The organism is Streptomyces sp. NPDC046727 (assembly GCF_040645635.1).
Lineage (GTDB): Bacteria > Actinomycetota > Actinomycetes > Streptomycetales > Streptomycetaceae > Streptomyces.
In genome coordinates this window covers 1-84,764 of the sequence record NZ_JBEYYR010000043.1, presented here as the reverse complement: position 1 = coordinate 84,764, position 84,764 = coordinate 1, and the positions used below count along the sequence as shown (strand labels likewise).

75 protein-coding genes and 4 pseudogenes are annotated in these 84,764 nt (G+C 71.7%); 35 read left to right on the top strand and 44 right to left on the bottom strand.

Annotated elements, in window-relative coordinates:
- The 3 genes and pseudogenes from ABZ937_RS36395 to ABZ937_RS36385 all read right to left on the bottom strand — a co-directional run.
- Positions 1–968 (bottom strand): annotated as a pseudogene (locus tag ABZ937_RS36395) (phospho-sugar mutase); the annotation flags it as partial.
- A 119-nt stretch (positions 969–1,087) separates the two neighbouring features.
- Positions 1,088–1,912 (bottom strand): purine-nucleoside phosphorylase, encoded by an 825-nt coding sequence (locus tag ABZ937_RS36390; protein ID WP_361698475.1) that lies wholly within the window; start codon positions 1,910–1,912, stop codon positions 1,088–1,090.
- A 147-nt stretch (positions 1,913–2,059) separates the two neighbouring features.
- Positions 2,060–2,497 (bottom strand): gamma-glutamylcyclotransferase, encoded by a 438-nt coding sequence (locus ABZ937_RS36385; protein WP_361698473.1) that lies wholly within the window; start codon positions 2,495–2,497, stop codon positions 2,060–2,062.
- A gap of 97 nt (positions 2,498–2,594) precedes the next feature.
- On the opposite strand from ABZ937_RS36385, the gene ABZ937_RS36380 reads away from it, so the two are divergent.
- Both ABZ937_RS36380 and ABZ937_RS36375 read left to right on the top strand, forming a co-directional pair.
- Positions 2,595–4,043 carry an NAD(P)H-quinone dehydrogenase gene (locus ABZ937_RS36380; RefSeq protein ID WP_361698471.1) on the top strand — a complete coding sequence of 483 codons (1,449 nt, stop codon included), beginning with the start codon at positions 2,595–2,597 and terminating at the stop codon, positions 4,041–4,043.
- 190 nt (positions 4,044–4,233) lie between these two features.
- Positions 4,234–5,139, top strand: coding sequence for a DeoR/GlpR family DNA-binding transcription regulator (locus ABZ937_RS36375; protein WP_361698489.1), 906 nt, complete (start codon positions 4,234–4,236; stop codon positions 5,137–5,139).
- Positions 5,140–5,296: 157 nt separating this feature from the next.
- On the opposite strand, the gene ABZ937_RS36370 is transcribed toward ABZ937_RS36375, so the two are convergent.
- Entirely contained in the window at positions 5,297–7,069 is a 1,773-nt protein-coding gene (locus tag ABZ937_RS36370) for a biotin carboxylase N-terminal domain-containing protein (protein ID WP_361698469.1), read from the bottom strand.
- A 364-nt stretch (positions 7,070–7,433) separates the two neighbouring features.
- Here ABZ937_RS36370 and ABZ937_RS36365 point away from each other — a divergent pair, with 364 nt between their 5' ends.
- Positions 7,434–8,018 (top strand): hypothetical protein, encoded by a 585-nt coding sequence (locus ABZ937_RS36365; RefSeq protein ID WP_361698467.1) that lies wholly within the window; start codon positions 7,434–7,436, stop codon positions 8,016–8,018.
- Here the strand turns inward: ABZ937_RS36365 and ABZ937_RS36360 are convergent.
- The 4 genes from ABZ937_RS36360 to ABZ937_RS36345 all read right to left on the bottom strand — a co-directional run bounded on the left by ABZ937_RS36360 (position 7,990) and on the right by ABZ937_RS36345 (position 10,739).
- Entirely contained in the window at positions 7,990–8,607 is a 618-nt protein-coding gene (locus ABZ937_RS36360; RefSeq protein ID WP_361698465.1) for a nucleoside triphosphate pyrophosphatase, read from the bottom strand. The genes ABZ937_RS36365 and ABZ937_RS36360 overlap by 29 nt on opposite strands.
- 32 nt (positions 8,608–8,639) lie before the next feature.
- Positions 8,640–8,768 (bottom strand): hypothetical protein, encoded by a 129-nt coding sequence (locus tag ABZ937_RS36355; RefSeq protein ID WP_361698463.1) that lies wholly within the window; start codon positions 8,766–8,768, stop codon positions 8,640–8,642.
- A gap of 135 nt (positions 8,769–8,903) precedes the next feature.
- The gene (locus tag ABZ937_RS36350) at positions 8,904–9,113 is read right to left on the bottom strand and encodes an acyl-CoA carboxylase epsilon subunit (protein WP_361698461.1); all 210 of its coding nucleotides are present in this window, start codon (positions 9,111–9,113) and stop codon (positions 8,904–8,906) included.
- Between the two features lie 24 nt (positions 9,114–9,137).
- The gene (locus tag ABZ937_RS36345; RefSeq protein ID WP_361698459.1) at positions 9,138–10,739 is read right to left on the bottom strand and encodes an acyl-CoA carboxylase subunit beta; all 1,602 of its coding nucleotides are present in this window, start codon (positions 10,737–10,739) and stop codon (positions 9,138–9,140) included.
- A gap of 110 nt (positions 10,740–10,849) precedes the next feature.
- On the opposite strand from ABZ937_RS36345, the gene ABZ937_RS36340 reads away from it, so the two are divergent.
- On the top strand, positions 10,850–11,710 hold the full coding sequence (locus ABZ937_RS36340; RefSeq protein WP_361698457.1) for a biotin--[acetyl-CoA-carboxylase] ligase: 861 nt from the start codon (positions 10,850–10,852) through the stop codon (positions 11,708–11,710).
- A gap of 328 nt (positions 11,711–12,038) precedes the next feature.
- A complete protein-coding gene (locus tag ABZ937_RS36335; RefSeq protein WP_361698455.1) occupies positions 12,039–13,163 on the top strand; it encodes an adenylate/guanylate cyclase domain-containing protein in 1,125 nt (374 codons plus the stop codon).
- On the opposite strand, the gene ABZ937_RS36330 is transcribed toward ABZ937_RS36335, so the two are convergent.
- Positions 13,160–13,729: a hypothetical protein gene (locus ABZ937_RS36330; RefSeq protein WP_361698453.1), complete on the bottom strand. Its 570-nt coding sequence runs from the start codon at positions 13,727–13,729 to the stop codon at positions 13,160–13,162. The genes ABZ937_RS36335 and ABZ937_RS36330 overlap by 4 nt on opposite strands.
- Before the next feature lie 178 nt (positions 13,730–13,907).
- Between ABZ937_RS36330 and ABZ937_RS36325 the strand changes: the two genes are divergently transcribed.
- The 3 genes from ABZ937_RS36325 to hutH all read left to right on the top strand — a co-directional run bounded on the left by ABZ937_RS36325 (position 13,908) and on the right by hutH (position 17,539).
- Positions 13,908–14,702, top strand: coding sequence for an enoyl-CoA hydratase-related protein (locus ABZ937_RS36325; protein WP_361698451.1), 795 nt, complete (start codon positions 13,908–13,910; stop codon positions 14,700–14,702).
- Positions 14,703–14,769: 67 nt separating this feature from the next.
- A complete protein-coding gene (locus ABZ937_RS36320; protein ID WP_361698449.1) occupies positions 14,770–15,912 on the top strand; it encodes a GGDEF domain-containing protein in 1,143 nt (380 codons plus the stop codon).
- A gap of 88 nt (positions 15,913–16,000) precedes the next feature.
- Positions 16,001–17,539, top strand: coding sequence for a histidine ammonia-lyase (hutH, locus tag ABZ937_RS36315; protein ID WP_361698487.1), 1,539 nt, complete (start codon positions 16,001–16,003; stop codon positions 17,537–17,539).
- A 51-nt stretch (positions 17,540–17,590) separates the two neighbouring features.
- On the opposite strand, the gene ABZ937_RS36310 is transcribed toward hutH, so the two are convergent.
- Both ABZ937_RS36310 and ABZ937_RS36305 read right to left on the bottom strand, forming a co-directional pair.
- Positions 17,591–18,385, bottom strand: a complete 795-nt coding sequence (locus tag ABZ937_RS36310; RefSeq protein ID WP_361698447.1) for a hypothetical protein — start codon at positions 18,383–18,385, stop codon at positions 17,591–17,593.
- Positions 18,386–18,427: 42 nt separating this feature from the next.
- Complete coding sequence (locus ABZ937_RS36305; protein ID WP_361698445.1) at positions 18,428–18,760, bottom strand: LAETG motif-containing sortase-dependent surface protein; 333 nt, start codon at positions 18,758–18,760, stop codon at positions 18,428–18,430.
- A gap of 109 nt (positions 18,761–18,869) precedes the next feature.
- Here ABZ937_RS36305 and ABZ937_RS36300 point away from each other — a divergent pair, with 109 nt between their 5' ends.
- The 4 genes and pseudogenes from ABZ937_RS36300 (at position 18,870) to ABZ937_RS36285 (ending at position 24,577) form a co-directional block, all read left to right on the top strand.
- Complete coding sequence (locus ABZ937_RS36300) at positions 18,870–19,214, top strand: hypothetical protein (protein ID WP_361698443.1); 345 nt, start codon at positions 18,870–18,872, stop codon at positions 19,212–19,214.
- A 239-nt stretch (positions 19,215–19,453) separates the two neighbouring features.
- Positions 19,454–20,704, top strand: coding sequence for an Ig-like domain-containing protein (locus ABZ937_RS36295; protein ID WP_361698441.1), 1,251 nt, complete (start codon positions 19,454–19,456; stop codon positions 20,702–20,704).
- Positions 20,705–20,804: 100 nt separating this feature from the next.
- Positions 20,805–21,023: pseudogene (locus ABZ937_RS36290) on the top strand (ABC transporter ATP-binding protein); the annotation flags it as partial.
- Positions 21,024–21,331: 308 nt separating this feature from the next.
- A complete protein-coding gene (locus tag ABZ937_RS36285) occupies positions 21,332–24,577 on the top strand; it encodes a S8 family serine peptidase (protein ID WP_361698485.1) in 3,246 nt (1,081 codons plus the stop codon).
- Between the two features lie 54 nt (positions 24,578–24,631).
- Here the strand turns inward: ABZ937_RS36285 and ABZ937_RS36280 are convergent, their stop codons facing one another.
- Positions 24,632–25,543, bottom strand: coding sequence for a helix-turn-helix domain-containing protein (locus ABZ937_RS36280; protein WP_361698439.1), 912 nt, complete (start codon positions 25,541–25,543; stop codon positions 24,632–24,634).
- Positions 25,544–25,716: 173 nt separating this feature from the next.
- Here ABZ937_RS36280 and ABZ937_RS36275 point away from each other — a divergent pair, with 173 nt between their 5' ends.
- Positions 25,717–26,757, top strand: coding sequence for an NAD(P)-dependent alcohol dehydrogenase (locus ABZ937_RS36275; protein WP_361698437.1), 1,041 nt, complete (start codon positions 25,717–25,719; stop codon positions 26,755–26,757).
- A 185-nt stretch (positions 26,758–26,942) separates the two neighbouring features.
- Here ABZ937_RS36275 and ABZ937_RS36270 read toward each other — a convergent pair whose 3' ends face one another.
- Positions 26,943–27,668, bottom strand: coding sequence for a hypothetical protein (locus ABZ937_RS36270; protein WP_361698435.1), 726 nt, complete (start codon positions 27,666–27,668; stop codon positions 26,943–26,945).
- An 88-nt stretch (positions 27,669–27,756) separates the two neighbouring features.
- Positions 27,757–28,548, bottom strand: a complete 792-nt coding sequence (locus ABZ937_RS36265; protein ID WP_361698433.1) for an amidohydrolase family protein — start codon at positions 28,546–28,548, stop codon at positions 27,757–27,759.
- A 115-nt stretch (positions 28,549–28,663) separates the two neighbouring features.
- On the opposite strand from ABZ937_RS36265, the gene ABZ937_RS36260 reads away from it, so the two are divergent.
- Positions 28,664–29,017, top strand: a complete 354-nt coding sequence (locus ABZ937_RS36260; RefSeq protein WP_361698431.1) for a MerR family transcriptional regulator — start codon at positions 28,664–28,666, stop codon at positions 29,015–29,017.
- A 14-nt stretch (positions 29,018–29,031) separates the two neighbouring features.
- Here ABZ937_RS36260 and ABZ937_RS36255 read toward each other — a convergent pair whose 3' ends face one another.
- The 5 genes from ABZ937_RS36255 to ABZ937_RS36235 form a co-directional block, all read right to left on the bottom strand.
- Positions 29,032–29,790: a DUF2182 domain-containing protein gene (locus ABZ937_RS36255; protein ID WP_361698429.1), complete on the bottom strand. Its 759-nt coding sequence runs from the start codon at positions 29,788–29,790 to the stop codon at positions 29,032–29,034.
- A complete protein-coding gene (locus tag ABZ937_RS36250; protein ID WP_361698427.1) occupies positions 29,787–30,401 on the bottom strand; it encodes a DUF1326 domain-containing protein in 615 nt (204 codons plus the stop codon). The genes ABZ937_RS36255 and ABZ937_RS36250 overlap by 4 nt, the downstream gene beginning before the upstream one ends.
- 566 nt (positions 30,402–30,967) lie before the next feature.
- Positions 30,968–32,068 (bottom strand): hypothetical protein, encoded by a 1,101-nt coding sequence (locus ABZ937_RS36245; protein ID WP_361698425.1) that lies wholly within the window; start codon positions 32,066–32,068, stop codon positions 30,968–30,970.
- A gap of 57 nt (positions 32,069–32,125) precedes the next feature.
- Positions 32,126–33,757 carry a M48 family metalloprotease gene (locus ABZ937_RS36240; RefSeq protein ID WP_361698423.1) on the bottom strand — a complete coding sequence of 544 codons (1,632 nt, stop codon included), beginning with the start codon at positions 33,755–33,757 and terminating at the stop codon, positions 32,126–32,128.
- A 189-nt stretch (positions 33,758–33,946) separates the two neighbouring features.
- The gene (locus ABZ937_RS36235; protein WP_361698421.1) at positions 33,947–35,065 is read right to left on the bottom strand and encodes a hypothetical protein; all 1,119 of its coding nucleotides are present in this window, start codon (positions 35,063–35,065) and stop codon (positions 33,947–33,949) included.
- 153 nt (positions 35,066–35,218) lie between these two features.
- On the opposite strand from ABZ937_RS36235, the gene ABZ937_RS36230 reads away from it, so the two are divergent.
- Positions 35,219–36,373, top strand: coding sequence for a cystathionine gamma-synthase (locus ABZ937_RS36230; protein WP_361698419.1), 1,155 nt, complete (start codon positions 35,219–35,221; stop codon positions 36,371–36,373).
- An 8-nt stretch (positions 36,374–36,381) separates the two neighbouring features.
- Here ABZ937_RS36230 and ABZ937_RS36225 read toward each other — a convergent pair whose 3' ends face one another.
- The 3 genes from ABZ937_RS36225 to ABZ937_RS36215 form a co-directional block, all read right to left on the bottom strand.
- Positions 36,382–36,630: a hypothetical protein gene (locus ABZ937_RS36225; protein ID WP_361698483.1), complete on the bottom strand. Its 249-nt coding sequence runs from the start codon at positions 36,628–36,630 to the stop codon at positions 36,382–36,384.
- Positions 36,631–36,721: 91 nt separating this feature from the next.
- On the bottom strand, positions 36,722–37,225 hold the full coding sequence (locus tag ABZ937_RS36220; RefSeq protein ID WP_361698417.1) for a sigma factor-like helix-turn-helix DNA-binding protein: 504 nt from the start codon (positions 37,223–37,225) through the stop codon (positions 36,722–36,724).
- Positions 37,226–37,325: 100 nt separating this feature from the next.
- Complete coding sequence (locus ABZ937_RS36215) at positions 37,326–37,832, bottom strand: MarR family transcriptional regulator (protein ID WP_361698481.1); 507 nt, start codon at positions 37,830–37,832, stop codon at positions 37,326–37,328.
- A 161-nt stretch (positions 37,833–37,993) separates the two neighbouring features.
- Here ABZ937_RS36215 and ilvA point away from each other — a divergent pair, with 161 nt between their 5' ends.
- The 3 genes from ilvA to ABZ937_RS36200 all read left to right on the top strand — a co-directional run bounded on the left by ilvA (position 37,994) and on the right by ABZ937_RS36200 (position 41,292).
- Positions 37,994–39,223 carry a threonine ammonia-lyase gene (gene ilvA / locus ABZ937_RS36210; RefSeq protein WP_361698415.1) on the top strand — a complete coding sequence of 410 codons (1,230 nt, stop codon included), beginning with the start codon at positions 37,994–37,996 and terminating at the stop codon, positions 39,221–39,223.
- Between the two features lie 231 nt (positions 39,224–39,454).
- Complete coding sequence (locus tag ABZ937_RS36205) at positions 39,455–40,438, top strand: ATP-binding cassette domain-containing protein (protein ID WP_361698413.1); 984 nt, start codon at positions 39,455–39,457, stop codon at positions 40,436–40,438.
- On the top strand, positions 40,435–41,292 hold the full coding sequence (locus tag ABZ937_RS36200) for an ABC transporter permease (RefSeq protein ID WP_361698411.1): 858 nt from the start codon (positions 40,435–40,437) through the stop codon (positions 41,290–41,292). Before ABZ937_RS36205 ends, ABZ937_RS36200 begins: the two co-directional genes overlap by 4 nt.
- A gap of 88 nt (positions 41,293–41,380) precedes the next feature.
- Here the strand turns inward: ABZ937_RS36200 and greA are convergent, their stop codons facing one another.
- Positions 41,381–41,881: a transcription elongation factor GreA gene (greA, locus tag ABZ937_RS36195; RefSeq protein ID WP_361698409.1), complete on the bottom strand. Its 501-nt coding sequence runs from the start codon at positions 41,879–41,881 to the stop codon at positions 41,381–41,383.
- Between the two features lie 190 nt (positions 41,882–42,071).
- A complete protein-coding gene (locus ABZ937_RS36190) occupies positions 42,072–42,470 on the bottom strand; it encodes a DUF4307 domain-containing protein (RefSeq protein ID WP_361698407.1) in 399 nt (132 codons plus the stop codon).
- A gap of 123 nt (positions 42,471–42,593) precedes the next feature.
- Between ABZ937_RS36190 and mca the strand changes: the two genes are divergently transcribed.
- Positions 42,594–43,454 (top strand): mycothiol conjugate amidase Mca, encoded by an 861-nt coding sequence (gene mca / locus ABZ937_RS36185; protein ID WP_361698479.1) that lies wholly within the window; start codon positions 42,594–42,596, stop codon positions 43,452–43,454.
- Entirely contained in the window at positions 43,447–43,695 is a 249-nt protein-coding gene (locus ABZ937_RS36180; protein ID WP_361698405.1) for a hypothetical protein, read from the top strand. The genes mca and ABZ937_RS36180 overlap by 8 nt, the downstream gene beginning before the upstream one ends.
- Before the next feature lie 11 nt (positions 43,696–43,706).
- Here ABZ937_RS36180 and ABZ937_RS36175 read toward each other — a convergent pair whose 3' ends face one another.
- Together ABZ937_RS36175 and ABZ937_RS36170 are read right to left on the bottom strand one after the other, a co-directional pair.
- Positions 43,707–46,961, bottom strand: a complete 3,255-nt coding sequence (locus ABZ937_RS36175) for a tetratricopeptide repeat protein (RefSeq protein WP_361698403.1) — start codon at positions 46,959–46,961, stop codon at positions 43,707–43,709.
- Between the two features lie 113 nt (positions 46,962–47,074).
- Entirely contained in the window at positions 47,075–47,461 is a 387-nt protein-coding gene (locus ABZ937_RS36170) for a hypothetical protein (RefSeq protein WP_361698401.1), read from the bottom strand.
- A 149-nt stretch (positions 47,462–47,610) separates the two neighbouring features.
- Here ABZ937_RS36170 and ABZ937_RS36165 point away from each other — a divergent pair, with 149 nt between their 5' ends.
- Positions 47,611–48,198 carry a helix-turn-helix domain-containing protein gene (locus tag ABZ937_RS36165; RefSeq protein ID WP_361698399.1) on the top strand — a complete coding sequence of 196 codons (588 nt, stop codon included), beginning with the start codon at positions 47,611–47,613 and terminating at the stop codon, positions 48,196–48,198.
- A gap of 60 nt (positions 48,199–48,258) precedes the next feature.
- On the opposite strand, the gene ABZ937_RS36160 is transcribed toward ABZ937_RS36165, so the two are convergent.
- A complete protein-coding gene (locus ABZ937_RS36160) occupies positions 48,259–48,615 on the bottom strand; it encodes a hypothetical protein (protein ID WP_361698397.1) in 357 nt (118 codons plus the stop codon).
- A gap of 147 nt (positions 48,616–48,762) precedes the next feature.
- On the opposite strand from ABZ937_RS36160, the pseudogene ABZ937_RS36155 reads away from it, so the two are divergent.
- Positions 48,763–50,813 (top strand): annotated as a pseudogene (locus ABZ937_RS36155) (thioredoxin domain-containing protein).
- Between the two features lie 22 nt (positions 50,814–50,835).
- On the opposite strand, the gene ABZ937_RS36150 reads toward ABZ937_RS36155, so the two are convergent.
- Positions 50,836–52,032: a glycosyltransferase family 2 protein gene (locus ABZ937_RS36150; protein ID WP_361698395.1), complete on the bottom strand. Its 1,197-nt coding sequence runs from the start codon at positions 52,030–52,032 to the stop codon at positions 50,836–50,838.
- Positions 52,029–53,255 (bottom strand): glycosyltransferase family 2 protein, encoded by a 1,227-nt coding sequence (locus ABZ937_RS36145; protein ID WP_361698477.1) that lies wholly within the window; start codon positions 53,253–53,255, stop codon positions 52,029–52,031. The genes ABZ937_RS36150 and ABZ937_RS36145 overlap by 4 nt, the downstream gene beginning before the upstream one ends.
- A gap of 525 nt (positions 53,256–53,780) precedes the next feature.
- Between ABZ937_RS36145 and ABZ937_RS36140 the strand changes: the two genes are divergently transcribed.
- Positions 53,781–55,211, top strand: a complete 1,431-nt coding sequence (locus tag ABZ937_RS36140) for a glycosyltransferase family 39 protein (RefSeq protein ID WP_361698393.1) — start codon at positions 53,781–53,783, stop codon at positions 55,209–55,211.
- Between the two features lie 71 nt (positions 55,212–55,282).
- Entirely contained in the window at positions 55,283–57,742 is a 2,460-nt protein-coding gene (locus ABZ937_RS36135) for a galactose oxidase early set domain-containing protein (protein ID WP_361698391.1), read from the top strand.
- Here ABZ937_RS36135 and ABZ937_RS36130 read toward each other — a convergent pair.
- The 4 genes and pseudogenes from ABZ937_RS36130 to ABZ937_RS36115 form a co-directional block, all read right to left on the bottom strand.
- Positions 57,739–58,458 carry a Mut7-C RNAse domain-containing protein gene (locus tag ABZ937_RS36130; protein WP_361698389.1) on the bottom strand — a complete coding sequence of 240 codons (720 nt, stop codon included), beginning with the start codon at positions 58,456–58,458 and terminating at the stop codon, positions 57,739–57,741. The two genes, ABZ937_RS36135 and ABZ937_RS36130, sit on opposite strands and share 4 nt — an antisense overlap.
- 33 nt (positions 58,459–58,491) lie before the next feature.
- Entirely contained in the window at positions 58,492–59,136 is a 645-nt protein-coding gene (locus tag ABZ937_RS36125; RefSeq protein ID WP_361698387.1) for a TetR family transcriptional regulator, read from the bottom strand.
- Positions 59,133–60,613: pseudogene (locus tag ABZ937_RS36120) on the bottom strand (MFS transporter). The gene ABZ937_RS36125 and the pseudogene ABZ937_RS36120 overlap by 4 nt, the downstream one beginning before the upstream one ends.
- Positions 60,614–60,723: 110 nt before the next feature.
- Positions 60,724–61,437, bottom strand: a complete 714-nt coding sequence (locus tag ABZ937_RS36115) for a hemolysin III family protein (RefSeq protein WP_361698385.1) — start codon at positions 61,435–61,437, stop codon at positions 60,724–60,726.
- Between the two features lie 280 nt (positions 61,438–61,717).
- Here ABZ937_RS36115 and ABZ937_RS36110 point away from each other — a divergent pair, with 280 nt between their 5' ends.
- A complete protein-coding gene (locus tag ABZ937_RS36110) occupies positions 61,718–63,541 on the top strand; it encodes a phosphoenolpyruvate carboxykinase (GTP) (protein WP_361698383.1) in 1,824 nt (607 codons plus the stop codon).
- Positions 63,542–63,656: 115 nt separating this feature from the next.
- Here the strand turns inward: ABZ937_RS36110 and ABZ937_RS36105 are convergent, their stop codons facing one another.
- The 6 genes from ABZ937_RS36105 to ABZ937_RS36080 form a co-directional block, all read right to left on the bottom strand.
- Positions 63,657–64,259: a hypothetical protein gene (locus tag ABZ937_RS36105; protein ID WP_361698381.1), complete on the bottom strand. Its 603-nt coding sequence runs from the start codon at positions 64,257–64,259 to the stop codon at positions 63,657–63,659.
- Complete coding sequence (locus ABZ937_RS36100; RefSeq protein WP_361698379.1) at positions 64,246–65,784, bottom strand: substrate-binding domain-containing protein; 1,539 nt, start codon at positions 65,782–65,784, stop codon at positions 64,246–64,248. Before ABZ937_RS36100 ends, ABZ937_RS36105 begins: the two co-directional genes overlap by 14 nt.
- Complete coding sequence (locus ABZ937_RS36095; RefSeq protein WP_361698377.1) at positions 65,781–66,944, bottom strand: toxic anion resistance protein; 1,164 nt, start codon at positions 66,942–66,944, stop codon at positions 65,781–65,783. The genes ABZ937_RS36100 and ABZ937_RS36095 overlap by 4 nt, the downstream gene beginning before the upstream one ends.
- A 16-nt stretch (positions 66,945–66,960) precedes the next feature.
- Positions 66,961–68,037 carry a hypothetical protein gene (locus tag ABZ937_RS36090; protein WP_361698375.1) on the bottom strand — a complete coding sequence of 359 codons (1,077 nt, stop codon included), beginning with the start codon at positions 68,035–68,037 and terminating at the stop codon, positions 66,961–66,963.
- Between the two features lie 292 nt (positions 68,038–68,329).
- Positions 68,330–68,749: a hypothetical protein gene (locus ABZ937_RS36085; RefSeq protein WP_361698373.1), complete on the bottom strand. Its 420-nt coding sequence runs from the start codon at positions 68,747–68,749 to the stop codon at positions 68,330–68,332.
- A gap of 89 nt (positions 68,750–68,838) precedes the next feature.
- Positions 68,839–70,050 carry a pyridoxal phosphate-dependent aminotransferase gene (locus tag ABZ937_RS36080; RefSeq protein ID WP_361698371.1) on the bottom strand — a complete coding sequence of 404 codons (1,212 nt, stop codon included), beginning with the start codon at positions 70,048–70,050 and terminating at the stop codon, positions 68,839–68,841.
- Between the two features lie 126 nt (positions 70,051–70,176).
- Here ABZ937_RS36080 and ABZ937_RS36075 point away from each other — a divergent pair, with 126 nt between their 5' ends.
- The 3 genes from ABZ937_RS36075 to ABZ937_RS36065 all read left to right on the top strand — a co-directional run bounded on the left by ABZ937_RS36075 (position 70,177) and on the right by ABZ937_RS36065 (position 73,048).
- Positions 70,177–70,890, top strand: a complete 714-nt coding sequence (locus ABZ937_RS36075) for a hypothetical protein (RefSeq protein WP_361698369.1) — start codon at positions 70,177–70,179, stop codon at positions 70,888–70,890.
- A gap of 564 nt (positions 70,891–71,454) precedes the next feature.
- Entirely contained in the window at positions 71,455–72,063 is a 609-nt protein-coding gene (locus ABZ937_RS36070; RefSeq protein WP_361698368.1) for a DUF1707 domain-containing protein, read from the top strand.
- A gap of 151 nt (positions 72,064–72,214) precedes the next feature.
- Entirely contained in the window at positions 72,215–73,048 is an 834-nt protein-coding gene (locus ABZ937_RS36065) for a serine protease (RefSeq protein ID WP_361698366.1), read from the top strand.
- A 17-nt stretch (positions 73,049–73,065) separates the two neighbouring features.
- Here ABZ937_RS36065 and ABZ937_RS36060 read toward each other — a convergent pair whose 3' ends face one another.
- Together ABZ937_RS36060 and ABZ937_RS36055 are read right to left on the bottom strand one after the other, a co-directional pair.
- Positions 73,066–74,676, bottom strand: a complete 1,611-nt coding sequence (locus ABZ937_RS36060) for a D-aminoacylase (RefSeq protein WP_361698364.1) — start codon at positions 74,674–74,676, stop codon at positions 73,066–73,068.
- Positions 74,677–74,685: 9 nt separating this feature from the next.
- Entirely contained in the window at positions 74,686–75,957 is a 1,272-nt protein-coding gene (locus ABZ937_RS36055; protein WP_361698362.1) for an amino acid deaminase, read from the bottom strand.
- Positions 75,958–76,152: 195 nt separating this feature from the next.
- Here ABZ937_RS36055 and ABZ937_RS36050 point away from each other — a divergent pair, with 195 nt between their 5' ends.
- From ABZ937_RS36050 to ABZ937_RS36030, 5 genes are all read left to right on the top strand, one after another.
- Positions 76,153–77,250 (top strand): sugar kinase, encoded by a 1,098-nt coding sequence (locus ABZ937_RS36050; protein ID WP_361698360.1) that lies wholly within the window; start codon positions 76,153–76,155, stop codon positions 77,248–77,250.
- On the top strand, positions 77,247–78,002 hold the full coding sequence (locus tag ABZ937_RS36045; RefSeq protein ID WP_361698358.1) for an IclR family transcriptional regulator: 756 nt from the start codon (positions 77,247–77,249) through the stop codon (positions 78,000–78,002). The genes ABZ937_RS36050 and ABZ937_RS36045 overlap by 4 nt, the downstream gene beginning before the upstream one ends.
- Before the next feature lie 10 nt (positions 78,003–78,012).
- Positions 78,013–78,423, top strand: a complete 411-nt coding sequence (locus ABZ937_RS36040; protein ID WP_361698356.1) for a RidA family protein — start codon at positions 78,013–78,015, stop codon at positions 78,421–78,423.
- A gap of 129 nt (positions 78,424–78,552) precedes the next feature.
- Positions 78,553–80,019, top strand: coding sequence for a gluconate:H+ symporter (locus tag ABZ937_RS36035; RefSeq protein WP_361698354.1), 1,467 nt, complete (start codon positions 78,553–78,555; stop codon positions 80,017–80,019).
- Between the two features lie 37 nt (positions 80,020–80,056).
- The gene (locus tag ABZ937_RS36030) at positions 80,057–80,638 is read left to right on the top strand and encodes a hypothetical protein (protein WP_361698352.1); all 582 of its coding nucleotides are present in this window, start codon (positions 80,057–80,059) and stop codon (positions 80,636–80,638) included.
- Between the two features lie 3 nt (positions 80,639–80,641).
- Here the strand turns inward: ABZ937_RS36030 and ABZ937_RS36025 are convergent, their stop codons facing one another.
- Positions 80,642–81,985, bottom strand: a complete 1,344-nt coding sequence (locus ABZ937_RS36025; protein WP_361698350.1) for a M14 family metallopeptidase — start codon at positions 81,983–81,985, stop codon at positions 80,642–80,644.
- 370 nt (positions 81,986–82,355) lie between these two features.
- Here ABZ937_RS36025 and ABZ937_RS36020 point away from each other — a divergent pair, with 370 nt between their 5' ends.
- A complete protein-coding gene (locus ABZ937_RS36020; protein ID WP_361698348.1) occupies positions 82,356–83,006 on the top strand; it encodes a hypothetical protein in 651 nt (216 codons plus the stop codon).
- Here the strand turns inward: ABZ937_RS36020 and ABZ937_RS36015 are convergent.
- Entirely contained in the window at positions 82,994–83,194 is a 201-nt protein-coding gene (locus ABZ937_RS36015) for a DUF397 domain-containing protein (protein WP_361698346.1), read from the bottom strand. The two genes, ABZ937_RS36020 and ABZ937_RS36015, sit on opposite strands and share 13 nt — an antisense overlap.
- A gap of 2 nt (positions 83,195–83,196) precedes the next feature.
- A complete protein-coding gene (locus ABZ937_RS36010; RefSeq protein WP_361698344.1) occupies positions 83,197–84,048 on the bottom strand; it encodes a helix-turn-helix transcriptional regulator in 852 nt (283 codons plus the stop codon).
- Positions 84,049–84,234: 186 nt separating this feature from the next.
- Between ABZ937_RS36010 and ABZ937_RS36005 the strand changes: the two genes are divergently transcribed.
- Positions 84,235–84,657: an ATP-binding protein gene (locus ABZ937_RS36005; protein ID WP_361698342.1), complete on the top strand. Its 423-nt coding sequence runs from the start codon at positions 84,235–84,237 to the stop codon at positions 84,655–84,657.
- Positions 84,658–84,764: the final 107 nt, after the last annotated feature.

Below are 84,764 nucleotides of genomic sequence, written 5' to 3'. Positions count from 1 at the left end.
CCGCCGCCCCCGCGCCCCCCCCGCGCGCCCCCGCCGCCCCACCCCCCCACCGCGCCCCGGCCCGCGTCGGGCGCGTTGGCGCGCCCGGGGGGGGGGGCGGCCGCGCGCCCCCCCCCCCACGACAGGTCCATCGCGCCGGGCTCCTCCGGGTTCGGGAAGGCGACCGTCGGGAAGTCCGGGTCCGGCTCGGCCTGCTCGGCGACCAGCACCGGCTCGGGGAAGCCGGCGCGGGCGAACGCGGCCAGCAGGACGTCCTTGCCGACGCCGTGCATGGCCGTGTAGACCGTGCGGGCGGTGCGGGGGGAGTCGGGGGCCAGGACCGCGTCCGTGCGGGCCAGGTAGGCGTTCAGGACCGCGTCGTCCAGGGTCTCCCAGCCGGTCTCCGGGCGGGGTACGTCGTGCAGCGAGACGATCGCGTCGATCTCGGCGGCGATCTCCGCGTCCGCGGGAGGCACGATCTGGGAGCCGTCGCCGAGGTACACCTTGTAGCCGTTGTCCCGGGGCGGGTTGTGGCTGGCGGTGACCTCCACGCCCGCGACCGCGCCGAGGTGCCGTATCGCGAAGGCCAGGACCGGGGTGGGCAGGGGGCGGGGGAGGACGGCCGCGCGCAGGCCGGCGCCGGTCATGACGGCGGCGGTGTCCCTCGCGAAGTCGGCGGACTTGTGGCGGGCGTCGTAGCCGATGACGACGAGGCCGGCGTTGTCGTCCCCGTGGGGGGTCCCGTTCTTCTTCAGGTACGCGGCGAGGCCCGCGGCGGCTCGGATCACGACGCTGCGGTTCATGCGCATCGGGCCGGCGCCGAGTTCGCCGCGGAGACCCGCGGTGCCGAACTGCAGGGTGCCGCTGAAGCGGGCGGAGAGTTCGGTGACGTCACCGGCCTCGATCAGCTTGGCCAGTTCGTCCCGGGTCTCCGCGTCGGGGTCCTCGGCGAGCCATGCGCTGGCCTTGGCGATGAGATCGTCGTGCACCTTGGGATCAACCTCTCCGTGTCTGCGTGGTCCACTGGGGGCTCCGCCCCCGACCCCCGTCTCCCACCCGCCCGCCTCGGACTGCCGGCTGGAAAGCCGGCGGATGGGCTCGGCGGTGATTACAGCTTGCCCAGTACCTGCGTCAGCAGCTCGCCCATGCGCGCCGCAGAGTCGCGGCCCGCCTGGAGGACCTCCTCGTGGTTGAGGGGCTCGCCGGTCATGCCCGCGGCCAGGTTGGTGACCAGGGAGATGCCCAGCACCTCGGCGCCCGCCTCACGGGCGGCGATGGCCTCCAGGACCGTGGACATGCCCACCAGGTCCGCGCCGATGACGCGCGCCATGCGGATCTCGGCCGGGGTCTCGTAGTGCGGGCCGGGGAACTGGGCGTAGACGCCCTCCTCCAGCGAGGGGTCGATCTCCTTGCACAGGGCGCGCAGGCGCGGCGAGTACAGGTCCGTCAGGTCGACGAAGTTGGCGCCGACGATCGGGGAGGTCGCCGTGAGGTTGATGTGGTCGCTGATCAGCACCGGCTGGCCGGGGCGCATGCCCTCGCGCAGGCCGCCGCAGCCGTTGGTGAGGACCACGGTCTTGCAGCCGGCCGCGACGGCCGTGCGGACGCCGTGCGCGACGGCGGCCACCCCACGGCCCTCGTAGTAGTGGGTGCGGCCCAGGAAGACCAGGGCCCGCTTGTCACCGAAGGAGTACGAGCGGATCTTGCCGCCGTGCCCCTCGACGGCCGGCGGCGGGAAGCCGGGCAGCTCGGTGACCTGGAACTCGGCGTCGGGTGCGCCCAGGGCGTCGACGGCCGGAGCCCAGCCGGAGCCCATCACGAGGGCGACGTCGTGGGTCTCGGCGCCGGTGAGGGCGCGCAGGCGCGCGGCGGCGGCGTCGGCGGCGGCGTAGGGGTCGCCCTGGATGTCGTCCGGAAGAAGAGATGCGTTCACGCCGACGAGGGTAACCGGTCTTCGCCTACGCGCGTAGATGACAGAGCCCACGGGATTGGTTTCGTTGTCTTGTCGTTTTCCACAAACGGTGGGCAAACGGGGCGGAAACCCGCAGGAAGTGACGCGGGGAGGCGGGGAGGGGCCGGCTCAGCAGGGGCGCTTGCGGAGTTCCATCACATAGTCGTGCGGGGCCCCCGCCGACTCCGCCGCGTCCGCGATCTCGCCCAGGTAGCGGGCCGACGGCAGGCCGCCCTCGTGGGCGTCGAGGACGTACGTCCAGGCCGGTTCCTCGCCGTCCAGGGTGTGCACGCGCACGCGTACGCGCCGGTAGAGGTCGAGGCCCACGCCCTCCCACCGGTCGAGCGACTCCTCGTCCGAGGGCGCGATGTCGTACAGGCCGACGAAGACCTGGGCCAGCGGGTCCTCGACGATCGTCGCCAGCGCGCCCTCCCAGCCCAGCTGCTCGCCGCCGAACGTCAGCCGCCAGCCGTTCAGCCAGCCGGTGGCGCGCAGCGGGGAGTGCGGGGCGCGGTGGGACATCAGACGCGCGTCGAGGTTGCCGGCGTACGCGGCATAGAGCGACATGGACAGAGGGTACGGCAGCCGCCCCGCACGCCTCAGGCGTCCCGCGAGTGACTCCGGTGGCGCCCCCGGGCAGTAGCACGTTGAAGCGTGCGGGACAATGGAGTACGTGACTCGGATCGTGATCATCGGTGGCGGACCCGGCGGATACGAGGCGGCGCTGGTCGCCGCCCAGCTCGGCGCGGAGGTGACCGTCGTCGACTGCGACGGTCTGGGCGGAGCGTCGGTACTGACCGACTGCGTGCCGTCGAAGACCCTTATCGCTACGGCCGAGGTGATGACCACCTTCGACTCCTCCTACGAGGAGCTGGGGATCATCGTCGCCGACGACACCCCGCCGCTGGAGCAGGCGGCCCGGGTGGTCGGGGTGGACCTGGGGAAGGTGAACCGCCGTGTGAAGCGGCTCGCGCTCGCCCAGTCCCACGACATCACCGCCTCCGTCACCCGCGCCGGCGCCCGGGTCATGCGCGGCCGCGGCCGGCTGGACGGCATGCAGGCCCTCGACGGGTCCCGCAAGGTCGTCGTCACCGCCGCCGACGGCACCGAGGAGACTCTCACCGCCGATGCCGTCCTCATCGCGACCGGCGGCCACCCGCGCGAGCTGCCCGACGCCCAGCCCGACGGCGAGCGCATCCTGAACTGGACCCAGGTCTACGACCTCACCGAGCTGCCGGAAGAGCTGATCGTGGTCGGGTCGGGTGTGACCGGTGCCGAGTTCGCCGGTGCCTATCAGGCCCTGGGGTCGAAGGTCACGCTCGTGTCGTCCCGCGACCGCGTGCTGCCCGGTGAGGACCCGGACGCCGCCGCCGTCCTGGAGGACGTCTTCCGGCGCCGTGGCATGAACGTCATGGCCCGCTCCCGCGCGCAGTCCGCCAAGCGCGTCGGCGACCGGGTCGAGGTGACGCTGGCCGACGGCCGGGTCATCGGCGGCTCCCACTGCCTGATGGCCGTCGGCGCCATCCCGAACAGCGCGGGCCTCGGCCTGGAGGAGGCCGGCGTCAAGCTGCGCGAGTCGGGCCACATCTGGACCGACAAGGTCTCGCGGACGACCGCCCCTGGCGTGTACGCGGCCGGTGACGTGACCGGTGTCTTCGCCCTCGCGTCCGTCGCCGCCATGCAGGGACGTATCGCCATGTACCACTTCCTCGGCGACGCGGTGGCCCCGCTGAACCTGAAGACGGTGTCCTCCAACGTCTTCACCGACCCTGAGATCGCGACGGTCGGCTACACGCAGGCGGACGTCGACGCGGGCAAGATCGACGCCCGGGTCGTGAAGCTCCCCCTCCTGCGCAACCCGCGCGCCAAGATGCAGGGCATCCGGGACGGCTTCGTGAAGATCTTCTGCCGGCCGGGCACCGGGATCGTCGTCGGCGGTGTGGTCGTCGCGCCGCGCGCCTCGGAACTGATCCATCCCATCTCGATCGCCGTCGACAACAATCTGACGGTCGAACAGATCGCGAACGCGTTCACGGTGTACCCCTCCCTTTCGGGGTCGATCGCAGAGGTCGCCCGGCAGCTGCACACCCGCAAGGCGAGCGCGGAGGCCTGACCGGCCGGGCCGACTTCCCGCTGGTCACGGGGAGTTGCGGCCTGTGCGGGCGGCATAGTCGGGGCGGGCGGGCTCTATACCACTTCCCGCCCCACCATGCGAACAACTTCTGTTATTCGGCGCAAACTGCTGAAAGCAGACGGTCGCTGGGGTTACTGTCAGTTTCGTGTTCGCTGCTGAACGTCGCCAATTGATCCTCGAAATGGTGCGAGCGAACGGTGCCGTGTCGCTCCGTGAACTCGCCCGCGTCGTCCAGACCTCCGAAGTGACCGTACGGCGGGACGTGCGCGCACTGGAGGCAGAAGGACTCCTCGACCGCCGCCACGGCGGTGCGGTACTGCCGGGTGGGTTCACGCGGGAGTCCGGCTTCCCGCAGAAGTCGCATCTCGCGACCGCCGAGAAGACGGCCATCGCCGACCTCGCCGCGGGTCTCGTCGAAGAAGGCGAGGCCATCGTGGTCGGCGCCGGTACGACCACGCAGGAGCTGGCCCGCCGGCTCGCGCGCGTGCCGGGCCTGACGGTGGTCACCAACTCCCTCCTGGTGGCCCAGGCGCTGGCCCACGCCAACCGGGTGGAGGTCGTGATGACCGGAGGCACCCTGCGCGGCTCCAACTACGCGCTGGTCGGCTCCGGTGCCGAGCAGTCCCTGCAGGGGCTGCGGGTCTCCCGGGCCTTCCTCTCCGGAAGCGGCCTGACGGCAGAACGTGGCCTCTCCACCTCCAACATGCTCTCGGCATCCGTCGACCGGGCCCTCGTCCAGGCCGCCGCGGAGGTCGTGGTCCTCGCCGACCACACCAAGCTCGGCACGGACACGATGTTCCAGACCGTGCCGACCGACCTCATCACCCGGCTGGTCACCGACGAGCCGCCCGGCCACGACGACCGTGCCGCCACGGAGTTGCAGGCACTCGCCGACCAGGGGGTGCAGATCGCCGTCGCGGGGGCGACCGGGTCCCCGGGGGGTGACCAGGTCCCGGCGGGCCGCCGCGCTCCCCTGCCGGGGCCACGGAGGGGTCATGTGGGCCTTCGCTCGGGGGCGGGGCTGGAGCCTACGGGCGCTGAGCGGGGGCGCGTCGCCGATTTGCGGCGGCGCTAGCCTCCAGGCGCGGTCGCCCTGGCCCCCTGGAGCCTCGGGAGCCCTCCGAGCCCCGGAAAGCCGTCCGAGCCTCGGAAAGCCCTCCGAGCCCCGGAAAAGGGTGACGCCCGATAGACCGAGGCTGTCGGTCCACCGGGCGTCCCTGTGAAGCGTGGGATCAGTCCTTGATCTCGCAGATGGCCGCGCCCGACGTGAGGGACGCGCCGACCTCGGCGGTCAGGCCCTTGATGGTGCCCGCCTTGTGGGCGTTCAGGGGCTGCTCCATCTTCATGGCCTCCAGGACGACGACCAGGTCGCCCTCCTTGACCTCCTGGCCCTCCTCGACCGCGACCTTCACGATCGTGCCCTGCATCGGCGAGGCGAGGGTGTCGCCGGAGGCCACCGGGCCGGACTTCTTGGCCGCGCGGCGCTTCGGCTTGGCGCCGGCGGCGAGGCCGGTGCGGGCCAGGGACATGCCGAGCGAGGACGGGAGGGAGACCTCCAGGCGCTTGCCGCCGACCTCGACGACGACCGTCTCGCGGCCCAGCTCCTCCTCCGCCTCGGCGTCGGCGGGAGCGGCGAACGGCTTGATGTCGTTGACGAACTCGGTCTCGATCCAGCGGGTGTGGACCGTGAAGGCCTCGTCGGAGCCGGTCAGCTCGGGGGCGAAGGCGGGGTCCCTGACGACCGCGCGGTGGAACGGGATCGCCGTCGCCATGCCCTCGACCTGGAACTCGTCCAGGGCGCGGGCGGCCCGCTGAAGAGCCTCCTCGCGGGTCCGGCCGGTCACGATCAGCTTGGCGAGCAGGGAGTCCCAGGCCGGGCCGATGACCGAGCCCGACTCCACGCCGGCGTCCAGGCGGATGCCGGGGCCGGACGGCGCGTCGAACCGGGTGACCGTGCCGGGCGCCGGGAGGAAGTTGCGGCCCGGGTCCTCGCCGTTGATGCGGAACTCGAACGAGTGGCCGCGCAGCGCCGGGTCGTCGTAGCCCAGCTCCTCGCCGTCGGCGATGCGGAACATCTCGCGGACCAGGTCGATGCCGGCGACCTCCTCGGTCACCGGGTGCTCGACCTGGAGACGGGTGTTGACCTCCAGGAAGGAGATCGTGCCGTCCTGGCCGACCAGGAACTCACAGGTGCCCGCGCCCTCGTAGCCGGCCTCCTTCAGGATGGCCTTCGACGCGCGGTACAGCTCGGCGACCTGCTCGTCGGACAGGAACGGCGCCGGCGCCTCCTCCACGAGCTTCTGGTGGCGGCGCTGCAGCGAGCAGTCACGGGTGGAGACCACGACCACGTTGCCGTGCTTGTCGGCCAGGCACTGGGTCTCGACGTGGCGGGGGCGGTCGAGGTAGCGCTCGACGAAGCACTCGCCGCGGCCGAAGGCGGCGACCGCCTCACGGACGGCCGACTCGTACAGCTCGGGGACCTCTTCCAGGGTCCGGGCGACCTTCAGGCCCCGGCCACCGCCACCGAACGCGGCCTTGATCGCGATCGGCAGACCGTGCTGCTCGGCGAAGGCCACGACCTCCTCCGCGCCGGAGACCGGGTCGGGCGTGCCGGCCACCAGGGGCGCGCCGGCGCGCTGGGCGATGTGCCGGGCGGCGACCTTGTCACCCAGATCGCGGATGGCCTGCGGCGGCGGACCGATCCAGACCAGGCCGGCATCCAGGACGGCCTGCGCGAACTCGGCGTTCTCCGAGAGGAAGCCGTATCCGGGGTGGACGGCGTCCGCGCCGGACTCCCGGGCCGCGTTCAGGACCTTCTCGATGTCCAGGTAGCTGGTGGCCGGGGTGTCACCGCCCAGGGCGAACGCCTCATCCGCGGCGCGGACGTGCAGAGCGTCCCGGTCGGGGTCTGCGTAGACGGCCACGCTCGCGATCCCGGCGTCCCGGCAGGCCCGGGCCACGCGGACAGCGATTTCGCCACGGTTGGCGATGAGCACCTTGCGCACGATTGAGGCTCCCTCCTTGAAACAAGCCGAGTTTAGGGACTGCCGACACGGCACTTCGACCCGTCCCCAATGGTGAGCTTGCCCACACGGAGCGTGATTCGAGGCTCGCTCGACCCGAGAAAGCCCTTGTCGCACCTCGGTACGCAGGACTCCTTCGGAAAACCCTAGCCCTGTCATGTGGTCAAGGTCTCTGTGAGGGCGTGCTGCGCCCCACTCTGATTCTTTGTCGAGTCCCTACGAATGGCCCAATGATTCTTTGCTGTCGCCCGAACCCTTGTCCCTGGGTTTACCCGTTAGTAGCGTTCGCGCTGTCTCGAACGTACCTGAGGTAACAGGCTGCTGGCGTGAGAGTGGGTGGGGACCGGTGGTGCGCAGACCGGTGGCATGGGTCGTGGCGATCGTCCTCCTGGTGGAGGCCGTCGTCATAGCCGCGCTGAACTGGTTCCTGGGGGTGGTCGTCGACCGGCAGGACATGTCGCTGGCCGGCCTCGACCCGTCCACGATGTCGGCGTCCTCGAAGATCGGCGGTGTCGTCTTCGGCGGCTACTTCGCGCTGTGCGCGCTGGTGGCCGTGCTCGTCGCGGTGCGCGACCGCGCCCCGGCCGGCTTCGGGCGGATCCTGCTGATCAGCGCGGCCGTGGTGCACGGCCTGCTCGGCGCGTTCGCCTGGGGCCTGGTCGGCTGGACGGCGTTCCTGTTCATGGTGGTCGTCCTCGGGCTGATCGTCCTGCTCCTGATGACGTACGACCGTGCGGACGGCCCCGAGAGCGCGGCCGGCCCCGGCGCGCCCGGGGCGGACGCCGGCCCGGCGGCACGGGCGGAGCCGGGCGCGGCGCCCGCCGGCGCGGGCGCGCCGGCGAGCCGTACGGACGAGCCGCAAGACGGGGACGACGGCCCGCAGGACTCCGTCCCCGCCCAGGTCAGCGCTCCGGTGACCACAACTCCGTGATGCCGACGCCCAGTTCGGCGAGGAGCTTGCGGATCAGGGGCAGGCTGATGCCGATCACGTTGCCGTGGTCGCCGTCGATGCCCTCGATGAACGGCGCCGAACGGCCGTCCAGGGTGAAGGCGCCGGCGACGTGGAGGGGCTCTCCGGAGGCGACGTAGGCGGCGATCTCGGCGTCGGTCGGTTCGCCGAACCGGACAACGGTGGAGGCGGTCGCCGACACGTACCGCTTCGCCTCCGTGTCCCACACACAGTGACCCGTCTGGAGTACACCGGCCCGTCCGCGCATGCTCTTCCAGCGGGCGGTGGCCTCCTCGGCGTCGGCCGGCTTGCCGAGCGCCTGCCCGTCCAGCTCCAGCACCGAGTCGCAGCCGATCACCAGGGCGCCCTGCACCTCCGGCTTCGCCGCCACGACCGAGGCCTTCGCCTCGGCCAGGGCGAGCGCCAGCTCCGCCGGGGTGGGGGCGGTGACGGCGTCCTCGTCGACGCCGCTCACGATCACCTCGGGGGCGAGACCGGCCTGCCGGAGCAGGCCCAGCCGGGCGGGGGACTGAGAGGCGAGCACGAGTCGCCTGCGGCGCTTAGCGGTCATGCGGTCAGGTTAGTCAGGGTGTGCCGTCCGGCTCACCTCAGACCGATGCCGATCATGATCAGAATCATGGCCAGAGCGATGAGAACGCCGAGCCGCCGAAGCATGTTCTGCGCCTCGCGCAGCTCCTTCGGCGGCTCGTTCTCGGGGTCTGACCACAGCATTCCCCCAGCGTGGGGCTTCGGCCGGGGAGGGCGCCTGAGTAGGCGTACTCAAGTTGGTGCCGGTGTTGTCCCACTGTGCGCCCACGCGGCGGAGCCGCATATCGGCACAGCCCCGCGCCCCTAGGGGGTTGTCCCTCAGCTCGGCCAGTAGGTGCGGGTCCAGGACACCGGACCCGGCTTGGGCAGGCGGGCCGCCGCGATGCGGGACGGGTCGGACCACGCGTCCTTGGGGCCCTCCGCGCCGGACGGAGCTGTCGCTGCCGCCGCGGCGCGGGCGCGGACCACCGCCAGGGCGGCGGCGAGCTCCTCGGGGGTCGGGTTGCCTCGTACGACCTTGATGTTCATGACCGCTCCCAGGGTCCGCGGGGCCTAGAGGGGGATGTTGCCGTGCTTCTTGGGCGGCAGGGACTCCCGCTTGGTGCGCAGCTGGCGCAGCCCGCGGACGATGTGCGCGCGGGTGTCGGACGGCATGATCACCGCGTCGATGTAGCCGCGCTCGGCCGCGATATAGGGGTTGAGGAGGGTGTCCTCGTACTCCCGCATGAGCCGGGCCCGGGTCGCTTCGACGTCCTCGGCCTCGGCGATCGTGCGGCGGTGCAGGATGTTGACCGCGCCCTGGGCGCCCATGACGGCGATCTGGGCGGTGGGCCAGGCGAGGTTGAGGTCGGCGCCCAGGTGCTTGGAGCCCATGACGTCGTAGGCGCCGCCGAAGGCCTTGCGGGTGATGACCGTGATCAGCGGGACCGTCGCCTCGGCGTAGGCGTAGATCAGCTTGGCGCCGCGGCGGATGATGCCCGTGTGCTCCTGGTCGACGCCGGGGAGGAACCCGGGCACGTCGACGAAGGTGAGCACGGGGATGTTGAACGCGTCGCAGGTGCGGACGAAGCGGGCCGCCTTCTCGCTCGCGTCGATGTCGAGGCAGCCGGCGAACTGCATCGGCTGGTTCGCGACGACGCCGACGGGGTGGCCCTCGACCCGGCCGAAGCCGGTCACGATGTTCGGCGCGAACAGCGCCTGCGTCTCGAAGAACTCGGCGTCGTCGACGACGTGTTCGATCACCGTGCGGATGTCGTAGGGCTGGTTCGCGCTGTCCGGGACCAGGGTGTCCAGCTCCAGGTCCTCGGCACTGACCGTGAGGTCCGCCTCCTCCGGGAAGACCGGGGGCTCGGAGAGGTTGTTGGACGGCAGGTACGACAGCAGCTGCTTGACGTACTCGATGGCGTCCTTCTCGTCGCCCGCCATGTGGTGCGCCACGCCGGAGGCGGCGTTGTGGGTGCGGGCGCCGCCCAGCTCCTCGAAGCCGACGTCCTCGCCGGTGACGGTCTTGATGACGTCCGGGCCGGTGATGAACATGTGCGACGTCTGGTCGACCATGACCGTGAAGTCGGTGATCGCGGGGGAGTAGACCGCGCCGCCCGCGCACGGGCCGACGACCAGGCTGATCTGCGGGATCACACCGGAGGCGTGGGTGTTGCGGCGGAAGATCTCGCCGTACGCACCGAGGGAGGCGACGCCTTCCTGGATGCGGGCGCCGCCGGAGTCGTTGATGCCGATGACCGGGCAGCCGGTCTTCAGCGCGAAGTCCATGACCTTGACGATCTTCTGGCCGTAGACCTCGCCGAGGGCGCCGCCGAAGACGGTGAAGTCCTGGGAGAAGACCGCTACGGGGCGGCCGTCGACCGTGCCGTAGCCGGTCACCACGCCGTCGCCGTACGGGCGGTTCTTGTCCAGTCCGAAGTTGGTGGAGCGGTGGCGGGCGAACTCGTCCAGCTCCACGAACGATCCCTCGTCGAGGAGGAGTTCGGTGCGCTCACGGGCCGTCAGCTTGCCCTTGGCGTGCTGCTTCTCGACGGCGCGCTCCGAGCCGGCGTGCGTCGCTTCATGGATGCGACGCTGGAGATCCGCGAGCTTCCCCGCGGTCGTGTGGATGTCGATCTCGTGGATCTCGTGACGCTCTTCCGGCTCGGACATCGGGATGCGGCTCCCTGCCTGCTCAAAAGGGGGGACGGTTACTCATCCGTAGAGTAGTGGCGGGCCTACCGATCAGCACTGCGTCGTTTACCACACCTAGGGTGGCTTGCATGACGCCGCAGAATCCATCAGACGACAGCCGCTGGTCCGACCTGGACCGTCCCCCTCTGAACGCCGCGGCACTGCGGCGCGCCCTGGTTCGGGAGGGGGGCCTGTACCGGGAGATCGAGGTGGTGCAGCGGACCGGTTCCACGAATTCCGACCTGGCCGCGCGGGGCGCCGCCGGGGGCGCCGACGAGGGTGCGGTGCTGGTGGCGGAGGAGCAGACGGCGGGGCGGGGGCGGCTGGACCGCCGCTGGACGGCGCCGCCGCGGTCCGGTCTCTTCTTCTCCGTCCTGCTGAAGCCGGCCGAGGTGCCGGTGGCGCGGTGGGGGTGGCTGCCGCTGCTGACGGGCGTGGCGGTGGCGACGGGGCTGGCGCGGGCGGCGGGCGTCGACACGGCACTCAAATGGCCGAACGACCTGCTGGTGACTGTGGGTGGGGAGGAGCGCAAGGCCGGGGGCATCCTCGCCGAGCGGGCCGGTGAGGACGGGGTCGTCATCGGCGTGGGCATCAACGTCTCCCTGCGCGCGGACGAGCTTCCCGTCCCGCAGGCGGGCTCCCTGGCGCTGGCCGGGGCGTCGGGCACGGACCGGGATCCGCTGCTGCGGGCGGTGCTGCGGTCGCTGGAGGACTGGTACGGGCGGTGGCGGGCCGCGGGCGGGGATCCCGCGGTGAGCGGTCTGCAGGAGACGTACACGGCGGGCTGCGCGACCCTCGGGCGGGCGGTGCGGGCGGAGCTGCCGGGCGACCGGGTGGTGGTGGGGGAGGCCGTGGCGCTGGACGGGGACGGGCGGCTGATCATCGCCACGGAGGAAGGGGTGCAGGAGCCGGTGGGCGCGGGCGACATCGTCCATCTGCGGCCCGCGTGAGCGGACGCCTGCGGCGCAGCTGCGGGTGAGTGGGGGTGCCTGTAGCGCCCACGGTGGTGCGGAGTCGCCGTGCGCGGCTGCGGGCACGTGCCATCGCTTCCCGCCATGGGCCGCTGCAGCTCCCTGGGGGCGCGGGGAACTGCACGACCAGCCGCGATGTACCCGCGGGTGCTCACGGCGATCGAGCGTTCGCCCGGCCAAGGGCACCACTTACCGGTGCTGATCAAGTGCACCCTCGGCCGAACCCGACGGAGTGAGCTGGCGCACACCTGCCGTAGAGTTGAGGCCGGTCGATACCTGACCGCGGCAGATCGGAAGGGCAGCAGGCGTGACCGTCGACGACACGGGCTCCGGCGCGGGCGGGGACGGCCGGATGGACCCCCACGCCGCCGAGAACGGCGAGGACCCGCTGGCCCTGCGGCTCGAACAGCTCATCCTGGGCGCCGAGCGCCGCTACACCCCGTTCCAGGCGGCCCGCAGCGCCGGCGTCTCCATGGAGCTGGCGTCCCGCTTCTGGCGGGCCATGGGCTTCGCGGACATCGGTCAGGCGAAGGCCCTCACCGAGGCCGACGTGCTCGCGCTGCGGCGGCTCGCCGGTCTGGTGGAGGCGGGGCTGCTGAGCGAGGCCATGGCGGTGCAGGTGGCCCGGTCCACGGGGCAGACCACCGCCCGGTTGGCGGAGTGGCAGATCGATTCCTTCCTGGAGGGGCTGACCGAGCCGCCCGAGCCGGGCATGACCCGTACCGAGGTGACGTACCCGCTGATCGAGCTGCTGCTCCCGGAGCTGGAGGAGTTCCTGGTCTACGTCTGGCGCCGGCAGCTGGCCGCCGCGACGGGCCGGGTCGTCCAGGCGGGCGACGACGAGGAGATGGTCGACCGGCGGCTCGCGGTCGGTTTCGCCGACCTCGTCGGGTTCACGCGGCTGACGCGCCGGATGGAGGAGGAGGAACTCGGCGAGCTGGTCGAGGCCTTCGAGACCACCGCCGCCGACCTGGTCGCGGCGCGCGGCGGCCGGCTCATCAAGACCCTCGGCGACGAGGTGCTGTACGCGGCGGACGACGCGGGTGTCGCCGCGGACATCGCGCTGCGTCTGGTGGAGACGCTGGCGAACGACGAGACGATGCCCGAGCTGCGGGTCGGCATGGCGTTCGGCACGGTCACCACCCGGATGGGCGATGTGTTCGGTACGACGGTCAACCTGGCCTCCCGGCTGACGTCGATAGCCCCCCGGGACGCCGTCCTGGTGGACAGCGCCTTCGCCGAGGAGCTGATCCGCTCCGGCGAGGCGCCCGTCTCGGAGGCGGAGGCGGCGGAGGCCGCGGCGGCGGCCGAGAAGGAGGGCGAGGAGCCGCCGGCGTACCGCTTCGCGCTGCAGCCGATGTGGCAGCGCCCGGTGCGTGGGCTCGGCGTGGTCGAGCCGTGGCTGCTCGCGCGCCGCGACGGCCAGTCCTAGTCATCCGGTACGTCCACGCACAGTCCTATCACCGGTATGCACACCCCGCCGGGGTCGGACGGCTCCGGCGTGCCGTGGTCCGGCGCGGGGGTACCGGTCGGGGCGGGGGTCGTGGGTGCCGGGGCCGGGCGTGGGGCGGATCTCGTCGGCGTGGGGTGCGGTGTGCGGCCGGGGGAGTCGTTCGGGGCGCCGGTCGGGGTCGTGGTCGGTACGGCGGTGGTGCCGGCCGGTGCCGGGGAGCCGGTCGGTGTCGGTGCGGGGGTCCGGCCGCCCATGACGGAGGTCGCCGAGGGCAGTGCGGTGGGCGCGGCGGCGATGGTGGCCGCGGTGTTCGCCGAGCGGCTCGTGGGCCCGCCGCCCGCGTCGAGCCGGGGCTCGGCCTCCGCCGTGCCCGGCGCGCCGGCCCCCGGGTCGGGGGCGACCCGGACCAGGCTGAGCACCCCCGCGGCCAGGGCGAGACCGCCGGCGGCCAGCAGCACCTTGCGGGGGCGGGGCTTGCGGTGCCGGCCGCGCCCGTTTCCCGGCTCGCGTTCCTGCGTAGCGGACTGTGCAGGTATCGGTGTCATGGGTTCCCTCCCCGCCGCGCCATGGCGGAGCGCACGCTATGCGCTCCTGTGGGCGGTCTGCGGGGAGACGGCCGGGATGTCACTCGAACGGGCGTAGCCCCCCGGGCTTTCCCGGGGTCGGGTACGGCTGCGATGATCGGGCCGACAGGGCGTTAACCCGCGTTAACCGGAGGGTGTCATGAGCGAGGAGCGGTTCGGGGAGTTCGTGCTGGTGCGGCGGCACGGGCATGTCGCTGAGCTGGTGCTGGACCGGCCCAAGGCCATGAACGCCGTCTCGACGGAGATGGCCCGCTCCCTCGCGGGCGCGTGCGCCGCGCTCGCCGGCGACCGGGAGGCCCGGGTGGTCGTCCTGACCTCCTCGCACGAACGGGCGTTCTGCGTGGGGGCGGACCTGAAGGAGCGGAACTCGTTCAGCGACGCGGACCTGGTACGGCAGCGGCCGGTGGCCCGGGGTGCGTACACCGGGGTGCTGGAGTTGCCGATGCCGACGGTCGCGGCGGTGCACGGCTTCGCGCTGGGCGGCGGTTTCGAGCTGGCGCTGTCCTGCGACCTGATCGTGGCGGACCGTACGGCGGTGGTGGGACTGCCGGAGGTGTCCGTGGGCGTGCTCCCGGGCGGCGGCGGTACGCAGCTGCTGCCGAGGCGGGTCGGCGCGGCGCGCGCGGCCGAGCTGATCTTCTCCGCCCGGCGGGTGGAGGCGGCGGAGGCGGCCGAGCTGGGGCTGGTGGACCGGTTGGTGGAGGAGGGGCGGGACCGCGAGGAGGCGCTGGCCCTGGCCGCCACCATTGCCGGCAACTCACCGGTCGGACTCCGGGCCGCCAAGCGGGCCCTGCGGCTGGGGCACGGGCTCGATCTCCGGGCAGGACTGGAGGTCGAGGACGCCGCGTGGCGTTCGGTGGCCTTCTCCGGGGATCGGGCGGAAGGCGTGGCGGCCTTCAACGAGAAGCGCAAGCCGGAGTGGCCGGGGGAGTAGGCCGCACACGGCACCTGATCGCCGCATCAATGCCCCGAATACCCACATTCCTCCCTAACCTGGAGTAATGGGCGAGGACAGGCGGCTGGCCGCAGTCGTGGCGCTGGCGCAGGGCATGGCGGCGGCGCACACCCCGCAGGACTCCTGGCGGGCCGCCGCCCTCGGTGCCTGCCACGCGCTGGACGGCAGCTTCGCCGCGCTGTCGGTGTGGGAACGCGGGCTGGGCCGGCTCCGGGTCCTCGTGAACGTGGGGGAGCGCCGCCCGGACGAGGAGGAGTTCCCGGAGGCCGAGGCCTACCCGGTGCACCAGTTCCCGGAGATCACCGAGTTCCTGCACGAGCGGTGGGCCGGCGGCGGGGGTCCCAACGCGTGGGTGGAGACCGCCGAGGGGACGGCCGCCGGCACCCGCGGGTACTTCCATCAGCGGGTCGCCGCCCTGCGCCGTCGCGGCCGCGGCTGCTGTGTCGTCGCCCCCGTGGTGCTGCACGGCCTGGCCTGGGGCGAGCTGTATGTGGCGCGCGCGGTCGGCGAGCCCCTGTTCGCGCGGGCCGACGCCGAGTTCGCCACCGTACTCGCCGCCGTCGTGGCCGCGGGCATCGCGCAGACCGAGCGGCTGGAGGAGGCCCGCCGGCTCGCGTACACCGACGCCCTCACCGGGCTCGCCAACCGCCGTGCCGTGGACGTACATCTGGAGGAGGCCGTCGAGCGGCACCGTGCGGACGGTGTCGTCGTCAGTCTGGTCGTCTGCGACCTCAACGGGCTCAAGCGGGTCAACGACACCCTCGGGCACGCCGTCGGCGACCGGCTCCTTGAGCGCTTCGGCTCGGTGCTCTCGCTGTGCGGCGCGATGGTGCCGGGCGCGCTGGCCGCGCGGCTCGGCGGGGACGAGTTCTGTCTGCTGGCGGTGGGCCCGCCGGGTGATGACGTCGTCAAGGCCGCCGACGAACTGTGCCGTCGGGCGGGGGAGTTGGAGCTGGGCGAAGGGGTCGCCTGCGGGGTCGCCTCGACCGAGGAGCCGATCGGGGAGGTGCGTGACGCCCGGCGGCTGTTCCGGCTCGCGGACGCCGCCCAGTACCGGGCCAAGGCCCTGCGCCTGGACCGGCCGGTGGTGGCCGGCCGGGAGGGCCCGGACGACCCGGTCGTACGGTTGGCCGACGAGCCGCCGCCCGCGCGGGCCGAGCGGCGCCGGTTCCGCGGGCGCCGGCCGTGAGGCGAAGCCCACACCGCGGGGTAAGGGGTGCCCCCGGTTCCCACTAGTGACATCGCCGCATTCAATGCGTACGCTCCTGAATATGGATATGCACACTGTGGTGGTGGGGACGTCCGGAGTCACGGCGTCCGACGTTCTCGCCGTGGCGCGCGGCGGTGCCCGCATCGAGCTGTCGGCAGAGGCGGTGGCGGCCCTCGCGGCGGCCCGGGAGATCGTGGACGCGCTGGCGGCCAAGCCGGACCCGGTCTACGGCGTCTCCACCGGCTTCGGCGCCCTGGCTACCCGGCACATCAGCCAGGAACTGCGCGCCCAGCTGCAGCGCAACATCGTCCGCTCGCACGCCGCCGGCATGGGGCCGCGGGTCGAGCGGGAGGTCGTACGGGCTCTCATGTTCCTGCGGCTCAAGACCGTCTGCTCCGGGCACACCGGCGTCCGGCCCGAGGTCGCGCAGACCATGGCCGACGTGCTGAACGCCGGGATCACCCCGGTCGTGCACGAGTACGGCTCCCTCGGCTGCTCCGGCGACCTGGCCCCGCTGTCCCACTGCGCCCTCACCCTCATGGGAGAGGGGGAGGCCGAGGGTCCCGACGGCAGCGTCCGGCCCGCCGGCGAGCTGCTCGCGGAGCACGGGATCGCCCCCGTCGAGCTGCGTGAGAAGGAGGGGCTCGCCCTCCTCAACGGCACCGACGGCATGCTCGGCATGCTGATCATGGCCCTCGCCGACCTGGACACCCTGTACAAGTCCGCCGACGTCACCGCCGCCCTCAGCCTGGAGGCGCTGCTCGGCACCGACAAGGTGCTCGCGCCCGAGCTGCACGCCATCCGCCCGCATCCGGGGCAGGGCGCCAGTGCCGCCAACATGCTGGCCGTGCTGAAGGATTCCCAGCTCACCGGGCACCACCAGGACGACGCCCCGCGCGTCCAGGACGCCTACTCGGTGCGCTGCGCCCCGCAGGTCGCCGGCGCCGGACGCGACACGATCGCGCACGCCCGCCTGGTCGCCGAGCGGGAGCTGGCCTCCGCCGTGGACAACCCCGTGGTGCTGCCCGACGGACGCGTGGAGTCCAACGGCAACTTCCACGGCGCTCCCGTGGCCTACGTCCTGGACTTCCTCGCCATCGCCGCCGCCGACCTCGGCTCCATCGCCGAGCGGCGCACCGACCGGCTGCTGGACAAGAACCGCAGCCATGGCCTGCCGCCGTTCCTCGCCGACGACGCCGGTGTCGACTCCGGCCTGATGATCGCCCAGTACACGCAGGCCGCGCTGGTCAGCGAGCTGAAGCGGCTCGCCGTACCGGCCTCCGCGGACTCCATCCCGTCCTCCGCCATGCAGGAGGACCACGTGTCCATGGGCTGGTCGGCCGCGCGCAAGCTGCGCACCGCCGTGGACAACCTCACCCGGGTCATCGCCATCGAGCTGTACGCGGCCACCCGCGCCATCGAGCTGCGCGCGGGCCTGACCCCGGCGCCCGCCTCGCAGGCCGTGATCGAGGCCGTGCGCGGCGCGGGCGTGCAGGGCCCGGGCCCGGACCGGTTCCTGGCTCCCGACCTGGCCGCCGCCGACGCGTTCGTGCGCGGCGGTGACCTCGTGACGGCCGTGGAGAAGGTCACCGGCCCGCTCCGCTGAACGCGGCGGGGCCCCGGCTGCGGCCGGGGCCCCGAGCGTTGCGTCAGCAGGTCACTTGAGCTTGGCGGCCTGCGCCTTCACGACCGGAACGGACACCGTGTAGGCCTTCTTGGCCATCCCCGCGCCGATGTTGATCGTGGTGTACGTCGCGAGGGTGTTCCCGTGCCGCACGACCTCGGCGTGCAGCGGCATGACGCCGTCCTTGCCCGCGTCGTTGGACGTGGTGAAGGCCACCGACTCGTCACCCGTGCCCGAGGACTTCTCCTCGGAGACCTTGGTGAACTTGCCCTTCTCGCCGTCCTGCTCGCCGGAGAAGCCGGCGGCGCAGGCCTTGACCGCTTCGGACACCGACTTCAGGGCCTGCGCGGCACCGTCGCCGTCGTACGAGGCCAGGGTGACCACGGTGACGTCCAGGTCCATGGACTCCTTGATGGCGTCCTCGAACTTGCCGTCGGCCATGTCGTCCAGGGACGTGGCGTCGTCCGTGGGGTCCTTCTTGTCCTCGGTGGCCATGCGGCTGGTGTTCGCGGCCGGGTCGCCCGGGGCGATGCCGGTCAGCGTGCGCACCAGCGGGTCGCACTTGGCGTCGTCCGCCTTGACCTTGCTCTCGTCGGGGATGCCGCCCTCGACGGGCCCGACCTTGTACCCGGTCACATCGCCCTCGGCGATGATCAGCTTCTTCAACTCGGCGGCGCTCAGCGCCTTCGCGGCCGGCTTCGCGCCGTCCTTGCCCGAGGACTTCCCGGAGTCGTCCGACCCCTTGTCACCACAGCCCGTGACGAGGGCGAGCGAGAGCGCGCTCACAGCAGCGGTGGCGCACAACCGCACGCCCGATGATCTCTTCATGAGCGAACTATGTGCGGGATTTCAAAGTTTCGTCAAGAAGAATTAAAAGCCCAGACGTTCCCGACGTACTGAATACACGACGAATCCGGCGCCCACGGCGAGGAAGAGACTGCCGCCGACCACGTACGGGGTGGTGTCGAAGCTTCCCGTGTCGGCCAGCTCGGTCTCCCCGGCCGCCCGGTCGGCGGTCCCGTCGGTCGCCTCCGTCATCGCTCTGGCCTGCGTGACCTGCGTGATTCTCGCCGGGGCGGAGCTGGTCGCCGCCTCTGACGCCGGGGCGTCCTGCGAGGCGTTCGCGGACGGGACGAACCACAGCGCACACAGCAGGGTGCCCGCGGCGGTGGCGGTCAGCAGCGGACGGCGAGCGGATGGCACGGAATATCGATCCCCTTGTGACGCTGGCGAATTGGCCGTGTGGGGCGATGTTAGTGAAAGGCGCGGGTCACAGGAAAGTCACGGGAGGTTTCGGCCGTACGCTCGCGCCATGAGCACTGAAGAGACATCACGTTTTGTACGGCTTCGGGTGGAGCTGGTGCTGGAGGTGCAGGACGAGGGCGAGGTGACCAAGGCCGCGCTGCGCCGGCTCGCCCGCGATCCCGAGCTGCCGGAGGCGGAGCGGGCCCCCGCGGAGGCCGCTGTGACGGAAGACACCGCGGAGGCCCTGGCGTATCTCGTGGATCCGTTCGACCTGGTCAGCGAGGTGCCCGGGGTGGAGTTGCAGCAGGCGTCCTGGTCCAGCGAGCGGATCGACTACGACCCTGATTCGCCCGACTGGGACCTGGACGAGGAAGATGGGGAGGACGACGAGGAAGAGGGCGGCATCGGCTGAGCGTCCCGGGGCACTCCATGACCCCGGACGGCAACCGCCGTCCGGGGTTTCGTCGTCCCAGGGGACGCACGGACCGACTCCCGCACCATCCGCACCACCCGTTGGGGCCGCGCTCCGCGGACGTGGGATGCCCCACAGACCCATGGGGTGGGGAACGGGACGAACCGGCCGTAGCGTTGAAGGCTCTTGACGGGGACTTTCGGGGTTAACGCGACTCGGCAACGATGGAGAAGCTTGTGATGACGGACAGTAAGCGGCGCAGGGGCCTGACGGCCGCGTCCGCTCTGCTCGGCGGTGTGCTCGTGCTCACGGCGTGTTCCGGCGGCAGCGCCGATGCCTCCAGCGGCGGCAGCGGCGACACCTCGCAGGCCAGCGTCGACGAGGCGGCGGCCAAGAAGTCGTCGGAGGCGCAGATCAGGATCACGCCCAAGGACGGCTCCAACGGCGCGTCGATCAACAACTCCGCCGCCGTCACGGTGAGCAAGGGCACGCTCACGGGCGTCACCATGACCACCCAGGACGGCAAGTCCGTCACCGGTCAGCTGTCCACCGACAAGAAGAGCTGGAAGCCCACCGCCCAGCTGGAGCGCTCGACCACCTACAAGGTCGCCGCGGAGGCCAAGGACTCCGAGGGCCGCATAGCCCACGAGAACGCCTCCTTCACCACGGTCTCCCCGGCCAACAGCTTCATCGGCACCTTCACCCCGGACAACGGCTCCACGGTCGGCGTCGGCATGCCCGTGTCGATCAACTTCGACAAGGCGATCACCAACAAGGCGGCCGTGCAGAAGGGCATCACGGTCACCACCAGCAGCGGCCAGGAGGTCGCCTGCCACTGGTTCACCGCCAACCGCATGGACTGCCGCCCGGAGCAGTACTGGAAGGAAGGCTCCACCGTCACCCTGAAGCTGGCGCTCGACGGCGTCGAGGGCGCGAGCGGCGTCTACGGCGTCCAGCAGAAGACGGTCACCTTCCACATCGGCCGCAACCAGGTCACCTACGTCGACGCGAAGACCAAGCAGATGAAGGTCACGCAGGACGGCAAGGTCGTCAAGACCATCCCGATCTCCGCCGGCTCTCCCGACAACAAGACGTACGAGGGCCAGATGGTGATCTCCGAGAAGTTCAAGCAGACCCGGATGAACGGCGCGACGGTCGGCTTCACGGACGACGACGGCAAGGGCGAGTACGACATCAAGGACGTGCCGCACGCCATGCGCCTGACCACCTCCGGCACCTTCATCCACGGCAACTACTGGGGCGCGCCCTCGGTGTTCGGCAACGTGAACACCAGCCACGGCTGCGTCGGCCTGCAGGACAAGAAGGGCGCGGGCGACGCGAACATGCCGGCGGCCTGGTTCTACAACAACTCGCTCATCGGTGACGTCGTGGTCGTCCAGAACACCGGCGACAAGACGGTCTCCCCGGACAACGGCCTCAACGGCTGGAACATGAACTGGGCGCAGTGGAAGGCCGGCTCGGCCGCCTGACGCCTCCTCATCACCTCGTACAGTGCCGCCCCCAGGGGCGGCACTGTCGTTTATGGGCCCGCGCAAAGGCCCGTCGGGGCCCGGCCACAGCCTTCTCATCGAAGTCGTCCTGGACGGCACCGATCTGGCCAAGCTGACCGAAGCCCGGCTCACAAAGCTCCGCAGCGAGAACATCGGCTTCGTCTTCCAGTCCTTCGACCTCCTCCCCACGCTCACCGCTCAGGAGAACGTCGAAACCGTCCTCGTACCGCTCGGTATCAAAGTGAAGGAACGGCGCGAACTGGCCGCCGAGGCACTGAAATCCGTAGGCCTCGGGGAACCCAAGGTGCTGCTGGCCGACGAGCCGACAGGATCACGGTGCGGGAGAACGCCGGAACCTGACGGGTCATAAAGAAAGTGCGGCTGAAAACGCCTCACTTTCCTGTCGTCTATTGAGTCTTCTGATCACCCCCCGGCATACTTCGTGACCCGGGGGGTTGACGTGCAGGCGTGCGAGTCCGCCCCCGGCCGGGTGAACGGGGAATTCACCCGGTACTTCATCTCCAGGGGGAGAACTTGCGCAGACAAGTGAAAAGAGCAGCTGCGGCCGGCGTGGCAACGGCCGCAGCGGTCGCCCTCGCAGCGGGTATGACCAGCCCGGCGTCGGCGAAGCCCGCCAACACCTCGGCAGCTGCCACCGCCGCCGCGAAGATCACCGCCAAGCACCACGTCACCCTGATCACCGGTGACCGCGTCGCTCTCGACGCCAAGGGCCGCATCGTCGGCCTGGAGCGGGCCAAGGGGCGCGAGCACATAGCCTTCCAGGTCCGCAAGGCCGCCGGACACACGCTGGTCATTCCCGCCGACGCGGCTCACCTGGTCGCCTCCGGCACGCTGGACCAGCGCCTGTTCGACGTCACCGAGCTGAACAAGGCCGCCACCCGCAAGGCCCAGAAGAACGGCCTGAAGGTCATCGTCGGCTACCGCGGCGCCGCTACGGCCGCCAAGGCCGACGTCCGGGACGCGGGCACCCTGCGCCGCAGCCTGAAGGCGCTCAACGCGGACGCCGTGCAGACCCCGGTCAAGGCCACCGCCGAGCTGTGGGACGCGGTGACCAACGGCGACCGGACCGCCTCCGGCATCGCGCACGTCTGGCTCGACGGGGTCCGCAAGGCCTCGCTCGACAAGTCCGTGCCGCAGATCGGCGCCCCGACCGCGTGGGCCGCCGGCTACACCGGCAAGGGCGTGAAGGTCGCCGTCCTGGACACCGGCGTGGACACCAGCCACCCGGACCTCAAGGACCAGGTGGTCGAGTCCAAGAACTTCACCCCGGCCGCCGACGCCAAGGACCACTTCGGCCACGGCACGCACGTCGCCTCCATCGTGGCGGGCACCGGCGCCAAGTCGGGCGGCAAGTTCAAGGGTGTGGCCCCGGACGCCAAGCTCCTCAACGGCAAGGTCCTGGACGACAGCGGCTCCGGTGACGACTCCGGCATCCTCGCCGGCATGGAGTGGGCGGCCTCCCAGGGCGCCTCCGTCATCAACCTGAGCCTCGGCGGCTACGACACCCCCGAGGTCGACCCGCTCGAGGCCGAGGTCAACAAGCTCTCCGCCGAGAAGGGCATCCTGTTCGCGATCGCCGCGGGCAACGAGGGCCCCCAGTCGATCGGTTCGCCGGGCAGCGCGGACGCCGCGCTCACCGTCGGCGCCGTCGACGACAAGGACAAGCTCGCCGACTTCTCCTCCACCGGCCCGCGCACCGGCGACGGCGCCATCAAGCCGGACGTCACCGCGCCGGGCGTGGACATCACCGCCGCCGCGGCCAAGGGCAGCGTCATCGACCAGGAGGTCGGCGAGAAGCCCGAGGGCTACCTGACCATCTCCGGCACCTCGATGGCCACCCCGCACGTCGCGGGCGCCGCCGCCATCCTGAAGCAGGAGCACCCCGACTGGGGCTCCGCCGAGCTGAAGGGTGCCCTGACCGGCTCCACCAAGGGCGGCAAGTACACGCCGTTCCAGCAGGGCTCGGGCCGGATCCAGGTCGACAAGGCCATCAAGCAGTCGATCGTCGCCGAGCCGGTGTCGGTGAGCTTCGGCGTGCAGCAGTGGCCGCACACCGACGACAAGCCGGTCACCAAGAAGCTGACGTACCGCAACCTCGGTGACAAGGACGTCACGCTCACCCTGGGCAGCACCGCCACCGACCCCAAGGGCGCGGCGGCTCCGTCGGGCTTCTTCAAGCTCGGCGCGACCAAGGTGACCGTCCCGGCGCACGGCAAGGCCGCGGTCGACCTCACCGTCAACACCAAGCTGGGCGGCACCCTCGACGGCGCCTACTCCGCGTACGTGACGGCGACGGGCGGCGGCCAGACGGTCCGCACGGCCGCCGCGGTGCAGCGCGAGGTGGAGTCGTACGACATCACCCTGAAGTTCATCGGCCGTGACGGCAAGCCGGCCCCGAACTACGGCGCCGACCTCAGCGGCGTCGCGGGCCTGGCCAACGGCGTCTGGCTGAACCCGTACGACAAGTCCGGCACGGTGAAGGTGCGCGCGCCCAAGGGCACGTACATCCTCAACACCTCCATCTACGCCGACCCGCAGGACGCCTCCAAGGGCATCGACTGGATCGCGCAGCCGAAGCTGACCGTCGGCAAGAAGCAGACGATCACCATCGACGCGCGCAAGGCCAAGCCGGTGGACATCACCGTCCCGGGCTCGGGCCTGAAGTCCCAGTTCGCCTCGCCGGAGTTCGACGTCACCATCGGTGACGGCCAGTACGGCTACGGCTGGTTCCTGGACACGTACAAGAACTTCCGCACCGCCCACCTGGGCCCGCAGCTGCCCGCCGGGTCGCTGTGGCAGCAGTGGGACGCCCACTGGACCAAGGGCGCGTCCGACCAGTACGACACCACCTCCGGCGGCTCGGTCAAGCAGCTCGCCACCGGCTACACCAAGCACTACAAGGCGGGCGACCTGGCCACGGTGAAGGTCCGCATGGGCGCCGCGGCCGCCGGCAAGAAGGGCTCCGTGGACGCGGTGGGCTGGCTGCCCGGCAGCACCGGCGCCTCCTCCATCAGCGTCCCGCAGAGCCTGCCCGGCACCCGCACCCTGCACCTGTCCGCCACGGGCGGCGTGCGCTGGCAGCTGGAGTTCGCGCAGAACGGCGGGGTGGACCAGGACGGCTTCCCGGTCACCGAGGCCGGCTACGGGCTGGGCCGGTTCGCCTTCCAGGCCGGCCACTCCTACACCAAGACGGTCAACACCGCGGTGTTCGGCCCGCTTCTCGGCAAGGACCTCGGCCTCTTCCGCGACGGCAACGACATCTACGGTTCGCTGCCGCTGTTCGCCGACTCCGCCAAGCACGCCGGGTACTCGACCTTCACCTCGGCGAGCACCACCCTCTACCGCAACGGCACCAAGGTCGGCACCAACAACGACCCGCTGTTCGGCGAGAAGACCTTCAAGGTGCCGGCCGGTGACGCCGCGTACAAGCTGACCACCTCGGTCAAGCGGTCCTCGAAGGTGGCGGAGGCCTCGTCGCGGATCGACGCGACCTGGACCTTCCGCTCCAAGAAGCCGTCCGGCATCGCCCAGCTGCCGGCCTCCGGCCTGCACTTCGGCGCCACGACCGGCCTGGACAGCCGCGTCGCGGCCGGCAAGACGGTCACCTTCCCGGTCACCGTCGAGGGCGCGGCCGCGGGCGGCAACCTGAAGTCCCTCGCCGTCTACGTCTCCTACGACGGCAAGAACTTCAAGAAGGTCACCGTCAAGAGCGGCAAGATCACCGTCAAGAACCCGGCGAAGAACAAGGCGGTCTCGTTCCGCGCCAAGATCACCGACAAGAAGGGCAACACGTCGGAGATCACGATCTACAACGCGTACTTCGGCAAGTAAGCCGTAGCGCTCCCTGATGAGGGGCACACCGGGGCACAGCCTCCGGTGTGCCCCTCATCGCGTCGCCGCGCGGGTGGCGTCCGTGCCCCAGCTGGCCAGCAGACGGAGGGAGTCGGCGGACGGGGAGTCCGGTTCGGCGTGATAGGTGACCAGGGACTGGTCCGAGCCGTCCGTCATGCGGAAGCTCTCGAAGTTCAGGGCCAGGTCGCCCACCAGCGGATGGTGCAGGTGCTTGACGCCATGGCTCTTCTCCTTGACGTCGTGCGTGGCCCACAGCCGGCGGAACTCCTCGCTCTTCACCGACAGCTCACCCACCAGAGCCGACAGCCGCGCGTCGTCCGGATAGCAGCCCGCGTCCATCCGCAGCGCGCACACGATGTCGATCGCCTTCTGCTCCCAGTCGACGAACAGATCGCGGTACTCCGGCCTCAGGAACACCAGCCGCGCCCAGTTGCGCTCACCGGGCGGCAGCTCGCCCCAGTCACCGAAGACGGCCGCCGCCATCCGGTTCCAGACGAGGATGTCCGTGTACCGGCCCACGATGTACGCCGGTACGCCGTCCATCGTGTCCAGCAGCAGCCGCAGCGCCCGCCGCACCTGCTGCTGCCGCACCGCCGGCTTCTTCTTGTGCGCCTTCGGCTTGGCCAGGTGGTTGAGGTGCGCGTGCTCGGCGTCCGTCAGCCTGAGCGCCCGGGCGATCGAGTCCAGCACCTCCGCCGACACGTTCCGGCCGTTGCCCTGCTCAAGGCGGGTGTAGTACGCCACCGACACCCCGGCCAGCTGCGCCAGCTCCTCGCGGCGCAGCCCCGGTACCCGCCGGTGCCGGCCGAAGGCGGCCAGCCCGACGTCCTCGGGCTTCAGCCGGGCCCGCCGGCTCCGCAGGAACTCGCTCAGCTCCGCCCGCCGGTCCAGGGGCCGGCCCGCCGTGGCCGCCGTGCCGCCCCGCTGCTCGTCCCTGCTGTCCATGCGTCCAGTATTCCCGGTCGTACGCCCACGAGCCTGACCCCGTCGGTGGTAGGCACGCCAGTCGTACGCAAAGGCGTGGTCTGGGTGGCAGGCCGTCCGCGCGGCAGCCTGGAGACCGTGCCCGGCACTGAAGGCAGCCGGGCGCGAGACCCCCCGCTAGGAGATCCCCCGCCATGACCACTGTTGCCGCATACGCCGCGCCCGCCGCGAAGGCCCCGCTGGAGCGGACGACCATCGAGCGACGCGCGGTCGGCGAGTTCGACATCCTGATCGACATCAAGTTCGCCGGCATCTGCCACTCCGACATCCACCAGGCCCGCGAGGGCTGGGGCGAGGCGATCTTCCCGATGGTCCCCGGCCACGAGATCGCCGGCGTCGTCGCCGAGGTCGGCCCCGGCGTCACGAAGTTCCAGGTCGGCGACCGCGTGGGCGTCGGCTGCATGGTCGACTCCTGCCGCGAGTGCGAGAACTGCAAGGCCGGCCTGGAGCAGTACTGCCTGAACGGCATGGTCGGCACGTACAACGCCATCGGCAGGGACGGCGAGCCCACCTACGGCGGCTACTCGGAGAAGGTCGTCGTCGACGAGAACTTCGTCGTCCGCATCCCCGACGGCCTGTCCCTGGACGTGGCCGCACCGCTGCTCTGCGCCGGCATCACCACGTACTCCCCGCTGCGCCACTGGAACGCCGGCCCCGGCAAGAAGGTCGCGGTCGTCGGACTGGGCGGTCTCGGCCACATGGCCGTCAAGATCGCGCACGCCATGGGCGCCGAGGTCACCGTCCTCTCCCAGTCCCTGCGCAAGAAGGACGACGGCCTCAAGCTGGGCGCCGACCACTACCACGCCACCAGCGACCCGAAGACGTTCGAGGAGCTGGCCGGCACCTTCGACCTGATCGTCTCGACGGTGTCCGCCCCGATGGACTTCGGCGCGCTCCTGTCGCTGCTGAAGGTGGACGGCGCCCTGGTGAACGTGGGCGCGCCCGAGGAGCCCATCGCCCTCAACCTGTTCTCGGTGATCGGCGGCCGCAAGACCCTCGCCGGCTCCATGATCGGCGGCATCGCCGAGACCCAGGAGATGCTGGACTTCTGCGCGGAGCACAGCATCGGCGCCGAGATCGAGCTGATCAGCGCGGCCGAGATCAACGAGGCGTACGAGCGGGTCCTCGCCAGCGACGTCCGCTACCGCTTCGTGATCGACACGGCCACGATCTGACCTGCGGTCTGCTGGGCCGTAGTCCTGCTGGGCCGTAGTCCCGCGGGGCTGCGGCCTGCCGGGCTGCGGCCTGCGGCGGGTCGTCTGCCTGCTGCCGGGCGTCTGCCGGGTGCGGGTCCGTCGTGGCCGGTCGCGCAGTTCCCCGCGCCCTTTCGGGGCGCCCCGCAGCGGCACCCGGCCAGCGCCTACTCCGGACCGAAGCCCTCCCCGGTGCCGTACGCCCGTACCACCACGCCCCCGTCGTGCGCGGGCCGTACGACGTGCACCCGCCCGGACCCCGCCACCCGGGCCTCTCCATCCCCCACCGTGAGCAGCGTGTTCTCGTCGATGGCGACGCCGTAGGGCACCTCGCCCCGCCCGACGGCCGCGACCAGCCGCGCCAGCGTGCCCCACTGGGCCGCGTGCACATCCACGGCGAACGGCACGAGCCCGAGCCCCGCCCGTACCTCGACCTCCTCCAGATCCTCCCCGGTCTCCTCCGGGCACACCGGAACCCCGTCCGCCAGCCACCCGCCGACGACAGCCCGGCGCGCCGCGACGGCCGCACCCGCGGAGAAACCGGCGTACGGCATCCCGCGCGCCGCCAGCAGGCCCGGCAGCCGCTCCAGGCAGCCCGCGAGCACGTCCTGACAGGCGGGCGTCAGCCCGCCGCACACCAGCAGCCCGTCGATGCCGTCCAGCGCGGCCTCCGGCTCGAACCGTCCGCCGAGCGGCACGAGCAGCGGCACCGGCACGCACGACGGTTCGGCCTTCCCCAGGGCCACCGCATACCGCTCGAACTGCGCGGCCCCGTCCCCCTCGTCGACGATCAGGCAGCCGACCCGCCGCTCGCCGCGCACCTCGCGCAGAAACGGTTCGTACACGTCGGGGCGGTCCCAGCCACCACCGATCAGAAACGCACGAGTCCCCATACCCTCCCCTTTGCTCCTTCCCCGCCGGTTTCCGGCCGAAGGGCGAATCTACGGGGCGGGCGTCGGCGCCGTCGCCTGAATTACCGGCTCAGCGGGGCACCCGGAACAGCTCGGCCGCGGTGCCGCCGAGCACCCGGTCGCGGACCTCGCCGGAGGCCGTGGCCCGCTCCACCATCACGCGGGCCACGACCGGGTCGCCGTAGGGCGCGTCGGAACCGAAGAGGGTGCGCTCGGGCAGCTCGCGCACGGCGAGCCGTACGGCGATGACGAGGAACGCCGTGGACAGCTCCAGGTACATGCCCGGGGTGTCCCGGACCAGTTCGACGGCCTCCATCCAGTGCAGGCCGCCGAGCTGGCTGACGATCAGCGGGACGCGGGGGTGGCGGCGGGAGAGCGCGGCGAGCGTGCGCAGGTCGTCGGCCGTGGTGGGCGCGAAGCCGTGCACGACCACGGGCAGCCCGCCGTGGTCGGCGGCGGCCCGCAGCACGGGCTCCAGCCGCCCGGCCCGCCCCGGCGGCGGCGTCAGCTCCCCGATCCCGCACAGCCCCCGCCCGACGACGTCCGCGGCGACGGCCCGCTCGATCTCGTCCTCCGGCAGCTCCAGCGGCACGGACCCGAACCCGATGAACCGGTCCGGGTACGCGGCGACCGCTGCGCTCACCTCGTCCAGCGCACCGGCGAAACCCTCCCGGGACCCACCGCGCCCACCGAGCGCGCCGTCCAGCACGGCGAACTCCCGCCGCAGGGACGGCAGGTCGACGGCCCGCTCGGGATGCGGCCGGGTCGGGAACAGGACGGCCTTGTCGACGCCGGCGGCGTCCAGAGCGTCCAGGTGCGGACCGACGGGGTCGTGCACGTGCCCGTGCGCATCGATGATCACTGTCTCTCCCTCGGAATCACGGAATGCCGCTGTCCGGTGGAGGGTTGCAGCCTGACACAGTGAGAAGGTCAAGCGACGGCCGCGGGTGAGCGGCGGGCGAGAGGGGAAGACGCGCGTGCTGATCGGCGAACTGGCGGCCCGCACCGGCACCAGCCCGCGCCTCCTGCGGCACTACGAGGTCACCGGCCTCCTGACCCCGCACCGCCGCCCCAACGGCTACCGCGAGTACACGGAGGCGGACGTGCCCCGCGTCCACCGCATCCGCACGCTCCTCACCGCGGGCCTGCCGACCCGCGTGGTCGCCTCCCTGCTCCCGTGCACGGCCGACACGGAGACGGGCCCGGCCCTGGCTCCCTGCCCCGGCGTCTCCGAGACCCTCCGCCGCCGCCTCGCCGAACTGGACGAGAAGGCCGGCCGCCTGGAGGCCGAACGCGCCGGACTCCGCCGCCTCCTGACCGAGCTGACCTGAGGCGCGGTCACCACTCACATCCCGGTCATCCCGCCGCCGGTGAGCCCCGGGGCCAGCGCCGGGACCCAGAAGACGGCGACGGCCAGAGCGAGCGAGGCGACGCCCACGGCCCGGGCCACCAGACGGCCGGCCGGCGCGAGCTTCTCCACGGTGATCACGGCGGCCAGGACCACCATGGCCCACACGTTCATCAGACCGAACGCCGCCGACAGCAGCATCAGCGACCAGCAGCAGCCCAGGCAGAAGGCACCGTGGTGGGCCCCGGCACGCAGATCGCGCGAGGGCCCCGGGTACGAGGCGTAGCGGAGCATCAGCCCGATCGGCGAGCGGCACCGCGCCAGGCAGCGGTCCTTGAGGGGCGTCAGCTGGTAGACGCCGCTGACCGCGAACACGGCCGCGGCCACCGCGGTCCCCGCCGCGGCGGGGAGGGCCGCCGCCCGGCCCAGGCCGGCGGCCAGCGCGTACGCCGGCAGCCCGGCCGCGGCCCAGACGAGCAGGTAGGCCACCGTGAAGACGACCATGCGCGGCGCCCGGTGCACGGCGATGGTGCGCGCGTACAGCGCGGCCACGGGCGCCGTCGCGGGCAGCATCATCGCGGCCGTCATCAGCGTCCACACGGCAAGGAAAGCGGGCAGTCCCAGGCCCATGGTGCCGGGCACCGCCGGCATGCCGTCCCGGCGTGTCACCACCCAGCTCCAGGCGACGGCCGCGGCGACCAGCAGCAGCCCGGCGGGGAGCGCGCTGCGGCGGCCGGTGACCGGCCCCTCGGTCATACGGACCACGTGAAGGGCGCCGAGTGGGCGTTGCAACCGGTGAAGTCCCAGGACCGGCCGTACACGCCGTCGCCGGTCGCCCGGGTGGACCGGGCGATCGTGAGCGTGCTGTTCGCCGGGTGGAACATGCCGGTCAGGCTCATCACCGGACCGTCCTCGCCGAACTGCGGGGCGACCTGGTCCTCGATCTCGATGTCGATGGCGTCGCCCACCCGCGCGGTGTGGCGGCGGCCTTCGTCGCGGTAGTCGATGGGGACGCGCTCCACGCCGAGGACCTCGCCGATGAGCGCGCTGAGCGCCGCCATCGGCCCGCCGGCCCGGCCGGAGAAGACCTGGCCCAGCGCCTCGGCCTGGGTGTCGTCGGCCGAGGCATCGACGTAGAGCGCCACCTGCCAGTCGCCCTCGGCCATCACCCGGGGCGCGTCGACGAAGACGGCGACGCTGCGGTCGGACACGTCCACGCCGTCCACGGTGCCGCTGTCCACGTGGAAGACGAAGGTCACCCGGCAGCGCTCGTGGTCGGCCGGTGCGGTGAGGCCCGAGGTGGTGCAGGGGCACACCACGTCGCAGTTGCAGCTCTCCAGGTACGTGCCGCTCAGATTCCAGGGCATTGTTCCTCCCTGTTTCGCGTCCCCCTCGGTGACGGAAGCACCTCGGAAGGATCCGTCCGTCCCGCCCCCGAAGCCGCTGTTCCAGGCTATTCCCGCCGGCCCCCGTCGCGCAGATCCACCGTCGGCGCGAGCGGGGCCGCCGCGGCGTGGGCGACGAGGTGCGCGAAGCGCAGCCACACGAGCAGATGACCCGTTCGGTTGCGATGACTCCCAGACGGGAGGGCGCCGTTTCGCCGGGCCGGCGAGGCCCTGCCGTCCGCGTGCGCAGACCGGGGGACGGGCGGGCCGTCGCGGCGAGGCAGGCCCAGGTCGCGTGGAAGCCGAGCGGACAGTGGTGCCCGACGGCACACCTCAGCGCCGCATGCCGTCGGACCAGCGGCAACCGCTCGTCGCGCACCGTGCGCGCGTGGCTTCGGAAGCCCATTCGGAGCCTCGTCAGCCCCGGCCGGGGGCCGGGCGGTTCTTGAGCGTGAGCATGGGGTCTGCCTGTCGGTCGGGGACGGGTGCCGGCCGCCTCGGCGGTGCCGGCACCCGGTCCCACGTCCGGGAGATCCGTCGGATTCCGGTCAGGCCTGCGCCGCCGCGGCCTGCGCCACCTCGTGCGCCACCGTGTTGCGGACCCGGCAGTAGTACCCGGCCATGTCGTTCCGGTAGCGCCACGGCAGGGCGTTCACATGCCCGTCGACCAGCTTGAACTGCTCCAGCGCCGCCTCGTTCCGGTCCTGCAGGTGCAGGTAGAACGCCAGCAGGTGGCGCAGTTCCGGCAGCCGCGGGTGGGACGGGTCGGCCGCCGCCGCGTCCGCGAGGGCCGCCTCGACCCGGGCCCGCATCTCCGGCGTGTTGTCGGCCTCGGTGTCCTCCGACTCGTCGTGCTCGTAGTGCGCGATGAGCGGCAGCGCCGTCAGCAGGCTGCCCAGCGGCGCGTCGGCCGCCGCCCGCTCGGCGAACTCGAACGCCAGCCGCTCGGAACCGCGCCACTTCGCGCACCAGTACTGCAGCGCCGAGTAGTGCGCCTCGTAGTGGTGCGGGGCGCGGGCGGTGATCTCCGCCCACAGCTTGTCCATCTCCGCGTTCGGGTAGCCGAGGCCCAGCGCCACCCAGATCTCCGTGATGAACGGGGTCGGGTCGTCGGGGTTGAGCTCCGCCGCCCTGGCGACCTCCTCGCGGGCGGAGGCCAGCATGCGGTGGAATCCCTGGAACTGCTCCTGGGTCGTGTACTGGGCCTGCTTGCCGCCCCGCAGCTCCCAGGCCAGGATCACCGTGCTGCGGGCCCGCACCACCGCCGCGTCCGGATCGTCGCGCCGCTCGGCCTCCCAGGCCAGCAGCCAGGCGTCCTCCTCGGCCGCCACCTCGCCCAGCAGATAGGCGACCTGCGACCGGCGGTCCCAGTCCCGGCCGATCGCCGCGAGCAGGTCGGCGGCCGGCCGCCAGTCACCGCCGCGCACCGAGGTGAGCACGGCGTCCCACTCGGCCGGCATGGGCGCGGCCCGGTCGGTGTTCTGCCGCTCGGCGGGCAGCAGGCCGAGCTTCTCCGCGGCCTCGGCGGCCTTCGTGCCGTCGTCGGGGCTCGGGGAGAAGAACTCCTTGAGGAACACCCAGGCCAGCCACAGCACGAAGATCAGCGTGGGGACGGCCAGGATGCCCAGGATCCAGTACAGGACGGTCATCGGGGTCGGTCCGTTCGTTTCATTGAGGGGGACGGCTTGTTCTCGCGGCGGGGCTCGTCAGACGTTCTGGGTCGCCGGCGGCAGCATCGCGCGCAGCGCGGCGGTGTCGGGGTGGTCGGCGAGCGCCGCGTCCACGGCCGCCTCCAGCGCGGCCTCGGGACCCTCGTCCTCCGTCTCCGAGCCCCAGCCGGGCAGTCGCACCGTCGCCGGCTCGGTCCAGGAGAACTCCCAGTGCAGCAGCGACCGGGAGCTGAACTCGGCCAGCACCATCGTGCGCACCCAGCGGCGCAGCCCGGGCCGTACGAACTCGCGGAACGCCCGTCCCTTCGCGCCAGCCGCCTCCTCGGACAGCGGCAGCTTCGCCGCCAGCCGCCACAGCATGCCGCTGTCGATGACGTCCATCAGCGTGGCCAGCGTCGCCGGCTGCCCGGTGTACTCGGTCAGCGCCTGGTGCAGCGGGGTCCGCGCGGTGGACAGGCCCGCGGCCATCGAGGCGTCCAGCAGCTCCTCCCAGCCCTCGGCGCGCGGGTAGGTGAGCAGCTCGTCGGCGACGACGGCGTCCTCCAGGGCGGCCAGGGTGCGCGCCGGGTCGGTCAGCAGGGCCAGCGCCGCCCCCTTGGCCTCGTCGGCACGCCCGTCGGCGGGCAGCGCCTCGATCCGGCGTACGCGCTCGGCGATCGGCGGGTGCGAGTCGTACGCCCCGACCGGCTCCTCCGGCAGCTCTGCGCGGAGGCTCGCCAGCTCCAGTTCACGCGCCGTCAGCAGCCGGCCGAAGCCGCCGAAGAACTCGCCGCGCGGCGGCATCAGCCGGGCCTGCAGGCCCAGGGTGGCGTACGACTCCAGGTAGAAGTTGTGGGAGGCGGACAGCACCGGGATCTCGCGCAGCGCCGACGCGGTCGCGTCGCGGCCGGCGATCCGGGCGGCGGTCAGGTCGGCGGCGTACTCCTGGCCGCGCGCCGTGGAGAGGGAGGCACGCAGGTAGAACTTGCCGTACGCGGTGTAGATCTTCGCCATCGTCCGGTACGTCGCCCCGACGCCGGTCGTGTCGATCCGCTTGGCCTTCTTGCCCTTGGCGACCCGCTCGGCGGACTTCCGCTCCTGGCGGGCCCGGTCGGCGGCCACCTTGTCGTCCGCCTTGGCGTGGAACTGGCCGATCACCCGGCCGATCTGCACGCGCCCGCGCACGACGAGCGCGGACAGCCGGGTGTCGCCGCCGGTGAAGTGCCCGAACTCGTGGGCGAGCACGGACCGCAGCTGGGCCTCGGTCAGGCCGATCAGCAGCGGAACGCCGAGAGTGAGGCGGCGCGGGCCGGGGAACAGGCCGAGCAGCCGCGGACGCTCGCTGACGGACGCGTTGACCTCGCCGGTGAGCAGGATCCGGTCGGGGGCGCGGGTGCCGGCCGCCGCGGCCAGCTCCCGGACCAGCGCCCACAGCCGGGGCTCGTCGGCCTCGGTGACCGGGACGCCGTACGGGTCCTCGCCCTTGGGCGTGCGCAGCATCGTCATGCCGCGGACGACGGGGACGGCCAGCAGCACGCTGATGATGCCGACCTTCAGCGTGAGCGGGCCGTGTCCCCAGCTGAAGACGAGGACGTCGAGGCCGATCAGCGCGGCGAGCAGAACGAGGCTCAGCAGATAGAAGCCGAGCAGCAGCACGAGAGCGCGCAGCGCGCGCAGAGTTGCGCCCATCGGGCAGATCCCCCCACAGGACCCCAGAAAAGGGATGTGACAGAGCGGTCGGAACAGGACATGACGGAGCGCCGGCCCGACGGCCGGGTGGTTCAGGTGGTGCGGGTGGTGCGGTGTGGGGGGATGCCGGAGTATGCCGTACCGCAGGTCAGCAGGGCAATGCGAGTGGGGGGAGGGGGCGGGCCGGGGTCAGCCGGGCAGGGTGGCCGGGCTGCCGCCGTTGGCCTCGTAACCGGCGACCGCCAGCGCCCGGTGCAGGGCGAACTCGGCGGCGGGGTCGGTGAACAGGGTCCAGGGCAGCGCGCCGACGTGACCGTCGGCGTGTATCAGCTGGTGCATGGCCTCCGCCCAGCGCTCGGCGCGGACCAGGAAGAACACCAGCAGATGCCGGACGTGCGGGAGCGTCGGGTCGTCGGGGTGGGCCGACTGCACCGCGTGCAGGGCGCCGTGGATCGCCTTGGTGACGACCTCGCTCTGGTAGAAGCTCGCGACCAGGTTCACCTCCGGGAGGTGCTCGAACACCGCGAACAGCGGCAGCGCGGCCAGCGGCGAGCCCTCCGGGGCGCGGGCCGCGGCGGCCTCGGCGAACGCGTACGCCTGCTCGCGCGAGCCGTGCCACTTCTCGCACCAGTAGTGCAGCGCGGCCAGATGCGCGCCCATGTGATGCGGGGCGCGGTCCAGGACCTTCAGCCACAGCTGCTCGAACTCGGCCTGCGAATAGGCCAGTCCGCGCGCGATGGACAGCTCTGTCACGTACGGCACCGGGTCGCCGGGGGCCAGCAGGGCCGCCTGCGCGCAGGCGTCCCGGGCCTCCTCCATGATGATCCGGAAGTCGTCCGCGCCCGGCGTCGCCGTCCGCCAGGCCTGCTGCACCAGGAACTCCGCGTGGACGGCGGCGCCGCCCGCGTCCTTGGGCTGCTCGGCACGCCACACCCGCAGCCACTGGCCGCCCGGCGTCTCGTGCACCCCGCCGGGCCGCTGCTGCAGCTCCAGCGCGGCGGCGCCGGCGAAGGCCTGGATCCGCTGCCAGCGCGGCTCGCCCTCGGACTCGGTGCCGGCCAGCAGCTGGGCGGCGGCCCGGTAGTCCTGCGTGCGCTGCACCAGCTCCAGGACCTCCAGCAGGTCCTGGTCCGGGCCGGGCAGGCGCAGGTCCAGCTCCTCCTGGCGCACGAAACCGTAGGCCGCCGGGTCGGCGGCGTCCGGGTGCCCCGCGGGGACCTGCTCGATCATGCCGCGCCTGCGTCGCATGAACGGGAGCAGGACGAGGCTCAGCATGAACAGCGCCATCAGCAGCCAGAGAATCGCCATGCCACAAGCGAACCAGACGCCGCCGACAATTGGCGAACCCCGCCGCCGGCCTGTGGACAACTCCGGATCCGTGCATGACAGGGAGATTGCAGATCATGACGAGTCCCTCATTGCGGACGTCGGGAACCTGCCGGGCGCACTACTCTCGGTGTAATGAGCGACAGGCATATCAGTGAGCACTTCGAGACCCTCGCGATCCATGCGGGCAACACCGCGGATCCCCTCACCGGCGCGGTGGTCCCGCCCATCTACCAGGTCTCCACCTACAAGCAGGACGGCGTCGGCGGGCTGCGCGGCGGCTACGAGTACAGCCGCAGCGCCAACCCGACCCGGACCGCCCTGGAGGAGAACCTCGCCGCGCTGGAGGGCGGCCGTCGCGGCCTCGCCTTCGCGTCCGGCCTGGCGGCCGAGGACACACTGCTGCGTACGCTCCTCACCCCCGGCGACCACGTGGTGATCCCGAACGACGCCTACGGCGGCACGTTCCGGCTCTTCGCCAAGGTCGCCACCCGCTGGGGCGTGGAGTGGTCGGTCGCCGACACCAGCGACCCGGCCGCCGTACGGGCCGCGATCACCCCGAAGACCAAGGCCGTCTGGGTGGAGACCCCCTCCAACCCGCTGCTCGGCATCACCGACATCGCCGCCGTGGCCCAGGTCGCCCACGACGCGGGCGCGAAGCTCGTTGTCGACAACACCTTCGCCACCCCCTACCTGCAGCAGCCGCTGTCGCTCGGGGCGGACGTCGTCGTGCACTCGCTCACCAAGTACATGGGCGGGCACTCGGACGTGGTCGGCGGTGCGCTGATCGTCTCCGACCAGGCACTCGGCGAGGAGCTGGCCTACCACCAGAACGCGATGGGCGCCGTCGCCGGCCCCTTCGACTCCTGGCTGGTGCTGCGCGGCACGAAGACCCTCGCGGTGCGCATGGACCGGCACAGCGAGAACGCCACGAAGATCGCCGACATGCTGACGCGGCACGCGCGCGTGACCGGCGTGTGCTACCCGGGGCTGCCCGACCACCCCGGCCACGACGTCGCCGTCAAGCAGATGAAGGCGTTCGGCGGCATGGTGTCGTTCCGGGTCGCGGGCGGCGAGGAGGCGGCGGTCGAACTGTGCAGCCGCACCAAGGTGTTCACCCTCGGCGAGTCCCTCGGCGGCGTCGAGTCCCTCATCGAGCACCCCGGCCGGATGACGCACGCCTCCGCGGCGGGCTCCCCGCTGGAGGTCCCGGGCGACCTGGTGCGCCTGTCGGTCGGCATCGAGAACGTCGACGACCTGATCGAGGACCTGAAGCAGGCCCTCGGCTAGGGCCTGAGTCACCAGCCGGTGATCGGTGGAGTCGTCTGCGAGGGCGGCTCCACCCACGGGTGGGCGTCGGCCGCCCACACGGCGAACGCGACGACCGCGACGCAGGCCAGCAGCCACAGCACCCGGCGGACCAGCCGCCGGTGCCGCAGCAGGCGCTCCCCGCGCCGCACCGCGTCGGCTCCCAGCTCCGGTGGCACCGGCGCCACGGCCGCCTCCATGATCCGCCGCACGGCGGCTTCCCGCTCACTCCGGTTCACCGCGGCCCCCCAGGACCGCACCCACGGCTCCTCGTACCGCCGAGCGGCAGTCCGACGCGCTTCATGGCGGGCCCACCGCCCCGGGCGGCGCTCATGAGGGTGCCGTCCTCGTTCCCACCGGCCGGGGGCCCGAACGGCCGGCAGGGTGCAGCACCGTGGCCGTCGCCCGGTCGCAGAGCGTGTGGACGCGTTCCGGCGGGAGGCCGAGCAGGGCCGCCGCCTGCTCCTCGGCGACGCCTTCGTAGAGCCGCAGGACGAGGACCAGCCGTTCCTGCGGGGTGAGCGCGGCCAGCGGACTGCGGGGATCCGGGCGGGCGCGCCCGAAGGCGCCGTACTGGTGCCACGTGCTGCGGGCGAAGCGGGTGGCGAGATGCTGGCGGGCGCAGTCGTACGGGTCCTCGCCGCGCAGCCGGTCCCAGCGGGCGTAGGTGTGGGCGAGCGCCAGGGTCAGCAGGCGCCGCGCGCGCGGGTTGGCGTCCGGCGTCTCCGCGGTGAGCAGCGTGGCGGCGTGCAGCAGACGCCCGGCCGCGCCCGCGACGAACGCCTCGAACTCCCGGGCCCGGCGGACACCACGGGCCAGCTGCCGATCACGCACCGCGCCTCCCCCCGACGGGGCCCTGTCCGGACCCGGTCTCATATGAGGCCAGCGGCGGCCCCGGGTCAAGACTCCGGAGCCCTCGTGTGCGGTGTGCGGCTCAGGAGGCCGGCGGCTGCTCCGCCGCCGGAACGCCCTGCACCGTCATCCGCGCGGACAGCGCGTGATTGAAGCGAGTGAGGAGCGTGCAGAACTGCTCACGCTCCTCCGGTGCCCAGTCGTGTGTCAGCTCGGCCATGAGCTGACGCCTGGAGGACCGCACCTCCTCCAGCCGGGCGCAGCCGCGCGGCGACAGCTGGAGCACCACCGCACGCCCGTCCTCCGGGTGCGAGGTGCGCTTGACGAGCCCGGTGTCGACCAGGGGCGCCACCTGCCGGGTCACCGTGGAGGAGTCGATGCCCATGCTCGCGGCGAGCGCCTTGACGCCCATCGGGCCTTCCTTGTCGAGCCGGTTGAGCAGCAGGTACGCGGCGCGGTCCATGGAGTTGCGCACCTGGCCGACGCCGCCGAGCCGCGTCTGTTCGGCACGGCGGGCGAACACCGCCACCTCGTGCTGGAGCGTGTCGAGAAGACCGGTGTCACCGACGGTCGTCATGTCCATCGACATTTCAGGTGTTGTGGGCATGGCCGGAGGCTCGCTTCATGAAGGCTGCTGGGTTGGGGGACAGGGTACGCGGCCCGGCGCCGGGCCGTACCGGCGCTGCGCAAACCGGTCTCGCTGCTTGGTCACACCCGTCGTACGCAAACGTGAACTGCGATGCTGGAGTCATGACCTACCGCACGGCTGACTCCTTGCGTTCCGTCACCCTCGACGATGTGCGCGGCGCCCAGAAGATGCTCTCGGGCGTGGCACGGGTGACGGCGATGGAGGGCAGCCGGCACCTGTCCCAACTGGTCGGCGCGCCAGTGCACTTCAAGTGCGAGAACCTCCAGCGGACCGGCTCGTTCAAGCTGCGCGGCGCCTATGTGCGCATCGCCGGGCTGCTGCCGGAGGAGCGGGCGGCCGGTGTGGTGGCCGCGAGCGCCGGCAACCACGCGCAGGGCGTGGCCCTCGCCTCCTCGCTGCTGGGCGTGCACGCGACGGTGTTCATGCCCAAGGGCGCCCCGCTGCCGAAGATCAGCGCGACCCGGGAGTACGGCGCCGAGGTGCGCCTGCACGGCCAGGTGGTCGACGAGACGCTGGCCGCCGCCGAGGAGTACGCGGCCGAGACGGGCGCGGTGTTCATCCACCCCTTCGACCACCCGGACGTGATCGCCGGCCAGGGCACGGTCGGACTGGAGATCCTGGAGCAGTGCCCGGAGGCGCGCACGGTCGTCGTCGGCATGGGCGGCGGCGGGCTCGCGGCCGGCATCGCGGTGGCGGTGAAGGCGATCCGGCCGGACGTCCGGATCGTAGGCGTACAGGCGGAGGGGGCCGCCTGTTACCCGCCCTCGCTAGCCGCCGGCCGCCCGGTCTCGCTGCGGAACCCGGCGACGATGGCCGACGGCATCAAGGTGGGGCGGCCGGGCGTGGTGCCGTTCGGGATCGTCGACGAGCTGGTCGACGAGGTGCGCACGGTCAGCGAGGACCAGCTGTCGGCGGCGCTGCTGCTCTGCCTGGAGCGGGCCAAGCTGGTCGTGGAGCCGGCCGGGGCGAGCCCGGTCGCCGCACTGCTGGCCGCGCCGGACGCCTTCGAGGGCCCGGTCGTCGCGGTGCTCTCCGGCGGCAACGTCGACCCGGTGCTGATGCAGCGTGTGCTGCGGCACGGCATGGCCGCGCAGGGCCGCTACCTGGCCGTGCGGCTGCGGCTGACGGACCGTCCGGGCGCGCTCGCCACGCTCCTCGGGGTGCTGTCGGAGGTCGACGCCAACGTGCTCGACGTGAGCCACGTGCGCACCGATCCCCGGCTCGGGCTGACGGAGGCCGAGGTGGAGCTGCACCTGGAGACGAAGGGCCCGGCGCACTGCACCGAGGTCGGCCAGGCCCTGCGGAACGCCGGCTACACGGTCATCGGCTGACACCCGGCGGGCCCGCCCCGGCGGCCCGCGCACCCTGTCACCACCCGTTCGGGTGAAGTGTATTGAGGGACGCGATACATCGCGTTATGGTTCTTGTGTGGGCGCCGGTCCGCCTGTCCGTGTCCGCGGAGGCGGGCGGGCGCACCTGTGAAAAGGGTGGGCGAAACCGGCGGACAAACCTAGCCTTTGCTCCGAATCCCTCTCCGAATCCCCGACGACGTGGAGACAGACATGCCAGGCGCCATCTACGCCGAAGGTCTGGTGAAGACCTTCGGCGACGTAAAGGCACTGGACGGCGTCGACCTCGATGTGCCCGAGGGCACGGTCCTCGGCCTGCTCGGGCCGAACGGCGCCGGCAAGACGACGACGGTCCGCTGCCTGACGACCCTGCTGCGCCCCGACAGCGGCAAGGCGGTCGTCGCCGGCGTGGACGTGCTGCGGCACCCCGATGCCGTGCGCCGCTCCATCGGCCTGTCCGGCCAGTTTGCGGCCGTCGACGAGTACCTGACCGGCCGGGAGAACCTGCAGATGGTCGGCCAGCTGTACCAGATGAGGGCGAAGGCGGCCAAGGCGCGCGCGGCGGAGCTGCTGGAGCGGTTCAACCTCGCGGACGCCGCCGACCGCCCCGCCAAGACCTACTCCGGAGGCATGCGCCGCCGGCTGGACCTCGCCGCGGCCCTCGTGGTCTCACCGCCGGTGATGTTCATGGACGAACCGACGACGGGCCTCGACCCGCGCAACCGCCTGCAGCTGTGGGAGGTCATCAAACAGCTCGTCTCCGGCGGTACGACGCTGCTGCTCACCACGCAGTATCTGGAAGAGGCCGACCACCTGGCCCACGACATCGCGGTCGTCGACCACGGCCGGGTCATCGCCAAGGGCACCTCCGACCAGCTCAAGGCCCGCACCGGCGGCGAGCGCGTCGAGGTCGTCGTGCACGAGCGGGACCACATCGCGACCGCCGTGGAGGTGCTCCGCGGCTTCAGCAAGGGCGAGACCACCGTCGAGGACCACACGCGGAGGCTCACGGTGCCCGTGACCGGCGGCGCCAAGCTGCTCGCCGAGATCATCCGCGAGCTGGACGTGCGCGGGATCGAGATAGACGACATCGGGCTGCGCCGCCCCACCCTCGACGACGTCTTCCTGTCCCTGACGGGGCACATGGCGCAGACCGCCGACCAGGACGAGCAGACCGGCAAGGAGACCGTGAAATGAACGCCGTCACCGAGGCCGTGCCCGCCGCGGCTCCCGGCAACCCCTTCGGCCGGTCCGTCCGCGACTCGCTGATCGTCGCCAAGCGCAATCTGATCCGCATGTCCAGGATCCCGGAGATGCTGATCTTCGGGCTGATCCAGCCGATCATGTTCGTGGTGCTGTTCACCTACGTGTTCGGCGGCTCCATGAAGATCGGCAGCAGCACCAGCGCACTCGACTACAAGAACTTCCTGATGGCCGGCATCTTCGCGCAGACCGTCACGTTCGCCACCGCAAGCTCCGGCGCCGGTATCGCCGACGACATGCACAAGGGCCTCGTCGACCGCTTCCGCTCGCTGCCCATGGCCCGCGGCGCGGTGCTGACCGGCCGCACGCTCGCCGACCTGGTGCAGACGGCGCTCACCCTGCTGGTCCTAGCCGTGGTCGCGGTGCTGGTCGGCTGGCGCGTCGGCTCCGACGGCGACACCAACGCCGGCAAGGTCCTGGCCGCGTTCGGCCTGCTCCTCCTGCTCGGGTACGCGTTCACCTGGATCGGCGCACTGATCGGCCTCGCCGTACGGACCCCGGAGGCGGCCACCTCCGGCGGGCTCGTCTGGCTCTTCCCGGTGACCTTCATCTCCAACGCGTTCGTGGACACCGGCAACATGACGCCGTGGCTGCGGCACGTCGCCGAGTGGAACCCGTTCAGCGCCACCGTCCAGGCGGCCCGCGTGCTGTTCGCCAACCCCGGGCAGTCCACCTCGGGCGCCTGGCCGATGGAGCATCCGGTCTGGGCCTCGTTGATCTACTCGGCCCTGATCATCGTGGTCTTCCGCACCCTCGCGGTGCGCAGGTACCGCTCCGCGACCGCATGACGGCCGTGGGCGGCACGGCCGCGGGCAAGACGAAGCCCCCGGCGGCCCTGAGGGCCGCCGGGGGCCTGGAACGAAGCGGAGACCGGGGTCAGCCCGCGTAGGGCTCGGCCTTCAGGATCCGCACGGAAGCCTTCTTGCCGTTCGGCAGCTCGTACTCCGCGTCCTCGCCGACCTTGTGGCCGATGACGCCCGCGCCCAACGGGGACTGCGGGGAGTACGTCTCGATGTCGGCGCTCGCGTACTCGCGCGAGGCGAGCAGGAACGTCAGCGTGTCGTCCTCGTCACCGTCGAAGGCGATCGTGACGACCATGCCCGGCGCGACGGCACCGTCCGCGGAGGCCGGAGCTTCGCCCACCTTGGCGTTCTCCAGCAGCTGGGTCAGCTGGCGCACACGCAGCTCCTGCTTGCCCTGCTCCTCCTTGGCCGCGTGGTACCCGCCGTTCTCGCGCAGGTCGCCCTCCTCGCGCGCAGCCGCGATCTTGGCGGCGATCTCCGTGCGCGCAGGACCAGTAAGGTACTCAAGCTCGTCCTTGAGCTTGTTGTACGCCTCCTGGGTCAGCCAGGTGACGTTCTCGCTGGTCTGGGTCACAGGGTGCTCCTCGTCGGTACTGGGAATACAAAGCATCGCCCTCCCCAGAAGAATGTTCCCTCACGGAAGGGCGAAACCACGAGCCTAACAATTCACGGGCGGAAGGGGGAGGACATAAGCCATCAGATTCACATCAACGCAGGTCGGGCCCTACGCATTCCGGGTGAGACCGGTGAGTCCCCGCCCGTCGTCAGTCGGCGTGGCAGCCCAGCAGCTGGGCCGTGGTGCCCTTGGCCGTCGTACGGAGCGTGACGACCTGGTCGATCCGCGTGTCCGGTCCGGAGAAGCGGAAGTCGGCCCGGCCCACCTCGGCGCCGTCGGCCGACTGGGACCGCACGGTGCAGTAACCGGAGGCGCCGGAGTCCTTGCGGACCTCCAGATGGACCTTCACCGCGTCGTCCGATGCCTGGAAGGTGATGACCTCGGCGCTGATCTCGTTCTGCGCGACGTAGTGGTAGGCGAAATAGCCGATCAGTGCGAGCAGGGCCGCGCCCAGCACCGAACCGGCGATCCTGAGCTTGCGGTCGGCGCGCTCGTCCGAGGAGCGGCCGTAGCGGCCCTCGGGCAGCCGCGTGCTCGCGGTACTCATGATCATCCTCTCCGCGGAATTATTCGCCCCCCGATTCGGTCACTATAGAAGCCGCCGAACGCACCCCAAGACGCGGGGCGCCGACCTACCAAGGATTGAGTCTTGACTGACCAGCTGCGATTGATGGCCGTTCACGCGCACCCCGACGACGAGTCGAGCAAGGGCGCGGCCACCATGGCGAAGTACGTGTCCGAGGGGGTGGACGTGCTGGTGGTGACCTGCACCGGCGGAGAGCGCGGGTCCATCCTCAATCCGAAGCTGCAGGGCGACAAGTACATCGAGGAGAACATCCACGAGGTCCGCCGCAAGGAGATGGACGAGGCCCGGGAGATCCTCGGCGTCGGCCAGGAGTGGCTCGGCTTCGTCGACTCCGGCCTCCCGGAGGGCGATCCGCTGCCGCCGCTGCCCGAGGGCTGCTTCGCCCTGGAGGACGTCGACAAGGCGGCCGGTGAGCTGGTGCGGAAGATCCGCTCCTTCCGCCCGCAGGTGATCACCACCTACGACGAGAACGGCGGCTACCCGCACCCCGACCACATCATGACGCACAAGATCTCCATGGTGGCGTTCGAGGGCGCGGCGGACACCGAGAAGTACCCCGAGGCGGAGTACGGCCCCGCCTACCAGCCGCTGAAGCTCTACTACAACCAGGGCTTCAACCGCCCCCGCACCGAGGCGCTGCACCAGGCCATGCTCGACCGCGGCCTGGAGTCGCCGTACGGGGAGTGGCTCAAGCGGTGGAACGAGATCTCGCGCACCGAGCGCACGCTGACCACGCACATCCCGTGCGCGGACTTCTTCGAGATCCGTGACAAGGCGCTGATCGCCCACGCCACGCAGATCGACCCGGACGGCGGCTGGTTCAAGGTGCCGCTGGAGCTCCAGAAGGAGGTCTGGCCCACGGAGGAGTACGAGCTGGCGAAGTCGCTCGTGGACACTTCCCTCCCCGAGGACGACCTCTTCGCGGGCATCCGGGACAATGCCTGACATGAGCGCAAGCGTGAGCCTGGCAGTGACGCATCTCGTTCCCCTCGCCAAGGAGGTCGACGAGAACAAGGTCACCCCCGGCGTCCTCGGCTTCATCGTCTTCGCGGTGATGGCCTTGGCCGTGTGGGGTCTGATGAAGTCGATGAGCAAGCACATGCAGAAGGTCGACTTCAAGGAGTCCCCGGACGCCGGGACGGAGCCGGCCGGCAAGAAGGCCGACTCCGCGGCGCGTCAGGGCTGACGGCCCCAGGGTCACCGTCCCGCCGGTACCGCCACCCCCATCACCTCCCGGGCGTGGCGGTCCGGAGTCATGCGCAGCCGCCAGGCCTGCCAGCCGGCCTCCAGCTGGACACCCCGCTCCAGCAGCAGGGCGTACGCCGAGACGTAGTCGCCCAGCTTGTCGTCCCGCAGCGGATGTGCGGCACGGGCCAGCTGGGCCAGTTCCTCCTGCGCGACCGCGGTGCCCACATCCACTCCGCCGGGCGCCGCGTACGGCAGCAGGGTGCAGCGCAGGAAGCGGGCCCAGTCCTCGCCGCGCCGGTCGCCGTAGGACGTGAACAGGGTGAGCGCCTCGTCGCACAGCGCCAGCGCCTGCTGCGTCCGCGCGTTGCCCGCGTCCACCACGGCCAGCTCCAGGCAGGTCCACGCCTCGCCGTGGGCGACACCGATCCGCTGGAAGTCGGCGCGCGCGTCCACCAGGAGCTGGCGGGCGAAGCCGGAGTTGCGCAGCGAACCGGTCTGCGCGGCCCGCTGGTCCCGGGTCGCCCGCGCCGAGTGGTGCCGGGCGCACGCCAGCCCGTACACGTCCCGCATCCGGGAGAACATCGTCCGGGACCGCTCCAGGTCGCGGACCGCCTGATCCAGATCGCCGGTCTCCTCCAGCGCCTGCCCCAGGTAGTACAGCGTCCACGCCTCACCGCGCGCGTCCTCGTTGTCCCGGTGCCGGGCCATCGCCCGGCGCAGGCTCTCCACGGCGGCGGAGGCGTCGCCGGCCACCAGCCGGGCCCGGGCCAGCTGGGTCAGCGCCCACGCCTCACCGCGCGCGTCGCGCGTCCGGCCGTACCGCTCCAGGGCGGCCCGCAGCTCCGTCTCCGCGCGCGGTACGTCCCCCAGGCGCAGCGCCAGCTGGCCCAGCTGGAAGTGCGCCCAGGCCTCGCCGTGCAGCGAGCCGCCCTCGCGGTGCAGGACCAGGGAGCGGGTGAGCAGGTCCAGCGCCTCCGCCAGCAGGGCCCGGTCCCGCTGGACCGCCGCCAGCGCGTGCATCGTCCACGCCCGGTCCGTCGCCAGCTCCGGCGCCGCCTGCAGATCCAGCGCCTCCTGCAGCTTGGCCGCCGCCTCCGGGAGGTTGCCCTGGTGGTGCAGCGTGATCCCGAGCGAGCACAGCGCGCGGGCCGCACCCGCGTCGTGGTGCGCCTCCCGGTACAGATCCACGACCGACGCCAGCGTGGTCCGCGCCTTGTCCAGCTCGCCCAGCTGCCGGGCCGCGATACCGGTGCGCCACTGCACCGAGCGCACCAGCAGCCCCTGGTCCACCGACTGCGCCAGCTCACTGATCTCACCCAGCCGGTACAGGTCACCGCGCAGCAGGCAGTAGTCGCACAGCGCGCCGAGCAGGTTCAGCACGGCCGCCTGGTCCACCCCCTCGGCGTGCCGCAGGGCCGCCGTGATGAAGCTGGACTCGTCGTCCAGCCAGCGCAGCGCCTCGTCCAGCGAGGGGAAGCCGTGCGAACCGAACTGGTTCGACCGCGTCGACATGTTCCCGTCCACCAGGCGCAGCACCGAGTCGGCCAGCTCCGCGTAGTTCACGATCAGCCGTTCCTGCGCCGCCGCCCGCTCGGCCGGGTCCTCCTCGTCCAGCAGCCGGGCGCGCGCGAAGGCCCGCACCAGGTCGTGCAGCCGGTAGCGGCTGCCGCGCACATGGTCGATCAGCCCGGCCCGGGCGAGCGCCACCAGATGCCGCGTCGCCTCGGCCTCGTCCGTCGCGAGCAGCGAGGCGGCAGCCGCCGCGCCCAGCGAGGCACGCCCCGCCAGGGCGAGCCGGCGCAGCAGCCGGCGGGTGGGCTCCGGCTGGTCGGTGTAACGCAGCCACAACGCCCGCTCCACCGGCTCCACCGGGCCGTACGCGCCCAGGTCCGTGGCCAGCTGCCGCGGTGAGCGCGGACCGAGTGCCGAACCCGCGATCCGCAGCGCCAGCGGCAGACCCCCGCACAGCTGCCGGACCCGGTCGGCGGACTCGGCGTCGTACGTCCCGCCCGTCTCCCGCCGCCCCCCTTCCAAGGAAGTCGCTTCGCTCCCTTGCCCATGAGCGTCCTCGGCCGCCGCGGCCAGCAGCTCCTCGGCGCCCGCCGCGTCCAGCGCCCGCACCGGCAGCTCGTGCACCCATGCCGCCAGATCGGCGGGCAGGGCGAGGGGTGCCCGGCCGGTCACCAGCACCAGGCTGTCGGAACGCTCCGGCACCAGGGCGCGCACCTGCTCCGGGTCCGAGGCGTCGTCCAGCACGATCGTCACCGGCAGACCGGTCAGATGCCGGTGATACAGCTCGCCGAGCCGCTTGACCTGCTGGTCGGGGGAGGAACGCTCACGGAACAGCAGCTGCTCCCGCGGCGCGCCCAGCCGGTTGAGCAGGTGCAGCAGAGCGTCCCGGGTGGACAGCGGCGCCTCCTCCCGGCCGCCGCCGCGCAGGTTCACCACCACCGCGCCCCGGAAGTGGTCCCGCAGCTCGTGCGCCGCACGCACCGCGAGCGTGGTCCGGCCGGAGCCGGGCTCGCCGTGCAGCACGACCACCGTCGGCCGGGTCTCGGTGGCCGCGCGGGCCGCCTGCGCCCACTGCCTGATCCGCCCCAGCTCCGCCCGGCGCCCCGCGAACGGGCCGTCGGCGTCCGGAAGCTGCCCGAACGACTGCTCCAGCACCGAGCGCCTGCGGGCCGCCGCGCTCTTGTCCGTGCCGCGCAGCGCCGGGCCCCCGGCCTTCTTCGCGCCGGTGGAGGCGCTGAGCACCCGCTGCTGGTCGAGGAACGGGCGGATGCCCCGCACATCCAGCGCGGTCAGCCACTGCAGCCGCAGCTGCTCGGGGCCGCCGGGCTGGCCGGCCGCGCCCGCGCGGTGGTGCGCGGCGGGCAGATGCGCACCGGCCACCTTCACCACCGTGGCCGCCGCACCCACCGCGGCCGCGGTCACCCCCGCGCCTAGGGCCGTGCCGGTGCCGGTACCGAGGGTCAGGTCGGCCACGGCGGCGGCGACGGCGGCAACGGCCGCCACCAGCAGGGCCGTTCCGGCGCCCGCGCGCGCATACCGCTGCCCGAAGGTCAGCCGCCCGGCATCCGCCTCGTCCAGTGCGCGCGTATAGGCCTCGTACTCCTCGCCGGCCGCCCCCGCCATCGCGTCCAGCGCACCGCGCGCCCGCGACAGCAGCACCTGCCCGTCGATCCGCCCGCCCGAGCGCCGTACCTCCTCCTCCACGGCCCGCACCAGCAACTGCTCGGCCTCCGCCCGATGGCCGTCCCGCATGTCCCGTCCCCCTCCGGCGGCAACTCCCTTGCGTACGAGTGTCCTTCGGGGGAGGCGGCAGCGCGAGGGGGTGACGATCGCCGGGATGTGCGGGAAGTGTGCCCGGACCGCGCCTACGAGGACTCCACGCGCCCGCGTCCCTTGGCCAACGCCAACGCCACGCACACCCCCGCCACCACCCCCTCCGCCACCGCGCAGCAGAGCGCTTGGAGCAGCGCGTTGCCGCTGTGGGCCGTCGTTATGTCGAACCAGGCGTCCAGCACCGCCACGCTCGCCGTCGCCGAGGCCGTGAGACGGCAGCGGGCGTCACCGCGCAGGCCCAGTAAGGCCGTTGTCGCGCACCCCGTGGCCAGGAGGACGTCCAGGCCTATCCAGGCCAGCGACCAGTGGTGGACGCGTGTCGTGCCGGGCAGGGTGACCGCCAGCACCGCCATCCACGGCACCAGCAGCACCGCTGCCGCCCCCAGCAGGACCAGCGTCCACTTCCTCCCCTTCCGCACCCCTCATGCCCCCTTCTCGCCGGCTCGCCCGGCGTTCCGATGCCACTGCCTCCACCGTAGACCGCAGAGAATTCTCTGCAAAGAAAGTTCGGCAGACATCAGGGACGGCTCAGGGACGTGTCAGGGCGCCTCAGGGTTACCGTGGCCGCATGACCGACGGCCTGCCCGAGATGACCAGCCTGGAGCGCACCGCTCTCTACAAGTCCCTCGGCAATCCCCTGCGCCGCCGGATCCTCGACTACCTCGGCCGGCACGGCGAGGCGAACTCCACCGTGCTCGCCCGCGAACTCGGCGAGAGCTCCGGCACCACCAGCTACCACCTGCGCAAGCTCGCCGAGCAGAAGCTCATCGAGGAGATCCCGGAGAAGTCCGGCGGCCGGGAGCGCTGGTGGCGGGTGCTGCCCTTCCGGCACACCACGCCCGACCCCGCCTCCATGGCCCCGGAGGAGTACGCGGCAGCCGCCGAGCTGGCCCATCTGAAGATCGAGTTCGACACCGCCCTCTACCGCCGGGCCCATCAGGAGTACCGGGGCCCGGAGGGCTGGGCCCAGGTCCAGCGCCACGGCTCCTGGATGACCAAGGAGGAACTCCTCGACTTCATGCGTGAGTACCACGCGCTGCTCGACCGTTACGGCCATCCACGCGAGGAGGCCCCGGACGGGGCGCGCCCTGTGCTGATGCGCTTCTACGCCGTCCCCGAGCCCGCGCAGGAGCGGAACGGCGAACCGGCGGGCTGAGCGCCTCCCCGGGCCCGCTCCCCTTGTCGCCCCCCGTCCGCTCCGCGTGGCACTTCCCGGCTAGGGGGCGGTGTTGGCGCAGACGGCGAAGAGCTGCACCGTGATCGGGCCGACGTTGCTGTTGTCGATGCGCACGCGCCAGGCGGTGCCGTTCGCTGTGGGTGAGGAGGTCCGGGCATCGACCGAGTTGGCTGCTGTCGCGCCCTCGGTGTCATACCCTCCGCCCAGTACGTGCTTCGTGCCCGGGCAGGGCAGTTGGTAGTCGCTCAGGCTGGATCCGGGTTGCACCTGGGTGCTGGTGACCACCTGGTAACCGCTGACCGGTCGAGGTGGCGGCTGTGCCTGGGCGTCAGTCGCCCAAGTGACCACCGTCAGCATGGCGCCCGCAAGCGTCACGGCGGCTTTCCTTCGCTTCATGCTCAGCGCTCCTGTCATGTCTTCGAGGACGGCCTCACCTCACTACTGCCTCGATGACCATCGACAGATCGCCATATGATCAAAAAAGCACTCATTGGGAGCACGGATCCGCTTGGGGTCGTGCTTGCGTCGTGGGAGCATGCAGGCATGAACCGACTCGCTCACGCGCAGTCGCCCTATCTGCTCCAGCACGCCTCCAACCCGGTGGATTGGTGGCCATGGGGAGAGGAGGCGATGACGGAAGCTAAGCGACGGGACGTTCCCATCCTGCTGTCGGTGGGATATGCGTCCTGTCACTTATGTTTCCGGTAATTCACTGGTGTCACGTCATGGCCCACGAGTCCTTCGAGGACCAGGCCACGGCCGACTACCTCAACGAGCACTTCGTCAGCGTCAAGGTCGACCGTGAGGAGCGGCCGGACGTGGACGCCGTCTACATGGAGGCCGTTCAGGCGGCCACCGGGCAGGGCGGCTGGCCCATGACGGTCTTCCTCACCCCGGACGCGGAGCCGTTCTACTTCGGTACGTACTTCCCGCCCGCCCCGCGGCACGGGATGCCTTCCTTCCGGCAGGTGCTGGAGGGCGTCCAGCAGGCCTGGAGCACCCGGCGCGACGAGGTCGGCGAGGTCGCCGGGAAGATCGTGCGCGATCTCGCGCAGCGGGAGATCAGCCACCAGGCCGCCGAGGCGCCCGGCGAGCAGGAGCTGGCGCAGGCCCTCCTCGGGCTCACCCGCGAGTACGACCCGCAGCGCGGCGGCTTCGGCGGCGCGCCCAAGTTCCCGCCGTCCATGGTGCTGGAGTTCCTGCTGCGGCATCACGCGCGGACCGGCGCCGAGGGCGCGTTGCAGATGGCGCGGGACACCTGTGAGCGGATGGCGCGGGGCGGGATCTACGACCAGCTCGGCGGCGGGTTCGCCCGGTACTCCGTGGACCGCGACTGGGTCGTGCCGCATTTCGAGAAGATGCTGTACGACAACGCCCTGCTGTGCCGGGTGTACGCCCACCTGTGGCGGGCCACCGGCTCGGACCTGGCCCGGCGGGTCGCGCTGGAGACCGCCGACTTCATGGTCCGCGAACTGCGCACGGACGAGGGCGGGTTCGCCTCCGCCCTCGACGCCGACAGCGACGACGGCAGCGGGCGGCACGTGGAAGGGGCGTACTACGTGTGGACGCCCGAGCAACTGCGTGACGTACTCGGCGACGACGCCGGACTCGCCGCCCAGTACTTCGGCGTGACCGACGAGGGCACCTTCGAGCACGGGCAGTCGGTCCTCCAGCTTCCGCAGACGGAAGGCGTGTTCGACGCCGAGAAGGTGGCCTCCGTCAAGAGCCGGCTGCTGGAGAAGCGGGCCGAGCGGCCGGCGCCCGGACGGGACGACAAGGTCGTCGCCGCCTGGAACGGGCTGGCCGTCGCGGCGCTCGCCGAGACCGGCGCCTACTTCGGCCGGCCCGATCTGACCGAGGCCGCCATCGGCGCCGCCGACCTGCTCGTCCGCGTCCACCTGGACGACCGCGCCCGGCTCGCCCGCACCAGCAAGGACGGCCGCGTCGGCCCCAACGCGGGCGTACTGGAGGACTACGCCGACGTCGCCGAGGGCTTCCTCGCGCTCGCCTCGGTGACCGGCGAGGGCGTCTGGCTCGACTTCGCCGGACTGCTCCTCGACCATGTCCTCGCCCGCTTCACCGACCCGGAGACCGGTGCCCTGTACGACACCGCCTCCGACGCCGAGCGGCTCATCCGCCGGCCCCAGGACCCCACCGACAACGCCGTCCCCTCCGGCTGGACCGCCGCGGCCGGCGCGCTGCTGAGCTACGCCGCCCACACCGGCTCGGAATCCCACCGCACCGCCGCCGAGCGGGCGTTGGGCGTCGTGAAGACGCTCGGGCCGCGCGTGCCCCGGTTCATCGGGTGGGGGCTGGCCGCCGCCGAGGCGCTGCTCGACGGGCCGCGCGAGGTGGCCGTCGTCGGACCGGCCCTCGCCGATGAGCGGACGGCCGCCCTGCACCGTACGGCACTGCTGGGCGCCGCCCCGGGTGCCGTCGTCGCCTGCGGCACCCCGGACAGCGACGAGTTCCCGCTCCTCGCCGGCCGCACGCTCGTCGGGGGCGCACCGACCGCGTACGTCTGCCGTGGCTTCGTCTGCGATCTGCCGGTGACGGACCCGGCGGCCCTGGAGGCGAGCCTCGCCGCCCCCTGAGCCGCCGGACCGGAGCAGACCGTCAGCCCAGCGGATCCGGAACCGGTTCCGGAACCGGTTCGGTCGCGCCCGGCACGGCCACCGGAGCCGTCGCCCGGCCGCGCAGCCGCCGGTACAGCCAGCGGTCCACGACCAGGAAGCGGGCCGTGAACACGATCGCCATGCTGAGCGCGGTCGCGGGCAGCGCCGTCATGCCCGCGCCCGCGATGAGCAGCGCGGCGAGCGGGATCCGGGCCACCAGGTCGGCGTTGCCGACGGCCGCGAAGGTGAGCAGCCGTACCGTACGCCGGTGGTGGCGCCGCTGGTTGCGGTAGACGAAGGAGTCGATCAGGGCGAAGTTCCACAGCAGCCCCGCCTGGTTGGCGATGATCTCGGCGGGCGCGTACGGCAGCTCGGGGGACGCCACGGTCAGCAGCCACAGCAGGGCGAGGTTGGGGACGAAGCCGGACAGGCCGATCAGCCCGAAGACGACCGCGCGGGCCCGGGGATCGGCGGTGCGCAGGGTGATCAGATGGCGCAGGAAGCGCATGCCCTCCTTCGCCGTGGACTTGGACGCGCCCGCGTGCCGCTCACCGAAGGCGTACGGCACCTCGGCGACCCCGCGCGGCCGGCACCGTACGGCCAGTTCCAGCAGGATCTTGTAGCCGAGCGGCTGCAGGCCCTCGTCCTCGCGGGCGGCCCGGTCCACCGCCGTACGGCGGACGGCGAAGAAGCCACTCATCGGGTCGGTGAGCCCGCTCAGGGCGCGCGGGAACAGGGACTTGGCCAGCAGCGTCGAGGAGCGGGAGACCAGCTTCCGGTAGCCGCCGGCCAGGCCGCCGTGGTCACCGCCGGCGGCGTAGCGGCTGGCCACGACCAGTTCCGCGCCGGTGGACTCGCCCCGCCCGATCAGCTCGAAGACCAGCTCCGGCGGGTGCTGGAGGTCGGCGTCGATGACGACGATCCAGGGTGCCGTGGCGCGGGCGAAGCCCTCCACCACCGCACCGCCCAGGCCGCCGGCCGGCTCGGTCCGGTGGTGCAGGACGACGGGAAAGGGGCAGTGCGCCGCCTCCTCCTCGATGACCGCGCAGGTGTGGTCGGTGGAGTCGTCGGCGAAGACCACCTCGGCGCGGACGCCGTCCGGGACGGCGGCGGCGATCCGGGTGAGCAGCGCGTGGATGTTGTCGGCCTCGTTGAACGTCGGGACGACGATCGAGACGTGGGCGGGCAGCGCCGTCACCGGACCTCCTGGGGCTGCGGGGTCTGCACCGGCAGATGGGCGCCGACGTGGGAGGTCAGCTCCCAGTCGTGCCGCCCGGTGTACTCGCGCCACACGGCGCGCAGCGCGGCGGCGGCCAGCACGACCGCGTACACCGGCCCGCCGGCGATGAGCTTGACGTAGTGCCGGAAGCCGATGCGGAAGCCGTACTCCTTGCCGAAGTCGTGCAGTGCGACGGCCTCGAAGACCACCATCGCAGCCATCGGGATCATCGGCAGCCAGGCGAACAGCGAGAACGGCAGCGGTACGCCCCCGATCAGCGCCGCCAGGATGCCGAGCGGGATCATCACGCCGGTCGCGGCCTGCACGAACGGGGTGCTCAGGGTGTAGCGGGCGAGCAGCCGCTGGCCGACGCCGGGCAGCCGGCGCCACTCGCCCTTGCGCAGCACCTGGAGGAAGCCCTGGTTCCAGCGGGTGCGCTGCTTGTAGAGGCCCTTGAGGGAGTCGGGTGTCTCCTCTCTGGTGACGAGCGCGGAGTGGTAGGCGACGACGACCTTGGCGCCGCCGCTGGACAGCCGTACGCCCAGGTCGCAGTCCTCGGCCAGGCAGTTGCCGTCCCAGCCGCCGGTGGCCCGCAGCAGCTCGGAGCGGACGAAGACGGTGTTGCCGCCGAGCGGGATGAAGCCCTTGCGGGCGTGCAGGTGCAGCCGGCTGCGGAACCAGAAGAAGTACTCCAGGCAGTTGCGCAGGCTGTACCAGCTGCTCTCGTAGTTGATCAGCTGTACGCCGCCCTGGACGACGTCGGCGTTCTCGCGCCGGAAGGCGAAGTCGACGTGGTCGAGCAGCTCGGGGTGGACGACGTCCTCGGCGTCGAAGACCCCGATGACCTGGCCGCGGGCGTGCGGCAGCGCGGTGTTGAGGGCACGCGGCTTGTTCTTCACCTTGTGGGTGTCGACGACCGTGCGTACCTTCTCGGGGTGTTCCTGGGCGAGTTGCCCCGCGATGGCGGCGGTGCCCGGGTCGTCGTGGCCGACGATCACCAGGATCTCGTAGGACGGATGGTCGATGCGGAGCATCTGCTCGACGGTGTGCCGCAGGACGGCCTCCTCGTGCCGGGCGGGGACCAGCAGCGAGAAGGACAGGCCGGGTTCGCCGTCGGGCTCGGCGAACGCCGTGGACTCGAGCGTCTCCGGGGTGCGCCAGGCGTGGAGCATCCACCACAGCGTGACGCCGGCGGCCACCATCAGAACGACGGAATCGATGAACAGGACAGCGGAGACCACGAATTCCCCCCTCGGTTCCCTGGTCTTCCTCGTGCTCGCGCAGCGGAACGCGATCGTTCGGGCCCCTCTCAACCCCCCGGTTCCCCCCGGGCCCGTCGGTCGTGCTTACCCCCGGTGTTCCCGGAGGATTTCCTGCATGGCCGGAACGTGATCGGAAAACGATCGCGGCGAGCTTTCCAGCGAAAGTAGCAGGTTCACCATTTCTCCGGCAATGTGGCTGCCGCGCACGAGCGGAATTTTATGTTCCGCACATCTGGGTGGTCGACCTGTGCCATGATGCTGCGGCCTGCCCGATTTCCAGGGGGTTCGAGGGGGAGTCTCTGGAGGGGGAGTCGGGCCATAAGTGGGGGTGGGGGATTCCGCATGGGGACTGCCGTTGTTCTCCGGCCGACGGCCGGGAATTCACAACAGGACCGGCCCGCGGCACGCCGCACATTGTTTCGCAAGGATTATCTCTGGGTTGCGCCGGTAATCATCATCGCGCTCGTGGTACGCGCGCGGGGAATCGGGAAATACCCGTTTCCCAATGACGACGAGGGCACCTATCTCGCACAGGCCTGGGCCGTCCGGCACGGGGCACTCGCGCACTACACCTACTGGTACGACCACCCGCCGCTCGGCTGGATACAGCTCTCCTCGGTCTCCTGGCTGACCGACCTGCTCCTGCCCGACCTGCCCACCTTCGTCCAGGGCCGGATCGCCATGCTCCCGGTGGCCGCCGTGACCTGCGTCCTCGTCCACGTCGTCGGCCGCCGGCTCGGCCTCGCCCGGCCCACCGCCGCCGGCGCCGCCCTGCTGTACGCGCTGTCGCCGCTCGCCGTGGTTCTGGACCGGCAGATCTACCTGGACAACTTCGCCGTCCTGTGGGCGCTGGCCGCGTTCGCCTTCGCCCTGTCGCCGCGCCGCCACCTCTGGCACCACGTCGCGGCCGGCATGTCCTTCGCGTTCGCCGTGCTCTCCAAGGAGACCATCGGCGTGCTGCTGCCGGTGCTGCTGGTGGCCATGTGGCAGGGCAGCCACTCCAGCACCCGCAAGTTCTCCCTGGCCGGCTTCTTCTCCGGGTTCGTGCTGACCGGCCTGTTCTATCCGCTGTACGCCCTGCTCAAGGGCGAGCTGCTGCCCGGCGCCGGCCATGTCTCGCTGCTCGGCACGCTCAAGTTCCAGCTCGGCGGGCGCGAGGGCAGCGGCTCCGCCTTCCAGACCGGCACCGACGCCCACCAGCTCTTCGCGGACTGGCTCACCCGCGACCCGTACCTGACCGTCGGCGGCGCGGTGGCCGCGCTGTGCGCGCTGCCGGTGCGCCGGCTGCGGCCCGCCGCCCTCGGCGTCCTGGTGCTCGCCCTGGTCGCGCTCCGGCCCGGCGGATACCTGCCGCAGATGTACATCGTGCAGGTGCTGCCCTTCCTCGCGCTGACCCTCGCCGGACTCGCCCAGGTCCTGATCGAGCGGCTGCCCGGCCGGCCCCGGCTGCGGGCCACCGCCGCCCTCGCCGCGATCGCCGCCGCCGCGGTGGCCGCCGGCCCCACCTGGTACCACCAGGACCGGCTGGCCACCACCGCCGACGACAACCGCGTCTACCGCGAGGCCGCCCGCTGGCTGCGCGACACGGACACCGGCGACCGCGACAAGGTCCGCCTGGTCACCGACGGCGTGCTCTGGCTGGACGCGGTCGACGCCGGATACCGGCCCGGCACCGGCGTCATCTGGCACTACAAGCTGGACCAGGACCCGGCCGTCACCAAGACGCTGCCGCACGGCTGGCGGGACATCGACTACGTGGTGTCCACTCCCGCCCTGCGCGGCGAGCGTGCGCATCTGCCCACGCTGCGCGCCCTGTTCGCGCACGGCACTCCGGTCGCCACCTTCGGGGAGGGCGGCGGCCGGATCGACATCCTCCGGATCGGCCGCGCCGGCTGATCCGGAAGGACGCCCGCACCGCCCGTTCCGGCTGATCCGGAAGGCCGCCACCGATCAAGGGGGGACCCGCCATGCCGTACACCGTCATGCCCAACCGCCCGCGCACGCCGTACCGCTCGGGCAGACCGTCCAGAGCCCGGCCGTCCAGAACCCGGTTGCTGCTGACCGCCCTGCTGCTGTTCGGCGCGGCGGTCGGCCTCGGCCCGCTCGGCGCGCAGAGCGCCACCGCCGCGAGCAACCTGGTGAAGAACCCGGGCCTGGAGGTCCTCGACGGGCCGTCCCAGTTCCCGCAGTGCTTCGAGAAGTCCGGCTGGGGCGACAACGACTTCTCCTTCACCGTCACCGACGACGCCCACAGCGGCAGCCGCGCCGTCCGCATCCAGCTGACCCGGCGCGCCGACGGCGACCGCAAGACGATGATGCTGGAGAACTCCTGCGCCCCGCAGGTCACGCCCGACCACCAGTACGACCTGTCGTTCTGGTACAGGTCCAGCACCCCGAACGTGGCGTTCACCCTGTTCCGGCACGACACCGCCCAGGGCTGGGTCTACTGGACCGACCTGAAGACCCTGCCCCAGTCCGCCGGCTGGACCCGCACCGAGGTGCGCACCCCGGTCATCCCGCCGAACACCGACCGGATCACCTGGGGCGGCGCCCTCTACGGCGTCGGCACCCTCACCACCGACGACTACGCGATGACCGACGCCACCGTCCTCGCCGGGCCGGACCCCTGTACGACAGGTGGCACCGGGCCGGAGTGCCGGGGCAAGTGGACCGTGCAGTCCGTCAACTCGCCGGTGCGCGCCATCCACTCGGTGCTGCTGCACACCGGCAAGGTGCTGCTGATCGCCGGCTCCGGAAACGACCGGAACGCGTTCGCCGCCGGCACCTTCAAGACCAGCCTGTTCGACCCGGCGACCGGCACCTACACCGACATCCCGACCCCGGAGGACTTCTTCTGCGCCGGGCACGTCCAGCTCCCGGACGGCCGGGTGCTGGTGGTCGGCGGCAACAAGGACTACGCCGCCCCGGACGGCAGCGTCGGCTACAAGGGCCTGAGGACCAGCTACGTCTTCGATCCGGCGCAGAACAAGTACATCAAGGTCAACGACCTGCTGGCCGGGCACTGGTACCCGTCCGCCACCGAGATGGGCAACGGTGACGTCATCGCGCTCGGCGGCCTCGGCGAGGACTCCGCCGGCACGGTCGTCAACGAGCACTTCTCCTACGCCCAGAACAAGTGGCTGCCGATGGGCGAGGCCAAGCAGGCCTGGTCCTTCTGGGGCCTGTACCCGTCGATGATCCTGCTCCAGGACGGCCGCCTCTTCTACACCGGCAGCCATGTCTTCGGCGGCGGCCTGCCCGGCACCGGCGCCTCCGTCTACGACTACAACGCCGGGACCATCAGCGAGGTGCCCGGACTGCGCAGGAAGGACGAGCGCGACCAGTCCATGTCGGTGCTGCTGCCCCCCGCCCAGGACCAGAAGGTCCTCACCATGGGCGGCGGCAACCACACCGTCTCGCCGGACGCCCACCGGCTGACCGACCTGATCGACATGAAGGCCGCCTTTCCGGGTTACGTGCCCGGCCCCGACCTGCCGCAGGGCCACTACACCGACGGCAGCCCGCAGACCGGCGCCCAGGGCAAGGTCTACGTCTCCGCGGTGATCCTGCCCGACGGCAAGGTCCTGGAGACCGGCGGCGCCCTGCACACCTACCGCGAGGACCCCGTCTTCGAGGCCTCCCTGTACGACCCGGCGACCAACACCTTCCAGGCCGGCCTGGACACCGACCCGGTCCCGCGGACCTACCACTCCTCGTCCACGCTGCTGCCGGACGGCCGGGTGCTCAGCATCGGCAACAACCCCGGTGACGGCTCCTTCGACCAGCGCGTGTCGATCTACCAGCCGCCGTACCTGTTCAAGGGCGACCGGCCGCAGATCACCTCGCTCGCGAGCACCCGCTGGACGTACGGCACCGCGCAGCGCATCACCGTCGACAAGCCGGTGGTGAAGGCATCGCTCATCCGCCCGGCCGCCGTCACCCACTCCTCCGACCCCAACCAGCGCTACGTCGACCTGCCGATGACCGTCGACGGCAACACCATCGACCTCAGCCTGACCAGCAATCCGAACCTGGCGCCGCCCGGCTGGTACATGCTGTCGGTGGTCGACGCGAACGGGGTCCCGTCGGTGTCCAAGTGGGTGCGCGTCGGCTCCGAGGGCCAGATCGCCGCGGCCCGTGTGCAGTCCTTCGCCGACGAACTCAAGGCGAGCGCCACCCAGGAGAGCACACACGAACACCACCACGGCGTGAAGATGGCCGAGGGCTACGACGGCTGCGACCACGCCTACGGCCGGATCAACCAGTGCGTGCCGTGGACGTTCCCGAAGACGAAGCAGGCCGACCGGTGCGCCTGGCTCCTCGCCAAGGGCTACGGCCGCCTTGAGGTACACGGCCGCGACCGGCACCACCTGGACCGCAACAGGGACGGCATCGCCTGCGGGAAGGGAGACCTGACGAGGCGTTAGCGCTGCCTCAGGGCGCGCTCCACGATGGCTTCGAGCTGGTCGTGGTGCGCGCCCTTCCAGTACGCCCGGCCGCAGGTCGTGCACTGGGCGAAGACGTCGTACGAGCGTTGGGTGCCGCCCTTGAGCCGGTCGGCCAGCTCCTCCTTGGTGGCTTCCTTCAGGAGGCCGTTGCAGGCGGTGCAGCGGGTCCAGGGGTGGAGGTCGGGGGCGAAGCGGTCGAGGACGTCGTGGAGCTGGTCGTCGGGGCGGGTGCTGTAGACGAACGCGCCGGCCCACAGTTCGCGGCGGCGCAGCAGGCCCCGGTCGCGGCTGAGCATCACCCGCTTCTCGGCCGCGGAGCGGGCGGCCAGCGCCGGGTCGCCGATGTCCGTCGACTCGTACGCCGTGTCCACGCCGAGCAGCCGCAGCCGGCGGGCCAGCGTCCCGAGGTGGACGTCGAGGAGGAAGCGCAGCGGCGCGCCGGGCACCCGTTGGGGGCGCTCCACCGGCCGGACGACGACCCGCTCGGCCGCCGCCGGGATGTGCGAGGGCGGGACTGTGCGGCCGTCCACGACCAGGGCGCCGACCTCGGTGAGCGGGACCCCGAGGGACTCGATGACATGACCGAGGGTCGAGACGCCGTCCGTGGCCAGGGGTGTGGCCCCGCCGCGGCGGGCGGCCGGCACGAACAGGTGGAGTTCGGAGGCGACTTCGACGTGGATCTCGGTTCCGTTCACCCCGTCAGCATCGCACGCCACGCCGGCCCGGCCTCAGCGGTTTTCCCGGGGCAGGCCGTGCTGCAGGACGTCCAGGGTGCGGTCGACCAGGGCCGCGAAGTCGTCCTGGTGGCCGTGCTCCGCCCAGTACAGGGAGGTCTCCATGAGGCCGCCGATCAGGGACATGGCGTAGACCCGCACCTCCAGGCTCTCCGGGTCGCGGCCGGTGCGCTCGCCGATGGCCTGGCAGAGCATGCGGCCGGTGACCGACATGCTCTCCATCATGCGCGAGCGCACCGCGGGGACCTGCACCATCAGGTGCGTGCGCAGCCGGGAGACCCGCGCGTCCTCCTCCACGCCGAGCTGGACGGCCCGCCGCAGCACGTAGCGGATGGTCTCCGGCCACGGCTCCTCCAGGGGCCGCTGCCTGATCTCCTCCAGGATGAGCGGGTCGTACTCGTCCGTGAGGACGATGTCCTCCTTGGTCGGGAAGTACCGGAAGACGGTCGACGGCGACACCTCGGCGCGGTCGGCGATCTGGTCGATCGTCGTGGCGTCGTAGCCCTGCTCCTCGATCAGCGCGTACGTCGCCGCGCGGATCGCCTCCCGGGTCTTGATCTTCTTGCGTTCCCGCAGGCCCAGGCGGGGGCCGTCGGAGGATGAGGCGGTGGGGGAGTGTGCGGCCGTCATGCCGGTCATTGTCCGGTATCCGTGGCGGCGGCGGCCACGGCCGGCCCCTCCTTCCGTCCGGCGTGCCGCGCGACCGGTGTGTTCGGCAGCAGCAGCGCGGCGAGCAGGGCGGCGGCGAGGGAGGCGACGGCACACACCAGCAGCACCAGGGTCATGCCGTGCACGTACGAGGCGTTCGCCGAGGCCGTGAGGTGCGCGGAGTGGGTCCTCGCGGCGACCAGACGGGCGGCGACGACGGACTCCCCGGCGGTGTGCGCGGCGCCGGCGGGCAGCCCGGCCACGTCGAGCCGGTCAGCGGAAGGCTCCGGCGAGCAGGCTGCCGAGCAGGGCGATGCCGATGGCGCCGCCGACCTGGCGGAGGGTCATGAGCAGCCCGGATCCTCCCCCACTTGCCGAAAGGCGTGGGGGGACCCCCAGCCGGCCCGGTCGGCGGGCAGGGTGCCGAGAGCGCCGTCCATGGCCGGGACCACCGCGAAGCCGAAGCCGATGCCCGTGACCGACAGCCACAGCGCGGTGAAGCCGTAGCCCGAGTCCGTCGTCGTACGGCTGCCCAGCAGGGCGGCGAAGGCGAGCACCACCAGGCCGGCGGTGACCACGGCCCGCGCCCCGAACCGGGCGACCACCGGCTGGGCGCCCCGCGCGGCGACCATCAGTCCGCCCATCATCGGCAGCAGCCTGAGGCCGGTGCCGAAAACATCACCAGGGCCGCGGCGACGGTGTTGAGCAGGAAGCCGCGCCGGGCGAGCAGCGTCATGTCGAGCATGGGGCGGGTGGCGCGGCGTTCGCGCAGCACCAGCGCGGTGAGCAGCACGGCGGACGCGGCGAGGATCGACAGCACCAGAGGGTCGCCCCAGCCGCGGTCGGGCGCCTCGATGATCGCGTAGATGAGGGCGCCGAGGCCGGTCGCGGTGAGCGCGGTGGAGAGGACGTCGACCTTCGGGGAGGCCGGGTCGCAGGTCTCGGGGAGGAAGAGGCAGGCGGCGATGCCGATCGCGGCCATCGGGAGGTTGATCAGGAAGACCGAGCCCCACCAGAAGTGGTTCAGCAGCCAGCCGCCGATGATCGGGCCGAGCGGCATGCCGAGCGCGGAGGCGGCGGAGATCAGGCCGACGGCCTTGGTGCGCTCGTCCGGGCCGAACAGCGAGGGCAGCACGGACAGGGCGAGCGGCATGATCAGCGCCGCGCCCACACCCATGACCGCGCGGGCGGCGGTCACGGCGTTCACCTCGCCGGCCGGCGAGCCGAGCAGCGAGCCCGCCAGGAAGACGCCGAGCCCGGCGACGAGCATCCGGCGGCGCCCGAACCGGTCGCCGAGCAGTCCGGCCGGGAGCATCGGCGCGGCGAAGACGACGACGTAGGCGTCCGCCATCCTCCCCCAGTGCTAAACGCCTGGGGGCACCCCCAGCTGCTGGCCGGTGGTGGCACCGAGCTGCTCCGCCATGGTCGGCAGGGCCACGTTGAGGATCGCCGAGTCGAAGCCGTCCATGAAATGAGAGTAACCCTCAAAATCTTGGGACTGTCAATGGAGAGGTTGTGTCGAGGTATATGAAAACGGCCACGGCTCGGGTGAGCCGTGGCCGGAAGGGCGGATGGGGGCTATGCGTGCTGGTAGGCCACCAGCGAGATGCCGACGTAGTGGACGACGAACGCGGCGAGGGTGAGGGAGTGGAAGACCTCGTGGAAGCCGAACCAGCGCGGTGACGGGTTCGGGCGCTTGATGCCGTAGATCACGCCGCCGGCGCTGTAGAGCAGCCCGCCGACGACCACCAGGACCAGGACGGCGATGCCGCCGGTGCGCAGGAAGTCGGGCAGGAAGAAGACGGCCGCCCAGCCCATCGCGATGTAGCAGGGCGTGTAGAGCCAGCGCGGGGCGCCGACCCAGAAGACGCGGAAGACGATGCCGGCCGCCGCGGCCGCCCAGATGCCCCACAGCAGCCACTGGCCCTTCGCGCCCGGCAGGAGCAGCAGGGTCAGCGGGGTGTAGGTGCCCGCGATGATCAGGAAGATGTTGGCGTGGTCGAGGCGGCGCAGCACGCCGTCCATCCGTGGGCTCCAGTTGCCCCGGTGGTACAGCGCGCTGACGCCGAAGAGCAGGCAGGCCGTCAGGACGTAGACACCGCAGGCGATACGGCCCCGGGACGAGTCGGCGAGGGCGGTGAGCACCAGGCCCGCGATGAGTACGGCCGGGAACATGCCGAGGTGCAGCCAGCCGCGGAGTCGGGGCTTGACCGGATGCGGCAAGGAGAGCGCGACGGGACCGCGGCCGGCGGCCGGCGTGTCCTTGGGCGCGTCGGGGACGGACGCAGTCATGGGCCGCATGGTACCTACGCCGTCGTAAGTCGCCCATCAGTGCACGGTCGGCGAAGCCCGCCGGGCAAAAAGTCCTTCACCTGAACCCAACGTGGACGCAAAGAGTCATGGACATCGTGGGATTCCTCACGCTGCTCACCTGTGATGCCCTCTGGACAGATGGGCACTAGACTCGGATGATCAAATGAGTGCGGTCGGCACCGGATGAGCAGCTACGAAGCGTCCGGGTCGCGGCCCCCACGGGGCGAACAACACAAAAATCCCTCATTTAGGAGCAATCGTGGCGCGCGATATCGCGGCTCCCACCGTCGTCCCCACCAACCACCAGGAACTGATCTCTTGGGTCAACGAGATCGCTGAACTGACGCAGCCGGACAGCGTGGTCTGGTGTGACGGCTCCGAGGCCGAGTACGAGCGACTGAGCGAGGAACTGGTCGCGAAGGGAACGTTCAAGAAGCTCGACCCGATCAAGCGCCCGCACTCCTACTACGCCGCCTCCGACCCGACCGACGTCGCCCGCGTCGAGGACCGGACCTTCATCTGCTCCGAGAAGGAGGAGGACGCCGGCCCGACCAACCACTGGAAGGCCCCCGCCGAGATGCGGGAGATCTTCTCCGGTGAGAAGGGCCTGTTCCGCGGCTCGATGAAGGGCCGGACGATGTACGTCGTCCCGTTCTGCATGGGCCCGCTCGGCTCCCCGCTGTCCGCGATCGGCGTGGAGATCACCGACTCCGCCTACGTCGCCGTCTCCATGCGCACGATGACGCGCATGGGCCAGGCCGTCCTGGACGAGCTGGGCGACGAGGGCTTCTTCGTCAAGGCCGTCCACACGCTCGGCGCCCCGCTGGAGCCCGGCCAGGAGGACGTCCCCTGGCCCTGCAACCAGACCAAGTACATCTCGCACTTCCCGGAGAGCCGCGAGATCTGGTCCTACGGCTCCGGCTACGGCGGCAACGCCCTGCTCGGCAAGAAGTGCTACGCCCTGCGCATCGCCTCCGTCATGGCCCGCGACGAGGGCTGGCTGGCCGAGCACATGCTGATCCTCAAGCTCACCCCGCCGCAGGGCGAGTCCAAGTACGTCGCCGCCGCCTTCCCGTCCGCCTGCGGCAAGACCAACCTCGCCATGCTGGAGCCCACGATCTCCGGCTGGACGGTGGAGACCATCGGCGACGACATCGCCTGGATGCGGTTCGGCGAGGACGGCCGGCTGTACGCCATCAACCCCGAGGCCGGCTTCTTCGGTGTCGCGCCCGGCACCGGTGAGGACACCAACGCCAACGCGATGAAGACCCTGTGGGGCAACGCGGTCTTCACCAACGTCGCGCTCACCGACGACGGCGACGTGTGGTGGGAGGGCATGACCGAGGAGGCGCCCGCCCACCTGACCGACTGGAAGGGCAACGACTGGACGCCCGCGTCCGGGACGCCCGCCGCCCACCCCAACGCCCGCTTCACCGTCCCCGCCTCGCAGTGCCCGATCATCGCGCCCGAGTGGGAGGACCCGAAGGGCGTGCCGATCTCGGCGATCCTCTTCGGCGGCCGCCGCGCCAGCGCGGTGCCGCTGGTGACGGAGTCCTTCGACTGGAACCACGGCGTCTTCCTCGGCGCCAACGTGGCCTCCGAGAAGACCGCCGCCGCCGAGGGCAAGGTCGGCGAGCTGCGCCGCGACCCGTTCGCGATGCTGCCGTTCTGCGGCTACAACATGGGCGACTACATGGCCCACTGGGTCGAGGTCGCCAAGGGCAGGGACCAGTCCAAGCTGCCGAAGATCTACTACGTCAACTGGTTCCGCAAGAACGACGAGGGCAAGTTCGTCTGGCCCGGCTTCGGCGAGAACTCCCGCGTCCTGAAGTGGATCGTGGAGCGCCTGGACGGCAAGGCCGAGGGCGTCGAGACCCCCATCGGCATCCTTCCGACCAAGGCGGCCCTGGACACCGACGGCCTCGAACTGGCCGACTCGGACCTGGACTTCCTCCTCACGGTCGACAAGGAGATCTGGCGCGAGGAAGCCGCCCTGGTCCCCGAGCACCTCGACACCTTCGGCGACCACACCCCGAAGGAGCTGTGGGACCAGTACCGGGCGCTGGTGGAGCGCCTGGGCTGAGGCCCGCCCAAGACTCCACGGCCGGCCTGGATGTGCCCTGACCAGCGATCGTCACGACCGGCCGTGGAACACATCCCGAGGGGCCCCGCACAACGGCGTGCGGGGCCCCTCGCGCTCACTGCTGCCGGTCCTCCAGATAACGGGTGTGCGACTCCTGCCGCCGCGCCTGAGCGTCCCGCAGCGCCGAGGCCAGCCGTCCGGCCTCCTCCTGGAGCAGGCCGAGCTGGCGTTCCAGGTGCCGCTCCGGGGGCTCGGTGCCCGGGGTCAGCCGCGTCCACCAGCGGGTGCGGACGAAGGCGTCCACGGCCTCGGGGACGTCCTGCCGTACCGTCCGGGAGACGGCGTGCACGCCCTCCGGGTCCTGGGCGAGCGCCTCGGCGACCCAGCCCGGTTCCAGCAACGCGGCCAGCAGCTCGGTCAGCGCGGTGAGCCGGGCGGCGGCCGCGGGCGGCAGCTCGACGTCCGCGAGATAACCGCCGAGCCTGCCGAAGTCGGCGCGGATCTCCTCCAGCTGCTGCGACGGGCTCGGGAAGTCGGGCAAGGCGGGCCGCTCGGGCGGGGCGATCAGCGCGCCCGCGCCGTAGAGCCCGGCGACCACGACCGGCCAGTACGGCCCCGCGACCCCGGCGAAGGTCAGCACCAGGCCGGCCACTCCGCAGGCGCCACCGGTGAGGTTCTTGCGGGACTCCAGGTAGCCGAGGACTCTACTGGTAGCCACGGATCTCCTCGAAGGCGCCGTCCAGCGAGCCCTGCCGGGCGTCGAAGAGCCGGCCGCCGGTCAGGTCGGCGATGTGCGCGAGTTCGGAGCGGGAGGAGTCGCCGAAGAGGATCGGGAAGACGGGGATGTCCCGCTGGGCGCCGCCGAGGGCGCGGTAGAAGCCGTCGAAGTCGCCGGCCCCGGCACCGGCCGTGTTCTCGCCGTCGGTCATCAGCACGATCGAGGTGAAGGTGTCCTTGTCGGCGCGCAGGTGGTCGTACGCCTGCTCCAGCGAGGTGTAGACGGCGGTGCCGCCGTCGGCGCTGAGCGCCTCCGTGTCCCGGCGGATGGCGGTCAGCCCGGCCTTCGGGTCCCCGGGGTCGACGACGTGGGTGCGCACGCTCTTCACGGCCGAGCCGAACGGCATCAGCGTCACCTCCTCCCGCTCGTGGAAGTCACCGGTCAGGCCTGTCAGCGCCTTCTTGAGCGAGGCGAGCCGGTCGCCCTCCATGGAGCCGGAGGTGTCCAGGACGTACACCGTGCGGGAGGGCCGGCGCAGTTCGTTCTCGTACGAGTCCAGCAGGCCGTCGGCGACCGAGCGGCTGCCCGGGAAGGGGAGTTCCCGGCGCCTGCTGGTGTCGAGGCCGGCGGCGGGCCGTACCGAGGCGACGACCGGGCGTCGGTGGGTGGTCTCGGTGATCAGCTTCTGTACGGCGTCGGTGCGCAGGTCGGCGGTCACCTTGCGGACGTCCTCGCGGGTGCGGGCGTCGGTGGCGGTGAGCGAGGACAGCGGGTAGTCGGCGGTGACGACGCCGTCGCGGGGGCGGATCACGGTGAGACCCCGGATGCCCTTGAGGACGGACTCGTAGTTGAGCAGGGCGTCGACGGTGCCGCGCCGCTGGTAGGCGGCGGCCAGCCAGCCCGAGGAGCCCGAGGTGAGCTTCTGCCCCGTGAAGAACTCCTTCAGCCGGGGCGTCGCCTTCGCCACGTCGGCGTCGGTGAGCGCCGACTGGGCGCCGGAGAGGGCGGAGGCGAGCGAGATCAGGGTGGCGAAGCCGGAGTTGGAGCGGGCCGGGTCGGTCATGCCGTAGGTCAGCCTGCCGTCCCGCACGGCCTGCTCGACCTGGGACCAGGTGACGTCCTCCGGCCGCCAGCCGAGGGCCCGCGCGGTGGCCGGCCTGACGCCGACGGCGACCGGGCTGGACATGACGGAGGTCTCGGACACGACCTTCTTCGCGGCGTCGGGCCGCAGCCGCAGGTAGGCGTCGGAGGACAGCCACAGCGCGTCGTACGCCCCGTCCGCCTTGCCCTTGGCCAGCAGGTCGACGGCGTCCAGGGTGCCCATGTAGGTGGGCCGGATCGTGACGCCGGTGTCCTTGCGGACGCGGTCGAAGACGGCGGTCATGTCGCTGAGTTCGCTGGAGGCGAGGACCCGGAGGGTGCCGGGCTTCGGGGCGGCCGGGTCGTCCTCGTGCCGCTCCTCGGCCGTGCAGCCGGCCAGCAGGGCGGCGGTGGCGGCGACCAGGGCCAGTACGCGTCGTCTCATGCGAGCCCGCCCTCCAGCGCACCCTGGGAGCGGCTGCGCTCCAGATGGGCGGAGGCGCTGTGCAGCTCGTCCGTGAGCGACTGGACGGTACTGGCCATGACCTCGGTCGCCTGGACCTTGTAGCTGTCGATGGCGTCGAGGGTGCGGTAGATCTGCTGGAACGCGGCGCGCAGGGTCTCCACGCCGACGGCCGGGTCGGCGGCGATGCGCTGGATCTCGCCGCTCTGCGTGGCGAGCATCTCGGCGTTGCCCCGGACGAGGTCCTCCGTGGTCCCGCGCAACGCGTTGACCTGCTCGACGACCTTCTTCTGGTTGTCCAGGGCGGAGGCCAGCATCACGGAGATGCGCAGGGCCGAGACGGTGGTCGTCGCGGCCCGGTCGACGCCCTTGATCAGCTCGTCGTTGTTGCGGCGTACGACGTCCATGGCGAGGTAGCCCTGGGCGCACACCGCGAGCTGGGTGAGCAGGTCCTGGTGCTTCTGCCGGACCGGGAAGAGCACGTCGGCGCGGAGCGCGTCGGCCTCCTGGGGATCGCCGGTCCCGAGGATGTGCTCCTCGACGGCGGTGTCCAGGGCCTGGGTGAGGACGACGTACTCCTGGAGCTTGCCCATGGTCTCCCACAGGCGTACCCGCTCGGTCTGCAACGCGGCGTTGTCCCGGCGCAGTTCGTCCTGGCCGCCGCGCAGCGCGCCCACGATCCTGTTCAGGTTGCCCTGTGCGGAGGCGTACTTGGCGAGGTGGTCGCGCAGCCTGTTGCCGCCGGGCAGCCGGGACAGGAACTTCCGTCCCCTGCTCGCGGGCAGGTCCCGCGGGTCGAGGTCCTCCACCACCCGGCGGAGTTCCACGAGCGAGCCGGCGACATCGGCCTGGGCGTCCCCGCCCTTGCCGGGCAGGCTGCGCACGGCCCGCTCCAGCATGCGGTTGGACTGGGCGGCGGCGGTGCGCATCTCGCCCGCGCCGAGCGCGGTGATCTCGCCGACCTTGCCGGCGAACTCGGGGGAGCGGGCGTCGAGCGAGGCGAGCTGCTCGACGAAGGCGGTGGCCTTGCGGGCCATGTCGGTGCGCACGGCGTCCTCGACGGGCACCAGACCGCCGGCCTTGTCCTTCGGCACGGGCCGGACGGGGTCGGGCGGGGTGAGCAGGAAGTCGCTGTCGGTCATGCGGTGGTCCCCCGTGTCATCCGCGCGCCCGGCGGGCCATCTCGTGCAGCACCGCGGAGGTGGGCACGGGCGCCTGCCGGACGCCGGTCAGCTTCTGGTTGAGGTAGGCGGTGCGGCCGGCCGTGTGGCCGGTGAACTCGGCGGCGTCGCCCTGCGGCCGGAATCCGTACCGCACGGCGAGCATGCGCAGGGTCGGATCGGTGCTGAGCAGCTGCCCGAGCGCCCGGCCGTCCGCGTCGAGCGGTACGACGGTGTGGTCGCTGTTGACCGTGGTGTCCGGGTAGAGGACCACCAGGTCGTCCACGGTGTGCTCCTGTTCGAGCAGCGCGGCGACCTGCGACTCGTAGACCAGCACCAGCGGGTTCCCGGCGCCGCTGACGAAGTCCCGGAACACCGCGTCCGTGCTGGACTGCTGGGCGCCCTGGACGCTGACGAGCTTGTGCAGCAGGGGTGCGGTGCGGTCGAGGTCCGCCTTGCCGGTGACGACCTTGCCGCCGTTGGCCACGTAGGAGGAGGCGGCGAGGTACAGAGCGCCCGAGTTGGAGGACTCCGGGTCGGTGCTGGAGACGTAGACGGTCCCCGCCAACTCCCCGTGCCCCTTGGCACCCTTGAACTGCTGCCAGGTGCGGTCGTGCCGGACGGCGTCCAGGAAGGCGGCCATCTTCAGGGTGCCGCGGCTCTTGCCGTCGAGCACGGCGAGCCCGTTCGCGGCGAGCACGTCGGCCGCACTCCGGTGGGCGACGACGACCAGCGGCGAGTAGAAGGGCCGGGGCAGCGGCTGCTGCGCGTGGTACTTCCCGGCCAGCTGGTCGGCGGGCGCCTGGCTGGACGGGAACGCGAAGTCGTACCCCTTGAGGTCCAGGTCCTCCATGGCCCAGGACCCGGAGGCCTCGGCCTTGACGGTGTAGCCCTTGGCGGCGAGGGCCTTCACCACGTCGGGATCGGCGAAGAACTCGGCCTTCTCCGATCCGATCACACCCCGCACGGTCTTCGTTGCCGTGCCCTTGTCCTCCCCTTGCCGGCCCGCGACGACGGCGGCCACCACGCCACCGATCAGCAGAACGGCGAGGACGATTCCAGCGATACGTCTCACGCCGGGGAGCGTGCTCCCGGAACTCCAAGTTCCTGGGCGTCGCGGATGAACGGGCGGTGACAGACCGGCCCCGGCACTGCAACGCGCCCCATGGGGGCGCGGGGCGGTGGCGATCTGCGGCTCCGCCGCGCGGGCGCGACAGGCCACAACGAACCCGCAGCCGCAGGACGACACAAGTCCCAACGGCGAGAGGCACTGTCGGCCAAAGCCAACGCGGTGTGTGGCGCCCGGTCCGCGCGTCGCTGCGGGTGCACGCGGACCGGGGCCGATCGGGGGACCCCGCTGGTGGGGGTCAGTGGGCGGCGCTGAGTTCCTTCGGGTCGGCCAGCGCGGCCGTGTGCGCGTCCATCCGCTCGGCCGAGAGGATCGCCGCCGAGGTGTCGGCGCGCGAGGCGGCGACCACGAGCGCGCGGCCGGCGAGGGCGAGGGCCCGCCGGTGCAGGGCGGCGGGGTCACCGGCCGCGGCGGGCGCCGCGCGCAGCGGCGCACGCCCGCCGCGCAGTCGGCTCACCTCTTGGGCCAGGCGCTCCGCGGCCCGGTCCAGGTCAGCGGCGGGGGTCAAGGCGCGCAGCTCGTCGGTGACCGCGAGCAGCGCGGCGAGGTGCCCGGCGAGCTGGATGTCCAGCTCCTCCTCGCGCGAGCGGTGCGGGAAGTCCGAGGTGGTGCCGGCCATCGTGCTGTGGACCGACTTGGTGCGGATCGGTTCGTACATGGTGGATGGCCTCCTGTGCTCTGACAGGAAGCCATCCTAGCTTAGATTTCGTCTAAAGTTGAGTCGGATCACAGAATGAAGTCCGTCGACTACGGCTGGCTGTACCCGTCCAGGAAGTTCCCGATCCGCGTGACCGCGTCCCGCAGGTCGCCGGCGGTCGGCAGCGTCACGACCCGGAAGTGGTCGGGCTCGGGCCAGTTGAAGCCCGTGCCCTGGACGACCATGATCTTCTCCTGGCGCAGCAGGTCCAGCACCATCTGCCGGTCGTCCTTGATCTTGAACACCTGGGGGTCGAGCCGCGGGAAGAGGTACAGCGCGCCCTTGGGGCGTACGCAGCTCACGCCCGGGATCTGGGTGAGCAGCTCGTACGCGGTGTCCAGCTGCTCCTTGAGCCGTCCGCCCGGCAGCACCAGGTCGTTGATCGACTGGCGTCCGCTGAGCGCGGCGACCACTCCGTGCTGGCCCGGCATGTTGGCGCACAGTCGCATGTTCGCCAGGATCGTCAGGCCCTCGATGTAGGAGTCGGCGTGCGCGCGCGGGCCGGAGATCGACATCCAGCCGACGCGGTAGCCGGCCACCCGGTACGCCTTCGACATGCCGTTGAAGGTGAGGGTGAGCAGATCGGGGGCGACCTTCGCGGTCGGGGTGTGCGTGGCGCCGTCGTAGAGGATCTTGTCGTAGATCTCGTCGGAGCAGACCAGCAGGTTGTGCCGGCGGGCGATGTCCGTCAGCCCCTTGAGCATGGCCTCGTCGTAGACCGCGCCCGTGGGGTTGTTCGGGTTGATGATGACGATCGCCTTGGTGCGGTCGGTGACCTTGCGCTCGATGTCGGCGAGGTCGGGCATCCAGTCGGACTGCTCGTCGCAGCGGTAGTGCACCGCCGTGCCGCCGGAGAGGGAGACGGCGGCCGTCCACAGCGGGTAGTCCGGCGCCGGTACGAGGACCTCGTCCCCGTCGTCGAGGAGACCCTGCATGGCCATCACGATCAGCTCGGAGACGCCGTTGCCGATGAAGACGTGCTCGACGTCCGTCTCGATGCCGAGGGTCTGGTTGTGCATCACGACCGCGCGGCGGGCGGCGAGCAGACCCTTGGCGTCGCCGTAGCCGTGCGCGGTGGAGACGTTGCGGAGGATGTCCTCCAGGATCTCCGGGGGGCACTCGAAGCCGAAGGCGGCCGGGTTGCCGGTGTTGAGCTTGAGGATGCGGTGGCCTGCCGCCTCCAGCCGCATGGCCTCTTCGAGAACCGGTCCGCGGATCTCGTAACAGACGTTGGCGAGCTTGGTCGACTGGATCACCTGCATGTCCGTGAGCTTACGGCCCGGTAATGGCTCATGGCTCGTGTTTTCCGCCACGTGAGACACGAAGGTTTGCCCGGAAATCACCGTCAGCTGTCTCAGGACTCTCTTGCGTCCCTACAATCCGCTGGCATGTCCACGGAACGGGAGCACGAGGTGGGGGCGGACGGCATGCACGGAGCGGGCGGCGCGCCCGGGGTCCGGCCGAACGTGTACCACCCGCAGCAGGCTCCGGCCCCCGCGTACGACGAGTACGCCGACCCGGCCGCCGCGCACGGCTGGCAGAACACCTACGACGAGACCCGGGAGCTCCCCCCGATACCCACGGAACCGACAGAGCCCGGCGAGGGCCGGCCCGGCGAGGGCCGGCCCGGCGAGGGCCGGCGGGGCGAGGGTCGGGCCGGGCGTCGGCGTGCGCAGCGGCGTGCGGGCGGCCGTCGTCGGATGGCGGTCGTCGCCGGTGCCCTCGGGGCGGCCGGAACCGCCGCGGTGATCGCCGTCCTGGCCGGGTCGGGCTCCTCGGAGGGGTCCCGCCCGGTGGACGGCGGACGGGGCGCGGGCACCTCCGCCAAGGACACCACCGCCCCGGCCATGACGACCCCGGCCAGCACCGCCCGCTCCACCCCGGCCTCGCCGCCCCCCACGGCCGCGCTCCCGCCCGCCGCCACGCCCACGGACGGCACCTCGCGCCCCCCGAGCGACAGCCCGTCGACGACGACCTCCCCCTCCGCCACCCCGCCCACCACCCCCACACCCACGGCGTCGTCCCCCGACCCAACGCCATCCGGCTCCGAAACCCCCCGCAGCCGAGGCCACGGCCACGGAACGACAAAGCGCCCACGCTGACGGGGCGACCGGGCTACGCACGCGTCCGCCCATGTGGTCACGGTGTGACGAAGGGACCGCGCAGATCGGGCGGCTGGGCCGTGTGTCTGTCCTGTCTGTGCGGCCACGGAGTGACGGAAGGGCTGCGCTGATCCGGCGGCAGGGCCACGCACCCGTCCGCCCCCGCTGGTCACGGCGTGACGATGCAGCCATGCTCGCCGGGTGGCCGGGCCGCGCACGTGTCCGGCTACGCGGTCACGGTATGACGAAGTGACCGCGCCGGCCGGGCGGCCGGTCCACGCACCCGTCCGGCCCCGCTGGTCACGGCGTGACGATGCGGCCACGCTCGCCGGGTGGCCGGGCCGCACGCTCGTCCGCCTGTGCGGTCACGGCGTGGCGCAGCGACCGCGCTCACCGGAGGCCGGGCCCCGCACCCGCCCGCTTCGCCGGTCCCGGCATCACGAAGCAACCACACTCACCAGGCGGCCGGGCCGCACCCCACCCCCAACCCCCCAACACCAACCCCGTCATAAGTCACCCCAGTTGGCCCGCCGTCAGGCGGCACGTCGTGCGACAGTTGGCTGTATGACCGAACAGGATCCAGGCCCGCAGTACGGGAAGCGGGCGGTCCCTGCCGTGGTGGCCGGGGAGGATGTGCTCCTCTCCGATGAGGACCGGGAGCGGGCTGTCGAGCGGGTGCGGGCCGCCGTGGTGAGCGGTCGGCTGCCGCTGGGCGAGTTGGACGGGCGGCTCACCCGGATCTACGACGCCCGGACCCGGGGTGAGTTGGAGGCCGCCGGGAGCGGGCTGCCCGAACCCGGGCCCAGGGACACGCTGGTGGTGGACCGCGCGCCCACGTCCCGTTTCGCGCTGGGCCTGTTCGGCGGGTTCCGGCGGAGCGGCCCGTGGGTGGTTCCGGCCAGGTTCACCGCCTGGTCGATGTGGGGCGGCGGCCGACTGGACCTGACCGAGGCGCGGTTCGCCGACCAGGAGACGGTGATCCGGGCCGTGGCGCTGTGGGGCGGTACCGGGATCGTCGTCCCGGACGACATCGACGTGCAGGTCCGGGGGTTCGGCCTGTTCGGCGTGTTCGGCGGACGCGGGGCGCACCGGACGGGGCGGCCGGGCGCGCCGCGTGTCGTCGTGAAGGGGCTCGCCCTGTTCGGAGCCGTCGTCATCAAGCCCAAGCGGTAGGCGGTTCGGACCCTGTACGGCCGAGGGAAACCCCTATGACCTGACGCGGCTTCTTGTTCACACCCCTCTCTGCATTGAGAATGCGCATGACAACCATGCGAGGGCGGCCGGAAGATCTCCGGTCGCCCACGTCGTAAGAGGGGACCCCCACATGAACAAGCCTCTCCTTGCCGCCCTGACCTCCCTGGCGATAGCCGGACTGGGCGCGACCCCGGCGATCGCCGCCCCGCATACCGCCAAGGCCGTCAAGGCCACCGTCGACTTCGCCGGCACCGTCTCGCTCAGCAACTGCTCCGGCTCCGTGATCCGCTTCCCCAACTCCGCGGCCACCGACCCGGCCCTGGTGCTGACGAACGGCCACTGCCTGGAGACCGGCATGCCGGACGCCGGTGAGGTCATCACCGGCCAGTCCTCCAGCCGTACCTTCGGCCTGCTGAACTCCGCCGGCACCAAGGTCGCCACCCTCCGTGCCAACCAGGTCGTCTACTCGACCATGACGGACACGGACGTCACGATCTACCGCACCACCACCACCTACGCGGCGATCAAGAACTCGTACGGCATCAGCCCGCTCACCGTGCAGGACACGCACCCCACCGCCGGCACCGCCATCAAGGTGGTCTCCGGCTACTGGAAGCGCATCTACAGCTGCAACGTCGACGGGTTCGTGTACCGGCTGAAGGAGGGCGACTGGACCTTCAAGGACTCGGTGCGCTACACCTCCGCCTGCAACACCATCGGCGGAACCTCCGGCTCCCCGGTCATCGACACCGCCACCGGCAAGGTCGTCGCCGTCAACAACACCGGCAACGAGGACGGCGAGCAGTGCACGGTGAACAACCCGTGCGAGGTCGACGCGAACGGCAACATCACGGTCCGCCAGGGCATCAACTACGCCCAGGAGATCTACAACATCCCGGCCTGCTTCACCACCGGCAACAAGCTCAACCTGAGCGCGGCCGGCTGCACCCTGCCCAAGCCGTAGCCCCCGGCGGCGGGCGGTCACACCGGCGTACGCCGGACCGCCCGCCCCGCCAGTACGTCCGTCCGCCTGCCGTCCTCGATCACGAACCTGCCGTCGATCAGCACATGCGGGATCCCGGCCGGCAGCGCCCGGGGCTCGGCGAAGGTGGCACCGGGCGCGACCGTCTCCGGGTCGAACAGGACCAGGTCGGCCCGGTACCCCTCGCGCACCAGCCCGCGGTCCGGCAGCCGTAGCCGCGCCGCGGGCCGGGACGTGAGGTGGGCGACGCACTCCTCCAGCGTCAGCACCCCCAGCTCCCGTACGTAGTGGCCGAGATAGCGCGGGAAGGTGCCGTACGCGCGCGGGTGCGGCCTGGCTCCCTGGAGGATGCCGTCGGAGCCGCCGGTGTGCGCGCGGTGCCGCATGATCGCGCGGACGTTCTCCTCGTGGCCCACGTGCTGGAGGATCGTCGTACCGAGCCGGTCCGCCACCAGCAGGCGGTGGGCCGTGGCCCAGGGGGTCTCGCCGCGCAGCCGGGCCGACGCGTGGACGGTACGGCCCACGAAGCCGGCCAGCGCCGGATCGGCCACTCCGGAGACCTCGATCGTCTCCCACTCCACCGGCACCCCGTGGCAGCCGTCCGAGCCGGTCACCTCCAGGTCGTGCCGGATCCGCCCGGCCGTCACCGGGTCGGCGAGCCGGGCCAGGATCTCCTCCGGGCCGCCCTCGCTCGCCCAGCTCGGCAGCAGCGCGGCGAGGGTCGTGCAGCCGGGGGTGTAGGGGTAGGTGTCCAGGGTGATGTCCGCGCCCGCGTCCAGGGCCCGGTCGAGGAGAGCGAGCAGCTCCGGTGCCCGGCCCTTGTTCACGCCGAAGTTCATCGTCGCGTGCGCGAGATGCAGCGGGCAGCCCGCCTCCCGGGTCAGGTCGACCATCTCGGCGTAGGCGTCCAGGGCGCCCGCGCCGTACGAGCGGTGGTGCGGGCAGTAGTAGCCGCCGTACCCGGCCACCACCCGGCACAGCTCGGTCAGTTCGGCGTCCTTCGCGTACATGCCGGGCGTGTACGTCAGCCCGGAGGACAGCCCGACCGCGCCCTGCTCCAGCCCCTCGGCCACCAGCGCCCGCATCCGGTCCAGCTCCCCGGGCGTCGCCTCGCGGTCATCCCAGCCGACGACGAGCGCCCGGACCGTGCCCTGCGGGACCAGGTAGGCCGCGTTGACGGCGATGCCCCGGTCGAGCCGGTCCAGGTACTCACCGACCGACCGCCAGTCGAAGTCGACGTCGTCGCCGTACCCGTTCCATCCGGTGATCGCCCGCCGCACCTGTGCCAGCGTGCGGTCGTCCACCGGCGCGTACGACAGCCCGTCCTGGCCGAGGACCTCCAGCGTGACCCCCTGCGCGGCCTTCGCGCTGTGGTCGGGGTCGCGCAGCAGGGCCAGGTCGGAGTGGGCGTGCATGTCGATGAAGCCGGGGGAGAGGACCAGGCCCTCGGCGTCCAGCTCCCGCGTGGCACGCGGTCGCTGGCAGCCCGCCGCGGCGGCCTCCTTGACGATCGAGACGATCCGCCCGCCGTCGATCACCACATCGGCGCGGTACGACGGGTCGCCGCTGCCGTCGACGACGTCGGCGTCCCGGATGACCAGGTCCTCCACGCGCGCCTCCTAGAAGAACGTACGGATGTAGTCGACGACCGTGCCGTCCGCCTCGGCGACCGGGATCAGCTGCCACTTGTCGAAGGACGTGCACGGGTGGGACAGCCCGAACCCGATCCAGTCGCCCACCTCGACGTCCGCGCCGGGCTCGGTGCGCAGCCACAGGTGCTGGTCGGACAGGGCGGTCACCTCGATCCCGGTCGCCGGACGCTCGGTACCGCCCCGGCGTACCACCTGCGCCACCGGATGGTCCAGGTCGTAGGCGGCGTCCCGCTTGCCCGCGTTGACGAACGCCTCCGTCGCGGACGGCCGGGACACGACCTGCGCCCACAGCCGGAACGCGGGCTCCAGGGCACCTTCCTCGGGCACCCGGTTGAACGGGGTGAGCCTGCTGTAGTGCACGTCGTCGTGCGAGACGTAGGCACCGGAGCGCAACAGCTTCAGGACGGGGAGGGAGAGCCCGGGGACGGCGGCGAAGACATCCGCGACCGCGTCGAACCACTCGCTGCCGCCGGCGCTGACGACGATCTCGCCCGCTCCGGCGAACCGCCCGGCCTTGTCGAGCTCCACGGCGAGCGCGACCAGCCGTTCCAGCCAGGCCCGCACCCGATCCGGGTCGGCGCCGGGCACCTGGGCCTCGTAGCCCGCGACACCCACGAGCCGCAGTGTCCCGGTGCCGGCCACGGCATCGGCGACGGCCCGGGCGTCCTCCTCCGTGCGCACGCCGGTCCGGGCACCCTCGCCGGCGCCCAGCTCGATCACGACGTCCACGGGCCGGGCGGTGCCGGCGAGGGCCGCGTCCATCAGCTCCACCCCGCGCACGGAGTCGACGTAGCAGACGAACCGGAACTCCGGATCGGCGGCCAGCTCGCCGGCGATCCAGCGCAGCGCGGAGGCGTCCACCAGCTCGTTGGCGAGGAAGACCCGCCGGACGCCGAACGCCCGGGCCACCCGCACCTGGTGGGGCAGCGCCAGCGTGATCCCCCAGGCGCCGTGCTCGATCTGGCGCCGGAACAGCTGCGGGGCCATCGAGGTCTTGCCGTGCGGGGCGAAGGCCAGGCCGTGCCGGGAGGCGTACGTCTCCATCAGCGCGAGGTTGTGCTCCAGGCGCTCGGCGGACAGGGCGAGGACGGGCGTGGTGAAGCCGTCGCCGTCCCGGAAGAGATTGCGGCGCTGGGCGGCCAGCTCGCCGACGGTCAGTCCGTCGGCGTCCGGGGGGAGGCCCTTGAAGCGGTGGTCGACACGTTCCTCGGCAAGGCGGGCGAGCGCTTCGCTGCTCATGGAGCCCCTCTCTCGGTCGTTGCGCCATGTGCAACGGCCATTGCATGCGGTGCTTACTGGTGTCTAGCATCTCGCCGAACACCGGGTCAACGGAGTCCGCCGCCCGGTCATCGTCCGGCCCTCATCCGGTCATCGACAGGAGTCATCATCAACGACGCTGCTTACGCCTCGGTCGTTGCGCGCCCGTTGAACGTCGTGGACGTGGTCGCGCTCGGCGAGTCCATGGTCACCTTCCTGCCCAGCCGCCCCGGCCGCCTCGCCGACGTACCCTCCTTCGACCGGGCCATCGGCGGCGCCGAGTCCAACGTGGCCTGCGCCCTGGCCGCGTTCGGACACCCGGCCCGCTGGATCAGCCGGGTCGGCGCGGACGGCTTCGGCGACCACCTGGTCGAGCGGATCGGCGGCCACGGGGTCGACGTCTCCGCCGTGCACCGGGACCCGGAGCGCCCCACCGGCGTCTACTTCCGCACGGCCGGCGACCGGGGCACGGGCGCGCACGAGGTGGCGTACTACCGGGCCGGTTCGGCGGCATCGGCGATGTCGGTACGGAACGTGGACCTGACGGCGGCACGGGCGGGGCGGGTACTGCACCTGTCGGGGATCACGGCCGCGCTGTCGGGAGAGTGCCGGGACCTGCTGCGTGCCCTCACTGCCCGCAGCGCGGCACGCCCGCTGGTCTCCTTCGACGTCAACCACCGCCCGGGCCTGTGGCGGGCCGCCGAAGGGGCAGCCGTCCTGCTGGAACTGGCCCGGGGCGCCGACATCGTGTTCGTGGGCGAGGACGAGGCGGAGGAGGCGTGGGGGGCCACCGGGGGCCCGGCCGCCGTCCGGCAACTACTGCCGGAACCGGCCGTACTGGTGGTGAAGGAGGGCGCGCGGGGTGCGACGGCGTTCGCAGGCGAAGGCGAGACCGACGCAGCCTCGCACCCCCTGCCGCCCCTCGCCGACGGCACCCCGCCGGCGCCCGGCCGCACGGTCCGTCCCCGGCCCGCCCCGGCCGCCTTCGTGCCCGCCCCCACCGTCGACGTCGTGGCCACCACCGGCGCCGGAGACGCCTTCGCCGCCGGATTCCTCTCCGCCACCCTCCGCGGCCTCCCCCTCCGCGCCCGCCTCCGCCACGGCCACCTCTTCGCCGCCGCCGCCCTCACCACCCCCGGCGACCTCGCGGCACCCCCCGCCCGCCACCACGCCGACCGGCTCGCCGCCCTGGGCGACGACGCATGGGGGAGACTTCGACTCGGCCCCGGCTGGACACAGGCCGAGCAGGCCGAAGAGGAGGCGAACACCCCATGAGTCAGACCGTCGACCGCGCCCTGAGCATCCTGCCGCTCCTCGCGGAGGGCCCCGCCGACCTCGGCCAGGTCGCCGACCGCCTCGGCGTGCACAAATCCACGGCCCTCCGGCTCCTGCGCACCCTGCACGAACACGGCCTGGTCTACCGCCAGTCCGACCAGCGCTACCGCCTCGGCGCCCGCCTCTTCGCCCTCGCCCAGGAGGCGATGGAGAACCTCGACATCCGCGAGATCGCCCACCCCCACCTCGTACGGCTCAACGAGAGGTGCGGCCACACCGTCCACCTCGCCGTCTACGAGGAGAACGAAGTGCTGTACATCGACAAGGTGGAGAGCCGCTACCCGGTCCGCATGTACTCGCGGATCGGTAAACCGGTGGCCATCACCGTCGCGGCCGTGGCCAAGCTGCTCCTCGCCGACCTGCCCGAACCCGAGCGCCGCGCCCTCGCCGAGCAGCTCGACTACCCCGCCTACACGGCCCGTTCGACCCCCGACGCCGAGGCCTTCCTGAAGGAACTGGCCACGGTGCGCGAACAGGGCTGGGCCACCGACCTCGGTGGCCACGAGGAGTCCATCAACTGCGTCGCCGCCCCCGTCCGCGGCGCCGACGGCCGGGTCGTCGCCGCCATGTCGGTGTCCGCGCCGAACGTGGTCGTCACCGCCGAGGAACTCCTCACCCTGCTCCCGCTGGTGCGCCGTACGGCGGACGCGATCAGCGGCGAGTACTCCGGCAGAACACCCGTAAGCCAGTAAGGGACCCCGTATGACGGACAAGATCGCGCTCACCCCGAAGACCCACACCACCCCGCCCGCGAAGTTCTCGCACGGCGTGAAGAAGGGCAACATCCTCCAGGTCGCCGGCCAGGTCGGCTTCCTGCCCGCCGAGGAGGGCAAGCCCCCGACGCCGGCCGGCCCGACCCTGCGCGAGCAGACCCTCCAGACCCTCGCCAACGTCAAGGCGATCCTGGAGGAGGGCGGCGCGAGCTGGGACGACGCGATGATGATCCGCGTCTACCTCACCGACACGGCCCACTTCGCCGAGATGAACGAGATCTACAACGCCTACTTCGAGGAGCAGGGCCTCACCCGGCCGCCCGCCGCCCGCACGACGGTCTACGTCGGACTGCCGGCCGGCCTCCTCATCGAGATCGACGCCCTCGCCGTCCTCGGCTGACGCCACCTCGACTCCGGAACATCCCGCACGGCACGGCACCCCTCCGGGCGCCGTGCCGCGATCCGCCCTGCCTGAAAGCACGATGCACTTACCCAGAGGTCCCCCTCCCTTACCCAGAGGACCCCCTCCATGCCCTTCCCGCTCGCCGCAACCGCCCCCGCCGCCCCACCCCACACCGGCGGCCTGCTCCTCCTCGTCGACGGCACCCCCGGCCTCCTCACCGTCGCCGCTCTCGGCATAGCCCTGCTCCTCTTCCTGATCATCAAGGTCAGGCTCCAGCCGTTCGTCGCCCTGCTCGCCGTCTCCGTCACCGTCGGCCTGCTGTCCGGCCTCTCGGTGACCGAACTGTTCGGCACCGTCCAGCGCTCCGACGCCGTCTCCACCGTCGAGTCCGGCATGGGCGGCATCCTCGGCCATGTCGCGATCATCATCGGCCTCGGCACCATGCTCGGCGCGATCCTCGAAGTCAGCGGCGGCGCCGAGGTCCTGGCGTCCCGGCTGCTGGGCCTCTTCGGGGAGAAGCGCGCACCTCTCGCGATGGGCATGACCGGCCTGATCTTCGGCATCCCGGTCTTCTTCGACGTCGGCATCTTCGTCCTGGCCCCGATCGTCTACGCGGCCGCCAAGAGCTCCGGCAAGTCGATCCTCCTCTACTGCCTCCCGCTCCTCGCGGGCCTGTCCATGACCCACGCGTTCCTGCCGCCGCACCCCGGCCCGGTGGCCGCCGCGGGACTGCTGCACGTCCAGCTCGGCTGGGTCATCCTCATGGGCGTGGTCTGCGGCATCCCCGCCGTCCTCGCCGCCTGGGCGTACTCCGCCTGGATCGGGAAGCGCCTCTTCGTCGCCGTACCGCAGGACATGCTGGAGGCGGCCGAGGAGGCCAAGCGGGCGGTGCGGGCCGAGCAGGCCGAGCCCCGGGAAGAGCCGGTCGCGCTCGGCGCGGTCCTCGCCATCGTCGGTACGCCGCTGATCCTGATCCTGGCGGCCACCTTCTCCTCGATCGCCCTCGACCCCTCCACCCTCCGCTCGGTGATCGAGTTCTTCGGCCACCCCTTCGTGGCCCTGACGATCGCCCTGCTCCTGGCCTACTACGTCCTCGGCATCCGGCGCGGCTGGTCCCGCAAGTCGTTGGAGACGGTGTCGACCGCCTCCCTCAAGCCGGTCGGCAACATCCTGCTGGTCGTCGGCGCGGGCGGTGTCTTCGGTGCCGTACTGAAGGCGAGCGGGGTGGCACAGGCACTGTCGGACACGTTCCACGACGTGGGCCTGCCGGTCATCGTCCTGTCGTACCTGATCTCGGTGGTGCTGCGGGTGGCCCAGGGCTCGGCGACGGTGGCGATCGTGACGACGGCCGGTATCGTCGCCCCGCTCCTGACGGAGGGCCACCACTCCCAGGCCTTCGTCGCCCTCGTCATCATGGCCATTTCGGCGGGCTCCATCTTCGCCTCGCACGTCAACGACGGTGGCTTCTGGATGGTGGCCAAGTACTTCGGCATCAGCGAACGGGACACGCTGCGGACCTGGACGGTCCTGGAGTCGGTGCTGTCACTGGCGGGGTTCGCGGTGGCGGCGGTGGCCGGCGTGTTCGTGAGCTGACTGGTTACGGCACAGGGAAGTCGTCCATACTGCGGCCGTGGAGCAGCGCATAGGATCGAGCAGCAAGCCGCCTACGGCCGGGCCGTCGAAGGCCGAGCCCGTGACGGGCGCCGGTTTCGACCCGGCCTTCATCCCCGGGATCACGGGCCCGGCGCCGACGGGTCCGGTGACGAAGGAGCCGACGGCGCCGGCGGCCGAGGAGACGACGCCCGAGGACTCGGCGCAGTCGCCGTCCCCCGAACGACCGTCACCCGAACCGGCGGACGCGGAGTCGTCGCACGGGGAACCGGCAGCGGACGGACCTTCCGACGCCGAACCGGAAGCCGACGGCCCGGCCGACGGTCCGGTCTTCGAGGCGTCCGACCGCCGGGCGCGGATAGTGGCCGACCGCAAGGGCGTCCGCCTCCGCCTGGACGAGGAGGCGTGCGAGTTCCGCTGGGACGAGATCGCCGCGGTGGAGACGGAGTCGCCCCGCTTCGGCAAGCGGTACACGATCACCGTGCACACCCCTGACCGCCGCTGGTACCCGATCGAGATCGAGGCGGCGGCCAGGGCGCGCTTCAAGGAGTGGGACGAGCAACTGGACGCGGTGCTCGACGCCTACTTCGAGGAGGCGTAGCCGCTAGCTGCAGTACTGGGCGGCCTTGCCGATCGACCGGTACATGCAGTCGGCGTTCTCCAGCAGCTGCAACACGGCGTCCTTGTTCCGGGAGGTCTCCCGCTCGATGACTTCGTCGGGCGGGTAGAACCCACCTCCGGAAGCGGACGTCGGATACATCTCGAAGGTGTAGTCGAAGATCCTGTGCACACCCCAGAGGTAGTCGTCGATGGTCCCGTCGGTGATGTACAGGTCGCTCGACTGCTCCGCCGTGTACCCGTTGCTGGCGGCCATCTTCTGCCCCACGGCCTGGAACGCGGCGGCGTCGTCCGCGGTCATCCCGGACGCGGTGTCCGAGTAGGTGTACCCGAACGGCCACAGCACCAGCTCGCTGTAGGTGTGGAAGTCGATGCCGGCCTTGATCTGCTGCTTGCCGCCGACGACCCGGCTTCGCACGAAGTCGGAGACGACCTTCACCTCGGGTGCGGACTCGGCGGCGGACCCGCGGTAGGTCTCCGAGGACTTCGACGTGGAGGACCCGCCGCAGCAGCCCCACTTGTAGTCCCAGTTCCGGTTGAGGTCGGTCCCGACGTAGGAGGATCCGGAGTTGGGCTGCCGGTTCTTCCGCCACGACCGGTACGACCCGCTGGCGATGTCGTACTCGCCGCCGTCGGGATTCAGGTCGGGAACGATCCATATCTCCCGGCTGTTGACGATGTTGGTGATCCGGGAGTCGGACCCGTACCCCGCGCCGAGTTCGCGCAGCAGGTACAGGGCCATCTCCACGGTGAGATGCTCCCGTGCGTGCTGGTGCGCGGTGAACAGCACCTCGGGCTCGTCCTCGTCCGTGCCGATGTTGTCACTGACCTTGATGGCGACGATGTCCCGCCCCTGGTACGACTTCCCGATCACCCGCTTGCTCATGATGCCCGGGTAGGCGGCCAGCCGCTGGTCGATCTCGGCGTTCATCTCGGCGTAGTTGTGGTACTTCGCGTCGGCGCTGGGAAAGTCGTACAGCCGCGCCCCGGACCGCTGCGGGGCGGCGCCCAACGGCTGTACGTCATACCCCAGTCGGCGCAGCTTCCGGATCTGCTCGGCCCGCCCGGACACGACGACGGTCTCTTCGTCGGCCTCGTCGACGGTGACGCCGGCCGCCTGAATGGCCGTACGCGTCACAGGGTTCGTGCTCTGGTGGATCTCGTACTGCCGGATGTCGTCGTCGGAGGCCCTGACCTTCCGGACGCCGTCGGCGCTGGCGTGGGTGGCGGTGGCCGAGACGGGGGCGGCGAGGGCGAGGGCCAGCAGCGCGCCGAGAGCGGCGGTACGTCTGCTGCCACGCGCGCCGGAGCCGCGGATGCGAAGTCGCATGAACGCTCCTTGTGGGGTGGAGGTGGGGTGTTCCAGTGCGACGTGCGGGTGCGGGTGCGGGTGCGGGGTGGTGCGGGTACGGGGCGGACCCGCCGGGGCCTTCGGTGGGGCTCCCTGTGGGCCCGCTGTGCGGGTTGGCGCTCAATGGTCCGCCTGTGTCATGGACGGGTCAAGCATTCGGCAAGGGCAAGGCCGAAATCGCGACGCCGTCACATGGTCCGTGTGGTCCAGGTTGTCCCTGTTCCGTGACGGCATCGTCCGGAGTCGGCGACACGGGATCCTCCAGCGGTGCGGTGCGGGCGGGGTGTTGTTACGGTCCGGACCCGGGTGCGGCCGTTCGGGCCGCCCGTGAACAGGGGGGACGTCCCACATGAACACCCATCGCCTCAGACCTGCCGTCATCGCGCTCGCGGCCACGGCGCTGGCCGCGGTGCTCACCGGCTGCCAGAAGGACGGCTCCGCCGCCGGGGCGGGCAGCACGCCGAGCGCCGCCGCCACGGCGAGTTCCGCGGCCACCTCCGGCGGCAAGAGCGGCGGGACGAAGGCGACCAGTGCCGCCACCGCGACCGCGACCGCTTCACCGGCAGGGGCGGGGGCAGGCGCCGCCACGCCCGCGTCGAAGCCCGCGTCCACGGCACCGGCCGCCGCCGACTGCGTCGACAAGGCGCCGGACCCGGACCATGTCGACCCCGACGAGATCGCCGTCTACCGCGTCGAGGAACTCCCCGCCAGCACCGGAAAGGTGAACCTGGTCATCCAGCACGGCGCCTGGGGATGCCCCGACAAGGACACCGACGGCAAGCCGTTCGTCGTCACCGGCGAGGAGAGCCGCTGGGCCCTCGACCAGGCCGCGTACGTCACCGCCACGAACCCCATCACCGCAGGCAGCACGAACCAGCACATCGGCGTACAGGAGCTGATCGACTGGATCGACGCCCACCCCGACGCGGGCCTGGTCTTCAAGTACGAGACGGGAGACGACGGCGCGATCCACAGCCTGCAGCAGGTCTACACGCCGTAGGACCGGCCCTTCTTCAGGCTCTCGACGAAGGGGACGAAGACGTCGACCGGGAAGGTGAGGGTGGCTCGGGTGGGGGTTTTGGAGTCGCGGATGGATATGTGGGTGCGGCGGTTGGCGACCTCCACACAGGCGTCCCCCTGGCCGCCTCCGGAGAAGGTCGACTTCTGCCAGGTACCGGGGGTCAGCATGCTCACAGCTCCTTCGCCAGCCTGCGGATGAAGTCGCGCGACCTGTCGGGGTCGAGTGACGCGCTCTCCACCCTACGGAAGAGCGTTCGATAGCGGCTGAGCTGAGCTTCGGCATCGATGAAAACAGGGCCACCGGGGCCGTCGCGCACGACGGTGTCCAGCCTTGGCACGGGACCGCCCGCGTACACCATGGCACTTCCGGCTCCACCGAATCCGTCCAGGTCGAAGGGGATGACGCGGACGGTCACGTGGTCGGCTTCGGACAGTTCCAGCACGCGGGCGAGCTGAGTCCGCGCCGCGCTTCGACTGCCCACCCTGATGCGTAGCGCGGCCTCGTGGACCAACGCTTCGTACGGAACCGGCTCCGGGCGCTCGATGATGACCCTGCGCTTCATTCGGTGCTCCACCCAGCGTTCCACGTCGCTCTCCGGGAACTCCGGGTTGACGTAGGCGAAGAGGGAGCGGGCGTACTCGGCGGTCTGCAAGAGGCCCGGGATGTGCAGGAACTCCACGTCCCGGCGGTGGCTGGCGTGATGCTCCAGTTCGGGCAGGTCCATGAACGGCGTCGGCAGCAGACCCCGGTACTCCTCCCACCAGCCGTGTGTCCTGTCGGTCGCCATCGCGACCAGGGCGTCGACCAACGCGGCATCGGTGCAGGAGTACTGAGCCGCGAGCCGCCGCACACGCTCCTCGCTCACACCGGCGGTGCCGGCCTCGATCTGGCTCATCTGGGCCGAGTCCGTGCCGAGCAACGCGGCAGCCTCACGTCCCTTCAACCCTGCTGCCTCACGCAGTTTCCGCAGCTCAGCACCGAGGCGCTCTTGTCGTGCGGTGGGCTGCCGCCTGCGTGGCATGACTTCCTCCCTGGCCCCAACTGCCATGAGGCAGTGCCTCGTTCGAGGGGTAGATTACGGCAACAGCTTGCGCCGTCCCAAAATGTGTCCCTACTGTCGGTGATGCGACGCACACGTTACGGAAGCGCACGCTTCCGCCTGCGTGCGGAATCCCTCTCTTCCTTCACTGACCGGAGTTGATGACGCATGCCCGAGACCTGGGATTACACCCTCTACATCCCCAACGACCTCAGAGCGGTGACCGTCTGCCGCCGCACCCTGCGCACGATCCTGACGCTGCACGACCTGACCGCCCTCGCCGACACGGCGGAACTCCTGGCGACGGAGCTGGTGTCGAACGCGGTACGGCACACCAAGGGGCCGGCCGCGCTGAGGGTGCGCCGGTCACCGGAGGGCCTGGTGTGGATCGGGGCGTGGGACACCGACCCGGCGCCGCCCGAGCCACCGGTGCCGTTGGAGCAGGCCCTGGACCAGGAGGAGGGACGGGGCCTGGGCTTGGTGGTGGCGTGTGCGGAGCACTGGGGGTGGCAACCGTCGTCCAGGTTCGGGGACCGGGGGAAGTACGTGTGGTGCGAGTTGGAGGCGCGTGCTGGCCGGCTCGTCGCGTGAGGGAGTGAGCAGGTGACCGTTGGGCCGCTCGCTTCTCGGTGAGTGTCGTGCTTCCGCGGTCCGCGTCAAGGGCGCTGCGCGTCGCCTTCGGCGATGGCCCTGCGGGC

Excerpts from the sequence above, each read along its gene's own strand:
- ABZ937_RS36385 (WP_361698473.1), bottom strand. The coding sequence starts at position 2,497 with ATGTCGCTCTATGCCGCGTACGCCGGCAACCTCGACGCGCGTCTGATG.
- ABZ937_RS36380 (WP_361698471.1), top strand. The coding sequence starts at position 2,595 with ATGGAGTACGTGACTCGGATCGTGATCATCGGTGGCGGACCCGGCGGA.
- ABZ937_RS36360 (WP_361698465.1), bottom strand. The coding sequence starts at position 8,607 with ATGACCGCTAAGCGCCGCAGGCGACTCGTGCTCGCCTCTCAGTCCCCC.
- ABZ937_RS36355 (WP_361698463.1), bottom strand. The coding sequence starts at position 8,768 with ATGCTGTGGTCAGACCCCGAGAACGAGCCGCCGAAGGAGCTGCGCGAG.
- ABZ937_RS36350 (WP_361698461.1), bottom strand. The coding sequence starts at position 9,113 with ATGAACATCAAGGTCGTACGAGGCAACCCGACCCCCGAGGAGCTCGCC.
- ABZ937_RS36345 (WP_361698459.1), bottom strand. The coding sequence starts at position 10,739 with ATGTCCGAGCCGGAAGAGCGTCACGAGATCCACGAGATCGACATCCAC.
- ABZ937_RS36340 (WP_361698457.1), top strand. The coding sequence starts at position 10,850 with ATGACGCCGCAGAATCCATCAGACGACAGCCGCTGGTCCGACCTGGAC.
- ABZ937_RS36330 (WP_361698453.1), bottom strand. The coding sequence starts at position 13,729 with ATGACACCGATACCTGCACAGTCCGCTACGCAGGAACGCGAGCCGGGA.
- ABZ937_RS36325 (WP_361698451.1), top strand. The coding sequence starts at position 13,908 with ATGAGCGAGGAGCGGTTCGGGGAGTTCGTGCTGGTGCGGCGGCACGGG.
- ABZ937_RS36320 (WP_361698449.1), top strand. The coding sequence starts at position 14,770 with ATGGGCGAGGACAGGCGGCTGGCCGCAGTCGTGGCGCTGGCGCAGGGC.
- hutH (WP_361698487.1), top strand. The coding sequence starts at position 16,001 with ATGCACACTGTGGTGGTGGGGACGTCCGGAGTCACGGCGTCCGACGTT.
- ABZ937_RS36310 (WP_361698447.1), bottom strand. The coding sequence starts at position 18,385 with ATGAAGAGATCATCGGGCGTGCGGTTGTGCGCCACCGCTGCTGTGAGC.
- ABZ937_RS36300 (WP_361698443.1), top strand. The coding sequence starts at position 18,870 with ATGAGCACTGAAGAGACATCACGTTTTGTACGGCTTCGGGTGGAGCTG.
- ABZ937_RS36295 (WP_361698441.1), top strand. The coding sequence starts at position 19,454 with ATGACGGACAGTAAGCGGCGCAGGGGCCTGACGGCCGCGTCCGCTCTG.
- ABZ937_RS36285 (WP_361698485.1), top strand. The coding sequence starts at position 21,332 with ATGACCAGCCCGGCGTCGGCGAAGCCCGCCAACACCTCGGCAGCTGCC.
- ABZ937_RS36280 (WP_361698439.1), bottom strand. The coding sequence starts at position 25,543 with ATGGACAGCAGGGACGAGCAGCGGGGCGGCACGGCGGCCACGGCGGGC.
- ABZ937_RS36275 (WP_361698437.1), top strand. The coding sequence starts at position 25,717 with ATGACCACTGTTGCCGCATACGCCGCGCCCGCCGCGAAGGCCCCGCTG.
- ABZ937_RS36270 (WP_361698435.1), bottom strand. The coding sequence starts at position 27,668 with ATGGGGACTCGTGCGTTTCTGATCGGTGGTGGCTGGGACCGCCCCGAC.
- ABZ937_RS36255 (WP_361698429.1), bottom strand. The coding sequence starts at position 29,790 with ATGACCGAGGGGCCGGTCACCGGCCGCCGCAGCGCGCTCCCCGCCGGG.
- ABZ937_RS36250 (WP_361698427.1), bottom strand. The coding sequence starts at position 30,401 with ATGCCCTGGAATCTGAGCGGCACGTACCTGGAGAGCTGCAACTGCGAC.
- ABZ937_RS36245 (WP_361698425.1), bottom strand. The coding sequence starts at position 32,068 with ATGACCGTCCTGTACTGGATCCTGGGCATCCTGGCCGTCCCCACGCTG.
- ABZ937_RS36240 (WP_361698423.1), bottom strand. The coding sequence starts at position 33,757 with ATGGGCGCAACTCTGCGCGCGCTGCGCGCTCTCGTGCTGCTGCTCGGC.
- ABZ937_RS36235 (WP_361698421.1), bottom strand. The coding sequence starts at position 35,065 with ATGGCGATTCTCTGGCTGCTGATGGCGCTGTTCATGCTGAGCCTCGTC.
- ABZ937_RS36230 (WP_361698419.1), top strand. The coding sequence starts at position 35,219 with ATGAGCGACAGGCATATCAGTGAGCACTTCGAGACCCTCGCGATCCAT.
- ABZ937_RS36215 (WP_361698481.1), bottom strand. The coding sequence starts at position 37,832 with ATGTCGATGGACATGACGACCGTCGGTGACACCGGTCTTCTCGACACG.
- ilvA (WP_361698415.1), top strand. The coding sequence starts at position 37,994 with ATGACCTACCGCACGGCTGACTCCTTGCGTTCCGTCACCCTCGACGAT.
- ABZ937_RS36205 (WP_361698413.1), top strand. The coding sequence starts at position 39,455 with ATGCCAGGCGCCATCTACGCCGAAGGTCTGGTGAAGACCTTCGGCGAC.
- ABZ937_RS36200 (WP_361698411.1), top strand. The coding sequence starts at position 40,435 with ATGAACGCCGTCACCGAGGCCGTGCCCGCCGCGGCTCCCGGCAACCCC.
- ABZ937_RS36190 (WP_361698407.1), bottom strand. The coding sequence starts at position 42,470 with ATGAGTACCGCGAGCACGCGGCTGCCCGAGGGCCGCTACGGCCGCTCC.
- mca (WP_361698479.1), top strand. The coding sequence starts at position 42,594 with ATGGCCGTTCACGCGCACCCCGACGACGAGTCGAGCAAGGGCGCGGCC.
- ABZ937_RS36180 (WP_361698405.1), top strand. The coding sequence starts at position 43,447 with ATGCCTGACATGAGCGCAAGCGTGAGCCTGGCAGTGACGCATCTCGTT.
- ABZ937_RS36175 (WP_361698403.1), bottom strand. The coding sequence starts at position 46,961 with ATGCGGGACGGCCATCGGGCGGAGGCCGAGCAGTTGCTGGTGCGGGCC.
- ABZ937_RS36165 (WP_361698399.1), top strand. The coding sequence starts at position 47,611 with ATGACCGACGGCCTGCCCGAGATGACCAGCCTGGAGCGCACCGCTCTC.
- ABZ937_RS36160 (WP_361698397.1), bottom strand. The coding sequence starts at position 48,615 with ATGAAGCGAAGGAAAGCCGCCGTGACGCTTGCGGGCGCCATGCTGACG.
- ABZ937_RS36145 (WP_361698477.1), bottom strand. The coding sequence starts at position 53,255 with ATGGTGGCCGCCGGCGTCACGCTGTGGTGGATGCTCCACGCCTGGCGC.
- ABZ937_RS36135 (WP_361698391.1), top strand. The coding sequence starts at position 55,283 with ATGCCGTACACCGTCATGCCCAACCGCCCGCGCACGCCGTACCGCTCG.
- ABZ937_RS36125 (WP_361698387.1), bottom strand. The coding sequence starts at position 59,136 with ATGACCGGCATGACGGCCGCACACTCCCCCACCGCCTCATCCTCCGAC.
- ABZ937_RS36115 (WP_361698385.1), bottom strand. The coding sequence starts at position 61,437 with ATGACTGCGTCCGTCCCCGACGCGCCCAAGGACACGCCGGCCGCCGGC.
- ABZ937_RS36100 (WP_361698379.1), bottom strand. The coding sequence starts at position 65,784 with ATGAGACGACGCGTACTGGCCCTGGTCGCCGCCACCGCCGCCCTGCTG.
- ABZ937_RS36095 (WP_361698377.1), bottom strand. The coding sequence starts at position 66,944 with ATGACCGACAGCGACTTCCTGCTCACCCCGCCCGACCCCGTCCGGCCC.
- ABZ937_RS36085 (WP_361698373.1), bottom strand. The coding sequence starts at position 68,749 with ATGTACGAACCGATCCGCACCAAGTCGGTCCACAGCACGATGGCCGGC.
- ABZ937_RS36080 (WP_361698371.1), bottom strand. The coding sequence starts at position 70,050 with ATGCAGGTGATCCAGTCGACCAAGCTCGCCAACGTCTGTTACGAGATC.
- ABZ937_RS36075 (WP_361698369.1), top strand. The coding sequence starts at position 70,177 with ATGTCCACGGAACGGGAGCACGAGGTGGGGGCGGACGGCATGCACGGA.
- ABZ937_RS36070 (WP_361698368.1), top strand. The coding sequence starts at position 71,455 with ATGACCGAACAGGATCCAGGCCCGCAGTACGGGAAGCGGGCGGTCCCT.
- ABZ937_RS36065 (WP_361698366.1), top strand. The coding sequence starts at position 72,215 with ATGAACAAGCCTCTCCTTGCCGCCCTGACCTCCCTGGCGATAGCCGGA.
- ABZ937_RS36055 (WP_361698362.1), bottom strand. The coding sequence starts at position 75,957 with ATGAGCAGCGAAGCGCTCGCCCGCCTTGCCGAGGAACGTGTCGACCAC.
- ABZ937_RS36045 (WP_361698358.1), top strand. The coding sequence starts at position 77,247 with ATGAGTCAGACCGTCGACCGCGCCCTGAGCATCCTGCCGCTCCTCGCG.
- ABZ937_RS36040 (WP_361698356.1), top strand. The coding sequence starts at position 78,013 with ATGACGGACAAGATCGCGCTCACCCCGAAGACCCACACCACCCCGCCC.
- ABZ937_RS36035 (WP_361698354.1), top strand. The coding sequence starts at position 78,553 with ATGCCCTTCCCGCTCGCCGCAACCGCCCCCGCCGCCCCACCCCACACC.
- ABZ937_RS36025 (WP_361698350.1), bottom strand. The coding sequence starts at position 81,985 with ATGCGACTTCGCATCCGCGGCTCCGGCGCGCGTGGCAGCAGACGTACC.
- ABZ937_RS36020 (WP_361698348.1), top strand. The coding sequence starts at position 82,356 with ATGAACACCCATCGCCTCAGACCTGCCGTCATCGCGCTCGCGGCCACG.
- ABZ937_RS36015 (WP_361698346.1), bottom strand. The coding sequence starts at position 83,194 with ATGCTGACCCCCGGTACCTGGCAGAAGTCGACCTTCTCCGGAGGCGGC.
- ABZ937_RS36010 (WP_361698344.1), bottom strand. The coding sequence starts at position 84,048 with ATGCCACGCAGGCGGCAGCCCACCGCACGACAAGAGCGCCTCGGTGCT.
- ABZ937_RS36005 (WP_361698342.1), top strand. The coding sequence starts at position 84,235 with ATGCCCGAGACCTGGGATTACACCCTCTACATCCCCAACGACCTCAGA.